This window comes from Actinoplanes subtropicus (assembly GCF_000721705.1).
In the GTDB taxonomy this organism is placed as follows: domain Bacteria; phylum Actinomycetota; class Actinomycetes; order Mycobacteriales; family Micromonosporaceae; genus Actinoplanes; species Actinoplanes subtropicus.
In genome coordinates, this window is sequence record NZ_JOJL01000010.1 from 1 (window position 1) to 114,439 (window position 114,439).

General features: G+C 71.6%; 99 protein-coding genes (1 of these 99 cut by a window edge). 59 read left to right on the plus strand and 40 right to left on the minus strand.

Going from position 1 to position 114,439, the window contains the following annotated elements; genetic code table 11:
* Positions 1-192: 192 nt before the first annotated feature.
* From IH26_RS0115310 to IH26_RS0115325, 4 genes are all read right to left on the minus strand, one after another.
* Positions 193-2,193, minus strand: a complete 2,001-nt coding sequence (locus IH26_RS0115310; RefSeq protein WP_051808152.1) for a HAMP domain-containing methyl-accepting chemotaxis protein — start codon at positions 2,191-2,193, stop codon at positions 193-195.
* Positions 2,194-2,616: 423 nt separating this feature from the next.
* On the minus strand, positions 2,617-4,068 hold the full coding sequence (locus tag IH26_RS0115315; protein ID WP_030436857.1) for an LmeA family phospholipid-binding protein: 1,452 nt from the start codon (positions 4,066-4,068) through the stop codon (positions 2,617-2,619).
* 33 nt (positions 4,069-4,101) lie between these two features.
* Entirely contained in the window at positions 4,102-5,163 is a 1,062-nt protein-coding gene (locus IH26_RS0115320; protein ID WP_030436858.1) for a serine hydrolase domain-containing protein, read from the minus strand.
* Positions 5,164-5,172: 9 nt separating this feature from the next.
* Positions 5,173-6,468 carry an MFS transporter gene (locus tag IH26_RS0115325; protein ID WP_281179739.1) on the minus strand — a complete coding sequence of 432 codons (1,296 nt, stop codon included), beginning with the start codon at positions 6,466-6,468 and terminating at the stop codon, positions 5,173-5,175.
* A gap of 131 nt (positions 6,469-6,599) precedes the next feature.
* Here IH26_RS0115325 and IH26_RS0115330 point away from each other — a divergent pair, with 131 nt between their 5' ends.
* Both IH26_RS0115330 and IH26_RS0115335 read left to right on the plus strand, forming a co-directional pair.
* A complete protein-coding gene (locus IH26_RS0115330) occupies positions 6,600-7,601 on the plus strand; it encodes a sigma-70 family RNA polymerase sigma factor (RefSeq protein ID WP_051808154.1) in 1,002 nt (333 codons plus the stop codon).
* A 1-nt stretch (position 7,602) separates the two neighbouring features.
* Positions 7,603-8,166, plus strand: coding sequence for a TIGR03086 family metal-binding protein (locus IH26_RS0115335; RefSeq protein WP_030436861.1), 564 nt, complete (start codon positions 7,603-7,605; stop codon positions 8,164-8,166).
* On the opposite strand, the gene IH26_RS0115340 is transcribed toward IH26_RS0115335, so the two are convergent.
* A complete protein-coding gene (locus tag IH26_RS0115340) occupies positions 8,163-11,768 on the minus strand; it encodes a LamG-like jellyroll fold domain-containing protein (protein ID WP_051808155.1) in 3,606 nt (1,201 codons plus the stop codon). The two genes, IH26_RS0115335 and IH26_RS0115340, sit on opposite strands and share 4 nt — an antisense overlap.
* 205 nt (positions 11,769-11,973) lie before the next feature.
* Between IH26_RS0115340 and IH26_RS0115345 the strand changes: the two genes are divergently transcribed.
* Together IH26_RS0115345 and IH26_RS0115350 are read left to right on the plus strand one after the other, a co-directional pair.
* Positions 11,974-12,327 carry a hypothetical protein gene (locus tag IH26_RS0115345; RefSeq protein WP_030436863.1) on the plus strand — a complete coding sequence of 118 codons (354 nt, stop codon included), beginning with the start codon at positions 11,974-11,976 and terminating at the stop codon, positions 12,325-12,327.
* Between the two features lie 46 nt (positions 12,328-12,373).
* Complete coding sequence (locus IH26_RS0115350; RefSeq protein ID WP_030436864.1) at positions 12,374-12,889, plus strand: isochorismatase family protein; 516 nt, start codon at positions 12,374-12,376, stop codon at positions 12,887-12,889.
* Here IH26_RS0115350 and IH26_RS0115355 read toward each other — a convergent pair.
* The 5 genes from IH26_RS0115355 to IH26_RS59765 form a co-directional block, all read right to left on the minus strand.
* Positions 12,880-14,136, minus strand: a complete 1,257-nt coding sequence (locus IH26_RS0115355) for an alpha/beta hydrolase (RefSeq protein WP_051808157.1) — start codon at positions 14,134-14,136, stop codon at positions 12,880-12,882. The two genes, IH26_RS0115350 and IH26_RS0115355, sit on opposite strands and share 10 nt — an antisense overlap.
* Positions 14,133-15,788: an aminotransferase class V-fold PLP-dependent enzyme gene (locus IH26_RS0115360; protein ID WP_342668273.1), complete on the minus strand. Its 1,656-nt coding sequence runs from the start codon at positions 15,786-15,788 to the stop codon at positions 14,133-14,135. The genes IH26_RS0115355 and IH26_RS0115360 overlap by 4 nt, the downstream gene beginning before the upstream one ends.
* Before the next feature lie 54 nt (positions 15,789-15,842).
* Positions 15,843-17,759 (minus strand): potassium transporter Kup, encoded by a 1,917-nt coding sequence (locus IH26_RS0115365; RefSeq protein ID WP_211268653.1) that lies wholly within the window; start codon positions 17,757-17,759, stop codon positions 15,843-15,845.
* Between the two features lie 124 nt (positions 17,760-17,883).
* The gene (locus IH26_RS0115370; RefSeq protein ID WP_030436868.1) at positions 17,884-19,422 is read right to left on the minus strand and encodes a M1 family metallopeptidase; all 1,539 of its coding nucleotides are present in this window, start codon (positions 19,420-19,422) and stop codon (positions 17,884-17,886) included.
* A 67-nt stretch (positions 19,423-19,489) separates the two neighbouring features.
* Positions 19,490-19,651 carry a hypothetical protein gene (locus IH26_RS59765; protein ID WP_157437207.1) on the minus strand — a complete coding sequence of 54 codons (162 nt, stop codon included), beginning with the start codon at positions 19,649-19,651 and terminating at the stop codon, positions 19,490-19,492.
* A 106-nt stretch (positions 19,652-19,757) separates the two neighbouring features.
* On the opposite strand from IH26_RS59765, the gene IH26_RS0115380 reads away from it, so the two are divergent.
* Complete coding sequence (locus tag IH26_RS0115380; protein ID WP_030436869.1) at positions 19,758-20,633, plus strand: helix-turn-helix transcriptional regulator; 876 nt, start codon at positions 19,758-19,760, stop codon at positions 20,631-20,633.
* On the opposite strand, the gene IH26_RS0115385 is transcribed toward IH26_RS0115380, so the two are convergent.
* Together IH26_RS0115385 and IH26_RS0115390 are read right to left on the minus strand one after the other, a co-directional pair.
* On the minus strand, positions 20,606-21,244 hold the full coding sequence (locus IH26_RS0115385; RefSeq protein ID WP_245665210.1) for an RNA polymerase sigma factor: 639 nt from the start codon (positions 21,242-21,244) through the stop codon (positions 20,606-20,608). The genes IH26_RS0115380 and IH26_RS0115385 overlap by 28 nt on opposite strands.
* A 25-nt stretch (positions 21,245-21,269) precedes the next feature.
* Complete coding sequence (locus tag IH26_RS0115390) at positions 21,270-22,394, minus strand: MFS transporter (protein ID WP_051808159.1); 1,125 nt, start codon at positions 22,392-22,394, stop codon at positions 21,270-21,272.
* A gap of 47 nt (positions 22,395-22,441) precedes the next feature.
* Between IH26_RS0115390 and pdxR the strand changes: the two genes are divergently transcribed.
* Together pdxR and IH26_RS0115400 are read left to right on the plus strand one after the other, a co-directional pair.
* The gene (pdxR, locus tag IH26_RS0115395; protein ID WP_030436872.1) at positions 22,442-23,830 is read left to right on the plus strand and encodes a MocR-like pyridoxine biosynthesis transcription factor PdxR; all 1,389 of its coding nucleotides are present in this window, start codon (positions 22,442-22,444) and stop codon (positions 23,828-23,830) included.
* A 71-nt stretch (positions 23,831-23,901) separates the two neighbouring features.
* Positions 23,902-24,552 carry a M50 family metallopeptidase gene (locus IH26_RS0115400; RefSeq protein ID WP_051808161.1) on the plus strand — a complete coding sequence of 217 codons (651 nt, stop codon included), beginning with the start codon at positions 23,902-23,904 and terminating at the stop codon, positions 24,550-24,552.
* On the opposite strand, the gene IH26_RS0115405 is transcribed toward IH26_RS0115400, so the two are convergent.
* From IH26_RS0115405 to IH26_RS0115440, 8 genes are all read right to left on the minus strand, one after another.
* Entirely contained in the window at positions 24,549-25,268 is a 720-nt protein-coding gene (locus IH26_RS0115405; RefSeq protein WP_030436874.1) for an SDR family oxidoreductase, read from the minus strand. The genes IH26_RS0115400 and IH26_RS0115405 overlap by 4 nt on opposite strands.
* Before the next feature lie 4 nt (positions 25,269-25,272).
* Positions 25,273-26,097: a 5-deoxy-glucuronate isomerase gene (iolB, locus tag IH26_RS0115410; protein WP_034215274.1), complete on the minus strand. Its 825-nt coding sequence runs from the start codon at positions 26,095-26,097 to the stop codon at positions 25,273-25,275.
* Positions 26,098-26,105: 8 nt separating this feature from the next.
* Positions 26,106-27,227, minus strand: a complete 1,122-nt coding sequence (locus IH26_RS0115415) for a glycoside hydrolase family 88 protein (RefSeq protein ID WP_030436876.1) — start codon at positions 27,225-27,227, stop codon at positions 26,106-26,108.
* Complete coding sequence (locus IH26_RS0115420; protein ID WP_030436877.1) at positions 27,224-27,874, minus strand: hypothetical protein; 651 nt, start codon at positions 27,872-27,874, stop codon at positions 27,224-27,226. Before IH26_RS0115420 ends, IH26_RS0115415 begins: the two co-directional genes overlap by 4 nt.
* A 4-nt stretch (positions 27,875-27,878) precedes the next feature.
* Positions 27,879-28,760, minus strand: coding sequence for a carbohydrate ABC transporter permease (locus IH26_RS0115425; RefSeq protein ID WP_030436878.1), 882 nt, complete (start codon positions 28,758-28,760; stop codon positions 27,879-27,881).
* Positions 28,757-29,665 (minus strand): carbohydrate ABC transporter permease, encoded by a 909-nt coding sequence (locus IH26_RS0115430; RefSeq protein ID WP_030436879.1) that lies wholly within the window; start codon positions 29,663-29,665, stop codon positions 28,757-28,759. The genes IH26_RS0115425 and IH26_RS0115430 overlap by 4 nt, the downstream gene beginning before the upstream one ends.
* A gap of 77 nt (positions 29,666-29,742) precedes the next feature.
* Complete coding sequence (locus tag IH26_RS0115435; protein ID WP_030436880.1) at positions 29,743-31,044, minus strand: ABC transporter substrate-binding protein; 1,302 nt, start codon at positions 31,042-31,044, stop codon at positions 29,743-29,745.
* A 10-nt stretch (positions 31,045-31,054) separates the two neighbouring features.
* Positions 31,055-32,896 (minus strand): DUF2264 domain-containing protein, encoded by a 1,842-nt coding sequence (locus tag IH26_RS0115440; protein WP_245665212.1) that lies wholly within the window; start codon positions 32,894-32,896, stop codon positions 31,055-31,057.
* A gap of 167 nt (positions 32,897-33,063) precedes the next feature.
* Here IH26_RS0115440 and IH26_RS0115445 point away from each other — a divergent pair, with 167 nt between their 5' ends.
* Together IH26_RS0115445 and IH26_RS0115450 are read left to right on the plus strand one after the other, a co-directional pair.
* Positions 33,064-34,842: a heparinase II/III domain-containing protein gene (locus IH26_RS0115445; protein WP_051808165.1), complete on the plus strand. Its 1,779-nt coding sequence runs from the start codon at positions 33,064-33,066 to the stop codon at positions 34,840-34,842.
* Positions 34,839-35,912 carry a LacI family DNA-binding transcriptional regulator gene (locus IH26_RS0115450; RefSeq protein WP_030436883.1) on the plus strand — a complete coding sequence of 358 codons (1,074 nt, stop codon included), beginning with the start codon at positions 34,839-34,841 and terminating at the stop codon, positions 35,910-35,912. Before IH26_RS0115445 ends, IH26_RS0115450 begins: the two co-directional genes overlap by 4 nt.
* Here the strand turns inward: IH26_RS0115450 and IH26_RS0115455 are convergent.
* On the minus strand, positions 35,866-36,564 hold the full coding sequence (locus tag IH26_RS0115455) for an alpha/beta fold hydrolase (protein WP_051808167.1): 699 nt from the start codon (positions 36,562-36,564) through the stop codon (positions 35,866-35,868). The genes IH26_RS0115450 and IH26_RS0115455 overlap by 47 nt on opposite strands.
* A gap of 89 nt (positions 36,565-36,653) precedes the next feature.
* Here IH26_RS0115455 and IH26_RS0115460 point away from each other — a divergent pair, with 89 nt between their 5' ends.
* Positions 36,654-39,215 carry an AAA family ATPase gene (locus IH26_RS0115460; RefSeq protein ID WP_051808168.1) on the plus strand — a complete coding sequence of 854 codons (2,562 nt, stop codon included), beginning with the start codon at positions 36,654-36,656 and terminating at the stop codon, positions 39,213-39,215.
* 14 nt (positions 39,216-39,229) lie between these two features.
* Here IH26_RS0115460 and IH26_RS0115465 read toward each other — a convergent pair whose 3' ends face one another.
* Positions 39,230-39,763: a CGNR zinc finger domain-containing protein gene (locus tag IH26_RS0115465; protein ID WP_030436886.1), complete on the minus strand. Its 534-nt coding sequence runs from the start codon at positions 39,761-39,763 to the stop codon at positions 39,230-39,232.
* 66 nt (positions 39,764-39,829) lie between these two features.
* Between IH26_RS0115465 and IH26_RS0115470 the strand changes: the two genes are divergently transcribed.
* Positions 39,830-40,747, plus strand: a complete 918-nt coding sequence (locus IH26_RS0115470) for an EamA family transporter (protein WP_245665214.1) — start codon at positions 39,830-39,832, stop codon at positions 40,745-40,747.
* A gap of 8 nt (positions 40,748-40,755) precedes the next feature.
* Entirely contained in the window at positions 40,756-41,097 is a 342-nt protein-coding gene (locus IH26_RS0115475) for a VOC family protein (protein WP_030436888.1), read from the plus strand.
* Here the strand turns inward: IH26_RS0115475 and IH26_RS0115480 are convergent.
* A complete protein-coding gene (locus IH26_RS0115480; RefSeq protein WP_051808170.1) occupies positions 41,046-41,975 on the minus strand; it encodes a class I SAM-dependent methyltransferase in 930 nt (309 codons plus the stop codon). The two genes, IH26_RS0115475 and IH26_RS0115480, sit on opposite strands and share 52 nt — an antisense overlap.
* A gap of 185 nt (positions 41,976-42,160) precedes the next feature.
* On the opposite strand from IH26_RS0115480, the gene IH26_RS62835 reads away from it, so the two are divergent.
* Positions 42,161-43,339 carry a substrate-binding domain-containing protein gene (locus IH26_RS62835; protein WP_051808171.1) on the plus strand — a complete coding sequence of 393 codons (1,179 nt, stop codon included), beginning with the start codon at positions 42,161-42,163 and terminating at the stop codon, positions 43,337-43,339.
* A 63-nt stretch (positions 43,340-43,402) separates the two neighbouring features.
* Positions 43,403-44,830: an RICIN domain-containing protein gene (locus IH26_RS62840; protein ID WP_030436890.1), complete on the plus strand. Its 1,428-nt coding sequence runs from the start codon at positions 43,403-43,405 to the stop codon at positions 44,828-44,830.
* Positions 44,831-44,881: 51 nt separating this feature from the next.
* Here the strand turns inward: IH26_RS62840 and IH26_RS0115500 are convergent, their stop codons facing one another.
* The 6 genes from IH26_RS0115500 to IH26_RS0115525 all read right to left on the minus strand — a co-directional run bounded on the left by IH26_RS0115500 (position 44,882) and on the right by IH26_RS0115525 (position 51,366).
* On the minus strand, positions 44,882-45,436 hold the full coding sequence (locus tag IH26_RS0115500) for a TetR/AcrR family transcriptional regulator (protein WP_030436891.1): 555 nt from the start codon (positions 45,434-45,436) through the stop codon (positions 44,882-44,884).
* Between the two features lie 2 nt (positions 45,437-45,438).
* Positions 45,439-46,617, minus strand: coding sequence for an FAD-dependent monooxygenase (locus tag IH26_RS0115505; protein ID WP_051808172.1), 1,179 nt, complete (start codon positions 46,615-46,617; stop codon positions 45,439-45,441).
* Positions 46,618-46,920: 303 nt separating this feature from the next.
* On the minus strand, positions 46,921-47,184 hold the full coding sequence (locus tag IH26_RS59770) for a hypothetical protein (RefSeq protein ID WP_030436893.1): 264 nt from the start codon (positions 47,182-47,184) through the stop codon (positions 46,921-46,923).
* Between the two features lie 49 nt (positions 47,185-47,233).
* The gene (locus IH26_RS0115515; RefSeq protein ID WP_084598850.1) at positions 47,234-48,922 is read right to left on the minus strand and encodes a serine/threonine-protein kinase; all 1,689 of its coding nucleotides are present in this window, start codon (positions 48,920-48,922) and stop codon (positions 47,234-47,236) included.
* A gap of 57 nt (positions 48,923-48,979) precedes the next feature.
* The gene (locus tag IH26_RS0115520) at positions 48,980-49,657 is read right to left on the minus strand and encodes an SDR family NAD(P)-dependent oxidoreductase (RefSeq protein ID WP_030436895.1); all 678 of its coding nucleotides are present in this window, start codon (positions 49,655-49,657) and stop codon (positions 48,980-48,982) included.
* Positions 49,657-51,366: an IlvD/Edd family dehydratase gene (locus tag IH26_RS0115525; RefSeq protein WP_030436896.1), complete on the minus strand. Its 1,710-nt coding sequence runs from the start codon at positions 51,364-51,366 to the stop codon at positions 49,657-49,659. The genes IH26_RS0115520 and IH26_RS0115525 overlap by 1 nt, the downstream gene beginning before the upstream one ends.
* 53 nt (positions 51,367-51,419) lie before the next feature.
* On the opposite strand from IH26_RS0115525, the gene IH26_RS0115530 reads away from it, so the two are divergent.
* From IH26_RS0115530 to IH26_RS0115555, 6 genes are read left to right on the plus strand one after another with little or no spacing between them, the layout of a single operon-like run.
* On the plus strand, positions 51,420-52,184 hold the full coding sequence (locus IH26_RS0115530) for an IclR family transcriptional regulator (protein ID WP_030436897.1): 765 nt from the start codon (positions 51,420-51,422) through the stop codon (positions 52,182-52,184).
* A complete protein-coding gene (locus tag IH26_RS0115535) occupies positions 52,181-53,029 on the plus strand; it encodes an SMP-30/gluconolactonase/LRE family protein (protein WP_051808174.1) in 849 nt (282 codons plus the stop codon). The genes IH26_RS0115530 and IH26_RS0115535 overlap by 4 nt, the downstream gene beginning before the upstream one ends.
* A gap of 23 nt (positions 53,030-53,052) precedes the next feature.
* Positions 53,053-53,904, plus strand: coding sequence for a fumarylacetoacetate hydrolase family protein (locus IH26_RS0115540; RefSeq protein WP_425394382.1), 852 nt, complete (start codon positions 53,053-53,055; stop codon positions 53,902-53,904).
* Entirely contained in the window at positions 53,904-54,914 is a 1,011-nt protein-coding gene (locus IH26_RS0115545) for a zinc-dependent alcohol dehydrogenase (RefSeq protein WP_030436900.1), read from the plus strand. The genes IH26_RS0115540 and IH26_RS0115545 overlap by 1 nt, the downstream gene beginning before the upstream one ends.
* A 3-nt stretch (positions 54,915-54,917) precedes the next feature.
* Positions 54,918-55,661 carry an SDR family NAD(P)-dependent oxidoreductase gene (locus IH26_RS0115550; RefSeq protein WP_030436901.1) on the plus strand — a complete coding sequence of 248 codons (744 nt, stop codon included), beginning with the start codon at positions 54,918-54,920 and terminating at the stop codon, positions 55,659-55,661.
* Between the two features lie 43 nt (positions 55,662-55,704).
* Positions 55,705-56,196 (plus strand): nucleoside deaminase, encoded by a 492-nt coding sequence (locus tag IH26_RS0115555; RefSeq protein ID WP_030436902.1) that lies wholly within the window; start codon positions 55,705-55,707, stop codon positions 56,194-56,196.
* Between the two features lie 3 nt (positions 56,197-56,199).
* On the opposite strand, the gene IH26_RS0115560 is transcribed toward IH26_RS0115555, so the two are convergent.
* A complete protein-coding gene (locus IH26_RS0115560; protein WP_030436903.1) occupies positions 56,200-56,562 on the minus strand; it encodes a DUF2203 domain-containing protein in 363 nt (120 codons plus the stop codon).
* Positions 56,563-56,742: 180 nt separating this feature from the next.
* Here IH26_RS0115560 and IH26_RS0115565 point away from each other — a divergent pair, with 180 nt between their 5' ends.
* From IH26_RS0115565 to IH26_RS0115595, 7 genes are all read left to right on the plus strand, one after another.
* Complete coding sequence (locus tag IH26_RS0115565; protein WP_030436904.1) at positions 56,743-57,009, plus strand: hypothetical protein; 267 nt, start codon at positions 56,743-56,745, stop codon at positions 57,007-57,009.
* A 194-nt stretch (positions 57,010-57,203) separates the two neighbouring features.
* Positions 57,204-60,689 (plus strand): DUF4132 domain-containing protein, encoded by a 3,486-nt coding sequence (locus IH26_RS0115570; RefSeq protein ID WP_084598851.1) that lies wholly within the window; start codon positions 57,204-57,206, stop codon positions 60,687-60,689.
* 16 nt (positions 60,690-60,705) lie between these two features.
* Positions 60,706-61,815, plus strand: coding sequence for an ATP-binding protein (locus IH26_RS0115575; protein WP_051808175.1), 1,110 nt, complete (start codon positions 60,706-60,708; stop codon positions 61,813-61,815).
* Between the two features lie 3 nt (positions 61,816-61,818).
* On the plus strand, positions 61,819-64,350 hold the full coding sequence (locus IH26_RS62845; RefSeq protein ID WP_034215281.1) for a DUF5682 family protein: 2,532 nt from the start codon (positions 61,819-61,821) through the stop codon (positions 64,348-64,350).
* Positions 64,337-65,476, plus strand: a complete 1,140-nt coding sequence (locus tag IH26_RS0115585) for a VWA domain-containing protein (protein ID WP_030436908.1) — start codon at positions 64,337-64,339, stop codon at positions 65,474-65,476. The genes IH26_RS62845 and IH26_RS0115585 overlap by 14 nt, the downstream gene beginning before the upstream one ends.
* Positions 65,473-67,410: a hypothetical protein gene (locus IH26_RS0115590; protein WP_030436909.1), complete on the plus strand. Its 1,938-nt coding sequence runs from the start codon at positions 65,473-65,475 to the stop codon at positions 67,408-67,410. Before IH26_RS0115585 ends, IH26_RS0115590 begins: the two co-directional genes overlap by 4 nt.
* Before the next feature lie 82 nt (positions 67,411-67,492).
* Positions 67,493-68,764 carry a hypothetical protein gene (locus tag IH26_RS0115595; protein ID WP_030436910.1) on the plus strand — a complete coding sequence of 424 codons (1,272 nt, stop codon included), beginning with the start codon at positions 67,493-67,495 and terminating at the stop codon, positions 68,762-68,764.
* 19 nt (positions 68,765-68,783) lie between these two features.
* On the opposite strand, the gene IH26_RS0115600 is transcribed toward IH26_RS0115595, so the two are convergent.
* Positions 68,784-69,767 carry a LysR family transcriptional regulator gene (locus IH26_RS0115600; protein ID WP_084598852.1) on the minus strand — a complete coding sequence of 328 codons (984 nt, stop codon included), beginning with the start codon at positions 69,765-69,767 and terminating at the stop codon, positions 68,784-68,786.
* Between the two features lie 107 nt (positions 69,768-69,874).
* On the opposite strand from IH26_RS0115600, the gene IH26_RS0115605 reads away from it, so the two are divergent.
* From IH26_RS0115605 to IH26_RS0115635, 7 genes are all read left to right on the plus strand, one after another.
* Positions 69,875-70,798 (plus strand): FAD-dependent oxidoreductase, encoded by a 924-nt coding sequence (locus IH26_RS0115605; protein ID WP_030436912.1) that lies wholly within the window; start codon positions 69,875-69,877, stop codon positions 70,796-70,798.
* Between the two features lie 42 nt (positions 70,799-70,840).
* Positions 70,841-71,596: an enoyl-CoA hydratase/isomerase family protein gene (locus tag IH26_RS0115610; RefSeq protein ID WP_030436913.1), complete on the plus strand. Its 756-nt coding sequence runs from the start codon at positions 70,841-70,843 to the stop codon at positions 71,594-71,596.
* 107 nt (positions 71,597-71,703) lie between these two features.
* Complete coding sequence (locus tag IH26_RS0115615; protein ID WP_030436914.1) at positions 71,704-72,180, plus strand: MarR family winged helix-turn-helix transcriptional regulator; 477 nt, start codon at positions 71,704-71,706, stop codon at positions 72,178-72,180.
* Entirely contained in the window at positions 72,177-72,818 is a 642-nt protein-coding gene (locus IH26_RS0115620) for an NADPH-dependent F420 reductase (RefSeq protein ID WP_030436915.1), read from the plus strand. Before IH26_RS0115615 ends, IH26_RS0115620 begins: the two co-directional genes overlap by 4 nt.
* A gap of 60 nt (positions 72,819-72,878) precedes the next feature.
* Positions 72,879-73,676, plus strand: coding sequence for an indole-3-glycerol phosphate synthase TrpC (gene trpC, locus IH26_RS0115625; protein WP_030436916.1), 798 nt, complete (start codon positions 72,879-72,881; stop codon positions 73,674-73,676).
* Positions 73,677-73,982: 306 nt separating this feature from the next.
* On the plus strand, positions 73,983-74,528 hold the full coding sequence (gene def, locus IH26_RS0115630) for a peptide deformylase (protein WP_030436917.1): 546 nt from the start codon (positions 73,983-73,985) through the stop codon (positions 74,526-74,528).
* Between the two features lie 22 nt (positions 74,529-74,550).
* Positions 74,551-75,471, plus strand: a complete 921-nt coding sequence (locus IH26_RS0115635; protein WP_157437208.1) for a cytochrome c oxidase assembly protein — start codon at positions 74,551-74,553, stop codon at positions 75,469-75,471.
* A 2-nt stretch (positions 75,472-75,473) separates the two neighbouring features.
* On the opposite strand, the gene IH26_RS0115640 is transcribed toward IH26_RS0115635, so the two are convergent.
* Positions 75,474-76,037 carry a TetR/AcrR family transcriptional regulator gene (locus tag IH26_RS0115640; protein ID WP_084598854.1) on the minus strand — a complete coding sequence of 188 codons (564 nt, stop codon included), beginning with the start codon at positions 76,035-76,037 and terminating at the stop codon, positions 75,474-75,476.
* A 236-nt stretch (positions 76,038-76,273) separates the two neighbouring features.
* Between IH26_RS0115640 and IH26_RS0115645 the strand changes: the two genes are divergently transcribed.
* From IH26_RS0115645 to IH26_RS0115670, 6 genes are all read left to right on the plus strand, one after another.
* A complete protein-coding gene (locus IH26_RS0115645) occupies positions 76,274-76,762 on the plus strand; it encodes a hypothetical protein (protein WP_030436920.1) in 489 nt (162 codons plus the stop codon).
* Between the two features lie 253 nt (positions 76,763-77,015).
* Positions 77,016-79,157 (plus strand): RNA polymerase recycling motor ATPase HelR, encoded by a 2,142-nt coding sequence (helR, locus tag IH26_RS0115650; protein WP_030436921.1) that lies wholly within the window; start codon positions 77,016-77,018, stop codon positions 79,155-79,157.
* A gap of 100 nt (positions 79,158-79,257) precedes the next feature.
* The gene (locus tag IH26_RS0115655; protein ID WP_030436922.1) at positions 79,258-81,063 is read left to right on the plus strand and encodes a rhamnogalacturonan lyase; all 1,806 of its coding nucleotides are present in this window, start codon (positions 79,258-79,260) and stop codon (positions 81,061-81,063) included.
* A gap of 176 nt (positions 81,064-81,239) precedes the next feature.
* Entirely contained in the window at positions 81,240-81,878 is a 639-nt protein-coding gene (locus IH26_RS0115660) for a DedA family protein (protein WP_051808177.1), read from the plus strand.
* A gap of 206 nt (positions 81,879-82,084) precedes the next feature.
* Positions 82,085-83,080: an alpha/beta hydrolase gene (locus tag IH26_RS0115665; protein WP_030436924.1), complete on the plus strand. Its 996-nt coding sequence runs from the start codon at positions 82,085-82,087 to the stop codon at positions 83,078-83,080.
* 71 nt (positions 83,081-83,151) lie between these two features.
* On the plus strand, positions 83,152-83,916 hold the full coding sequence (locus tag IH26_RS0115670) for a PIG-L deacetylase family protein (RefSeq protein WP_030436925.1): 765 nt from the start codon (positions 83,152-83,154) through the stop codon (positions 83,914-83,916).
* Positions 83,917-83,925: 9 nt separating this feature from the next.
* Here IH26_RS0115670 and IH26_RS0115675 read toward each other — a convergent pair whose 3' ends face one another.
* On the minus strand, positions 83,926-84,876 hold the full coding sequence (locus IH26_RS0115675) for an MBL fold metallo-hydrolase (RefSeq protein WP_030436926.1): 951 nt from the start codon (positions 84,874-84,876) through the stop codon (positions 83,926-83,928).
* A gap of 65 nt (positions 84,877-84,941) precedes the next feature.
* Here IH26_RS0115675 and IH26_RS0115680 point away from each other — a divergent pair, with 65 nt between their 5' ends.
* Positions 84,942-85,394, plus strand: a complete 453-nt coding sequence (locus IH26_RS0115680; RefSeq protein WP_030436927.1) for a hypothetical protein — start codon at positions 84,942-84,944, stop codon at positions 85,392-85,394.
* Between the two features lie 16 nt (positions 85,395-85,410).
* On the opposite strand, the gene IH26_RS55855 is transcribed toward IH26_RS0115680, so the two are convergent.
* Together IH26_RS55855 and IH26_RS0115690 are read right to left on the minus strand one after the other, a co-directional pair.
* Positions 85,411-87,207, minus strand: a complete 1,797-nt coding sequence (locus tag IH26_RS55855; RefSeq protein ID WP_051808178.1) for a sensor domain-containing diguanylate cyclase — start codon at positions 87,205-87,207, stop codon at positions 85,411-85,413.
* Between the two features lie 51 nt (positions 87,208-87,258).
* A complete protein-coding gene (locus tag IH26_RS0115690; RefSeq protein ID WP_030436929.1) occupies positions 87,259-88,080 on the minus strand; it encodes a polysaccharide deacetylase family protein in 822 nt (273 codons plus the stop codon).
* Between the two features lie 129 nt (positions 88,081-88,209).
* Here IH26_RS0115690 and IH26_RS0115695 point away from each other — a divergent pair, with 129 nt between their 5' ends.
* Complete coding sequence (locus IH26_RS0115695) at positions 88,210-88,665, plus strand: cupin domain-containing protein (protein WP_051808179.1); 456 nt, start codon at positions 88,210-88,212, stop codon at positions 88,663-88,665.
* Positions 88,666-88,678: 13 nt separating this feature from the next.
* Here IH26_RS0115695 and IH26_RS0115700 read toward each other — a convergent pair whose 3' ends face one another.
* On the minus strand, positions 88,679-89,002 hold the full coding sequence (locus IH26_RS0115700) for a substrate-binding domain-containing protein (RefSeq protein ID WP_084598856.1): 324 nt from the start codon (positions 89,000-89,002) through the stop codon (positions 88,679-88,681).
* A 19-nt stretch (positions 89,003-89,021) separates the two neighbouring features.
* On the opposite strand from IH26_RS0115700, the gene IH26_RS0115705 reads away from it, so the two are divergent.
* The 4 genes from IH26_RS0115705 (at position 89,022) to IH26_RS0115720 (ending at position 95,996) form a co-directional block, all read left to right on the plus strand.
* Entirely contained in the window at positions 89,022-89,285 is a 264-nt protein-coding gene (locus IH26_RS0115705; RefSeq protein ID WP_211268654.1) for a hypothetical protein, read from the plus strand.
* A 58-nt stretch (positions 89,286-89,343) separates the two neighbouring features.
* Positions 89,344-90,249 (plus strand): formyltetrahydrofolate deformylase, encoded by a 906-nt coding sequence (purU, locus tag IH26_RS0115710; RefSeq protein WP_030436933.1) that lies wholly within the window; start codon positions 89,344-89,346, stop codon positions 90,247-90,249.
* A 90-nt stretch (positions 90,250-90,339) separates the two neighbouring features.
* Entirely contained in the window at positions 90,340-94,509 is a 4,170-nt protein-coding gene (locus IH26_RS0115715; RefSeq protein ID WP_030436934.1) for an nSTAND1 domain-containing NTPase, read from the plus strand.
* 317 nt (positions 94,510-94,826) lie between these two features.
* Positions 94,827-95,996 carry an LCP family protein gene (locus tag IH26_RS0115720; protein ID WP_051808180.1) on the plus strand — a complete coding sequence of 390 codons (1,170 nt, stop codon included), beginning with the start codon at positions 94,827-94,829 and terminating at the stop codon, positions 95,994-95,996.
* On the opposite strand, the gene IH26_RS0115725 is transcribed toward IH26_RS0115720, so the two are convergent.
* A complete protein-coding gene (locus IH26_RS0115725; protein WP_030436936.1) occupies positions 95,968-97,203 on the minus strand; it encodes a DUF1501 domain-containing protein in 1,236 nt (411 codons plus the stop codon). The two genes, IH26_RS0115720 and IH26_RS0115725, sit on opposite strands and share 29 nt — an antisense overlap.
* 10 nt (positions 97,204-97,213) lie before the next feature.
* Positions 97,214-98,443: a DUF1800 domain-containing protein gene (locus IH26_RS0115730; RefSeq protein WP_030436937.1), complete on the minus strand. Its 1,230-nt coding sequence runs from the start codon at positions 98,441-98,443 to the stop codon at positions 97,214-97,216.
* A 126-nt stretch (positions 98,444-98,569) separates the two neighbouring features.
* Here IH26_RS0115730 and IH26_RS0115735 point away from each other — a divergent pair, with 126 nt between their 5' ends.
* The 3 genes from IH26_RS0115735 to IH26_RS0115745 all read left to right on the plus strand — a co-directional run bounded on the left by IH26_RS0115735 (position 98,570) and on the right by IH26_RS0115745 (position 100,940).
* Positions 98,570-99,367, plus strand: a complete 798-nt coding sequence (locus IH26_RS0115735; protein ID WP_030436938.1) for a class I SAM-dependent methyltransferase — start codon at positions 98,570-98,572, stop codon at positions 99,365-99,367.
* 290 nt (positions 99,368-99,657) lie between these two features.
* Entirely contained in the window at positions 99,658-100,005 is a 348-nt protein-coding gene (locus IH26_RS0115740; protein ID WP_030436939.1) for a PadR family transcriptional regulator, read from the plus strand.
* Complete coding sequence (locus IH26_RS0115745; protein ID WP_030436940.1) at positions 100,002-100,940, plus strand: permease prefix domain 1-containing protein; 939 nt, start codon at positions 100,002-100,004, stop codon at positions 100,938-100,940. Before IH26_RS0115740 ends, IH26_RS0115745 begins: the two co-directional genes overlap by 4 nt.
* Here IH26_RS0115745 and IH26_RS0115750 read toward each other — a convergent pair.
* Positions 100,937-102,082 (minus strand): acyl-CoA dehydrogenase family protein, encoded by a 1,146-nt coding sequence (locus IH26_RS0115750; protein ID WP_030436941.1) that lies wholly within the window; start codon positions 102,080-102,082, stop codon positions 100,937-100,939. The two genes, IH26_RS0115745 and IH26_RS0115750, sit on opposite strands and share 4 nt — an antisense overlap.
* Positions 102,083-102,210: 128 nt before the next feature.
* Here IH26_RS0115750 and IH26_RS0115755 point away from each other — a divergent pair, with 128 nt between their 5' ends.
* The 10 genes from IH26_RS0115755 to IH26_RS0115800 all read left to right on the plus strand — a co-directional run bounded on the left by IH26_RS0115755 (position 102,211) and on the right by IH26_RS0115800 (position 113,706).
* Entirely contained in the window at positions 102,211-103,854 is a 1,644-nt protein-coding gene (locus IH26_RS0115755) for an acyclic terpene utilization AtuA family protein (RefSeq protein WP_211268659.1), read from the plus strand.
* On the plus strand, positions 103,851-105,446 hold the full coding sequence (locus IH26_RS0115760) for an acyl-CoA carboxylase subunit beta (protein WP_030436943.1): 1,596 nt from the start codon (positions 103,851-103,853) through the stop codon (positions 105,444-105,446). The genes IH26_RS0115755 and IH26_RS0115760 overlap by 4 nt, the downstream gene beginning before the upstream one ends.
* Before the next feature lie 7 nt (positions 105,447-105,453).
* The gene (locus IH26_RS0115765) at positions 105,454-107,391 is read left to right on the plus strand and encodes an acetyl/propionyl/methylcrotonyl-CoA carboxylase subunit alpha (RefSeq protein WP_030436944.1); all 1,938 of its coding nucleotides are present in this window, start codon (positions 105,454-105,456) and stop codon (positions 107,389-107,391) included.
* A complete protein-coding gene (locus IH26_RS0115770) occupies positions 107,384-107,980 on the plus strand; it encodes a TetR/AcrR family transcriptional regulator (RefSeq protein WP_030436945.1) in 597 nt (198 codons plus the stop codon). The genes IH26_RS0115765 and IH26_RS0115770 overlap by 8 nt, the downstream gene beginning before the upstream one ends.
* Before the next feature lie 33 nt (positions 107,981-108,013).
* Entirely contained in the window at positions 108,014-108,574 is a 561-nt protein-coding gene (locus IH26_RS0115775) for a hypothetical protein (protein ID WP_157437209.1), read from the plus strand.
* 85 nt (positions 108,575-108,659) lie between these two features.
* Positions 108,660-109,361 carry a DivIVA domain-containing protein gene (locus tag IH26_RS0115780; RefSeq protein WP_030436947.1) on the plus strand — a complete coding sequence of 234 codons (702 nt, stop codon included), beginning with the start codon at positions 108,660-108,662 and terminating at the stop codon, positions 109,359-109,361.
* A gap of 279 nt (positions 109,362-109,640) precedes the next feature.
* Positions 109,641-110,753, plus strand: coding sequence for an aldose epimerase family protein (locus IH26_RS0115785; RefSeq protein ID WP_245665216.1), 1,113 nt, complete (start codon positions 109,641-109,643; stop codon positions 110,751-110,753).
* Positions 110,754-110,775: 22 nt separating this feature from the next.
* On the plus strand, positions 110,776-111,906 hold the full coding sequence (locus IH26_RS0115790; RefSeq protein WP_030436949.1) for a sugar ABC transporter substrate-binding protein: 1,131 nt from the start codon (positions 110,776-110,778) through the stop codon (positions 111,904-111,906).
* A 13-nt stretch (positions 111,907-111,919) separates the two neighbouring features.
* Complete coding sequence (locus IH26_RS0115795; RefSeq protein ID WP_051808181.1) at positions 111,920-112,954, plus strand: ABC transporter permease; 1,035 nt, start codon at positions 111,920-111,922, stop codon at positions 112,952-112,954.
* Positions 112,954-113,706 carry an ATP-binding cassette domain-containing protein gene (locus IH26_RS0115800; RefSeq protein WP_211268655.1) on the plus strand — a complete coding sequence of 251 codons (753 nt, stop codon included), beginning with the start codon at positions 112,954-112,956 and terminating at the stop codon, positions 113,704-113,706. The genes IH26_RS0115795 and IH26_RS0115800 overlap by 1 nt, the downstream gene beginning before the upstream one ends.
* A gap of 282 nt (positions 113,707-113,988) precedes the next feature.
* Here the strand turns inward: IH26_RS0115800 and IH26_RS0115805 are convergent, their stop codons facing one another.
* On the minus strand, positions 113,989-114,439 hold the 3' portion of the coding sequence (locus IH26_RS0115805; protein ID WP_169789756.1) for a hypothetical protein. Its footprint extends 32 nt past the window's final position; only the last 451 of its 483 coding nucleotides appear in the window; its start codon lies beyond the right edge, outside the window; the stop codon is at positions 113,989-113,991.

Below are 114,439 nucleotides of genomic sequence, written 5' to 3' on the forward strand. Positions count from 1 at the left end.
AGGAAGCGGCCGGAGCCCACCCGGGCCAACGTGTCGGTCACCGCATGTCCTCTCGGTCGGTGGTCGTGCGCACCATCCGACCATCAGTTCGGCACGTCACGGGGGGATATGGACCTTTATCGCTATATCCGGCTGCCGGCTATCTGTCGCGGGTGTTCCAAGCGGCTGCAGCAGCTGGCATCCGGTGCCGATTCACCGTCGGCCGCGTCCGACCATGTCGACGTCGAACCTCTCGAACTTGCTCTCGTCCACCTCGGCGCCCGCCGCCTCCGCGCCCCACGACGACGAGTACGAGTACGGAGCGCCGCCTTCGGGCGCGGGCCAGGTTCTGGTGGCACCGCGACCGCCGGGATGAGCGCCCCGGCGTCCGCGGCCGCGGGAGTCGGTGGTGAAGTAGCTCATCAGCTCCTGCAACTGCGCGGTCTGGGCGGTCATCTGCTCCGCGGTGGCCGCCAGTTCCTCGCTCGACGACGCGTTCTGCTCGGTGACCTTGGTGATCTGTCCCATCGACGCGTCGATCTGCCGAGCGGAGGTGGCCTGCTCGCCGCTGGCCGCCGCGATCTCCTGCACCAGGTCGGCCGTCCGGGTGATGCTGGGCACGATGTCATCGAGCAGCGACCCGGCCCGCTCCGCGGTGTGCACGCTGTCGGAGGCCAGTTCACTGATCTCGTGTGCCGCGACCTGGCTGCGCTCGGCGAGCTTGCCGACCTCGGTGGCCACCACGGCGAAACCCTTGCCGTGCGCCCCGGCCCGGGCCGCCTCTATCGTGGCGTTCAGCGCCAGCATGTTCGTCTGGAACGCGATGTCGTCGATGATGCTGATCTTGGTGGCGATCTGCTTCATCGCGTCCACGGTCAGTTTCACCGCCGCGCCGCCATCCTGGGCGTCGACCGCCGCCTTGGTCGCGATGCCCTCGGTGGTGCGGGCGTTGTCGCTGTTCTTCGTGATGCCGGAGCCCATGTGCTCGATGCTCGCGGTGGTCTCCTCAACGCTGGCCGCCTGCTCGGTGGCCGCCGCGGACAAGTCCTGCGACGCCCGGCTGATCTGCGTGGCGGCGGCGTTGAGCTGGTCCCCCGCCTCGACCACCGAGCCGACCGTCTCGGCGAGCCGGCGGACCGTGTCGTTCACGGCGACCCGCAGCGTCTCCAGCCGCCCCACACAGGCCGTGTCGATCGAGCGGGTCAGGTCGCCGTCGGCCACGGCGGTGATGACCTCGATGACTTTCGACAGCGGCTCCACCATCGCGTCCAGCGTCTGGTTGACCCCCTCCAGGATCCGCCGGAAGTCGCCCTGGTGGCCGCCGGTGTCGGCCCGGACGTCGATGTCGCCCCGGCCCTGCACGGCGATCCGGTTCATCTCGTCGATCAGGCCTTTGATGTTGCCGATCGCGTGCTCCACCTTGGCCGCCATCTGCCCGACCTCGTCCGCACTCGTCACCTCGGCGCGCCGGGTCAGGTCGCCCACCGCGAGCCCGTCGACCACGTGGGCGACGCGGCGCACGGCGGTCGCGATCATCCGGGCCACGAAGAACCCGAACGCCAGCGCGAGCAGCAGACCCGCGATCAACACCAAGATCATCGTCGTACGCGCGGACGCGTAGGTCCGTCCGGCGGCGTCGACCAGCTGCTTGGCGCGCGCGTTCTCGGCGCCCACCAGCTGCGTGGCCATGGTGAGCACCTTGTCCAGGTCGGGGCCGAGCTGGCTGTCGCGAAACCGCTGGAAGCCGGCGGTGTCGTTGCGCTTGCTCAGGGCGAGACCGGTCGTCAGGTCCTGCTGGAAGGCCGACCATGCCTGCCGTTCCTCCAGCACCAGTTGCGGTGCCGCGCTGGTGCCGGCGTAGCTGTCCAGGTCGGTGGCGAAGCGCGTGGTGGCGTCCCGGATCTGCTGCTCGTAGCGGCTCATCGTCGCCGGATCCTGCGAGACCACGTGGTTGAGCAACGCGGCCTGGCCCTGCCTCGCGTCGTCGCTGACGGCCTGCACCTGGGCCAGCGGAACCATGCCACGGGCGTACAGCTCATTGGCGCGGGCGTTCAGCGCCTGCATCTGGGTGATGCCCAGGACGCCGACGATCAGCGCCACCACGGCCATCAGCACGATGCCGGACAAGACCTTCGCCTTCACACTGCGATTCCGCAGCCACTGCGTTCCGGCGTTGCCGGTACGCGCCGAGCCGAGGACGGCAATCTCGCTCATCGAACGATCCTCTCGGGCTTGCCGTGGAGATGCCCACATCTGCCTTCGCCGCGCGCCCTCGCCGGTCGGGCTATACCAGGAACCTAGCGCGTTTCGCGTTCCCGACTTCCTCATATTGATGGTTATCTTCGCGCCTTCGGCAAGGGCAGCGGGTGGCGTGACGGTGCAACCGATCAAAATGTCGTCGCCGGTGTTCGGACCCGTTTTGCCGGACCGTGAGCGCCCGGGCGGCAGGAAATCCGGGACCAGGCCCGGCCGGGCAGGCCGGCGATCGCGGCGATCAGCGCGAATCCGGCCAGTGCGACGGCGTGGACGATCCGGGGCGAGGCCCGGCGCTGAGTGACCGGACGACGAGGTCGACGCCCACCGCCGCGAGCACCCCGGCGAGAAAGTTGAGCAGCGCCCGCGACGGAAGGAGGCGCACTAGCAGCTGCCGCCGGTCAGGCTGCCTCGGGTGAGCGTCACATCCTTGCCGCTCAGGTGGATGCGCAGGGCGGCCGGCAACACCTCCACCTTGTCGTACCGCAGATTGGCCGGCAGTGCCTGCAGCGGGAACGTCGTCTGCTGCGCCGCCACCTCCCGCAGCACGTTCTTGGCCGGGAAGCGGATGCCGAACATCTCGATCTGCTGCGGCGAGATGTCCAAGGTGGCGCCACGGATCTGCGGCCGCCCGTAGAGCTCGATCGGCGTCGCCTCGCCCGAGCCGCCCGTCTGGCTGGCGGTCAGGAAACCGTCCTCGGCGCCGAACACCGTCGGGTTGTCGCCGGGCGGCTGGGTCAGCGCCGAGAACGGCTTGACCGTCTCGCCCCCGATGACCACCCGGATGCCGCCGGCGTCGACCGAGACCGATCGGTAGGCGACCCCGGAGGGCAGGGCCGGCAGCGTACGGGAAAGGTCTTTCTGATCGACCTGGGAGAGGACGAGCTTGGCGATCGGATCGTTCGTGCCGTGGTCACCACCCAGGATGTGCACCTTGGTCGGGGTGAGGGTGAGGGTGCCGCCGGACAGGACCGGCGAGGTGAAGATGGTCAGCGGCAGGCCGATCGCGGACGTGTTGATGCCGAGCAGCCCGCCGGTGGCCGAGTAGGTGACCGATCGGCCGCCGACCTGGGTCGGCAACTCCGACAGCGCGGTGGTGGCGACGCCGGCGAGCGCGACGTGCACGCCGTCCTTCCGCGGGGAGATCGATTTGTACGCGACGCCGTCCGGCAGGTGCGGCAGCCGCTCGGTGCGCGTCCCACCGGTCAGATCGCCCACCTTCGCCGCCGAGACGCTCTGCCCGAAGATCTGCAGCTTGTCGGGGATCGAGCGGGCGGTCTCGCCGACGATCGCCATCCGCAGGTAGAGCTTGGCCCGCACGTTCTTGGCCGCTTCCGCCGGCATCACCACGTCGACGGTCAGCCCGCCGTCGGGGGCGCGCTTGAAGGTCGGCGTGGTGGCCCCCGGCGTGGCGGGCAAGTGCTCAAAACCGACCGTGACGGTCGCGTCGATGCTCCCGACGTGCGTGCTGTTCTTGTCCGGCTGGCTCACGTCCTTCATGGTCGCCACGAACGCCGCGTGCGGGACGCCGCTGAGCGTGGCGTCCGGCACCGTCAGCCGCAGTTCGTCGAGGCTGCCGCGGAGCAGTTGCGGCACGAGCGGGCCGCCGGCGACGGTGACCGTCGGCGGGGTGGTCAGGGCGCCGGGGCAGGCGACCTGAGCGCTCACCCGGGAGACGACCTGGCGGTTGAGGAAATCCTCGAAGATCGGTAGCGGTACCGCCATCGCCAGCATGCCGGCCGCGACGATCAGCACCACCAAGCTGGCCGCCACGGCCACCCATCGCCTCCGCAGGTGGAAGCGGGCCAGATGTGTCGCCCGATAGACCTCGGTCATACCGATGTTTACGGGCAGGTAATGTCCCGGGGTTCAGCGGTTGACCAGCTCGACGATCTCGGTGGCGGTCGCGAAATCCATAGTCTGCAGATTCTTGCAATACGCGACGGCGGTTCCGGTCGCCGGATCGGCGTATCCGAAGGTACCGCCCATCCCGCCCCAGCCGAACGACGTGTCGCCCGGCCCGCCGCCGAGCCGGCCGAGCGCGAAGCCGAGCCCGAACCGGGCCCGGTTTCCGAAGACCTGGTCAATGCCCCCGAAGGTGTCGTTTCCGATCGCTTCGACCGTCGCCGGGGAGAGAAGGCGGACGCCGTCGACCGTACCGATCAGGGCGGCGTACAGCTTGGCGATCGCCCGGGCGGTCATCTTGCCGCCGGCCGGGAGGTCCGCGCCGAGCACATCGGATCGGTTGCCGAGCGCCGCGGTCGGCCACAGCTCGGCCGACGCGGCCCGGGCCATCGGCGAGTCCGGCGGCAGCTCGAACGACATGCCGGGCGGCGGGGGCGAGTCGACCAGCGGCACCAGGCGGGCCCGCGGCGACTCGGGCATGCCGAACCAGAGGTCGTCGGCGACCCCGAGCGGCGCGCCGATCTCCTCGCGCAGCAGGTCGCCGAGCGCCTTGCCGGTGGCCCGGCGGCATAACTCGCCGAGGATGTAGCCGAAGGTGTAAGCGTGATAGCCGACCTGGGTGCCCGGCTCCCACCAGAGCGGCCCGGCGGCGATCCGATCGCAGATGAGGTCCCAGTCGCAGACGTCCGCGATCGTCGTGGTGGCGCCGATGCCGGGCACGCCGGCCGTGTGCTGGAGGACCTGCCTCAGGGTCACCCCCTCCTTGCCCTCGGCGCCGAACGACGGCCAGACCGAGGCGATCGTCGTGTCGTAGCCGAAGACGCCCCGCTCGGCGAGCCGGTGCACGATGGTCGCGGTCATCGCCTTGCCCATCGACCACGTGTAGAACAGCGAGGACGGGGTGGCCGGCCCGGCGACCGCGTCGACGATCAGTTCGCCGTCCCGGTAGACGGCCACCTGAACGGCCTTCTCCCGGCCGGAGGAGACCTGGGCGTCGATCGCTTCCTGAACGAGTTTCTGCAGCATGACTACTCCTTATGCGGTGACCAGCTCTTTTTCGACGGCGACGGTGGCCGGGCGCTTCACCAGGACGGCCAGCCCGGCCGCGACCATGACGGCGGCGGCGATGAACGGCAGTCGGTAACCCCCGGCCGAGAGCGTGGCGAGCACGGCCAGACCGAGCGCCGAGCCGACCTCCGCGGTGGTGCTGAAGACGCCCGAGGCCAGGCCCGCGTCGTCCGGGGTGGCCGACGACATGGCCAGCGCGGCGAGTGCCGGAAACGCCAGCCCGCCGCCGGCGCCGAGCACCAGCATCGCCGGCAGCACATCGACCAGATATGACCCGTCCGAAGGCACCCGCGCGAAGTAGGCCAGCCCGGCCACCACCAGCCCGAGACCGGTGAGCACCAGCTTTCGCGCCCCGAAACGCCCGATCAGCCGCTCGGTGTAGCGCAGCGACAGCCCGCCCATCACGACCGTGACCGGCAGGAACGCCAGCCCGATCTGCATCGCGTCGTAGCCGAGCACGTGCTGGCAGTAGAGCACTCCGACGAAGAACATGCCGAACATCCCGGCCGCGCTGAGCAGCTGGGCGAGGTTGGCGCGGGCGGTCTCGCCCTGGCGGAAGATGCGCAGCGGGACCAGCGGCGCGGCGGCCGTGGCCTCGCGGGCCACGAACGCCACCCCGAGCCCGAGGGCCAGCAGCGCGAGCGGAAGCGATCCGCCGGGCGTCACCACGGTGTAGACCGTGACCATCAGCGCGCCGGTGATCAGAACCGCTCCCAGCACGTCCGCACCTTGCCGCAGCCCCGGCCCCCGATCGGCCGGGATCAACCTCCGGGCTGCGGCAATGGTGCAGACTCCGACCGGCACGTTCACGAAGAAGATCCAGTGCCAGTTCACCGCCGAGGTGAGCACGCCGCCGAGCAGCAGCCCGACCGCTCCCCCGGCGGAGGCCACGAAGCTGTAGACGCCGATCGCCCGCGCCTGCTCCCGCGCCTCCGGAAACATCGTGACGATCATCCCGAGGATGACCGCCGAGGTGGCCGCCCCGCCGACGCCTTGAAGGAATCGGGCGGCGATGAGCATCTCGCGGCTCGACGCCAGCCCGCACAGCGCGGACGCGAGCGTGAAAACGATCAGGCCCGATACGAAGACGCCACGCCGGGAGACCAGGTCACCCAGCCGGCCGGCCAGCAGCAGCAGACTTCCGAACGGGATCAGGTAGGCGTTGACCACCCACGCCAGCCCGGTCCGGGAAAAGCCCAGCTCACCCTGGATCGCCGGCAGGGCGACATTCACGATGGTGACATCCAGAATGATCATCAACATTCCCGCGCAGAGCACGAGTAGTGCGAACCACCTGCGATCCGTCGTCTTCGGCACGGCCGCCGACCTCCCTCACTCATTACGATCGCCAGGACAGACCGGCCCGGCCGGCGAAATTCATCGCCGGGTCAGCGATGAATTTCGCGGCGGAGCCCGGTCGGTATCTACGAGGAGGTGGCGCGGTGGACACCGAGTTCGTGCGGCAGGCGGATCCCTACCGGCGGGAGCTGCTCGCCCACTGCTATCGGATGCTCGGCTCGGTCTACGACGCCGAGGACCTGGTGCAGGAGACGTACGTGCGGGCGTGGCGCTCGTACGACCGGTTCGAGGGCCGGTCGTCGATGCGGACCTGGCTGCATCGGATCGCGACGAACGCCTGCCTGAACGCGCTCGAGTCGCGCAGCCGGCGACCGCTGCCGATCGGTTTGGGCGCGCCGAGCTCGGACCCGGCCGACGCGCTGATCGAGCAGCGCGAGGTGCCGTGGCTCGAGCCGATGCCGGACTCGCTGGTCAGCGACGACCCGGCGGCGGTCGTCACCGGCCGGGAGAGCATTCGGCTCGCGGTGGTCGCGGCCATGCAGTTCCTGCCGCCGCGGCAGCGGGCCGTGCTGATCCTGCGCGAGGTCCTGCAGTGGCCGGCCGCCGAGGTCGGCGAGATGCTCGACATGACCACCGCCTCGGTGAACAGCGCCCTGCAGCGCGCCCGCGCGCAGCTGGAGCAGGCGACCGTCTCGGCCGACGAGGTGACCGAACCGAGCGAGTCCGAACAGCGTGAGCTGCTGGATCGGTTCGTGGCCGCGTTCGAGGCGAAGGACATCGCCGCGCTCGTCGACATCTTCACCAAGGACGCCGTCTGGGAGATGCCGCCGTTCACCGGTTGGTACCAGGGCGCCGAGGACATCGCCCGGCTGATCGACACCCGCTGCCCGGCCCAGGGCCCGGGCGACATGAAGCTGGTCGCGACCAGGGCGAACGGCCAGTTCGCGTTCGGCCTCTACATGCGCGACGGCGACACCTACCGGCCGTTCAACCTGCCCGTGCTGACGTTGACCCCGCAGGGCGTCAGCCACGTGTCGAGCTTCTTCGACCTGCGCCTGTTCGCGACTTTCGGGTTGCCCGAGTCGATTCCGGTCTGACATGGACACGGCGCTGCGGGCCGGAGTGGCCGTTCTCGAACGATCGGTCGCGTACTGCCTGGGCAGCGTCTCCCTCGTCGCGCCGCCGATGCTGGCCCGGCCCACGCCGTGCGCCGGCTGGAACCTGCGCGACCTGCTGGACCACGTGATCGATTCGATGGCCGCGCTGGAGGAGGCGGTGTCCACCGGGCGGGTGACGATGACGTCGCCGGCCTCGGCCGGCGACGTCCTTCCGCGGGTGCGGGAGCGGGCGTCACGCTTGGTGGGTGCCTGGGCTCATGCCTGCGGCGCTTCGGTCGTACGGGTGGCGCGGGCGCACCTGACGACCCCGTTGGTGGCGGGCGCCGGTGCGATCGAGTTGGCGGTGCACGGCTGGGACGTGGCCCGCTCGTGCGGGAGCGACCGGCCGATCCCGGCCGATCTCGCCGACGAACTGCTCGACCTGGCGGTCGTGCTGATCCGGGCGGGAGATCGGCCGGGGCGGTTCGGCCGGCCGGTGGGGGTGCCCGGCGACGCGCCGCCGGGCGATCAGTTGGTGGCCTTTCTCGGGCGTACGCCCGGTTAGTTTCTTTGTTTTGCGATCGTTCTGGCGAACGGCGCGACGGTCACGCTGTCGACGTCGGGGGCGTACCGCGAGCGGAGCAGGATGCCCGGCCAGGTGTCCGAGGCGTACGTGACGCCGTCGAAGTTGGGCAGTTCGGCGGACGAGAAGCGGATCGTGTTCGCGCCGCGTCTGAGCTGCACCGGCACGGTCAGTTCGGCGAAGTCGTCGGCGTGGAAGGTGTACGGGAAGAGCACCCGCTGGGCCGTCCCGCCGTCGACTGTGATGTCGGCGTGCCGGGCGAGCGGGTCGGGGTTGTAGTGGGTGGCGTCGGCCTGCTCGGGGTTGGCGTAGCGGATCCGCAGCGCGTACGTGCCGGCCCGGTCCGCGGTGACCGGGAAGGTGAGCGTGTTGTCGCCGGTGATCCCGGTGACCGCCGCTCCCCCGCTCGCCAGCGGCCGGGCGACGGCGGTGGCGGTGCCGGTCAGCGTGGCGTTCTCAGCCTCCAGGGTGGTGGCCTCGAGCGCGCCGGCGGCGGGGCGCACGTCGAGCTTGTCGATCAGCGCGCCGAGGCCGGTTCCGGTGACGGTCACCTTGTTGATGCCGCCGGAGAGCGACACCGCGACCGGCTTGCCGGCCGGCACGTCGATGCCGTTCACGGCCATCCGCACGGTCCCGGCGGACACCTTCAGGTCGAGCACCGACTCGGCGTCCGCCTTCGAGTAGACCCAGAACGTGGCGGTGCCGCCGCGGGCCAGCGCGACGTCGCCCGAGCCGGAGACCTTGCGCGGCAGCGCGTAGACGGGCAGCGCGTTGTGCAGGTCGGCGAGCTCCGCCTCGTACGTCTGCACGGTTGCGATCGGATTGGGCAGCGCGAGCGTGATGCGATCGAGGATCGCGTCGCCCTTCGTGGTTCTGGTGCCGTCCAGGCTGCGGGCGGCCAGCGCGATCGTGTGGGTGCCCTTGGTGAGCTGAACGGTCGTGTCGGTGTGGTCCCAGACCACCCACTTGTAGCCGAGCGGCAGGAACAGCTCCTGCTCGGCGGCGCCGTCGACGCGCAGGAACACGTTGGTCGGCCCCTGGTCCTTCACGAGGGGGTAGGTGTTGAGCGAGTTGGCGAAAACGCTCAGGTCGTATCGCCCGGTGGCCGGGACGTCGACGGTGAAGGAGAGCACGCCGTCGCTGCCGGTGCGCAGGCCGCCGACGTCGTAGCCGCCCGAGGTGTAGAACTTCGAGACGTCCGCGGTGGAGCCTTCCGGGCCGTTCCTGCTGTAGCCGCCGCCGGTGTAGGTGGCGTTCTCGGCCTCGTACGAGCCCTGCCAGAGCGTAGGGGTCGGCGACGACGTGCTCGCGGTGTCGCCGGCCGGGGTGAACACGAGCTGGTAGGCGGACGACTCGGTCAGGCCGTTCAGCTCGACCGCGACCGTGTCGTCGACCACCTTGAGGTCCTTCTCCGCGATCAGCCGCGGGGGTGCCGAGTCACCGATCTGACCGGTCCACGGGATCTCCCGGATCCAGGCGTGCACGTTGCGGCCGAAGACCTTCGCCGGGACGTTGGTGAACCGGACGTAGCCGGCGCCGGACGAGCCGCCCAGGATGACCTGCGCTTGCCGTTTGGCGCGATCGAGCGTGGCCACGCCCTGCATCGTGTAGTTCTGGCCCGGGTACGGCGGGCTCACCGCGACCGTGTCGCCGGTCATCCCGCCGTACGCGTTGAACAGCCACCACTGGCCGTTGCCGCGGTTGGCCTGCACGGCCGAGTCGGAGATGTTGCCGTCGATGTTCCAGTACGCGATGTCGGCGTCCACCTTGGACTCCTCGATCGCCGAGATCCACTGGATCATCTGGCCGGGCACCGAGGTGTGGTAGTTGAACGCGTACTCGTTGATGTTGATCGGCAGTTTCGTGCCGGGCAGCACCTCGGCCTCCCAGGCGCGGTACTGCGCGACGTCCTGCCGCACCTTCTCCGGGTGGCTCAGCTCGTGCCAGGTGATCACGTCGGGCAGCGTTCCGGCCGCCTTCGCGTGCTGCAGGAAGCCCTTGACCTGCCCGTACAGCACGCTCGTGTTCGGACCGGCGATCCGCGCGTCCGGCATCCTGGTCTTGATCAGGTGGTAGACCTCGTCCCAGGCCCGGAAGTAGTCGGCCGGGTCGGTCAGCCAGCTCACGCCGTCGTACGACCACTCGCCGGTGCCGAACATGTTGCCCTCGGGCTCGTTGAACGGCACGAACACGATGTGCTTGCGATGCGCGTCGTCGAGCGTCTTCACCTGATCGACCTGCGTCGCGATCTTCTGCTCGTAGGTGGCGAGCTTCTCGGCCGGCGTGCTGCCCGGCCACTGGTACGGAAAGCCGCGGTGGATGTCGGTCATGTAGACGTAGACGTCACCGCCGGTGCTGTCCGCGAGCGGCCCGACCACCTCGAGTGCGTCGGCGCCCGGGTGCTGCGGGCCGTCCTGCGCCTTGGTCGAGACCGTGCGCAGATGCATGCCTTCGATCAGATTGTCGGTCGGCACGCCGTCGCCGTAGAGGCCGTAGAGCGAGCCGGCGGCGCCGCCATGGAACCTTCCGGTCGTCTTCGACAGGTCGATCGTGATCTCGCCCTCGCGGATGACGGTGACGGTCGCGGTCACCGCGATCCCGCCGGCCGTGCCGTTGACGGTGAAGGTGCCCCGCTGCGCGTACCGAGCGGGATCGACGGCCGGCCAGGTGATCGGCAGGTCGCGGTCATAGCCGTCGGTGAAGTGCGCACGAACGGTCGCCGGCAGGGCGGGCGCGGTACCGGCCGTGGTCCGCAGATCGAACGCGGTCTGGGTCAGGCCGGTCGCGGTCGGCACGTTCTGGCCGAGCACGCCCGCTTCGATCTCGGCGGACGAGAGCACCCGGCCGTAGACGCGGAAGTCGTCGATCGCCCCGTCGAAGAGCGGATCCGGATAGAACGATCGCCCGAGGAAACCGGCCGAGGTGGTCGCCGCGTCGATCAGCTGCGCCGCGGTGACGGTGGTCGGCGCGCTCGACACGGCCGCGCCGTCGAGATAGGTGGTCACCCGTTTGGCCGTCGAGTCGAGCGTGACGGTGAGCGTCTTCCAGGCGTTCGCCGGCAGCGCGGACGAGCCGGTGACCTGCGCCTCCGCGCCGGCGTAGTTCGAGGTCACCGCGGTCCGCAACAGCCCGTCCCCGTTGTCCGGCGTGGTGAACAGGTAGCGGCTGGTGTCCTTGCCGAGCGCGTAGATCCACTGCCAGGGCGCCGTGGTCCCGTCCCAGCGCACCCGCGCCGCAACGGTCAGATCCGTGCGGCCGTCGAGAATGGCCTTCGGCAACGAGACGTACGCTCCGGCGGAACCCGACGCGCCGCCCGGCAGGTGGAGCGCGTGCCCGCCGCCGGCGCCGTCCACCAGGGCGGCGGTCGCGCCGTTGACCAGGGTGCCGTCGAGCCCGTGGCCGGAGGAGTCGGCGATCACGCCTTTGGACAGGTCGTCGGTGTCGAAGGTGTACGCGACGATCGGCCCGTCGCCGTCGCCGTCGCCGGCCGCTCGCGCCGGGACGGCCGGGGCGGCCGTCAGCAGTGCACCGCCGAGCGTCGCGGCGAGTGTCGGTCTGAGGAAACGAAGAAAACCTTTTCGCACCGCGTGGTCACCTCTGACGGAGAGATTCTTGAAGTTTCGGCCACGTTACGAAGGCGCGATCGCGTACGTCAATATCTTCGGGCAACGCAGTCGGAAAAGGTTTTCCCAAGCCGACACGCCACGCGGGCCGGCCGGCCGGATCGGCGCGGTCCCCTCGCTCCCGGTCCGGGGTCGACAGCCGCGCCCGGGCTTGTCACGATGAGGCATGAACTCCGGGAGGCTGTGGGCGGCGGTCACGGCCGCGATCGCCCTGCTCATGGACGGCGTCTATCTCTGGATCATCCACGAGCAGGGGAATTCGCCGGCTATCTGGTTCGTCGCCGGGCTCGCGGTGGCCGCCCTGCTGGCCGGCTACGGGGCGATGCGCGCCGCACGCGGCCGCCGGCCGGTTCTGATCGCTTCGGGCGTGCTGCTGCTCGGGCTGGGCCTGGTCGGCATCCTGACGATCGGTCTCCCGATCGTCCTGGCCGGAGTGCTGGCGATCGTCGCCGCGACCCGCGCGGGCCACGACCGATCGACGACGCCGGGCCCGGCCGCAACCGGTCAAATACCGTCCTGACCTGCTTCCGGTGAGCGGCGATCCGCCGGGCACGTAGGCTCCCGGCATGACCCTCGTTGCCGATCGGACCGCACTGATCGCCGTCGACCTGATGCCCCGGATCGTCGAGCTGGACATGGGACCGCACCGCGGCGCCGACGTGGTGGCTCGGACGGTCCGGCTGGCGACCGCGCTGCGGAAGGCGGGCGGGACCGTCGTCGCAGTCCGGGTCGAGCGGCCGAACGTGACCGAGCAGCCGCCGGGCAGCGGGTTCGTGCCGGAGATGGCGCCGTTGGAGGACGACATCGAGGTGGTCAAACGGACGATCGGCGCCTTCTACGGCACCGGGCTGGCCGAGCGGCTCCGGGAGCGCGTCGTCGACACCGTCATCATGGCCGGGCTGGCCACGACCATGGGCGTCGAGTCGACGGCGCGGGCGGCGGCCGATCACGGGTTCGAGGTGGTGTTCGCGGCCGACGCGATGAGCGGGATGACGGCGGCGGAACACGAGCACGCGCTGGCCGTGACGCTGCCCCGGTTCGGGGACGTGCGGGATACCGAGCAACTGCTTGCTCAGCTCTGACCGAGGAGCTTCCGCAGGTAGGCGAGGGTGATCGTACGGTTGGCCTGGCCGGCTGGCGAGTCGGCGTACACCGGGAAGTGGTTCGTGGTCGGTATCCGGACGATCGTCATGTCCACGCCGGCGGCCTTGGCCTCGGCCGCGAAGGCGAAGACGGCTTCGGACGGGATGAAGCCGTCCTCGGCCGGCTCGACGATCAGCGTGGGTGGCGCGGCGGCGGACAGATAGGTCGCGGACGAGATCGATCGAATCCGGTCGGGGTACTGCTCCGGCGTGCCGCCCAGATAGTTGCGGATGAACACCTTGGGAGCGGCCGTGGGTTGGGGCACGCCGTGGTCGTAGGCGTTCCGCGGATCCACGACCGGCACCGACGTGACGACCGCGCGCGGGACGGGCACCGGTCCGGCGCAGGCGGAGACGGCCGTGTGCTGGGCGGCCGAGTAGGCCAGATTGATGGCCAGGTTGCCGCCGGCCGAGTCGCCCTTGACCACGATCCTGGTGGGGTCGCCGCCGTAGCGGGCGATGGTGGTGGCGGTCCAGGTCAGGGCGCAGGCCACGTCGGCGGGTGACTTGTCCCAGGTCGCGCGGGTGGAGGTGGAGAGGCGATAGTCGACGCTCACGAACAGCCAGCCACGCGCCGCCCACCAGGCCGCCTCGGGACCGTAGTCGGCGGCCGTCCCGTTGCCGTCGATCCATCCGCCACCGTGAATCGCGAACATGACGGGAGCGCGGGCCGCGCGAGAGGGCGCCGCAGACGGGGCCGCGGCAGGCGCGGTGGCGCCGGCAGGCGCGGTGGCGCCGGCAGGCGCGGTGGCACCGGCGGGCTGCCAGATCGCGACGCGCAGGTCCTGGCCGTCGACGCGGTTGTAGACCGCCCATGCGTCGGGGCTGTGTGATTTGTCCGGTGACAGCAGCAGCGCGCTCAGCAGGTCGACCGAACCCCCGGCCCGGACCGTGGCGACGACGACCCGTCCGACCTGCAGAAACGCGCCGGCCAGCGCGAGACCGGTCACGACCGCCACGATCGCTTTCGATCGCCCGGACGGCGCCGCCCAGCATGCCAGCACCACGGCCATCACCGACAGGACGGCCACGCGCGGACCGTAGTTGGTCCACAGGTAGCCGACCTGCTCCTGCGGCCGCGAGTGGCCCGGCCACAGGCTGACCCCGGTGACGAGCAGAATGGCGGCCGCCAGCACGGCGCCGCCGCCGGCGAGAGCGAATCGGATCAGGCGGACCGAACCGCTCACCCGAGGCAGGCGTCGGGCAGCAGGAACCAGCGGAGCTTCTCGAAAGCGGCCGGCAGGTCCAGCCGTACGCCATCGATCGGTTCCGGTCGCGAGCTCATGATCTCCCGCGCTTCGGCGAGATAGCCGGCCAGAGCGTCCTCGCCGGCGAAGAGCGTGGGCCGCGGCGGCATGGTGATCGAGCCGTCGGCGCCGAGCCGCAGATCGGCCAGCCGCACCCGCGGCGCGACGTGCCCGACGTGGGTCCACAGCCCGGTCCGTGGCGCGAACCGGTACTCGGGCAGGAGCCGTGACCCGTATTCGGCGATCAGCTCGACCGCCGAGATCAGGTAATCGGCGACGGTGTCGGTGATGAAGTAGTTGAAGTTGAGCCGCGACCAGCCCGGCTTGATGCCCTCCCAGCCGTCGACGATCTCCCCGCGGAACTCCCGGGAGTGCGCCTCGTCGATCCCCAGCAGCCGATGGCCGTACGGTCCCGCGCACGAACAGCCGCTGCGCGCCTGGATCCCGAAGAGGTCGTTCAGCAGCGCGGCGACGAAGTTGTGGTGCAGATACCGCTCCCCCGCCCGCACCTGGAACGACACGATCGACAGCCGGTCGGCCTCGAGGTCGCCGAGGATCTCGATCCGGGCCGCCGAGCCCCACCGCTCCCGGGCCCGCTGCCACAGCTCGTGTTCGCGCTCCTCGATCCGCGCGGCGCCGACCGCGTCCTTGACGGCGAACACCAGTCCGGCCCGGATCGACTCGACGATCGCCGGGGTGCCGCCCTCCTCCCGGGCCACCGGGTCGGTGAGGTACCGGTGCCCGGTCGGATCGACGTAGGCGACCGTTCCGCCGCCCGGGATCGTGGGCACCCGGTTCGTCAGCAGGCGCCGGTCGACCACCAGGACGCCCGGCGTCTGCGGCCCGCCGGCGAACTTGTGCGGCGACAGGAAGACGGCGTCCTTGCCGGCCATCGAGATGGGCACGTACGGCCCGGCCGCCGCGTAGTCCCAGACCGACAGCGCGCCGTGCTCGCGCAGCACCCGGGAGACCGCCGCGGTGTCGGTCAGGATTCCGGTCACGTTCGACGCCGCCGAGAAGCTGCCGATCCGCAGCGGCCGATCGGCGTACTTCCGCAGCGCGCTCGCGAGCGCCGTGAGGTCGACGTGACCGGTGTGATCGGATTCGATCTCGACCACGTCGGCGATCGACTCGCGCCACGGCAGTTCGTTGGAGTGGTGCTCGTAGGGGCCGACGAAGATGACCGGCCGCTCGCCGGCGGGGATGTGCGCGCTCAACCCGTACTCGTCATCGAGTTTCTCGGGAATGCGGAGCCCGAGGATGCCGACCAGCTTGGCCACCGCGGCGGTCGCCCCGGAACCGCAGAAGATGACGACGTGCTCGGGGCCCGCGCCGACGCTGCGGTGAATGAGCGATCGCGCCTGCTCGCGCAGCGCCCCGGTCTGCGCCCCGGTCGCCGACGCCTCGGTGTGCGTGTTGGCGTACCGGGCAAGCACTTGGTCGTGGATGAACTCCTCGATGAAGTCGAGCGCCTGCCCGGAGGCGGTGTAGTCCGCGTACGTGATGCGCCGCGGCCCGAACGGCCCGTCCAGCACCTCCCCCTGCCCGATCAGCCCGTTCCGGATCCGTCCCAGCATGCCCTCGTCGCTCACCCCACGATTGAACGTTGCCTAAGGCCCGGAGGACAAGCCGATCGGCGGAAGCGGTCAGACCTCGATGTGCGAGCCCATGATGACCGTGCGATCGCGGGGCAGGCCGAAGTGCTCGGCGGCGTCGGCCGTGATGTAGGAGGTGGCGATGAACAGCCGCTTCCGCCAGGTGGCCATCGTCGGCGCGTCCCCCCGCCGCAGCTCGATCTTCGAGAGGAACCAGGAGGCGTTCTCGAGATCGAGCTGGCCCTCGGTCGTGTCGGAATCGAGCAGCCGGAGGGCGGACTGCAGGTCCTGGGTCTCGGCGTAGCCGAAGCGCATGCTCACGTAGAAGATGCCGTCGTCCTCGTAGCCGAGCGGGTCGACCTCGATCCGATCCTCGTCGGTCAGGCGCGGCACCGGCAGCGTCTCGACCGAAATGATCAGAACGTGCTCATGCCGGACGTGGTTGTGGTCGACGTTCGCCCGCATCGCGAGCGGCGCGGTCTGATTGCCGCGGTTGAGGAAGATGGCGGTGCCGGGGACTTTCGCGATCGATGCCGCTTTTCGCCGGAGGTGCTCGATGAATTCGGTCAGCGACCCCTCGGTGCTCTGCCGCTTGGCGGTGACGATCTCCCGCCCCTTTTGCCAGGTGGCCATCACGGTGAACGCGATCAGCGCGATCAGAAGTGGCAGCCAGGCGCCGTGCAGCAACTTGGTCAGGTTGGCCGCCACGAACAGCAGGTCGACGAACAAGATGATGGTGGCGCCCGGCACCAGCAGCCAGAGCGGCGTCTTCCACCGCTGCCGGGCGATGTAGAAGAACAGCGACGCGGTGATGGTGATCGTGCCGGTCACGGTCATGCCGTACGCGTAGGCGAGGGCGGCCGAGCTGCGGAACGCGAAGACCAGGGTGAGCACCGAGACGAGCAGGAGCCAATTGATCCACGGCACGTAGATCTGACCGATCTCCTTCTCGCTCGTGTGTCGCACCCGCAACCGCGGCAGATAGCCGAGCTGGGCAGCCTGCGAGGTGACCGAGAACGCGCCGGTGACAACGGCCTGTGCGGCGATCACCGTGGCGGCGGTGGCGAGCAGCACGAGGGGCAGCCGCGCCCAGCCCGGAGCGAGCAGGAAGAACGGGCCGCTGAGGTTGGCGGTGTCGCCGAGGACGAGCGCTCCTTGGCCGAAGTAGTTCAGCACCAGCGCGGGGAAGACCAGGAAGAGCCATCCCCGGCTGATCGCTTTGCGGCCGAAATGACCCATGTCCGCGTAGAGCGCCTCGGCGCCGGTGACCGCGAGCACAACCGCGGCGAGAGCGAAGAAGGCGATGCCGAAATGGCCGAACAGGAAGCCCAGCGCGTACGTCGGGGAAAGCGCTTTCAGGATCGCGGGGTGCTTGGCGATGCCGAGGACGCCCAGCACCCCGATCGTGAGAAACCAGGCGATCATGACCGGGCCGAAGACCCGGCCGACCGCCGTGGTGCCGCGGCGCTGCACGAGGAACAGGACCACAATGATCACCGCGGTGATCGGCACGACCGCCTCGGCGAACGACGGCTCGACGATCTTGAGGCCCTCGACGGCCGAGAGCACCGAGATGGCCGGCGTGATCATGCTGTCCCCGATGAACAGCGAGGCGCCGAAGATACCCAGCGCCGCCAGCCACGCCGCCGTCCTCCGCCCGCGGTACGCGCCCGAGCGCCGCAACAGCGTGATCAGCGCCATCACGCCGCCCTCGCCGTCGTTGTCGGCGCGCATCGCGAGCAGCACGTACTGCACGGTGACGACGATGGTGACCGACCAGAAGATGAGCGAGACCACGCCGTACACGTTGTCGATGGTGACCGGCACGGGGTGCGGGTCGTCGGGGTTGAAGACCGTCTGCACGGTGTAGATCGGGCTGGTCCCGATGTCGCCGAAGACGACGCCCAGCGCGCCGACGATCAGCGCCAGCCGGACAGTGTCCCGCGCTCCGTGCCCCTGAGCCGCCACGGCGGGCTCCTCCCTCGCATGGATGACATCCGGACACTACGGCCCGCGGGCACCCTCGCTCGGCAGAACCCGCCGCAGTTTCGCCCCCGCCGTAACCGGAGTCACCGCGGGGGCGGAAAGCGACTCAGCGGTGCAGGGCGGGCGCCACCGAAGCGGCGGCGACCGGCGTCGTCGTCCAGTCCGGGTGACCGGGCATCGGCGGGGTCTTCGTGCCGTACAGCCAATCGTTCAGGAACGATCGCAGGTCCTGCCCGGAGACGCGCGACGCGAGCGCGATGAAGTCCTGCGACGAGGCCGACCTGCCGCGGTACTTGGCAACCCAGGTCCGCTCGAGGCGCTCGAAATCGTTCACGCCGATCTTCTGCCGGAGCGCGAACAGGACGAGCGCTCCCCCGTCGTACACGTTGGGGTTGAAGACGTCCCAGATCGAATCCGAACGCAGCGGGTGGGCGACCGGGCCGTACTGCGCCCGCCACTTGTCGCCGCTGGCGTACGCCCGCTTGTAGTACTCCTCGAGCGTGCTCACCCCGGCGTACTGCGGGAGCGTGCCGGTCTCGTACGCGTAGAGCACCTCGTACCAGGTGGCGTGTCCCTCGTTCTGCCAGACGTCGCTCCACGCCCAGGGCGCGACGCTGTCGCCGAACCACTGGTGCGCGAGCTCGTGGGTGAGGATCGGGTTGATGATCACCGTGGGCAGGCCGAAGAATCCGGTGTCGTAGAGCGACAGCGTCTGGGTCTCCAGCGCGAAGCCCAGATTGCCGTCGATCACGAGCGATCCGTACCGCTCGAACGGGTACCGGCCGACCTTGCTCTCCATCCAGGCCACCTCGTTGCGCTCGTCGGCCGCCTCGGGCAGCAGCTTGCCGGCGAGCCGGCGCGGCACGACGTCGCGGATCGGGATGCCGTTGACCGGCGCCCGGTTGTAGGTGACGAAATCGCCGACCGCCAGCTGGATCAGTTCGCTGGCCATCGGGTTGAACTCGCGGTAGGTGGAGGTGATGTAGCCGTTGTGCTGAGTGGTTCTGATCGGTTGGCCGTTCGCCGTCGCGGTCCAGCCCACCGGCGCGGTCATACTGATCGTGTACGTGGCCTTGTCGCGCGGGTGGTCGTTGCTCGGGAACAGCTGGTGCGACTGGTCGGGCTGGCCGGCCATGACCGTGCCGTCCGGCGTCTTCACGAAGCCGGCCGGCGAATTGGCGTTGGGCGCGATCGGGGTGGCGGTGAAGCCGGAGACGGTGACCGTGAACCGGCGGTGGTTCTCCAGCGGCCACCGCGGCGTGATGACCAGTTCGTCGCCGGAACGGCTGAACGCGGCCGGTCGGCCGTTCACCGTGACCTTGCCGACCCCGTCCCCGCCGAAGTCCAGGTCGAAGCGGGACAGCGACTGCGTGGCGACCGCCGTGATCGTCACGTCGCCGCGGACCTGCTGGGCCGGGTCCTTCTTCGGGTAGAAGATGCTGAGGTCGTAGTTCTGGACGTCGTAGCCGCCGTTGCCGAGCAGCGGATACAGCCGGTCGCCCAGGCCGGCCGATCCGGGCGTGGGTGGGTGGTGGCCGGTGGCGGAGGCCGGGTCGGCCGCGATCACCGCACCCGCCAGCCCGAGCAGCGCGGCCGATCCGGCGGCTACCAGGCGGGACGTGAGATTACCCAAGTCAGCTCTCATGGTCGCCGAGCGTAACAAGGGATCGATATAGGGAAGTACAGCTTTTTGGTCCCGCGATTCGGGAAGATCAGGCGACCGCCCGGGCCGATCGCCGGGCCCGCTTGATCGCGAACATCGCGTGATCGGCGCGCGACAGCAGGTCGTCGGCGTCGTCCTCGGCGGCCGCCTGGCCGAGCGCCGAATCGGGGGTCGGCGCGGTGATCGCCGCTCCGCACAGGAGCAGCACCACGCCGACGAGCTTCCACCCACCCCGCGGCTCGGCATCGCCGGCGCGCGCATGAGGATCCTGGGCAGACCTCCCCGGCCGGGCGCCGGCGCGACGTAGCGTCGAAGCCATGGATCACCGCAGCGAGGCTCGCGACTTCCTCACCACCCGGCGCGCCCGGCTCAGCCCCGAGCAGGCCGGCCTGCCGCTCTACGGCGGTGCCCGGCGGGTCGCCGGCCTGCGCCGCGAGGAGGTCGCGATGCTCGCCGGGGTGAGCGTCGATTACTACACCCGGCTCGAGCGCGGCAACCTCTCCGGCGTTTCGGAGAGCGTGCTGCAGGGGCTCAGCCGGGCGCTTCAGCTGGACGACGCCGAGCGCGCCCACCTCCACGACCTGGCCCGCCGGGCCAACGCCGGCCCGGCCGCCCGCCGGCGCCGCCGCCCGGCCGGCCAGCACGTGCGGGCCGGTGTGCAGCGGATCCTGGACGGGATGACCATGGTTCCGGCGTACGTCCGGAACGGTCGCCTCGACGTGCTCGGCGCCAATCATCTCGGCCGGGCCGTCTTCGCGCCGATTTTCGTGGCCGAGCGACCGAACATGGCGCGTTTCATCTTCCTCGATCCGGCCGCTCGGGACTTCTACGTCGACTGGGACGGGCTCGCCGGGGACACCGTCGCGCTGCTGCGGTCGGAGGCCGGGCTCGACCCGTACGATCGAAATCTGTCGGATCTGATCGGTGAGTTGTCCACCCGGAGCGAGGTCTTCCGGTCCCGGTGGGCGGCACACAACGTGCGCCAGCACCGCACCGGGACCAAACGCCTGCATCACCCGGTCGTCGGTGAGCTCCTGCTCGCGTACGAGTCGATGGAGCTCACCGCCGACCCGGGCCTGCGGCTCAACGCCTACAGCGCGGAACCCGGTTCACCGTCGCAGGATGCTCTGAATCTGCTGGCCAGCTGGACGGTCACGACCGCCGGTCAGGGGCAGCCGAGGGCCTCCCGGTAGTCGGCCGGCGGGTTGCCGGCGGCGGTCTCGTCGGCCATCTCCCAGAACACCTCGGGGTAGTCGCCGTCCTTGCTCATCCGCTGGAGGAACTTCCACTGGTGGCTGCCGCGCAGCGCGTCGGCCGCCTTCGTCAGCCGGGCGCGGGCACGGGAGAGACGGGTACGCACGGCGGCCGCCGACACGCCGAGCACCTGGGCGGCCTCCCGCGGCTCGAGCCCCTCCCGGGCGTTGAGCAGCAGAACTTCCCGATCGAGTTCGCTCAGCCGGGCGAGCGCGGCCCGGACGGCGAGCCGCTCGGGCACCTCGGCGGCGGGATCGGTCGCGAACGCGGTCAGCCGCTGGCGCAGCCGCAGACCGAGCCGCTCCCGCCGGACGTCGCCCCGGTGGTGGTTGGCGAGCACCCGCCGCGCCACCCCGTACAGCCAGAGGCGGGCCTCGCCGTCGGCCGGGATCTCCCGGCGCCGCCGCCAGGCGACCAGGAAGGTCTCGGCGACGATGTCGGCCGCGTCGGCGGGCTGCTCCACCCGGCGCACGGCATAGGCGAGCAGCGGCTCGAAGCTGGCGGCGTACACCCGCCGGAAGTGTTCCTCGTGGTCGGCTCCGGATCTCACGCTCACCCCATGTCCGGCAACGCCCTCATCGTGACAGCTCGAGCTCCGATCGGGTCGCGATCGGGTTCCGGCCGCGAGCCGACTCGCGCCGGGCCGGCGCCAGGGCGGGCAGCATCGTAGCGGCGGTGAGCAAGAACGCCGCGGCGAAACCGGTCGCGGGGACGAGCACGCCGAAACCGATCGCGCCGGCCGCCATGCCCAGGTCGTACGCGGCGTTCCAGACCGCGCTCACCCCGCTGTACGCCGAGCGCGACGCCCGCTCGTACATGAGCGCCAGGGTGACGTTCTGCAGGACGCCGAACCCGGCGCCGAAGGCGGTCGCGCCGGCCAGCACGATTGCGAACGATCCGGTGGCGGCCAGCGCGGCGGTGCCGCCGATCGCGAGCAGCACGCCCGGCACGAGCAGCCGGGAATGCCCATGGCGATCGCCGATCCGGCCGGCCGCCCACCGCGCGAGGGTGCTCACAGCCGGCTGGACGAACAACACGACGGTCGCCGTCGAAGCCGGGGTCGCCAGCGGCAGGAAGGTGACGATCACGCCGGCCGCGGAGGTGCAGACGGCGAAGACGACCGGAAGCCGCCAGCCCATCGCAACGCCGTGCCCGGCCGGCTCGGCCGGCTCGGCCGGCCGCGGGTCGGGCAGGAACGGCAGGGCGGCCAGCGCGAGCAGCGGCGCGAGCGTGGCGACGACGAAGACCGGGCCGGCGCCGTAGCGGTGAGCGATCCACAGGCCGGCCGGGAGGGCGGTCAGCGAGCAGACGCCGCTGACCAGTCCGACCAGGGCCACCCCCTCGCCGCGACGTGCCGCCGGGACCACCAGGGCGACCAGCGCGTTGCCGGCCACGACGGCGATGGCGAAACCGATTCCGCGTACCGCGTCGGCCGCGATCAGCGCCGGGGCCGAGGTGGCCCGCAGGAAGACCAGGGTGGGCGCGCCGAGCAGGACCAGCCCGCCGGCGAAGGTCCGCCGGTAGCCCAGCCGGGCCACGATCCGCGGGGTGAGCAACTCGACCAGCACGGTGGCGATCAGAAACGCTCCGGTCGCCAGGCCGGCCACCGAAGCCGACGGCGCGACCAGCGGGATAACCGCGAGCGGGAGGTAGAAGCCGAGCGCTGAGCCGGCGGTCGGGGCGAGAGCGGCGGTGTTCATACCGGCCACGCTAGGAAGGAACCGGACCACTGATAAGGTCCAATCTCATGGCCATCGAGTGGGCCGGTTGGGGTCCGCAGCTTCTGCTCGAACTCGATCGCACCTCGGCCACGCCGCTGCGCTCCCAGGTGGAGCGCCATCTGCGCGCGGCGATCCGGGCCGGTCGGCTCGCCGCCGGGGAGCGGCTGCCGTCGTCGCGGGCGCTCGCGAGCAATCTCGGCCTGTCCCGGGGCGTGATCCAGGAGTGCTACGCCCAGCTCCAGGCCGAGGGCTATCTGACCGCGCACACCGGCTCGGCGACCAGGGTCGCGCACACCACGGTCGCGAAGAGCCCGCAGTCATCGGGGAAGCAGCCGCGCGCGGCGGCACCGCTGGTCGCCGACTTCCGGTCCGGCGTGCCCGATCTGCGGCTGGTCCCGCGGCAAGACTGGTCGTGGGCGATCGGCCAGGTGTGCCGGACCGCCCCGAACGCGGCGTTCGACTACGGGCCACCGAACGGGGATCCGCGCCTGCGCGAGGTGCTGGCCGCCTACCTGCGGCGGGTGCGCGCGGCCGACGCGTACGCGAACCAGGTCCTGATCTGCACCGGCGTCGCCCAGGGGCTCGGACTGGTCCTGCGGGTGCTGGCCGATCGCTGTCATACCCGGGTCGCCTTCGAGGATCCGGGAGCGGTCCGGACCGCTCGGGACGCCGCGTCGAGCGCCGGGATCGACGCGGTGCCGGTCCCGGTCGACGAGCACGGGATCGACGTGGCCGCCCTGGCCCGCAGCGGGGCGCGCGTCGTGGTGGTCACGCCCGCTCACCAGTGGCCGACCGGCGTGGTGATGGCGCCCGAGCGCCGGCTCGAGCTGCTGGCCTGGGCCCGCGAGCACGACGGCGTCGTGGTCGAGGACGACTACGACGCCGAGTTCCGCTACGACCGCGAGCCGGTCGGCGCGCTGCAGGGGCTCGCCCCCGATCGGGTCGTCTCGCTCGGCACGGTCAGCAAGTCCCTCGCGCCGGCGCTGCGCCTGGGCTGGGCCGTGCTCCCGCCGTCCCTGGTCGACGACGTGACCGTGGCGAAGAGCGTCGCCGATCGCGGCACCTCCGGCATCGACCAGCTCGCCCTGGCGACCCTGATCGAATCGGGTCGCTACGACCGGCAGCTGCGCCGGATGCGCGCCGTCTACGCCCGGCGGCGGGCGATCCTGTCCGCTCACGTCCCGCACGTCACCGGCCTCGCGGCCGGCTTCCACGCGGTCGCGCACCTGCCGGCCGGGGCGAGCGAGCAGGAGGTCGTCGCGGCGGCCCGGGCGCGCGGGGTCGGCATCTACGGCATGAGCGATTACCGCGCCGACGGCTGCGCCGAACCGCCGTGCCTGGTGCTCGGCTTCGGCAACACCTCCGAGCAGGCGATCGAGACCGGCCTGCGGGCGATCGCCGATCTGCTGGCCTGAACCGGTCGATCCGGAACGAGTCGGCCGATCGGACCGTGGTGGCGATCGGATCCGATCGTTAGCTTCGCGGCATGGCACCGTCCAGACTGGCCTGGTCGGCGGCGCTGCTGTCCTGGGTGATCGCGGTGCCGCTCTGGTTCGTCGGGAAATACGTCCTCGTGATCGCGCACGAGGGCGGTCACGCGCTGCTCGCCAAACTGCTGTTCCGGAAGCTCCACTCGATCAGATTCGATCGCGACGGCGGCGGCGTCACCGCCCCGGCGTCCGAGGTGCCCTGGCTGTTCAACATCCTGATCTTCCTGGCCGGGTATCTCGGGCCCTCCATGTTCGGCCTGTTCGGGGCGTGGTTGCTGGTTCGCGGCCAGACCATGATGGTGCTCTGGGCGAGCATGGCGTTCCTGGTCCTGATGCTCTTCGCGGTGCGCGGCCTCCTCGGCTGGCTGACGGTGCCGGGCCTGATCGTGGTGCTCTACCTGGTGACGATGCGGGTCGACCCGCCCCTGCAAACGCTCTACACGCACATGTGGGTGTGGTTCCTGCTGATCGGCGCGGTGCAGCGGATGCTCCACTTCGTGCTGGACCGGCAGTACGAGAACGGCACGAACGACTCGACCCATCTCGCCGACCTGACCCTGGTGCCCAGCGCGATCTGGGCGTTCGTGTTCCTGGCCGGCACGATCGGCGCGCTCGCCTACGGCGGGGCGATGTTGCTGCGGCTCTAACGCGCCAGCCACCCGCCGTCGACCGGGAGGATCGTGCCGTGCACGTAGCGGGCGGCGTCCGAGGCGAGGAAGACCACGGCGCCCGCCAGGTCGTCCGGCGTGCCCCAACGGCCGGCCGGGATGCGGGCCAGGATCTCGGCCGAGCGGGCCGGATCGCCGCGCAGGGCCGACGTGTTGTCGGTGGCCATGTAGCCGGGGGCCACCGCGTTCACGTTGACGCCGTGTGCTGCCCACTCGTTGGCCAGCGCCTTGGTCAGGCCGGCCACGGCGTGCTTGGCGGCCGCGTACGCCGGAACCCGGAGACCACCCTGGAAGGAGAGCATCGACGCGACGTTGATGATTTTGCCGCCGCCGGCCGCGAGCATGTGCCGGCCGGCCGCCCGGCTGAGGTGGAAGTCCGCGTTCAGATCGATGGTGAGCACTTCGTCCCACTCCTCCGGGGCGACCTCGACGGCCGGCCCGCGCCGGATGACGCCCGCGTTGTTGACCAGGATGTCCGGGCGCACCTGGTCGACCACGGCGGTCAGCTCGGCCGGATCGGCGGTGGCCAGGTCACAGGCGACGAAGTCGGCGCCCCACGAGGGCGGCCGGCGACCGAGCACGGTCACCGCGGCGCCGGCCTCGGCCAGGCCGCGGGCGCACGCCTGACCGAGACCGCGGTTGCCGCCGGTGACCAGGGCGGTCCGACCGTCCAGCCGGAAGCTGTCCAGAATCATCTGTTCAGTGTCCGAGATCGCGCAGCATCGGCACGGTCCGGCCCACCCAGGTGAGCGACTTGTCCTCGAGCGCGCCCTGGGTGCGCTGCGTCCCGGCCAGGAACCACAGGTAGTAGGTCGTGCAGCCGGGAGCGCTCACGACCGTGTGGTAGCCCGAGGGCATCATCTGCATGCCGTGCTCGCGGGCGGTGAAGTTCTCCTCGTAGCCGTCGTCGGTGTACATCCGGCAGATGCCGAAGCCGTCGGCGGGCTGGACCCGGAAGTAGTACATCTCCTCGTGCTGGGCCTCAGCCGGGAGGTTGTCGAATTTGTGCCGGTGCGGCGGGTAGGTGCTCCAGTTCCCCGACGGCGTGTAGGTCTCGCCGACGATAAGCCGGTGGGCCGGCAGATCGGGCTGGGCGATCTCGGTGAGGATCTGGTGGTAGTCGCGACCGAAGTTGGCCGCTCCCCAGCGGCCGCTCGCGACCTGCGCCGGCCCGATCACATAGGGGGCGAGCGCCAGATCGCTCGGCGCGCTCGGCAGAGCGATCTCGACCGGTCCGACCGCTTCGATCTCGTACGCGACGCCCGCCGGGATGTAGACCGAGTGCGGCTTGCCGGCGAACACGTTGGCCCGGCCGCCCACCGCCGGGAACTTCTCCCCGCCCACGGTGAAGTGCGCCGTCCCGCCGAGCACGACCGCCAGGATCTCCCGGTCGCCGGACTCGCCCGCCCACGTCTGCCCGCGGTCGAGCACGATCAGGCCGAAGCCGAGCAGGTCGCACGGGTTGAACGGGAGCTCGTTACACCCGGGCGCCGACGGGATGTAGCAGTGGTACCTGTAGTCCATGGCTCTCCTCACCAGTGGTCGATCCAGTCGGGACGGGTGACGCGGGTCAGCGCCTCGAGGTAGAAGTAGTCGCCCCAGAGGGTGCCCTCGTCGACCCCGATCCCCTTCGGCTTGTCATAGACGCCGTGCAGCAGCAGCGCGCTCTCCGGCGCGGCGTAACCGTCGATCAGCGAGCCGAGGATCCGCAGCGCCGCCGATCGGTATCGCTGACCGCCCAGCTCGAGCAGCCCGCACACCGCGATCGCCGCCGCCGAGCTGTCGCGCTCCTCGCCGCTGCCGTCGCCGAACTCCAGGTCCCAGTAGGCGACCCCGTCGGCCGGCAGGTGGGCCAGGAACCGGTCGGCGCAGCGCCGGGCCGCGTCCAGCAGCGACGGGTCTCCGGTGTAGCGGTGGTTGAGGGCGAATCCGTAGATCCCCCACGCCTGGCCCCGGGCCCAGCAGGAGTCGTCCGCGTTGCCCTGCTCGGTCTCCCCGCGCAGCGGCTCCCCTGTCACCGGATTCCAGTAAAAAGTGTGAAATGTCGTGTCATCGGGTCGCAGGATGTGGTCGCGCAGCTGCGTCGCGTGCCGCTGGGCGATTTCCGACAAGTCCGGTTTATTGTCCTCGGCGGCGGCCCAGAACAGCAGCGGCGTGTTCATCAGGCTGTCGATGATCGTCCGCCCCTGCTGGCGCGGATCGTCTATGTCGCCCCAGGCCTGAATGATTCCGGCGGCCGGCAGCACCCGCGTGATCAGGTGATCGGCCGCGGCCAGCGCGGCCGCCCGGGCCGAGTCGTCCCCCGCGACCTTCCACGGCGTCACGCACGACAGCGTGTAGAGAAACCCGAGGTCGTGCGTGTCGACATCGTGCCGCGACCGAAGGCGATCGGAGAACGAGGCGACATGCCCGAGGGCCGCACTCCGATACCGGGGATCGTTCGTGAGCGCATGCGCGAGCCACAACATGCCCGGCCAGAAGCTGGTCGTCCACCCCTCGTTCGCCCGCAGCGGATACCTCCCCCCGACGGTCGTGTCTCCCGGGTACCGCTCGCCGAACGCCGCGATGTTCGCGTCGATCGTGCGCAGGGCCGCCGCCACCGCGGCGGCCACCGCCTCGGCGTCGGGCAGGGGCCGGACGTCGATCGCCGTCATGAATGTCCTTCCGCCAGGAGCACCGAGTTGAGCGAGAACCGGCTGCCCGCCCAGACCACGTAGAGCAGCGGCGCGGCGGCCAGCCCGAGCGCGATCGCCGGGCGGGTGGCCAGCAGCGCCTCGAAGACCGCCAGCACCGCCAGCGAGGGCAGCGTGAGATACCAGTGCCGCACGGCCAGATAGACGCTGACCCGGCCGGCGTCGCGCACCCGCACGGACGGCCGCTCGGCGAGCACCACCAGCGCGAGCATCGTGGTGGCCACCACGAGCGCCATCGCCACGACCAGCGGCGGGATCACGACCGCGCCGATCGGGCGGCCCCACGCCGCGCGGCAGTCGACCGCGAGCACCACCAGCAGGGCCGACGCGGCCGCGGTCAGCGCGATCGACCGGCGCGCCGAGGCGCGCCAGACCCGCACGAACGTCCCGGCCACGCCGTGGTCATTTCCGATCGGGTACGCGCCGAGCACCGCGAACGCCCCGCACAACGCCGGCCCGGCCAGCGGTGCCAGCAACGCCAGCAACGGCCAGGAGCGACCGGGATCGGTGCTGAGCAGCACGACGACGAGCGGCGAGCAGGCCGCCGTGAGCAACGCGTTCGTCGCCAGCGCGAGGTAAGCCGTGTCGAAGAGCAGTCCGATCCGCATCTCCTCACCCCTTGAGCCCGGTCGTGGCGATGCCCTCGACGAAGTACCGCTGCCCGAGCAGGAAGATGACCGCGATCGGCAGCACCGACAGGACCGAGCCCGTCATGATCAGCGAGTACTCGGCGTTGTAGCTGTTCACGAACGTCTTGAGACCGATCTGGATCGTCCAGATGCTGTGGCTGCGCAAGTAGATCAGCGGCCCGAGGTAGTCGTTCCAGGTGGTGACCAGGGTGAGCAGGCTCAGGCTGGCGATCGCCGGCACGGAGAGCGGCAGCATGATCCGGCGCCAGATGCCGTACTCGCTCATCCCGTCGATCCGGGCGGCGTCGAGCAGTTCGTCGGGGATCGTCTCGTAGTACTGCTTCATCAGGAAGACGCCGAACGCGCCGAACGCCTGGAGCGCGACGATCGACCAGAGCGTGTCCGACAGGTGCAGCTTCGAGAAGAGGATGAACTGCGGGATCATGTACGACTGCCAGGGCACCGCGATGGTGCCGAGGTAGGCGAGGAAGAGCACCCGGCGACCGGGGAAGCGCACCTTGGCGAACCCGTACGCGGCGAAGCTGCCGGTCAGCACCTGCAGGAACGTGACCGCGAAGGAGAGGATGAGGGTGTTCTTCAGCCACGTCGTCATGTCGGCCTTGTGCCAGATGTCGACGTAGTTCTTCCAGACCACCGGGTTGGGCAGCCACTTCACCGGAATCGTGTAGACGTCGTTGTTCGCCTTCAGCGACGAGATGAGCATCCAATAGAACGGCAGCAGGATCGCCGCGGCGGCGACGATCAGGACCGCGTACCCCAGCAAGCGTTTGGTTCGGCCGCGCTGGGGCGGGCGGGCCGGCTCGATCGGGATCTCCAGGCTGGGCGGCTGCAGCAGGATCGTCATGACTCGCTCCCCCGCCGGTTGATCAGGAACTGCACGACGGTGACGACGAAACAGATCGCGAACAGCACGATCGAGATCGCCGACGCGTAGCCGAACTGGTTCTCGACGAAGCCCTTCTGGTAGATGTACTGCGACACCACCAGCGTGGACTGGCCCGGCCCGCCGTTGGTCATCACCAGGATCAGATCGAAGACCTTGAAGCTGCCGATGGTCAGCATCACCACCACGAAGAATGTGGTCGGCCGCAGCCCCGGCAGGGTCACCGCGAGCAGCCGCTGCCAGGCGTTCGCACCGTCCACCCTGGCCGCCTCGTACAGCTGGGTGGGGATGGTCTGCAGGCCGGCCAGGAACAGCAGCATGTAGTAGCCGGCCTCGCGCCAGGTCCCGACGACGATGACAGCCGGCATCGACCAGTCCGCCGAGGTGGTCCAGCCCGGTGGATGAGCGATCCCGATCGCGCGCAGGAACTGGTTGATCGGGCCGTAGCTCGGGCTGAACAGCATGTTCCAGACCTGGGCGAGGGCCACGATCGAGGTGATGTACGGGAAGAACGCGACCGTACGGAAGAACGCGACGCCGCGCAGTTTCCGGTTGAGCAGCAGCGCCAGCCCGAGCGCGGCGACCAGGGTGAGCGGGATGTGGAACACCGTGTAGTAGACGGTGTTGGTCAGCGCGGTGCGGAAACTGTGGTCGTGCGACAGCTGCCGGAAGTTGTCGAGACCGGTCCATTCCGCTCCGCCGAAGACGTTCCAGCTGGTGAAGGCGTAGTAGAAGAGCAGCGCCACCGGCACCAGGGTGAGCGCGGCGAAGCCGGCGAAGTTCGGCAGCAGGAACGACCAGCCCACCGCCGTGTTGCGCAACACCAGCCGGGCCCGCCCGCGGCGGACCATCGGCATCGACGTCATGGAAGCTCCCTGCGTGGGAAATTGCCTCGCCGAGCGAGATACTAGCCGGGCTAGTATCTCGCTCGGCGAGAGAGCGGCTACTTGTTGAGGACCTCGTTCTTGGCCCGGGTCTGCGCGTCGGCGATCGCCGCGTCGATGTCCTTGCTGCCGGACATCACGGCCGTGTGCAGGTCGTTCAGGATGTTCTGCAGCGCGGCGGTGTACTTGCCGGGCGGGTTCTCCGGCTTCGTGTCGTGATGCGTGAACGTCCACTTCGTCAGGTCGTCCTGCGGGACGCCCGGCAACTGGAAGAAGCTGTCCTTGACCGCGTCGGTGTCCGCCGGGGTGATGCCGATTCTGGCGAGCGACTTCGCGCCGTCGGCGCCGGCGGCGTACGCGAGGAAGGCCTTGGCCGCGGCGACCTTGTTCTTCGCGATCTTCGCGTTGATCCCGAGGCCGGTCGGATCGCCGAAGGTGACCGGTGTGGCCGACTGACCGGTGGTCGCCTTGGTGAGCTGCGGCGCCGGCGCGATCCCCCAGTCGAACTTGTCGGCGTCGCCGTTGCCCTGCTGCTTGAGCAGGGTGGCGATGAACCACGAGCCCATCAGCATCATCGCCGCCTGCTGCTTGCCGAACTGGGCCTGGTAGGTGAGGTTGTTGGTGGTCGCGTCGCCGAACTTGACCTGGGCGCCGGCGTTCTGCAGGTCGACCGCCCGGGTGTAGTACGGCTTCAGGTACGCGAAGTCACCGCTCTCGATGCTCGCGCCCTGGGTCTGCGCCAGCGCGAAGCCCTGCACGGTCGACTGCCAGATGTGCTCGTAGTCGCCGACCGCTTTCGACCCGCCCGCCTTGAACTTGGTGGTCAGGTCCTTGGCCGCGGCCGCATAGTCGTCCCACGTCCACGACCCGTCCGGCGTCTTTACGCCGGCCTTCGCGAAGAGGTCCTTGTTGTAGAACAGGACCCACGAGTCCTGGCGATACGGGATCGCATAGGTTTTCCCGTCCGCCTGGTAGTTCGCCATGCCGCCGACCTTGTCGCCGAGGCCCGCCGCCACGTCCGACACGTCCAGCAGTTGCTTGCCGTTCTGATAGGTGTAGAAGTTCTTGAGCGATTTCTGCGGGTAGATGTCCGGGCCCTTGCCGGCCGCCAGGTCGGCGACCATCTGGGTGTCGTAGTTGGTCGCGTCGTACTCCTTGAGCTGTACCGTCACGTCCGGGTGCGCTGCGTGGTAGCCGTCCGCGATCGTCTTGAACTCGGGGGTGGTGGCGAAACTCCAGCCCGCCAGGGTCAAAGTGATCGAGCCCGACGCCGACTTGTCGTCGTCGCCACCGCCGCATCCGGTCAGGACCAACGAGATCGCCGCGGTGACGCCGACGACGGCCGCGAGAGAGCGTTTCATCCTTTCTCCTTTATTTCAGAGGGGTGCGGGTGGTGACGCCGTCCGGCCATTCGGCCGCGACCTCCCACCCATGGCCTTCGTCCTCGCCGAGTGACGCCCGGCAGCGCGGCGGCTCAGCGTCCGCCGACAGGGCGATCAGCGCCGCGACCCAGGCGCCCGGGGTCACCGGGTACTCGAGCCACGGGACCTCGACCGGGCCGCCGAGCGGGCCGGCCTCGTGCGTGTCGCGTCCTTGCGTCCCCTCGCCCAGCACCGGCACGAGGTGGCTGTGGAGTCCGTTCGTGACCGCCCAGCCGCCGATCCGCAGGCTCCGGGCCGCCGGGGCGGGCTCGTCCACCCGCGCGAGCCGCAGCTCCCACTGCTTGCGGACCAGGGAATGGACGGTGATCTGTCCGGCCGGCTCGGCTACGCCTTCGCGGCCGCCGCCGTGGTCCGGCTGATCGGGATCGCCTTTGACCCAATGGGCGTACGCCGTGGAGCCGGCGATCCCCGGCTCGACGGTCAGCGTGCGCATCCCGGCCCGGTGGGTCCGGCGTCCCCCGGCGTCGACCAGCACCACCGACTGATCGATCGGGTCGGTCCACCCGCTCTCGTCGAGGATCGGCGCGGTCGCCGTGGAGTAGCCGATCCGGGCGTAGAGCGGCGAGTCGGCGGCGGCCGCCCCCTCGACGGCGTGATCGGTGCCGTGGTTGACGACCCGGACGATGCCGTCGCTCCGGGTGCCGGAGACGAGCCAGCCGGGAGCGCGGATGACCCGGGCGAAGTCGCCATTTTCGATCGGCAGCGGTTCCGGCTCGGCCGCCCATACCGGGTGGTCGGCCGGCAGCGAGAGGCCGAGCATGCCGTTGCTCGCCCAGAACGGCGAGCCCGGCCCGGAGTAGGACTGGCCGAGCCGCGGCCACCCGCCGTGCCAGCCGATCGGAAGCAGCCCGTCCCGGTCGGGCGCGCCCCGATCGGCGAAGTGACGGACGATCCGGTCGGCGGCGTGCCGCAGCGCGCCCGGCGAGTGCGCGGGCACCCCGGCGAGCACACCGGCCCAGAACGGTGCGGCGGCGGCGAACCGGTAGGTGAGGCTGCGGCCCTGCAGCAGCGGCGAACCGTCGCCGCCGATCAGCGCGAGCGCGTCGGCGAGAAAACGGTCGAGATCGGCCACGTCCCGGGCGCGGCGGGAGGTGGCGAGATCGGCCGCGCCGGACATCCGGGACCACAGCACCGGGAAGAGGTGCAGCACCCAGCCGGTGTAGTGGTCGTAGGCCCGGGCCGGCCCGTCGGCGAGCCAGCCGTCGGCGCGCCGGAAGGTGTCGTGGGTGGCGAGGTCGGCGACCATCTCGGGGCCGGACCAGGGGCCGCCGACCGAGCGCAGGAAGGTCTGCACGACCAGCCGGAACCAGACCCAGTTGATCCGCGGGTAGGTGTCGTCGCCGACCGCCGGGGCCAGATAGCCGATCACCCGTTCCTGGGCCCGGGGGTCGAGGCGGTCCCAGATCCAGGGGCGGGTCAGGTCGAGGATCAGCGCGATCGCGGCGGCCTCCACCTTGGCCTGGGGATGCTCGTCGAGGCGTACCCAGCGCTCCGGATGGGCCGGGTCGGTGCCGGCGATCAGGCCCCGCGCGTAGAAGCCGGCCAGCTCGTCCAGGCCGGCGCCGCGCTCGCCGGCGATGCGGAAGCCGGCGAGCAGGAACGATCGGGCGTAGCCCTCGAGGCCGTCGACCGCCCGGCCGTAGCCGCCCACCGGCCCCGGAAACGTGATGTGCGCGTGGCTCGGTGAGGCATGCCGCCCGGCCGCCGCCAGCATGCGATCGGCGAGCCGGACCCAGTCGTCCCTCGTCCAATCCTGGCTTTTCTCGGGCACGCGTCACTCTCCGAAGGCTCGGGTGGGGGATCGTGTCGGCTCGGTTGCGGCGAAGTTAAACGCTCATATTCGCTCATGTCAACGCCATCAACAGACTGAGTCAATCGAACTCGATCGGAAAGGAGAAAAGTGATCTGATACGATCATGTTCGATCATCGGAGGCGACATGGGACCTCTCGCGGCCGCCTGGCCCGCCATCACCGAGCAGCTGCTGATCCGATCGCTTCCCCCGGTCGATGACCTCGATATCCCCGCTGACCTGCGCGAACGCGCCGAGGCCGAGCGAGGCAAGCCATGGCCGGTCCCGCTGGCGAGCGGGTACGCCCGGTACTTCCGGGACGGCGATCGCGTCGGCTACGAAACGATCGTCTTCGAGCGGGCGCGCCGGGTCAGCCGAGCGGCGGTGATGGCCGCGGCGACCGGGGACGACGCGTGGCTGGACGAGGCCGCCGACGGGGCGACCCTGTTGTGCGAGCAGAGCAGCTGGTGCTGGCCCGCCCACGACGACACGTACTCGCGGCATGGCGCGGTCGTCCCGACCGTCACCGACCCCTACCTCGACCTGGGCGCCGGCGAGATGGCCGGCCAGTTGGCCTGGCTCGACCACCTGCTCGGCGACCGGCTCGACGAGCGGGTTCCCGGCCTGCGGGCGCGGATCCGGCACGAGGTCGACCGGCGGGTGCTGACCCCGTTCGAGACCCGCCGCGACTGGCACTGGCTGGGCCTCGACGGCCACGTGCACAACTGGAACCCATGGATCCACGGCAACGTCCTGGTCGCGGCCCTGCGACTGGTCGGCGATCCGGCCCGGCGCGCGTCACTGACCGCGCTGGTCGTGGACGGTCTCGATCGCTACGCCGCGTCGCTGCCGGCCGACGGTGCGATCGACGAGGGGTACTCGTACTGGTGGTACGGCGCCGGGCGGCTGTTCGAGGCGCTTGACCTGCTCACCTACGCGTCCGGCGGCGCCCTGAGCGATGCGCCCTTCCACGCGCTGCGCGAGGTGGTGGCCTTTCCCCACCGCGTACATCTGGGTGGGGATTGGTATCTCAATCACGCGGACGGCGCGGCCCGGCCGCCGCGGGATCAGCCCTGGGACGCGTTGCACCGGGCGGCCCGGCGGGTCGGTGACGCGGACGCCGCGGCCCATGCCCTCGCGCACCGGGCGCCGGCGACCGAGACGCACGGACTCGGCTACCTGCTGCGCGCGCTAACCGACCGGGAGTGGTCGCAAGCGATCCCGCGGCCGCCCTCGCCGCCCCGGAGCATCTGGTTCCCGTCGACGCAGGTGCTCATCGCGCGATCGGATCGGCTCACGCTCGCCGTGAAGGGCGGGCACAACGGCGAGAACCACAACCACAACGATCTCGGCAGCTTCGTGGTGGCCCTGGACGGGGTGCCGATCCTGATCGATCCCGGCCGGCCGACCTACACCGCGCAGACGTTCGGACCGCGGCGGTACGAGATCTGGACGATGCAGAGCGCCTGGCACAACACCCCGACCATCCGCGGCGAGCAGCAGCGACCCGGACCGGAGTTCAGCGCGGAAAAGTTATCCACAGGCCGCGCCTCGATCGACTTGGAGCTGGCTCCGGCGTACGGCAAGGATGTGGCTCGCAGCTGGCGCCGGACCGCTCGCCTGCACCACGACATGGTGGTGGTGCACGACGAGTGGGATCTGGTCGCCGGCCCGGAGCGGACGCTCCTTCATCTGGTCGTGGCCGGCGAGGTCACGCTGGGCGAGGGTGGCGCCTCGATCGCCGGGCCCTCCGGAACTCTGCGGCTCGACTGGGAGCCGGCCGTGCCGTGCGCGCTGACCGTGCGCGAGCTCGACGACCCCCAGCTGAGCGACGTCTGGGGAAAGCGCCTGCTGCGACTGGACTTGGACGTCACGGCTCTCGGGCCGATCGCTAGCCTTCACCTGGCAATTAAGGAGTCACCTTGACCACTTCGCGGAAGCGTAGGCCGCTTCCGGCCTCCCGGCGAAATGATCTGCTCGAGGCGCTGCGGCGCGACGACGTGCTGCGCATTTCCGACCTCGCCGAGACGCTCGGCGTGGCGGAGGTGACCCTCCGCCGCGACGTCGTGCAGCTCGCCAAGGCCGGCCTGGTGCGGCGGGTGCACGGCGGCGTGGCGTTGCCCGAGGAAGAGGTGGCGGAGCCGGCCGAGGAGACCGCCGGTCAGCGGATCGGGATGCTCGTGCCCTCGGCCGAGTACTACTACCCGACCGTGGCGGAGGCCGCCAAGGTGGCCGCCGGCGAGCTCGGCATCGATGTCGTGCTGCGCACCTCCTCCTACGACGCCGAGGACGAGTTGCCGCTGCTGGAGCGTCTGGTGGAACAGGGCGCCGGCGCGCTGATCGTCACGCCGCGGATGGACGCGCCGACCACCCAGCGCACCGTCGACTGGCTCGCCGGAACCGAGCTCCCGGTGGTACTGCTGGAGCGCACCGCGACCGCCGGCCCCTACCGGACGGTGCTCGAGTCGGTCGTAACCGATCACGCGCTCGGCGCCGAGATGGCGGTGAACCATCTGATGCTGCTCGGCCACCGCCGGATCGGTGTCGTGCTCGCCGAGCACAGCCCGACCTCGCCGCACGTCCGGCGGGGCTGGGTCGACGCGCTCGGCGGCAAGGCCGCCAAGGTGGACGCGCTGGTGCCGGATGCCAGGTCGCCCGACTCCGCGAGGGCGCTGGACGCCGTGCTGGACAGCGTCGCGGCCACCGGCACCACCGCCCTGCTCGTGCACGCCGACAACGAGGCGATGGCGCTGGTGCAGCGCTGCGAGATGCGTGGATTGGCCGTACCGGGGGATCTGTCGGTGGTCGCCTACGACGATCAGGTGGCCCATCTGTGCACGCCGGCGCTCACCGCGGTACGCCCGCCGCTGGAGGCGATCGGGCGGGCCGCCGTGCGCCTGGTCGCCGACCGGCTCGCCGATCCGGAACGGCCCGCCCATCGCGTCGTGATCAATCCGTCGTTGCAGATCCGCCAGTCGACGTCACGGCCCGCGTGATGAGCTCGGCGGTCTCCCCCGGGTGCGAAACCATCGCCAGATGACCGGCCGCCACCTCGATCGTCGTGGCGCCCATCCGGCTCGCGAACAGCCGCTCGCCGTCCGGCGGGATCGCCTGGTCCTGCTGGGCGACCAGGTACCAGCTGGGCAGCGAGCGCCAGGCCGGCACGCCCATCACGTCGGTGAACGACGAGCCGGTCAGCGGCTGCTGCACGGCATGCAACACGCGGGCCCGGGCCGGGTCGACACCGGCCGCGAAATGCTCGACGAAGTCATCCTCGGGCAGCCAGACGAAGCCCTGCTCGTCGGTGAACGTGTGCCGCAGGGCGGGCGGCATCGGCCCCTGGGAGAGCAGCGCGCCGAGCGACTCGCCCTGATCGATCCCGAACGCCGCGATGTAGATCAGACCGGCCACGTTCGGGGCGTCCGTGCCCAGCGCGGTGACGATCTGACCGCCGTACGAGTGGCCGGCCACCACGGTCGGGCCGTCCTGCAGGTCGAGGACCTGACGCAGCCGGGCCACGTCGGCGGCGAGCGAGGTGAGCGGGAACTGCGGCGCGGTCACCCGGTGGCCGGCGGCCAGCAGGCGCTCGATGACGCCGGTCCAGCACGAGCCGTCGGCCCAGGCGCCATGCACGAGAACGATGTTCATCGCCTTGCTTCCTTTCGCTTTTGGTCTCCGCGATCACTCTGCTCGCGGGATGCCGGCCGGGCATCCGTATCCTGACTGCACTTGGGGGGATGCGGATGGCGGGCGGGCTGATCGGCCGCGACAGCGAGCTGTCGCGGTTGTGCCGTCCGGTCGATCCGCCGCCGGTCGCGAGCGAGGTACGGGTGCTGCTCGGCGAGCCGGGCATGGGCAAGACCGCGCTGCTCACGGCCGTGACCGAGGCCGCGCGGTCGGCGGGCCTGCGGGTGCTGCCGGTCGCCGGCCGGGAGTCCGAACGCGACCTGGCCTTCGCCGGGCTGCACCAGCTGCTGCGGCCGGTCCTCACCCGGGTGCCCGCGTTGCCGGGGCGGCAGGCGCAGGCCCTGCTCGGTGCGTTCGGGATCGCTCCCGAGCCGGTGCCGCCGGACGCGCTGCTGACCGGGATCGCCGTGCTCACCCTGCTGTCCGGCCTGGCCGAGGAGCGCCCGCTGCTGGTGGTCGTGGACGACGCGCACTGGCTCGACCGGGCCTCCCTCGACGCGCTCACGTTCGCCGCCCGCCGGTTGGATTCCGAGCCGGTGGTGCTGCTGCTGGGCAGCCGGTCGCCGGTCGGTGACCTGCCCGAACTGATCCTGCGACCGCTGACCACCGCGGCGGCCGGATCGCTGCTGGACGCGCAGCCGCGGCCGCCGGCCGGATCGGCGCGGGAGGTGGTGCTCGCGCAGGGAGCGGGCAATCCGCTCGCGCTGATCGAGCTCGCGAAGGCGATCGCGAACGATCCGGCGGCCGGGCGTCGCTGGGTGTCCGAGCCGATGCCGCCCCCGCAGCGGCTCGGCGCCCTGCTCGCCGCGCAGGTGGGGGCGCTGCCGGCCGCGACCCGGGAGGCGTTGCTGCTGGCCGCGGTCGGCGACCTGCCCGGGCCGGACGCCGCGGCGCTGGCGCCGGCCGAACGGGCCGGGCTGATCCGGGTGGACGCGTCGGGCGTGCGGTTCGCGCATCCGCTGGTGCGGGCGGCGGTCTACCACCACGTGCCGTTCGCGACCCGGGCGGCGGCGCATCGGACGGTCGCGGCGGCGGTTCGCGATCGGCCCGACCGGCACGCCTGGCACCTCGCGGCGGCGGCCCTCGAGCCGGACGAGCGGGTGGCGGCGCTGCTCGAGGAGACGGCGGACCAGGCGCGGCGGCGAGGCGGCGCGGCCGCGGCGGCCCGCGCGCTGGAACGGGCCGCGGCGCTCAGCCCGGTCGAGACCGATCAGGTGCGTCGCTTGCTGGCGGCGGCCGCGCAGGCGCAGACGGCGGGACAGGCCGATTGGGTACGCGACCTCGCCGACCGGGTCCTCGCGCTCGGCGCCGACCCGGAGCTGATCCGGACCGCACGGGAGCGGATCGGATGGGCTCAGGTCTGGTCGGGGCAGCACGCGGCGGCGCTGGAGACGCTGCTGTCGGCCGGCTCGCCGACCGCGCTCGGGTTCGCGGCCACCGTGGCGTACCAGTCCGGCACACCCGCCGATCGGGCCGCAGTGCTGCTCGCTCTCGATCGGATGCGGGCGCCCTCCCCCGCCCTGCGGCAGTGGGTGCGTGCGTGCGCCGAGTCGTTCGCCGGTCGTCTGTCCTTCACCCCCGGCGGCGACCCGGTGATCGCCGGGTCGGCGGCCTGGCTCCTCGAGGAGACCGAGCAGGCGGTACGGCTGCTGCGCGAGGCGCTCGACCGGCTGCGCGCGCCGGGCACCCGGGGCGGCAGCGGCGGGGCGCTGTCGGCGCTGCAGTGGGCCTGCTTCGACGCGGGCCGCTGGGACGAGGCGCTCGCGGTCGCCCGGGAAGCGCAGGACATCGCGGCGGCGTACCGGCTGGGGCCGGTCGGCGCGTCGGCCGGGCTGCTGGTCGCCACGGTGTCGGCGCTGCGCGGCGAGTACGACCAGGTCCATGACCTGCTGGCCGGGGCGATGACCGACGAGTACCGGTCGTCGGCGGCCCGGGCCCGACACACCGCGGGCCTGGCGGCGCTCGCCCAGGGCCAGGTGGCGGCCGCGTACGCGCAGTTCCGGCACCTCTTCACCGACGGCGAGGCGCTCCACCACCGGGTGTCCTACCTGGGCCTCGCCGACCTCGCGGCAGCGGCCGAGCGGGCCGGGCAACGCCGGCTCGCCGAGCAGGCGCTTGCTTCGGTGCCGGCCGACTGCGGGCCGAGGCTGCGGCAGATCGCCGACCGGGCACGCGGGCTGCTGGGCGAGCCGTCGTGCTACGAGACCGCGCTGGCCGACCCGGCCGGGGAACGGTGGCCGCTCGAACGGGCCCAGCTGCGGCTCGACCACGGCGAGTGGCTGCGCCGCCAGCGGCGGATCAACGACGCGAAACCCGTGCTCGCGGCGGCGCTGGAGACGTTCCGGCGGTTGCGCGCCCGGCCGCTTGCCCAGCGCGCCGAGGCGGAACTGCGCGCCTGCGGGGTCTCGGCGACGGCCGGGCCGGGCACGGACGCGCTGGCCGAGCTCACCGCCCAGCAGCGGGAGATCGTGCTGCTGGCCGGGCGTGGGCTCACCAATGCGGAGATCGCCGACCGGCTGTTCCTTTCACCGCGTACGGTCGCATCGCATCTTTATCGGTCGTACCCGAAACTCGGTGTGGCCGGTCGGCACCAGCTGCGCGACCTGATCTGATCAGCCTGATCCGATCAGCTCCGCCGGCGCGCGCGGTAGGCGGCGACCGCGACCCGGTTCGCGCAGGTGTTGCTGCAGAAGCGCCGTGAGCGGTTGCGGGTCAGGTCGAGCACGAGGCCGTTGCAGGTGTCGTCGGCGCACACGGCGAGCCGGGACATCTCGTCGCCACGGATCACGTCGGCCATCGCCATCGCGGTCTCCACCAGCACCCGGCGCACCAGCGGCTCGTCCGGCGAGACCGCGTGGATGTGCCAGTCGATATCGTCGTGACGCACCAGCCGGGGCATGGCCCGGGCGTCGGCGAGCATCCGGTTCACCATCTCGGCGGCGGTGTCGCGATCGGCGGTGAGCAGTTCGCGCAGGACCGGTCGGATCGCGCGTAGTTCGCGCAGCTCGACGTCGTTCCGGTCGTGGCGGCCGGTGTAGCGGTGCCGGGCGTACCAGACGTCGGCCTGATCGATGGTGAGCAGCGTGTCCGGATCCTCCCCGCTGTTCACCAGCTCGACCGCGGCCAGCAGCGATGCCTCTGTGTCATGGGCTAAAACCACCTTGACATCTTACCCCCGGAGTCCATAGCGTCATAGGCTATGACGCAGATAGCCAATGACAGGCCCATGGTGCAGGCCAGTTCGGCCGTCGGCGGCGGCGTGCTGCTCGCCATCGCCTCCGCGACGGCGTTCGGCCTGTCCGGCTCGCTGGCCACCGGATTGCTGACCACCGGATGGAGCCCGGGCGCGATCGTCCTCGTCCGGATGGGCATCGCCGCGATCGTGCTGGCGCCGTTCGCCCTCACCGCGCTGCGCGGCCGGTGGCATCTCCTGCGGCGGCAGGCCGGGCTGGTCCTGACGTACGGGGTGCTGGCCGTCGCCGGCGCGCAGTTCTGCTACTTCTCGGCCGTGGCCAGGATGGACGTCGGGCCCGCCCTGCTCATCGAGTACACCGCGCCGGCGGCCGTGGTCGCGTGGCTGTGGCTGCGGCGGGGCCAGCGACCGGGCAAGCTGACCGTCACGGGCGCGGCGATCGCGGCGGCCGGGCTGGTGCTCGTGCTCGATCTGACCTCCGGCGCGCACCTGGCCTGGTCCGGGGTGGCGTGGGCGCTGGCCGCGATGGTCGGCGCCACGGCGTACTTCCTGATCTCGGCCGACACCGACAGCGGGCTGCCGCCACTGGCCCTGGCCGGGGTCGGCCTGACCATCGGCACGCTCACGCTCGGGCTGGCCGCGCTGACCGGGCTGCTGCCGATGCACGCGGCCACGACGCCGATCGCTTTCGCGCCGGCCACCGTGTCCTGGTGGGTGCCGCTGCTGCTGCTCGGGCTGGTCACCGCCGCTTTCGGGTACGCGACGGGGATCGCCGCCAGCCGCCGCCTGGGCTCCCGGGTCGCGTCGTTCGTGGCGCTGCTCGAGGTGGTCGCCGCCGTGGTCTTCGCCTGGTTGCTGGTCGATCAGCTGCCCGGCCCGCTGCAACTGGCCGGCGGATTGCTAGTGATCGGCGGCGTCGTCGCGGTGAAACTGGGCGACCGGGCGATTTAGCATCGGTCATGGCCGTCGACCTGTTCGCCGGGATCGCCGTCAGTGACTACGCGGCGGCACTCACCTGGTACGAGAAGCTGCTCGGCACGCCGCCGGCGTTCTTCCCGAACGACGTCGAGGCGGTGTGGGAGATCGCCGAGCATCGCTACGTCTACATCGAGCACCTGCCGGAGAAGGCGGGGCGAGCCATGCACGCCCTGTTCGTGGACGACTTCGACGACCGGATCGCGGCGATCGCCGGGCGCGGGCTGACGCCGGCGAAGGAGGAGACCTACGACAACGGCGTCCGCAAGGCGACCTACGCCGACCCGGACGGCAACGAGATCGGTTTTGGCGGGGCCGCCAGCTGAAAGTGCCACAGCATGGCCGCCGGCGTCTCGCTCGTGGCGGCGGCCGTCGCGGCCGGCACGATCGGCATCAGGGTCCACGGCCAGAGATCCCACTCCTGTGTACGGATCTGATCGGTCATCGGCTCGGCCGAGCGGTCGATCGCGCGGGCCGGCTCCTCGCACCGGCGCACCTCGAGGCCGACCGGCAGCGCCGCGCCGAGGTAGTCGGCCGCCCGGTAGCGGTACGAGGGGATCAGCCGCGGCTCGCCCTCCGCCGTGCGAACGTGCGGTACCGACCCGAGCAGGACCGTCTCGTGGTGGATATCGGTCACGATCAGGTGGCCGCCCGGCCGCAGCACCCGCGCGAACTCGGCGAACGCCGGCTTCAGGTCGGGCAGGTGAGCGAGTGCGAGCGCACAGACCACGAGGTCGACGTGGTCGTCCGGGAGCGGGATCCGGTCGAGCGGCGCCTCGTGGAACGAAGCGGCCGGCATCTTCGCCCGGGCCAGCGCCAGCATGTCCGCCGAGCTGTCGACTCCGATCACTTGATGGCCCCGGCCGGCCAGATAGGACGTGTGCCGGCCGGTGCCGCAGGCCGCGTCGAGAGCGATTCCGATCGGTAACGCGTCGACGATCTCGTGCACGAACGGCTCCTCGATCGGGAACAGCCCGTTCCCCGGCCGGTCGTACGTCTTCGACCAGGTCCGATACCCGGCGATCGTGCCGATCGGCTCGGCCGTGACGCCGTCGCCGCTCAGTTCGGGAGCGTCCAGCAGCCGCCGGATCTCCGCGATCCGGGCGGCGCCGAACTCCGGGCCGTGGTCGCCGCCGTAGGCGCGCAGCAGCGCCAGCCCCTCCAGGCCGAGCAGATAGTGCAACGGATGCTGGTAGTAAGTCACGGACGTGAATCTAGAACGGCGTGCGGCTCCGGTGCTGGCTATTTCCGCCGATCGGCCGCCACGATCCGATCGCGATCGGCCAGAAACGAAACCGTCCGATCATCGTTGACGTTCGATATCGTGTCGCATTACGTTAACCGTCACGAAACAAGCGTGGCGCTCCTCCCGCCGGTCTGGGGTGCGTGGTGACCGACGAACGCCTCTTCCAGGTGCAGCGGCACGAACGGCTGCTCACCGAGTTGCACCGGCTCGGCGCCGTGCGGGTCCGCGAACTCGCCCGTGACCTCGGCGTCAGCGAGCTGACCATCCGCCGCGACATCGCCGCCCTGGCCGCCCGCAACCTGGTCAACCGGGTGCACGGCGGCGCCACGCTGCCCAGCCGCTCCCGCCCGGCCGGCCGCCCGCGCGCGGCCACGGCCACCGGCTTCGCGATCGGCATGGTGGTGCCGTCGCTCGACTTCTACTGGCCGCCGGTGATCGCCGGGGCGCGGGCGGCGGCCGCCGCGCTCGGCGTCACCGTCCAGCTGCGTGGCTCGAGCTACGACCCGGACGAGGACCGGCGGCAGATCAGCCGGCTGGTCGAGGCGGGCGAGGTGCGCGGCCTGCTGCTCGCGCCCGCCCTGGACGATCTCCCGGGCGACGATCTCCCCCGCGGCGATCTCCCCCGCGGCGATCTCTTCCGCGGCGATCTCCCCCGCGGCGATCTCCCCCGCGGCGATCTCCCGGGCGGCGATCTCCCGGGCGGCGATCTCCCGGGCGACGCCGACGACATGATCGACTGGATCGGCCGGCTGCCGATCCCGTGCGTGCTGGTCGAGCGGCAGCCGCACCGCCGGACCGCCGCGTCCCGCCGGGTCGAGTGGGTGCGCAGCGACCACGCGCTCGGTCTCGAGATAGCCGTGCAGCACCTGCGCGAGCACGGCCACCGGCGGATCGGCGTGCTGCTGTCCCGTGGCAGCCCCACCTCGGCGTACCTGCGGCACCCGGACCTGCCGCCGCCGACCATGCTGGACGATCCGCCGCACCGGGTGGTGCGCGACGTGCTCGCCGACTGCCGCCGGCGGGGCGAGACGGCGCTGATCGTGCACAGCGACCCGCACGCGATCGCGGTCGCGCAGGCGTGCGCGGAACAGGGCCTGCGGATCCCCGAGGACATCGCCCTGATCTCGTACGACGACGAGGTCGCCCACCTGGCGGAGCCGGCGCTGACCGCGGTGCGCCCGCCGAAGAACCACGTCGGCCGGCTCGCGGTGGAGCTGATCGTCACCCGGCTGCTCGACGGCTCCCAGCGCCCGGTCCAGGGCGTGCTGGTCGCGCCGTCGCTCGTGGTCCGCCAGTCCTCGCCGTTCCATGTTCGGATCTGAACGTTTCCGACCATCTGCGTTCGCATCGTGGCGTGGCGATTTCCGACTCTCTGAGATGAGGCCATGAAGAAGGCTCTGCCCATCCTGGCCCTGGTCGCCGCGACCCTGGCCGTGCCCGTCGCCGCCTCGCCCGCGGCCGCCGCCACCAGCGATTTCCGCGGAGTCAACTGGGCCGACCAGCGCGACAACTTCGTCGACGACACCCTGGTGCCCGGCGGCTTGAGCACCAGCGACAGCTACGCGACCACGCAGGCCAAGGCGAACGGGATCCTGGCCGGCTTCCAGAACAACCTGGGGGCCAACATCGTACGGATGCCGGTGAACTATCCGACCGTTTCCGGCTCGTACTGGAACTCGTACACCGGGGCGATCGACGCGGCCACGGCCAAGGGGATGCGGGTGATCCTCAGCTACTGGGAGGCGGCCGGTTCCCGGGACGGGAAGGTCGACAACACCACCCAGTTCTGGTCGATGTGGCAGACGATCGTCACCAAGTACGTGGGCAACGCCAACGTCTACTTCGAACCGATGAACGAGCCGTACGGCTACAGCGACGCGGACTGGAAGAACCTGGCCGCCCAGTGGCTGTCCAGCTACTCGTCGGTGCCGCGCGGGCGGGTCATCATCTCCGGCGCCGGGTACAACCAGCGGCTCACCACGATCGGTTCGGACAGCCGCTTCGACGGAACGCTCATCTCGCGGCACACGTACGAGTTCTTCGACACCAGCCGGACCACCGAGGACTCCTGGCGCGAGTCGCTGCGCACCAGCGTCGGCGCGTACGCGTCGAGAGTCCTGATCACCGAGTTCGGCGCGCCGATGACCGACGGCCGCAACTACGACTCGCCCTCGGCGACGGACAGTTTCGTCGCGTTCATCCGCGGCACGGCCGCCGAGGCGCGGGCCGAGGGGCTGGGCACCGTCTACTGGCCGGGGGTGCGCATCGCCGACCCGTACCGGCTGCAGGAGATCGGCGGAAGCGGGACCAGCCTGACGCTGTCCACCACGAACGCGAGCGGTCGCGATCAGTTGCGCTACTCGTGGGGGCTGGACGGCGGCGGCAACGTGCCGCTCACCCACTACCAGGTCACCAACCGCAACAGCGGCAAGGTGATGGACGCGGTCGGCGCTTCCACCGCCGACAGCGTCGAGATCAAGCAGTACGCGTGGAACGGCGGGCTCAACCAGAAGTGGGCCTTCGAGGACCTCGGCACCGGCTACCTGCGGATCGTCAACCAGAACAGCGGCAAATGCCTCGACGTCGCCTCGGCATCGACCGCGGACGGCGCGAACATCATCCAGTACACCTGCGGCAGCGGCACCAACCAGCAGTGGCAATGGACCGCCACCGGCGGCTACTACACGCTCAAGGCCCGGCACAGCGGCAAATGCCTCGACGTGACCGGCGCCTCCACCGCCGACGGCGGCGACATCGAGCAGTACACCTACAACGGCGGCACCAACCAGCAGTGGAGCCGGACCGCTGCTTGAGGCCCTCCGCGCCTCCTGCCTTGCCGCCCGCCGGTGGGGCAGGACACGCGGTCAGGCCGGGGAGGTCAGGTAACGCTGGATCGTCGGACCCACCCAGGCCGCGGCCTCCTCGGCGGGCATCGCCACCATCGGGGGCAGGCGCAGCACGAACCGGCACAGCGCGAGCCCGAGCATCTGGCTGGCGACGAGCCCGGCCCGGCGCGGCGCGTCGGCCGGATCGGGACAGACCGCGGCGACCACCGGCAGCAACTGGGCGCCGAACAGGTCACGCATCCGATCGGCGGCGGCCGCGTTCGTCGCGGCGGCGCGCAGCAGGGCGGTCAGCGTGTCGTCGCCCTCCCAGCGTCGCAGGAAGTGCCGGGCCAGAACAGAACCGATCTCCTGCGCCCGGATCGCCGACACGTCCGGCAACTGCAGGTCGAACTCGGCCGCCGCGGCGAACAGCTTCTCCTTGTTGCCGTAGTAGCGCATCACCATCGACGGGTCGATGTCGGCGTCGGCCGCGATCGAGCGGATCGTCGCCCGCTCGTAGCCGTCGCTGGCGAACCGCTCACGAGCCGCCACCAGAATCGCCGCCCGGGTCGCGTCCGACCGCCGTTCCGCCATGCTCAGGCTCCCTTCCGCCGAGCGCCGGCCGTTCCCCGGGCGCCGGCCTTTCCCCGGGCGATCGTAGACAGCTCGGACAGATTCATCGCGAGGCCACGGCGAACCGCGGGAACCCTCCCCACGATCGGCAGCACGGTGTTTCGCACCGCGATGAGCGGACGGCTGCGCAGCGTGGCGATCCTGGTCATCCGATCGGTGAGCGCCACCACGCCGGCGGCGATCGGGCGGCGAACGGTCTCGTACCGATCGAGATCGCTCCCGCCGGCGAGCACCGCGGCCAGCTCGATCGCGTCCTGGATGCCGGTGTTCATGCCCTGGCCGCCGGCCGGGCTGTGCACGTGCGCGGCGTCCCCGGCCAGGAAGACGCGTCCCGATCGATAGTGCTCGGCGAGCCGGTGATGCACCCGGAAGCGGGAGCTCCACACGACCTCGCGCACCCGGGCCGGCTCGCGCCGGGGGCCGCGGGCGTCGAGGATCGCCTGCACGTCGGCGGCCGTGGGGTGCTCGGGCGCCTCGTCGAGGGTGGCGACGATCCGGTGCCGGCCGCCGGGGAGCGGCGCGACCACGACCAGCCCGGCCGGCGAGAAGTGGAGCGTCACCTCGTCGTCCGGCAGCGGCCAGTCCATCCGCACGTCGGCGAGGACGAAGCTCTCCTCGTACGCCCGGCCGGTGAAACCGATCCCGCTCAGCTCGCGCACCGTGCTGTGCATGCCGTCGGCGCCGACCAGATAGCGCGCCCGGATGCTCTCGCCGCCGCGCAGCATGGCGGTCACGCCATCGTCGTCCTGCCGGACGCCGACCAGTTCCGCCGGGCGGCGGACCGAGCCGCCGAGGCGGCGTAGGCGATCGGAAAGGATCAGCTCCGTCTCGTCCTGCGGCAACATCAGCGTGTACGGATACGGCGTCGGCAGCTCGCTGAAGTCGACGGTGAGCAGGGCGCGATCGCCGTCGCGCACGGTGAAGCGCGGCACGATGACGCCCCGCTCGACCATCTCGGCGGCGACCTTCAGCTCGTCGAGCGCCTCGAGCGTGCGCGCGTGGATGACGGCGGCGCGCGAGGTGTTGGCGCCCTCCGGCTGGCGGTCGATCAGAACGTTGCCGAGGCCGCGCTGGGTGAGGGCGGCGCCGAGGGTGAGGCCGACCGGGCCGGCTCCGGCGATCAGTACATCGATGTCGAACATGACTGCTCCTCTGAATGCCAACAACTGTTGGCATGAGAGTAGTCGATGCCCACGACTGTTGGCAAACACTTGTTGGCAAAATGCCCGCCGGGATCGAGGGACTACGATCGTGTTGACCCTGTGCGGCCTCGCGAGCGTTCTGTTCGCACTGCTCGCGGTGTGGGCGGCGCTACGTGGGGGCGGCCGGCGCGCGACGATCGGGGCGGTCCTGCTCGCGCTGTCCATCTACGGCGCGGGCGACCTGTTCAGCCCATTCGAGCGCGAGGCCTGCCGGCTGGCGGACGCCGGCTGCGCCGGTTCCGATCAGACCGCGAACCTCGGCGGCCGGCACGACGCCACGCTCAGCACGGCCGGCATCCTGCTGTTCGTCGCCGCCGCGTTCGTGCTGGCCTCGGCGATGCGGCGCGCGCCGGGCTGGCACGGCTGGGTGTGGCCGGCCCGCTGGGTGGGCATCATCTTCGCGGTGCTGCTCGTGGCGTTCGTCGGGGCCCGGCCGGCCTGGGCGGGCTGTTCGAGCGCCTGCTCACCGGTACCGGATCGATCGCGATCGGCGCGCTCGCGTGGCACATCGCCCGTCAGCCGGCCGCGGTCCGCGCCGTGCCGGTCTGAGTCCTCACTAATCGCAGTGCTCGAGCGGGCTGTCGTATGCGGCGCCCTCGATCGATCCGCCCCACCGCACGCAGACGCCGTCGGCCTTGGCCCGCACCGGCCCCGCGTAGTACTGGAAGCTGCCGCTGTCGGTGACCCGGGCGGAGCCGTTCACCTCGAGGTACGCCGAGGCGGAGGTAGCCTGGCTCAGCTCGGTCGTCTTGAGCGTCACCGTGCAGTTCTTGCCGGTCGACGCGTTGTAGAGGAGATAGACCCGGCCGAGCAGGGCGCCGTCCGTGGTCTTGAGCGGCTGCTGGTCGATCACCGAGAAGCCACTGCCGCAGACCGCCTTCGGCGTGTATCGGTTCGTCGCCGGCGCCGTGGACACGCTGACGCTCGGGTCGGCGGTGGGATCGGTGGCCGGGTCGGTCACCGCCGGCGCGGCCGAGGTGGGCGCGGTGGTCGGGCGCTGCCGGCTGCGATGGGTGGACGGGACCGCGCCGGGGCGGCCCTTCGCGCCGGCGGGAGCGTCACCGGCGGGGCCCGGGCCGGCGACGCCGAGGTCGGGACCGTTGCCGGTCTCCGCCTGGCTCGCGCCGGGGCCCAGCGCGAGCGCGGCGCCGATACCGATCGCGGCGACCACGACCGCCGCGGCCAGGGCGGCGATGGTGGCGTTCCGGCGACGGCCGCCGTTGCCACCCCGCGGGGGCGCGGACGACGGGAATCCGCCGGCCGGGGTCGCGGCTCCGATCGGCCGGCCCGGCACCGGCACCGCAGCGGCGGCGAACCCGCCCGCGCCCGGCGCCGGCGCACCAAAACCCGCGGCCGCACCGTGACCCGCGGCGGCGCCATAACCCGCGGCCGGCGCGCGCTGCGGCGCGGGAGACGTGAAATGCGGCACCCCGCGAGCAGCCCCGGCAAGCGCCGACGCACTCGGGAAGCGCCGCGCCGGATCCTTCGCGAGCGCCCGCATCACCAACGCCGCGGCCTGCGGCGGCACCTCGACCGGCAGCGTCGGCGGCTCCCCCATCACCAGCTGGGCGAGCACCTGCAACGGGTTCTCACCGACGAACGGCGGCCGCCCGGTGAGGCAGCAGTACGCGACCGCGCCCAGCGCGTACACATCGGTCGCGGGCGTGACCGGTTTGCCCTCGGCCTGCTCGGGCGCCATGTAGTGCGCCGACCCGAGGACCACGTTCGTGCCGGTCAGGCCCTCCATGGCGGTCGATCGGGCCACGCCGAAGTCGACCAGAACGAGGGCTCCGCCCGGGCGTACGAGAAGGTTCGAGGGTTTGACGTCGCGGTGCACGATGCCCGCCTCATGCGCCACCTGCAGCGCGTCGGCGACCTGGGCGACCATGGTCATGGTCTCGGCCACCGGGAGTCGGCCGGCCGCGTCGATCCGCTGGGACAGCGAGGCGCCGTCGATGAACTCCATGACCAGGTAGTCGAGCCGGCGGCCGTCGACCACCGCGTTCTCGCCGTAGTCGAAGACCTGGACGATCCCGGGGTGCCGCAGGGCGGCCATCACCCGCGCCTCACGGCGGAACCGGGCGATGAACTCGGCGTCGGCGGTCAGCGTCGGCAGCAGCACCTTAATCGCCACGCCGCGGCGCAGCAACAGGTCGTCGGCGCGCCAGACCTCGCCCATGCCGCCGGCCGCGATCCGTTCGGTCAGCCTGTAACGGTCGCTGAGCACGACCCCGGGGGTTAGCACCCGGCCATGCTACCGGTCGATCCGAAACGCTCGGCCGGCGCGAACGTCAGGGGAAGGTCAATACGTGGCCCGGCCGCCGCTGATGTCGTAGACCGCGCCGGTGGAGAAACTGACCTTTTCCGAGCACAGCCAGGCGATCAGTTCGGCCACCTCGCCGGCCCGGCCGACCCGGCGCATCGGGATCAGATTGGTGATGTGGGCGAGCGCTTCCGGCTCGGTGTCGGCGTTCATCGGGGTCGCGATGACCGCGGGCGCGATCGCGTTGGCCAGCACCCCGGTGGTCGCCAGTTCTTTGCCGAGCGATTTGGTGAGGGCGATGACCGCGGCCTTCGACGCCGAGTAGGGCGACATGTTCGGGTTGCCGTCCTTGCCGGCGATGCTGGCCATGTTGACGATCCGGCCCCAGCCCCGATCGATCATGCCGGGGACGAAGGCCTGGCAGGTGGCGAGCGTGCCGCGCACGTTCACCGCGAAGACCCGCTCCCATCCGTCGATCGGAATCTCCCACAGCGGGGCGTTCGGGCCGATGATCCCGGCCGAATTGATCAGAATGTCGACCTCGCCGGCCTCGGCGGCCGCCGCGCGCACCCGATCGGGATCGGTCACGTCGACGACCAGGTCGGCGCCCGGCGCGAGGTCCAGGGTGAGCACCTTGACGCCATCCGATCGCAATCGCTCGGCCGCCGCCGCGCCGATGCCGCTCATGCCGCCGGTGACCACCGCCGTACGGGCCATCAGTGCGACTCCCGGGACACGTTCCAGCCGCTCGAGCCGAGCAGGAAGTCCTGGTCGGCGCCGGTGTTGGCCTGCCCGACCGTGTCCACGTACAGCTTCTCCCAGCCGCGCCGGGGCGCCGCGTAGGCAGCGGCGGCCTCCGGCGAGGGAACGCGGGCGGCCAACTCGTCGTCCGCGACCTCGATGTCGAGTCGTCGCTTCGCGACATCGAGCACGACGATGTCGCCGGTGCGCACCTTCGCCAGCGGACCGCCGGCGGCGGCCTCCGGGGTGACATGCAGAACCACTGTGCCGTACGCCGTGCCGCTCATCCGCCCGTCGCAGACGCGCACCATGTCGCGCACCCCTTGGGCCAGCAGCTTCGGCGGCAGCGGCATGTTCGACACCTCGGGCATGCCGGGGTAGCCCTTCGGGCCGCAGCCACGCAGCACCAGCACCGAATCGGCGGTGACGTCGAGGCCAGGGTCGTCGATCCGGGCGTGGAAATCCTCGATCGAGTCGAAGACGACCGCCGGCCCGCGATGCGACAGCAGTGCCGGGGTGGCCGCGGCCGGTTTGATGACCGCTCCGTCCGGCGCGAGGTTGCCGTACAGCACCGCGATGCCCGCCTCCGGTTGCAGCGGCGCCTCCCGGGCCCGGATCACCTCCCGGTCGTAGACGCGTGCGTCGTCGAGATACGACACCAGCGGCCGCCCGGTGACCGTGATCGCCGCCGGATCGAGCAGGTCGCGCACCTCGCGCAGCACCGCGTGCAGCCCGCCGGCCCGATACAGGTCGTCCATCAGGAAGCGCCCGGCCGGCTGCAGGTCGACCAGCAGCGGCACCCCCGATCCGACCCGGTCGAAATCGTCCTGCGACAGCGGCACGCCGAGCCGGCCGGCGATCGCGAGCAGGTGCACGACCGCGTTGGTCGACCCGCCGGTCGCGGCCAGCGTGACGATCGCGTTGAGGAACGACGCCCGGGTCATCACCGCGCTCGGCCGCCGCTCCCGATCGACCAACTCGACCGCCAGCAAGCCGGTCGCGTGCGCGGCCTCCAGCAGGCGGCTGTCCGGCGCCGGGGTGCCGGCGATGCCCGGCAGCGTCATGCCGAGCGCCTCGGCGAGGATGCCCATCGTCGAGGCGGTGCCCATCGTGTTGCAGTGCCCGCGGCTGCGGATCATCGAGGACTCGGAGCGCTGGAACTCGGCCGCGCTCATCGTGCCGGCGCGCACCTCCTCGGAGAGCTGCCAGACGCCGGTGCCGCAGCCCAGCGGCACGCCGCGGAAGGTGCCGGTCAGCATCGGCCCGCCCGGCACCACGACCGCCGGGAGGTCGACCGACGCGGCCGCCATCAGCAGCGCCGGGATCGTCTTGTCGCAGCCGCCGAGCAGCACCACGCCGTCGATCGGATTCGCTCGCAGCATCTCCTCGATGGCCATCGCGGCCATGTTGCGCCACAGCATCGCGGTCGGCCGCACCTGCGTCTCGCCGAGCGACACGACCGGCAGGTTGAGCGCGATGCCGCCGGCCTGGTGGATGCCGTCGGCGACGCTGCGGGACACCTCGTCGAGGTGCGCGTTGCACGGGGTCAGGTCGGACGCCGTATTCGCCATCGCGATGTGCGGCCGGCCGTCGAACGCGTCGGCCGGCAGGCCCCGGCGCATCCAGGCCCGATGGATGTAGCTGTTCCGGTCATCGCCGCCGTACCACTCCGCGCTACGCCGCATTTTGTCACGGTAACCCTTTCAACTTGGCGGAACAACGGTCTAACATCCGGAACATGACCGACCTGTCCGAGCGGCTCGTCGGGGCCGACCGGGTGCTCGCGGTGCTGGCCGAGCTGGCCCGGCACCCCGACGGGATCGGTCTCGAGGACATGGCCCGAGCGATGGCGAGCCCCAAGCCGACCGTGCACCGCGCGCTCGCCGCGCTGCGCCGGGCCGGTTTCGCCGCCCAGGACGGGCACGGGCGGTACGTGCTCGGCGACGAGTTCCTGCGGCTCGCGTTCGCTCATCACGAGGCGCGGCCCGACCACGTCCGCGTGCTACCGATCCTGCGCCGGCTCTGCGAGCGACACGGCGAAACCGTGCACTACGCGACCCTGGACGGCCGCTGGGTGGTCTACCGATCGAAACTCGACCCGCCGTCCGGCGCGGTCAAGCTGACCTCGTTCGTCGGCGGCCGCAATCCCGCGCACACCACCGCCGTCGGCAAGCTCCTGCTCTCGTTCGACCTGAAAACGCCGCAACAGGTACGCGACTGGATCGGCGACGAGCCGCTGAGCACCCCGACCGAGCGCTCGATCGCCACGGCCGAGGGCCTGTCCGCCGAGCTGGAGCGCACCCGGGAGCGCGGTTACGGCACCGACGACCAGGAGAACGAGCCGGGCGTCGCCTGCCTGGCGGTCCCGGCGTACCTCACCTCGCCGAGCGTGCCGAGCGGGGCGATCAGCATCAGCGGCCTCGCCTATCGCACACCGCTGGAGACGCTCATCGACGATCTGCCGGCGATCCGGGCGATCGTGACCGGATCGGAGCAGCCGTGATCACTTTTCGAGCGACGCCGGTCAGCGACGACGCGTACGAGCTCGGCGAGGGCCCGGTCTGGGACCCGCTCCGGCAACGCCTGCTGTGGGTCGACATCCTGCCGGGCAAGGTCTACGCCGGCCGGCTCGGCCCGTTCACGGTCGATCAGGAGTGGTCGTTCGACGGCATGGTCGGCGCGGTCGCCGTCTCGGCCGAGGGCGCGCTGCTGGTCGCCGAGCAGGAAACGCTCACCCGCGTGGACCCGGACGGCACCCGCACATCGCTGGCCCGGGTGCTTCCGGCCGGCGGTGGCAGCCGGCTCAACGACGGCGGCGTCGACCCGGATGGGCGCTTCCTGATCGGCAGCATGTCGCTGACCGACGTGAACGGCGCGACCGACGAGAAGCTGGTCCGCCTCGAGGGCGGGAAACTGATCACACTCGATCACGACCTGACGCTCTCCAACGGGCTGGCCTGGGTCGGCGACCGGTTCTACAGCATCGACTCGATCCCCCGCGTGGTCTACGGCCGCGACTACCCGGACGGCCGGCGCGAAGAGCTGTTCCGGATCGCCGGCGGCCTGCCCGACGGGATGTGCGCCGACCGCGACGGCAACCTCTGGATCGCCGTGCACGGCGCCGGCCGGGTCGAGCGCCGCACCCCGGCCGGCGACCTGCTCGCGGTGGTCGAGCTCGACTCGCCCCAGCCGACCAGCGTCGCCTTCGCCGGCCGGGATCTCGACGTCCTGGTCATCACATCGGCGACCGAGGGGCTCGATCCCGTCCCGCCGAACGCCGGCCGCCTCTACGCCTGCCGGGTGAACACGGCCGGCCTGCCCACGCCGTACTGGAATCCAGCCCTCTGACATCGGAGAACCTCGTGTATCTCATGCGTGTCGGCGCCCCCGGCGCCGAAAAGCCGGTCGTGCGCGTCGACGACACCCACTACGTGGACGTGTCCGACCTCGTCCGGGACTTCGACGAGAGGTTCTTCGGCGGCGACGGCGTGCGGCGGCTGGCCGAGCCGGTCGCCGAGCGGATCGCCGCCGGCGAGACCGAGCCGTTCGGCGGCCAGCGGATCGGCGCGCCGATCGCCCGCCCGCACCAGATCCTGTGCATCGGGCTGAACTACCGCGACCACGCCGCCGAGACCGGTCAGGCCGTCCCGGACGAGCCGATCCTGTTCACCAAGTCGCCGAACACGCTCGTCGGGCCGAACGACGACATCCGCATCCCGCGCGGCTCCACCAAGACGGACTGGGAGGTGGAGCTGGGCATCGTCATCGGCAGCCGGACGTCCTATCTGGACTCGGTCGCCGACGCGGCCGCGGCGATCGCCGGGTACGTGCTGGTGAACGACGTGAGCGAGCGGGCGTTCCAGATCGAGCGCGGCGGCCAGTGGAGCAAGGGCAAGTCGGCCGAGACGTTCAACCCGGCCGGTCCCTGGCTGGCCACGCCGGACGAGATCCCGGACGTGCTCGACCTGGGCATGTGGCTGGACGTGAACGGGGTGCGCCGGCAGACCGGCAACACCCGCACGATGATTTTCGATCCGCACTTCATCGTCCACTACCTGAGCCAGTTCCTGGTGCTCGAGCCGGGCGACCTGATCAACACGGGCACCCCGCCGGGCGTCGGCATGGGCCACGACCCGCAGATCTGGCTCCGGGCCGGGGACGTGGTCGAGCTCGGCATCGACCGGCTCGGCAGCGGGCGGCAACCGGTCGTCGGGCCACGCTGATGCGAGCCCTCGTCTTCACCGGCCCCGGCAAGGCGTCGGTCCAGGACGTGCCGCCGCCGCAAGCGGGGCAGGGCCAGGTCGTCGTCGACGTCGAGCGGGCCGGGATCTGCGGCACCGACCTGGAGCTGTTCAGCGGTGAGATGAGCTACTACGGCACCGGCCAGTCGTCGCATCCGCTCCGGCCCGGTCACGAGTGGTGCGGCACGGTCTCGGCGGTCGGGGACGGGGTGGACGAGGGCTGGCTCGGCGCGCGGGTCACCGGCGACACGATGGTCGGCTGCGGCGAGTGCCGCCGCTGCCGGGCCGGGCGGCACTGGGTCTGCGCGACCCGGCACGAGCTGGGCATCACCGACGGGCTGCCCGGAGCGCTCGCCACCCGGCTCGCCTTCCCGGCGGCGTATCTGCACCGGCTGCCGTCCTCGGTCGACGCGACGCTCGGCGCGCTGGTCGAGCCGGGCGGCAACGCGCTGCGCTGCGTCCAGGCGTCCCGGGTGGAGCCGGGCGAGCGCTTGCTTGTTCTCGGAACCGGCACGATCGGCCTGCTGGTGGCGCTCTTCGCCCGGGCGCGCGGCGTGCTGGTGCACCTGATCGGCCGATCGGAGAGCGACCTCGAACTGGCCCGGCAGCTGGGCTTCGCCGACGCGTGGACCCGCTCGACGCTGCCGGACCTGCCGTGGGACGGGATCGTCGACGCCACCACCGGCGAGCAGATGCCCGCGCTCGCGCTCGACCTGATCGAACCCGGCCGCCGGATCGTCTACATCGGGCTGTCCGTGCCGCCGAGCCTGATCGACACCCGTGCCCTGGTGCTCAAGGACGTCACCGCGGTGGGCATTCTGGGTGCTTCGGCCGGTCTGGCCGGAGCGATCGAGGCGTACGCCGACGGCTCGGTCGATCCGCGGCCGCTCATCGCCGCGACCGTAGGCCTGGACCAGATCGCCGACGTGCTGGCCGGGCACCGGCCGCCCGGCACCGGACCCAAGATCCACGTTGATCCCTCGGAGGGCTGACCCATGACCGAATTCGCCGGCCTGAACGCGATCGTCACCGGAGGCGCCTCCGGGATCGGCCTGGCCACCGCCAACCTGCTCACCGCGCGCGGCGCGAAGGTGGCGTGCCTCGACCTGAACCCCTCGGTGCCGCCGCCCCTGCTCGGTTTCCAGGCGGACGTGACCGACGACAATTCGATCCGATCGGCGGTCGAGGCGGCCGCCGAGGCGCTCGGCGGGATCGACATCGTGGTGAACAACGCCGGGATCGGCGCGCAGGGCTCGGTCGAGGACAACGACGACGCCGAGTGGTCGCATGTGTTCGACGTGAACGTGCAGGGCATGGTGCGGACCAGCCGGGCCGCGCTCCCGCACCTGCGCCGCTCGTCGCACGCGGCGATCGTCAACGTCTCGTCGATCGCGGCGACCGCCGGTCTGCCCCAGCGCGCGTTGTACTCGGCCACCAAGGGCGCCGTGCTGTCGCTGACGCTCGCGATGGCCACCGATCACCTGCGCGAGGGCATCCGGGTCAACTGCGTCAACCCGGGCACGGCCGACACCCCGTGGATCGGCCGCCTGCTGGCCAAGGCCGCGGATCCGGTGGCCGAGCGCGCGGCGCTGGAGGCCCGCCAGCCCACCGGCCGGCTGGTGTCGGCGGACGAGGTGGCGGCGGCAATCGCTTACCTGGCCGGTCCGCTCGCCACGGCCACCACCGGGACGTCGCTCGCCGTGGACGGCGGCATGCAGGGCCTGCGCCCCCGGAAATGAGCGCCGAACCCGTAGGGTGAGCCTCAGGGCGGAGGGGGCTTCGATGACGCTGGTGACGTCCGGGCGGGTCACGACTACGGACCGGCGGTGGCTGGAGCGGGCGGTGGCGCTCGCCTGGCAGGCCCGGGAGCGCGGCGACCATCCGTTCGGCGCGCTGCTGGTCATCCCCGGCGACACCGTCATCGAGGCGCTCAACAGCGTCGTCACCAAGGCCGATCCGACCGGGCACGCGGAGACCAATCTGGTCCGCCTGGCCGGCCGTACCGACCTCGCGACCCGGTCCGCCGGCGTGCTGTACACCAGCACCGAGCCGTGCGCGATGTGCGCCGGGGCGATCTACTGGTCCGGGATCGGCCGGGTGGTCTTCGCGCTCTCCGAGGAGGGCCTGGCCGGCATGGTCGAGGACGAGGAGGGTGTGCCACCGCTCCGGCTGCCGAGCCGCGAGGTGTTCGCCCGCGGCGGTCGCGCGATCGTCGTGGACGGCCCGGTCGGTCTGGTCAGCGCCACCGCCGTACACGAAGGATTCTGGAGTTAGGGCCTACGGAAGTCTCCGGCGGCCGGCGAAGCCCAGGTCGGCGCGGTGGTACCAGGAAAGCGCTTCCTCGCCCTCGAGCCAGCACAGCAGCACCGGCACGCCGTCGAGGTCGGCCGGGAAGTCGACCAGCAACGGCGCGACGCCCTTCAGTTCGGCGCCGGTCTGCTGGATCTCGGTCATCAGCTCGTTGAGCCGGGCCTCGGCCGCCTTGCGCTCGGGCAGGCCGCCCAGCGCCGTCGGCTCGCCGCCCGGCGTCAGTGCCGCCGACAGTTCGACCAGATCGGCGCGGACGACGACAAGCTCGCGCAGAACCGGTCGCAACCGGTCGAGTTCGATCCGCGCCTGCGCCGGCGTGAAGAGCCCCATGCGGATCAAGCTAACGCAGAAGACGGGCGCGGGTAATCGGAGGATTCCGGATCTAAAGGATTTGAGGGAACAATCCTCCTTCACCATGGGCGCGCCTCATCCGTTCAGTGGGATCGCAATCACAGATTCACGACGTACAGTCCTGTCCTGAACGGTCCTTAACACCCGAGGAGGGCGTCGATGGCCAGCAGGGACACGCGGCAGGAGTTCGAGGACATCGTCGAGCGTCTGACCGCCGACTATCCGTCCTTGGCACGTACCGGCATGCCGCCGTGGCCGCGCCCGGTCCTGATCACCGTGCTCATCACCGGCGCGGTCGTGTGGGGCTTCCTGTCGGTGGCGATGGTCGCCTGGGGCCTGTGGGGCGTGGCGCTGACCTGCGCGACCGTCCTGGCCACCGCGGCCGCGCTGACCGTGCGGACGCATCGGTGGCGCGCCGGCCGCTGAGCCCGCCCCGGCGCCCAGATCACCTCGACTTCGAGCGCGCCCCGCCCCCGACCGATTTTTCCGATTTATCGGCGTATTACTGTCCCTTTATCCATGCGACGCTGATCCGCGCCCGCCATCAGGCCGTTCAGATTTTTGTCGGAGGGCCCCGCTAACCTTCGCGCCAGATTTCATGAACGAGGGGGTCGGGGTCAGTGCGGATCAAGAGCAAAAGCCTCACATCGTACGAGGAGGAGCCTTCCACCACCGCAGTGGCGGCCGTCTCCGCCTCCGCGCTGACGCCGGCTTCCCCGGCCCGCACCCTCTCTGCCGCGACCGCTGCCCCCTGCCTGGCCGATCCCGGGGCCCCCGCCGATGAGGACGAGTTCGTCCTTCCCGCGGCCTGGCAGCGGTATCGCTATGCGCGCCGCGGCAGCTCCGGGACGGTGACGTTCACCCCCGACCCGAAGGCCCGCGCGGTCGTCGACGAGGAGATCAAACGGGTCCCCAACCAGGTCAAGGTCGTTCTGGAGGCGGCCGGCACCGACCGGGAGGTCCGGCTCGCCGGCTTCGCCTGGCGCGACGGCGATCCCGCCGCTCCCCCGGTCGGCGCGGCCGCCGTGGCCGTCGCCGCCGGCCTGGGCAAGTGGAGCGACGTAGCCAGGATGGCCGCCTTCGCCGACCTCTGGATCGCCGAGCGCGGCCTGCTGTTCGCCGTCGAGGCCGCCGTCGAGACGATGGCCATGCGCGTCGCCGAGGACGGCCCGCGCGGCCCCCGGGGCCGGCACTCCTACTGTCTGCGCCCGATGGGCCCCGGCGACTCCCGCCACGGCTGGCAGGCCGACATCCAGCTGGTCATCCTCCTCCGGGCCCGGCAGGCGCTCGCCGCCGCCTCCGACGAGGACTATGCCGCCGCCCTGGCCCTGCTCGACCGCTACCGGGCCGGGTCGTCGTATGCCCGGGTCGCGGCCTCGGTGCTCGCCCCCGGCCGCGCCGACTGGGTCGAGCGGGATGTCGCCGACGCGGTCGCCGCCGGCGACCACTACCTGGCCACCGCCCTGCTCGCCGCGGCGGGCACCGGCGAGCAGCTGGCCGCCCTGGCGCCGGTGGTCAGCGGCTGGCCGCTGGTGCATTCGTTCCCGCTGCTCGTGACGCTGCTCGACGGCGCCGGCGCGGCCTGCGCGCCGCACCTGTTCACCTGGTTCGACGAGGACCGCGGCGCCGAGGGCCAGAAACGCCTGCTCTCCGCGGTCGCCGCGCTGCCCGGCGACGAGGTGATGACCGGCCTGATCGACCGGGTCGACACCAAGTACGTGACGCCCGCGCTGCTGGAGGCGGCCGAGCGGTTCCCGGCCCGGGCGCTGCGCCTGCTCGCCGAGGCCGGCCGCAAGCCGGCGATCGCCGACCTGCTGCGCGGCCACCTGGCCGCCCACCCGGGCCTGGTCGGCCGGGTCCGGCCCCGGCTCAGCGCCGAGGCGGCGGCCCGGGTCGACGCGATCGCCGCGTCCGCCGCCGCGATCGCCTTCGCCCCGGCCGAGGCGGTGCCGCCGCTGCTCGCGGAGCCGCCGTGGCTGCGCCGGGGCAAGGCCGCCAAGCCGGTGGTCGTTCCCGGCCTGACCTGTGCCGACGGGCCCACGATGGGCTGGCTGCCGGGCGAGCGGGCGGCGTGGCGGGAGACCGAGGCGCTGAATTGGCAGCCCGACAAGGACTGGCCCGGGGTGGCCCTGCGACTCGCCACCGGCCGCGCCCGCTGGTACGAGGTACTGCCGTTCTTCGGCGAGGCCCCCGAGGCGGTGGCCCGGCCGCTGCTCGGCAAGCTGGATTTCCGCGATTCCTACGACGCCGGGCCGTGGATGCGGGTGGTCGCCGCCCGGTTCGAGCTCGACGCGCTGCCGGCCCTGCTCAAGGGTGCCGCGCAGGCGCCGGCCGAGATCGCCGGGGCGCTCCTGCCGTACGCGGCACCGGCGATCGCGGTGCACATGGCCGACTGGCTGGCCCGGCTCAAGTCCGTCCGCCGCGCCGCGCTGGCCTGGCTGCTGCGGCACCCGGCCGAGGCCGCCCGCGCGCTGGTGCCGCCCGCGCTCGACAAGGCCGGCGCGCCCCGCCGCGCGGCCGAGCGGGCGCTGCTCGCCCTGCACACCAACGGGCACACCGCCGCTGTTCGGGAGGCCGCCCGGTCGTACGGGATCGATGCCGAGGCGGCGATCGAGACCCTGTTGTCGACCGACCCGCTGATGGTGCTGCCGGCCCGGATCCCGGCCAACCCGGCGTGGGCGGTCCCCGCGCTGCTGCCGCCGATCGCGTTGCGCGGCGGCGTGGGCGCCCTGCCGGCCGAGGCGGTGGCCCATGTCGTCACGGTGCTGGCGCTGTCCCGCCTGGACGATCCGTACGCAGGCTTGTCGGCTGTGAAGGAAGTTGGTGTTCCGGAATCGCTGGCCGAGTTCGCCTGGCAGCTGTTCCAGCGGTGGCAGGCGGCCGGCGCCGACTCGAAGGAGAGCTGGGTGCTCGACGCGCTCGGCCTGCTCGGCGACGACGAGACGGTCCGCCGGCTCACCCCGCTGATCCTGGCCTGGCCGGGCGAGGGCGGCCACGCGCGGGCGGTCACCGGCGTCGGCGTGCTCGCGGCGATCGGCACCGACGTGGCGCTGATGCACCTGCACGGCATTGCGCAGCGGGCCAGGTTCAAGGGGCTCAAGACGGCCGCCCAGCAGAAGATGGACGAGGTCGCGGCCGGGCTGGGTCTCGACGCGGAGCAGCTGGCCGACCGGCTCGTGCCCGGCTTCGGCCTGTCGGCGGACGGCAGCCTGCGCCTGGACTACGGCACGCGGCAGTTCCTGGTCGGCTTCGACGAGCAGCTGCGCCCGTTCGTGGCCGACGCCGACGGCAAGCGCCTCAAGGCCCTGCCCAAGCCGGGCGCCCGCGACGACGCCGAGCTGGCCCCGGCGGCGTACCAGGAATTCGCGGCCCTGAAGAAGGACGTGCGCACGGTCGCCGCCGATGTGATCCGCCGGCTCGAGCGAGCCATGGTGACCGGCCGGCGCTGGTCCGGCGCCGAGTTCCGGCAGCTGTTCGTCGGCCATCCGCTGTTGTGGCACATCGTCCGCCGCCTGGTCTGGGGCGTGTACGACGCGGAGGGGTCGCCGATCGGGGCGATCCGGGTCGCCGAGGACCGCAGCTGCTCCACGGTGGACGACGAGGAGACGACGCTCGCCGACGACGCGATCGTCGGGGTGGCGCACCCGCTGCACCTGGCCGAGGCGCTGGCGGCGTGGTCCGAGCTGTTCGCCGACTACGAGATCGTGCAGCCGTTCCCACAGCTGAACCGGTCGACGTTCGCGCTCACGCCGGAGGAGGCGGCGGCGAGCTCACTGCCCCGGTTCGAGGGCCGAGCCGTGCCGACCACGAAGCTGCTCGGCCTGGAACGGCGCGGCTGGCGGCGCGAGCAGCCGCAGGACGCCGGGGTGCAGGGGCATTTCGAGCTGGTCCTCGGGCCGAAACTGCAGATGGCGGTGTCACTCGACCCGGGCATCGTGGTCGGCATGCCCGCCGAGTTCCCGGAACAGAAGCTCGTCGGCGTCTTCCTGCACAACGGGCACGGCACCGGCTGGGGCCGCGCCGGCGACTCGCGGCTGCCGCTGAGCCGCCTGGATCCCGTCGCCGTGTCGGAGATCATCCGCGACCTGACCGACGTCATCGCCTGATTCGCTGGAGATACTGATGACTGTCCTCGAGGTCACCGACCCCGCCGACGCGGTGCAGCGCCCGCCCGCGGAGGTCCGCTTCGCCGACGAACTGGCCCGGCTGCGCGCCGCCGACACCGCCGCGCGGCCACCGGGCTGGCAGCTGAGCGTGCAGGCCGCCCGCCGGTTCGTCATCGGCGACCCGAAGCTGGCCGTGACCCGCAAGTTCGTCGGCGACCCGTCGCTCATCGACCGCGCGCTGATCACCCTGGCCACCAGCCGCGGGCTGATGCTGGTCGGCGAGCCCGGCACCGCCAAGTCGCTGCTGTCCGAGCTGCTCGCGGCGGCGGTCAGCGGCGCCTCCACGCTGACCATCCAGGGCGGCGCGGCCACCACGGAGGACGCGATCCGCTACTCGTGGAACTACGCGCTGCTGGTCGCCGAGGGCCCATCCACCCGCTCGCTGGTGCCGGCGCCGCTGCTGCGCGGCATGGCCGAGGGCCGCACGGTCCGGTTCGAGGAGATCACCCGCTGCCCCCTCGAAGTGCAGGACTGCCTGCTCTCGCCGCTCTCCGACCGGGTGCTCGCGATCCCCGAGCTGACCGGCCCGGAATCGATGGTGTTCGCCCGGGACGGCTTCAACATCATCGCCACCGCCAACACCCGCGACCGGGGTGTCAACGACATGAGCTCGGCCCTCAAGCGCCGCTTCAACTTCGAGACGGTCTTCCCGATCGCCGACTTCGGCACCGAGCTGACCCTGGTCGCCGACGAGGCCGCGAAGCTGCTGCGCCGCTCCGGGGTCACCGCCGAGCCCCGCCGGGACGTCCTCGAGGTGCTGGTCACCACGTTCCGCGAGCTGCGCACCGGCGAGACGGCCCGCGGCGACTCGATGGAGCGGCTGTCGGCGGTCATGTCCACCGCCGAGGCCGTCTCGGTGGCGCACGCGATCGGCCTGCGCGGCTGGTTCCTGCGTGGCGAGCCGGGCACGACCGAGGACCTGGTCGCCTGCCTGGCCGGCACCGCCGCCAAGGACAGCCCGGAAGACCTGGCCAAGCTGCGCCGATACCTGTCCCAGCAGGTCACCTGGCGCAAGGGCGACCAGTGGAAGGCCCTGCACGACGCCCGCCACCTGCTGCCGGGCTGAGCCATGCCGGTCACCTTCCTCGGCGTCCGCCACCACAGCCCCGCCTGCGCCCGGCTGGTGGGCGGCACGATCGCGCGGCTGCGGCCGGCGTACGTCCTGATCGAGGGCCCCGCCGACTTCAACCCGCGGATCGGCGAGCTGCTGCTCGGCCACGAGCTGCCGATCGCCGTCTTCAGCAGCTACCGCGACGACGCCCGCCGGCACGCGTCCTGGTCGCCGCTGTGCGACTACTCCCCCGAGTGGGCGGCGCTGACCGCGGGCGAGGCGGCCGGCGCGCGGCTGCGTTTCATCGACCTGCCGGCGTGGCACCCGGCCTTCGAGGATCGCGCCAACCGGTACGCGGACGCCGAGCTCCGGTACGCCGAGGTGATCGCCCGGTTGTGCCGGAGCTTCGACGTGGACAACGTGGACGCGCTGTGGGACCACCTGTTCGAGATCGCCCCCGAGGAGGGGCTGGCGGAGCGTCTCGACGCCTACTTCGACCTGATCCGCGGGGAGTCCCGGGCGAGCGACTCGGACACGGCCCGGGAGGCGTACATGTCGACCTGGGTCGAGGCGGCCGCGGCGGCAGCTGGGGATCGCCCGGTCGTGGTGGTCACGGGCGGCTTTCACCGGCCCGCCCTGGTGGCTGCCCACGCCCGCGCCGCATCCGACCGCACGGCATCGGAGCGGGCCGCTCCGGACGACGCGGCGCCGGGCCGAACCGCATCAGACGGCGCCGCGCCGGACCGGGCCGCGCCGGACCGCGGCGGGGCATCGTGGGCCGGCGGCGAGCCCCGCCCTGCCGAGGCGGACCGGGGGTGGCCGGCGGTGCCGGGGATGCCGGACGGGGCGGTCGGTGGGAGCTTTCTGGTGCCGTACTCGTTCCGGCGGCTGGACTCGTTCGACGGGTACCAGTCGGGGATGCCGTCGCCCGGGTACTACCAGGAGCTCTGGGAATCGGGGGCCGAGAGCGCGGGGCGGCGGCTCGTCGAGGCGGTGGCCGAGCGGCTGCGGGAGCGGAAGCAGCCGGTGTCGACGGCCGACCTGATCGCGGCGCGGGCCACGGCCGACGGGTTGGCGATCGTCCGCGGGCACCCCGTGGCGGGCCGCACCGACGTGCTGGACGGGCTGGCTTCGGCGCTGGTGAGCGAGGCTCTCGACGTACCGCTGCCGTGGTCTTCGCGGGGGATGCTCGGGGCCGGCAGCCATCCGGTCGTGGTCGAGATGGTCGCGGCGCTCAGCGGGAGTCGCGTCGGGCGGCTGCACCCCGCCACGCCCGCGCCGCCCCTGGTGCACGACCTCGACGCCGAGCTGGCCCGCTCGGGGCTGGACGGGATCGACGACCTCGACCTCGATCTGGCCCGGGACTCCGACCGGGAGCGCAGCCGCACGCTGCACCGGGTGCGGGTGCTGGGCGTGCCGGGGTTCGTGCGCGAGTCCGGGCCGGCCACCGGGCTGGAACCGGTGCTGCGCGAGCGCTGGACGCTGCGGCCGAGCAACGACCGGCTGTCCGCGGTGATCGAGGCGGGGGCGTACGGGGCGACGCTCGCCGACGCGTGCGCGGCCGTGCTCGCCGAACGGGCGGCCCTCGCCGGGCGCGACGTCGATGTGCTGGCCGGCGTGCTGTTCGACGCGGCGCTCGCCGGCTCGGCCGACGTCTCCGGGCGCACCCTCGCCGACATCGAGGCCACCGTCGGCGCCGCGGGCGAGCTGGGCACGCTCGGCAAGATGCTCGCGGTGGTGCTCACCATGTGGCGGCACGACCGGGTGCTGGGCACCGCGCACAGCGGCACCCTCGGCGCGGTGATCGCCGCCGCGGTCCGCCGGATCCTGTGGCTGGCCGAGGGAGTGCACGGCGGGACGGCCCCGGCCGAACCGGCCCGGATCGCCGCGCTGGCCGCCTGCCGCGACGCCCTCCGGCACGCGGGCGATCGGCTCGGCCTCGACCCCTCGGCGGCGCTGGAGGTGGCCGGCCGGGTCGCCGCCGACGTACAGGCGCCGCCCGACCTGCGGGGTGCGGCGTTCGGGTTTCGCTGGGCCCTCTCACCCGCTCGCCCGACATCACCCATTCCCGATTCCGCCGGCCCGGATCCCGCCGGCCCGGATCCCGCCGGTCCGGATGCCGCCGACGTGATCGGGGCGGCGGCCGGGGCGGACGACGGGCTGGATCCGGTGCGGGCGGTGCGCGGGGCGTTTCAGCCGCGCGGCGCCGGAGACTGGCTGGCGGGGCTGTTCGCGCTGGCGCGGGAGGAGGTGCTGCACGACGGGCGGGTGGTCGGGCTGCTCGACGAGCTCATGTCGGGGCTGTCGGCCGAGGACTTCCTGGTCGCGCTGCCCGCGCTGCGGCAGGCCTTCGAGTACTTCCCGCCCCGGGAACGCGAGGCCATCGCCGATCAGGTGCTGGCCCGGCGCGGCAGGGGCGGCGGCGGCCGGCGGCTGTTGCGGAGCGCGGACGATCCCGAGGTCGTCGCGGCCGGGATGGCGCTGGACGACCTCGTGGAGGCCGTGCTGCGGCGGGAGGCACTGTTGGGGGCCGGGCATGACCGATCCTGACCTGGAACGGTGGCGTCTCGTGCTGGGCGAGCCGGCGGCCGCGGCCGGTGAGCTGAGCGAGGAGTCGCGGCGGCGGGACGCCGCGCTCGACTGGCTCTACGGCCGGGACGGCGAGAACGAGCGGCGGGACGTGCGCCGCGGCGGCGGGCGGGCCGGCGGCGGGCGGGCCGGCGGCAGTGGGCCGTCCGCGCTGACCACGGTGGACTGGCTCACCGACATCAACCGGCTGTTCCCGAAGGAGACCGTCGAGCGGCTGCAGCGCGACGCCGTCGAGCGCTACGAGATCACCGACCTCGTCACCGACCCGGAGGTGCTGGCGAGCGTCGAGCCGAACCCGGGGTTGCTGCGCGCGGTGCTGCAGACCAAGTACCTGATGAACCCGGAGGTACTGCGGCTGGCCCGGCGGATTGTCGAGGCGGTGGTCCGGGACCTGATGGCGAAGATGGCCACCGAGGTGCGGGCCGCGTTCAGCGGCGCCCGGGCGCGCCGGCCCAGCCGGTGGAAGCAGGCCCGGGATTTCGACGTGACCCGGACGCTGCGGGCCAACCTCGGGCACTACCGGCCGGACGAGCGGCGGCTCTACATCGAAACCCCGCACTTCTTCTCCCGTACGCGCCGGCACGTCGACCAATGGCAGGTGATCCTGCTCGTCGACCAGTCCGGATCGATGGTCGACTCGGTCATCCACTCGGCGGTGACCGCCGCCTGCTTGTGGGGGCTGCCGGGCGTTCGTACCCACCTGATCGCCTTCGACACCGAGGTGGTGGACCTGACCAGCGACGTCGACGACCCGGTCGAGCTGCTGATGAAGGTGCAGCTGGGCGGCGGCACCGACATCCAGCGGGCGGTACGGTACGCGGCCGGCCTGATCGAGCGGCCGCGGCGGGCGATCGTCGCGGTGATCAGCGACTTCTTCGAGGGCGGGTCGCCGGAGCCGCTGATCCGGACGGTTCGCGAACTGGTCGAGCAGGGGTCGAAGGTGCTCTGCCTGGCGGCGCTGGACGAGGGCGCGAACCCTTCCTACGACCGGGAGACCGGGCAGCGGCTGGCCAACGCGGGCGCCGCGGTGGGCGCGATGACGCCGGGGCAGCTGGCCGAGTTCGTCGCCGAGCAGGTGGCCCGATGAGGGGCGACCTGCTGGCGCTGACGCCGGAGACCCTCGCCGAGCTGACCAACCGGGGGCTGGTCAAGCGGGCGACGCGCGAGGTCGAGCGGGAGGCGCCGGCGCTGTCGGAGGAGCCGGACGGCACGGTCCACGCCACCACCGCCGACGGGACCAGCACGACGCTGCCGCCGGGGGCGCTGGAGTCGGGCAAATGCGGCTGCGGCGCGCCGGGTATCTGCCGGCACATCGTCGGGTTGGTCCTTGCCTACCGAGGCTGGGTCGAGGCCGAGGCTCCGGCGGGGGAAGCCCCGGAGTGGTCACCCGGCGACGTCACCGACGATGAGCTGGCGGGGCGGATCGGCGAGCGGATGATGGCCGCGGCCCGGCGGGTGGAGCGAGCGGGATACGTGGCTCGGGTGCATCGGGGGCGGCCGGGAGATCCGGTGCCGACCGTCGAGCTGCCGACGGCCACCGTGCGGTTCCTCGTGCCGGGGAAACTCGAGTTCGCGCAGACCGACGCGGTCGGCGGGACGCGGGACGACGTGGTCGCCCTGGCGGTGTGGGCGGTCCGGGTCGCGGACGCGGAGGCGCCGGGCGAGGCCGACGTCCAGGTGCAGGTGGGCGGAGGCGCGCCAGGGCCGGGCGAGGGCGCGCGGCCGGGCCTGGAGGGGGCGGTCGCACTGGCCGGGCTGGTGCTGCGGGAGGGCGCGGTGCATCTCGGCGGGGGGATCGAGGCCGAGGTCGCTGCCGTACGGCGGGAGCTCGAGTCGGCGCGGATGCGGTGGCCGTTGCTCGCGGTGGACGACCTGGCCGGCCAGTTGGTGGCGTATCGGGAGCGGAGCGCCCGGTATCGGCCGGAGGCGCTGGCCGAGCATGTGGCGGAGCTGTTCGCGCGGCATCGGTCGGTGACCCGGGGCGGGGCGAGCCTGGTGTCGCGGGTGCTCGGGACGGACGAGGCCTCGGCGACTCCGCTGCGGCGGGCGCGGCTCGACGGACTGGGCGCCCGGGTGACGGCGGTGGGCGAGGAGCGGGTGGTCGACGTGTTTCTCGCGCACGCCGAGAGCGCGGCCGTTCTGGTGCTCCGCCGGGCGTACGCAACCGGGGAAGTTGGTCCGGCGCTGGGCGAACGTCGCGTCGCGGGAGTGCGCATCGCGGCGCTCGCGGGCGGGGCAGTGATCACCGAATCGGCGGCGCGCAGCGCCAGCCGCACCGTGCGGCTCGGCACCCGGCGGCTCAGCCGGACCGAGGCGATGACCTCGCGCGGCGCGTGGGAGGAGCTGCCGCGGGCGCTGATCGCCGACGACCTGACCGCGCTCGCCGCTGAGCTGGACGCGCTGCCGCCGCGGCCGGTGCGCGCCCGGGTCGAGGCCGAGCTGGTGCGGGTCGTCCCGATCGCCGAGGTGATCTCGGTGAGCTACGCGCCGGGCGCCCAGCGGCTCGACGCGGTGATCGCCGACCGGAGCGGCACCACGGCGATCGTCACCGCCACGCACGCGGCCTGCGCGCCCGGGCGGCTGGACGGGGTGGCCGCCGCGCTCGCCGGCGACGTGCGGTATGTGGCCGGCAGCGTGCGGCGCGGCGGGGGCGGCGTCATCGTCGAGCCGATCGGCTTCGCGGTGGGCGACGGCGTGCTGGTGCCCGACCTCACCCCGGCCGGGGACCGCGCCGACCCGGGCGACCGGCCGGAGCCCACCTCGGACCCGCTGGGGCACGCGCTCGAGGAGGCGTTGTCGCTGCTGGCCGAGGTCGCGCACCGCGGGTTGCTGCACACACCGCCCACCATGCCGCAGCGGCTGCGCCAGGCCGCCGCCGCGCTGACCCGGGTCGGCCTGCGCCGGGCCGGCGCGGCGACCACGACGCTGGCCGGGTTGCTCGGTCCGGATCCCGGGGAGGAGGCCGTGGCGGCCTGGGCCGACGCGTACCTGCGGGTGAGCGTGGCCGCCGAACGCTGGTAACCGACACGTGGCCGGTCGGGCGGCGGATAGACCCTGCCCGCGAAGGTCGATGAGCTGATCGATATCCCTTCGGGAGGTAGCGATGAGCCAGCCACCGAGCTCCGCACCGCCGTGGCCCGAGCAGTGGGCGGTGCAGGCGTCCGTCGAGGTGGAACGGATCGGCAACCGGCTCGACGCGGTCACGGCCCGCGGGCTGAACCGCGCCGAGGCCGCGTCCAAGGCGGCCGTGACCCGGCACCTCGAGCAGGCGTGGGACGCCTGCCGCGCCACCGGCAAACACCGATGGCGCGGCTGGCGTGACCGGTGGCGGGGGTCGTCGGTGGAGCGGGCCTTCCTCCACCTGCACGCTGCCAAGATCTTCCTGGTCGACCTGCTTCCGCCGGTGGAACTCGAGGCCCTGGTGCCGGACGTGACCACCCGGCTGGCGATGGCGCTGGACCGCAACGACCCGCGCCGGGTGGAGGCGGAGGCGCAGCTGCGGACGGTGCAGGGGCCGGCCCGCCGGGCGGTGCTGAAGCAGGCGATGGAGGTCGCCTACGACGCGTCCGACGAGCAGTACGTACGGCTGCGGGACTTCCGCAACATCATCCTGCTCACCGCGCTCACCATGGCGGCGCTGACCGGGTTGCTGGTGTTCTTCGTGGCGGTCTTCCCGGAGGCGATCCCGCTGTGCTTCAAGCCGGGGGTGACCACCGCGGCGACCACCACGCAGTCGGCGCAGCAGCTGTTCAGCGTGTGCCCGAGCGGGGATCTGCCGCAGCAGCAGCCCGAGGCCGGGGACATCCTGATCGTGGCGGGGCTGGGTGCGATCGGCGGGGCGCTGGGTGCGCTGGTGGCGATCCGGAATCTGCGGGGGACCTCGACGCCGTACTCGGTGGCCACGGCGCTGGCGATCCTCAAGGGGCCGTCGGGGGCGCTGACCGCGATCATCGGGATGCTGTTGCTGGCCGGCGGGTTCGTGCCGGGGCTGACCAATCTGGACAGTCAGCGGCAGATACTGGCGTACGCGCTGGTGTTCGGGATCGCGCAGCAGTTGGTCACGCGGGTGGCGGACGATCGGGCGCAGCAACTGCTCAATCAGTTGCCCAGCAAGGATCCGCAGGGGCAGACGGCGCAGGTGGCGCCGCTCAACCGTCCGGCGCCGGCCGTACCGGACACGGCGGGAACCGGGGACGGCGATGGGGCCACGTCGCCGCCGGACGGGGCGGGGATGACCAACGGCGATCGCCCGTTGTTCGAGCCGTCGGACGCGGCCACGGTGCCCGCCGCGGGGAGTGGCGAGTCGGTGCCGGCGGTCCTCGAGGGAGCGGACCGGCCGGTGCCCGATGGCGAGGTGCGTCAGCCGGCCGGCTGAAGGGACCGCTTCGACTCGCTCAGTGGGTCGGGCGGCTGTTTGCGGGCGGGGTGTCCACGAGGGCGGCCAGGTGGTGGACGGCCGGGTTGGTGGCGTCGGCGGGATAGGCCAGCGCGATCTCGACCGTGGGCACCGGCTCGGTGAAGCGGCGCAGCCGGACGCCGGGGACCTTGAGCGCGCGGGCGCGGCCGGCCGGCACCGCGGCGATCACCGTGCCCTCGGCGACGGCGCGCAGGAGCTGTTCGTCGTCGGGCTCGTGCCGCACCAGATGGAAGCCGCCGGCCGGCCAGACCTGGGCGATGGTCCGGTCGAACATGCCCGGGCCGTTCTCGCGCGGCCACATCACCGCCGGCAGGCCCACGATGTCGGGGCGGGAGATCCGGCGGCGGGCCGCTAGCGGGTGGTTCTCCGGGACGGCCAGCAGCAGCTCCTCGCTGTCCAGGTGGCGGCAGACGAGGGCCGGCTCGTCGAGCGGCGGGCGGACGAACGCGGCATCGAAGCGGCCGGCCAGCAAGCCGGCCACGTTGGGCGCGGTCCAGCCGGTCTCGGGCACCACCTCCACCTGCGGGTGTTCCCGGCGGAAGCGGGCCACCAGCGCATCGACCCGGCCGCCGCGCGCCGATCGGGTGTAGGCGAGGCGCAGCCGGCCCTCCCGGCCGCGCACGGCGGCCCGGATCCGCGCGGCGGCCGCGTCGGCGTCGGCCAGCAGGCGGGTGGCCTCCTCGAAGACCCGTTCGCCGATCGGGGTCAGCGTGCAGCCGCGGGCGTGCCGGACGACCAGTTCGGCGCCCAGCTGGCGTTCGAGCGCGCGGATGTGCTGGCTGAGCGCCGGTTGGGTGAGATGCAGCCGGGCGGCGGCGCGGGTGAAGTGCAACTCCTCGGCCAGCGCCTGAAACGATCGCCATCGCTCAAAATCGGCCCCGGCGAGGCGCTCCTCGCCCGTTTCCGAGCGGCCGGCGCCGGCGGGGCGCGCGCCCGGCGATGCGGTTTCCGACGAAGCCATGTCCGGAGGATATGCAGCCACGGGCGGGCGAGGGATAACCGTTCCTTATGGCTGGTGCGGCAAACGGAATTGGAAAGCGGCGACCGCGCACCCGCACGATCGATGGCATGACCGATGTGATTGTGGTGGGCGGCGGGGTGATCGGGCTGACCGCGGCCATCCGGCTGCAGGAGCGCGGCGCCGGCGTGACGGTGTGGACGGCGGACGAGCCCGAGCAAACGGTTTCCAGCGTCGCGGCGGCGGTCTGGTACCCGACCCACACCGACGGCGAACCCCGGGTGCTGCGGTGGGCGGCCGACACGTACGCGGAGTTCCGGCGGCAGGTCGACGCCGGCGTCCCGGGCACACTGCTGCGCCGGACCCGCAACCTGCTCCGCCGCCGCGTCACCGAACTGCCCTGGTGGGCGCCCGCCGTCGGTCAGGTCGACCTGCGGGACGGCACCGGCCCGTACGCGAACGAACTCGTCTTTCCGGCCCCGGTCGCCGAGATGGGCAGCTACCTGCGGTGGCTGCGCGACCAGGTCGAACACGTCGAGCGGCGCACCGTCCGCAACCTCGGTGACGTGCCGGCGGAGGTGGTGGTCAACGCGACCGGGCTGGCGGCCGGGCGGCTGTGCGGCGATCCGGCGGTCCAGCCGGCGCGCGGCCACATCGTGATCGTCCGGAACCCCGGCCTGGACGAGTCGTTGCGGGACGAGGACGACCCGGCCGGCGTCACCTACGTGCATCCGCGCGCCACGGATGTGGTGCTCGGCGGCTCGTTCGACGTGGGCCGCGCGGACACCGGCCCCGACCAGGCCGAGGCCGCCGCGATCGTCGAGCGCTGCACGCGGCTGGTCCCGCGGCTGGCCGGCGCGAAGGTCCTGGCCGATCGGATCGGCCTGCGCCCGGTCCGGCACGGCGGCCCGCGCGTCGAGCGGGAGGAGACCCCGGCGGGCCGGCGGATCGTGCACACCTACGGCCATGGCGGCGCCGGCATGACCCTGTCCTGGGGCTGCGCCGACGAAGTGACCCGGCTCGCCCTCGACTGATCACCACCGAGCACCGGACGGCGGCGTGCGAAGATCGGCGGCATGGCGAGGGTTCAGATCGATCAGGTTGACGGGGTCGCCGTGGTGCGGCTCGCGAACGGCAAGGTCAACGCGCTCGACCTGGAACTCCTGGAGGAGATCACCGACGTCTTCCACGGGATCACCGCGGACTCGGTGGTGCTTACCGGCGCCGGGCCGAACTTCTCCGCCGGGGTCGACCTGTGGCGCGTGGCCGAGGGCGGTGCCGACTACGTACGAGCGTTTCTGCCCGCTCTCGATCGGGCGTTCCTCGCCGTCTTCGGCCTCGGGAAGCCGACCGTCGCCGCGATCAACGGGCATGCGGTCGCGGGCGGGGCGATCCTCGCCGCGGCCTGCGACCACCGGGTCATGGCGACCGGCCGGGGCACGATCGGCGTCACCGGCATGCTGGTCGGGATGGCGTTCCCGCCCACCGCGCTGGAGATCCTCGGGTACGGGTTCGGCGAGCCGGGCGCCCGTCGCGCCGCGCTGACCGGGCACAAGCTCGACCCGGCGGAGGCGCTCGCGGCCGGTTACGTCGACGAGCTCACGGCGCCGGACCTGCTGGTCGACACCGCCGTCGCCCGGGCCCGGCCGCCCGCCTCGCCGGACGCGTACCGGCTGACCAAGGAGCAGCTCCAAGCGGGCGTGCACGAGCGGCTGGCCCGGCGGCGGCCGGTCTTCGACCCGCAGATCCTGGACCTGTGGCTGGCCGCGATCGAAGACGGCCGGATCCCGCGGTACATGGCGTCGCTCGGCGGCCCGGAACGCGCTCGCTGACTTTCCCGCGCATGGGCAGCCGCCGGTAGCCGACGTCACAGCCCAAGTAGTTGACGCGTCATCCGTGTCCGGCGCACGATTGACGCGTCAATCATCTGGGGTGACGCATGAAGAACACCGCCGCCGTCGAACGCCGCCGGCTGACCTCCGCGGAGCTGGCCGTCTGGCGCTCGCTGTTCGACACCACCGCCGAGCTGCGCCGCCGGCTGGCCGCCCAACTGGCCGCCGACTCCGGCCTCTCCCCCGGCGACTACGCGGTCCTGCTCGCCCTCGCCGAGGCGGCCGGCCGCCGGTTGCGCTCGTCCGAGCTGGCCGACGCGATCGATTGGGAACGCAGCCGCCTCTCCCATCACGTCGGCCGGATGGAGAAGCGTGGCCTGATCGAGCGGGTCGAGTGCGCGACCGACAGCCGCGGCGCCGAGGTCGTGCTGACCGAGGACGGCGCCCGCATCTTCCGCAACGCGACCGCCCCGCACGCCCGGGCCATCAAGCGGCACTTCGGCGACGCGCTCAGCCCCGCCCAGTTCGACGCCCTCGACGACATCCTGCGCGCCCTCACCACCCACCTGGAGGCCACCCGATGAGCCACATCGCCGTGCTGGGCGCGGGTCACACCGGCCCGATCGTCGCCCGGATGGCCGTCGAGGGCGGTCACCGGGTGTCGATCGCGACGTCCGGCGACCCGGACCGGATCGCGCTGATCGCCCAGGTGCTCGCGCCGGGCGCGGAGGCGCGCTGGGCCGGCGACGCCGTCCGGGAGGCGGACGTCGTGGTGCTCGCCCTGCCGATGCACGCCTTCCTCGAGCTCGACCCCGCGCCGTTCGCGGGCAAACTGGTCGTCGACATCATGAACTACTGGCCGCCCAACGACGGCGTGCTCGCGCTGTTCGAGAACACCGATCGCGGCAGCAGCGCGGTGGTCGGCGAGCGGCTGGCCGGCGCCACGGTCGTGAAGACGCTCAACCACATCGGCTACCACGACATGGACGTACGGCGGCGGCCCGCGGGCGCGGCCGGCCGGTTGGCGCTCGGCGTGGCGGGCGACGACCCGGCCGCCGTCGACACGGTCGCCGACCTGATCGACGCGTTCGGCTTCGATCCGGTCCGCTTCGGTTCGCTCGCCGCCGGTCGCGGTTTCGAGCCCGGGCAGCCGGTCTTCGGCGCCCTGCTCACCCGCTCCGAGTTCCTCGACGAGCTGGGGTCGCCCGCGATCAGTGGGTGACCCCGGGCACCTCCGCGCGTGCGCGCGCGCCCGGCCGCCTAGGTTGGGTGCGTGAGCAATGTGCTGGATCAGATCATGGCCGGGGTACGCGAGGACGTCGCCAAGCGGGAGGCGTCGACGAGCCTCGGCGAGATGCGCGCGCGGGCCGCGGCCGCGCCGCCCGCCCTCGACGCGTACGCCGCCCTGGACCGCCCCGGCGTCTCGGTGATCGCCGAGGTGAAGCGTCGGTCGCCGTCGAAGGGCGAGCTGGCGCCGATCGCCGATCCGGCCGCGCTCGCCGCCGGCTACGAGGACGGCGGGGCGAGCTGGATCAGTGTGCTCACCGAGGAGCGCCGGTTCGGCGGGTCGCTGCGCGACCTCGCGGCGGTCCGGGAGGCGGTCCGGATTCCGGTGCTGCGCAAGGATTTCCTGTACGGCGAGTACCAGGCCTACGAGGCCCGCGCGTTCGGCGCCGACGTCGCGCTGCTGATCGTCGCCGCTCTCGACCAGCCCACGCTGAGCCACCTGCGCGCCCTGCTCGAGGACGAGCTGGGCATGACCGCGCTGGTCGAGGTGCACGACGAGGCCGAGGCCGGCCGCGCGGTCGACGCCGGCGCGAAAGTGATCGGGGTGAACGCCCGCAACCTGCGCACGCTCGAGGTCGACCGGTCGGTCTTCGAGCGACTGGCGCCGCTCCTGCCCGATCGCGCGCTGAAGGTGGCGGAGTCCGGCGTGCGCGGCCCGGACGATCTGATTCGCTACGCCGCTTCCGGCGCCGACGCGGTGCTGGTCGGCGAGGGACTGGTCACCAAGGAAAGCCCCCGCGACGCCGCCGCCGCTCTCGTCGCGGCCGGCCGTGGGAGCGATCCTCCGGCGTGACCGGTGGGCGTGCCCGACCCCCGGATTGGCGGATCCCGAGGCCGGGCACGCTCGACGCTCGCCGGACCGGAGGGGGTGGCACGGCGAGCCTCGGTACCGGCCGCGGTGAGAGCGGCCGGCACCGCAGTTTCTGCCACATCACCCTATATTTCAAGTCTTGATTTCCGGGCCGCTCGCGAGGACTATGACAACGTTGTCAAAGCAAGCGGAACGCCGGCGACTCCCCGGCCGGCGTTACGGTCGGGCACTGACGGCCGGCGCGAGGGTGTCACCGGTCACGTGGACGCCCCGGCTAGGTTGGTGGGCATGACCGTGCTGGACATCCGGAAAGTCGGCGACCCGGTGCTGCGCAAGGCCGCCGCCGAGGTGACCGATTTCGACGCCGAGCTGCGCCGCCTCGTCAAGGACCTGAACGAGACGCTCGCCGCCTCCCGCGGCGCCGGCCTGGCCGCCCCGCAGATCGGCGTGGGCCTGCGGGTCTTCGCGATCGCACCGGAGCTGCCGGGCAACGACCTGAAGCTGGACCACCTGGTCAACCCCGTGCTCACCTTCCCGGACGAGGACACCCAGGACGGCTTCGAGGGCTGCCTGTCGATCCCCGGCATCTACCTGGACACCCGTCGCCGGCTCAACGTGGTGGCCAAGGGCTTCACCGAGCACGGCGACCCGGTGCAGGTGGTCGGCGAGGGCCTGCTGTCGCGCTGCATCCAGCACGAGACCGATCACCTCGACGGCATCCTGTTCATCGACCGCCAGGACGAGGCCGGCCGCCGGCGCCTGCTGGACACGATCCGGGAGGCCTCCTGGTTCGAGGGCCTGCCCGCGCCGGAGGTCCGCGTCAGCCCGCACTGAGCGCAGGAGCACAATCGACCGGGTGAGCTCAGTTTTGCCGGACCTGGTCGGGTTCGCCGTCGCGGCGGCCGCGGCGGCGCTCTACCTGTGGGGCGTCCGCCGGGTGCGCCGCTGGCCGTGGCGCGACACCGTGGCCTTCCTGCTGCTCGGCGTGGGTTCCTTGGTCGCGGTCTCCGCGATCGCGCCGGCTCGTTTCCCGGCGTACGCCGTCGAAGTCATGGCTTTGTTGTTGATCGTCCCGTTCCTGATGGCGCTCGGCCACCCCCTGCAACTGGCCCTCGGCGCCCTTCCGCCGAGCGGTGCCGATCGATTGCGCCGCGCCCTGGCGAACCCGGTGACCCGGCTGTTCTCCCAACCGATCGTCGGCCCGCTCATGCTGGCCGTGCTGCCGTTCGGCGTGTTCTTCACCGCGGTGCTGCCGGAAAGCCTGGCCCACCCGGCCGTGCTCGCCCTCCTGCGGCTCGTCCTGCTGGTCGCGGGCATCATCGTGCTGGTTCCGCTGTGGGAGTCGCAAAACCTCGAGAGCAGGATCCCGTACGCGCTGGCCCTGCTTGTCGCTTTTATCGAGCTGCTCGCCGACGCGCTGCCCGGCATCATCGTGCGGCTGGACACCCACGTGCTGGCGGCCGGCTACTTCCTCACCCCGCGGCCGCTGCGCGACCAGCAGATCGGCGGCGACCTGCTGTGGGGGCTGGGCGAGGTGATCGATCTGCCGTTCCTGGTGCTGCTGCTGGTCCAGTGGGTGCGATCGGACGCGCGCGACGCCCGGGAGGCCGACGAGGCTCTCGACGCCCGCCAGGCCATCGCCCGCCAAGCCGCCCGCCAGGACTCGACAGCCGGGCCGGCGAGCGCCGAGGCGGTCTGGGAGCGGCCCTGGTGGGAGACGGACGCCTCGGTGTTCGGCGATCGGGCGTCGACATTCGGCGAACAGCCCAAGGACTGACCTCAGCTCTTGAAAAGCGCCCGGTGGAGCATTCCGCGCAGCCGGTCGTCGACCGCCGACCGCCCGGACAGCGCGTGATCGGCGAACGCCCCGCCCGCCATCGAGAACGCCAGCATCACGTCGTCCACGCCGACGCCCGCGTGCACGATTCCGATCGTTTTCGCCCGCTCCACCAACGGTTCGAACGCGGCTCGCGTCCGCTCCGCCAGCCCGGCGAACCATTCGATGTCCGCCGCCGACAGGATCCGGGTCAGCGAGCGGTGCTCCGCCTGCATCGCGAGCACGAAGTCGAACAGCTCCACCACCCCGTCGTCCCGCCCGGCCAGTTCGGCCGCCCGCCGTTCGATCCGGGCGACGTTGTCCTCGTGCACCTCGGCCGCCAGCTCCTCGCGGGTGGCGAAGTTGCGGTAGATCGTGGTGCGGCTCATCTCGGCCGCCCTGGCCACCTCCTCGAGCGGCACGTCGTGGCCCTGCTCGGCGAAGACGCGCCGGGCCGCGGACAGGAGCCGTTCCCGGTTACGGGCGGCGTCTCGGCGCTTGGGCGGCATGCCCCGCACCCTACCCATGGCCGGCACCCGGATGGCGTGCGTGGCCCGTCCGTACGCTGAGCGAGATACCAGCCGAGCGAGATACTCGCTCGCCGAGATACTAAGTGAGCGAGATACTCGCTCGCCGAGATACTCGCTGGCCGAGATACTCGCCCGGCGAGAGGGGCGGGCCGGCCGGTTTCACCCGGAACGAAGGAGGCGCGCCCCGCCCGAGCCGCACCAGACTGGGTTCTTCCGTGCGAGGGAGAACCGGGATGGACGCGCTGCTGGGCACGCTGGGCGAAGCGGAACTGGCGATAGTGCGGGAGGCGCAACTCGACCGCCTGATCGGCCTGGACGAGGACGAGTTGCTCGCCCTGCACACCCGAGTGCGCCGCCACCGCGACAAATACGTCAAGCAGTACCGCCGCCAGGCCGCCGCCAGCATCGAACCCGCCGGCGGCCGGGGCAAGGCCCACCCACGCAACTCCCGGGCCCGCGCCAAGGCGGAACTCTTCGAGAGCATCCTGGCCGGCGTCAGCCGCCTGCTGGCGATAGCCGCCCAGGCGAGCGCCGACGCCCTGCACGCCGAACGCCTGGCCGAGGAACGCGAGCAGTCCACCCCGGCCCCGCCGCCCGCCAAGGTCACCCGCCTGACCCCGCAGCGCTCGACAAGCCGCCCCAACTCCCCCGATCTGCAAAAGCGCCGAGCCGCCACCCGCGCTGCCAACGCCCGCCGCCAGGCCCGCAAGGACAGTGCCTGACGCCGCATCTCCCGCCCGATGCCCCGCCACACCTGGCCCAGAGCATCCTAGGAGGCTAGGTAAGAACCGATCGGAGGCTGGGCAAGAACCGATCAGAAGCGCGCCCGATCGATCGCCGGACACAGAAAAGGCGGAGAAACGCTCTCCGCCACTTCTAACGTATATCGCACCCCCGGGCTTGCGGCAAGACCCTGGTCAGGGCGCAGAATCGTCGCTCGAGGCCAGGAACCTGCGCAATTAGGAGATTCGCCAAGTGCGACCCGATTCGTCCACCAGCACCTTCGACCTCCCCGACCGGCTCGCCGCCAAGGCCGGCCCGTCGCAGATCGCCGCCGACGAGAAGCACTTCGCGGCGATCGCGGCGAGCATCGAGCAGTCGATCGCCGAGCTGACCGAGCGCCTGGACGCCGAACGCAAGTCCCCGGGCGGCATCGGCCGCCGCGCCCTCGACCGCGATCAGGAGGTCCGCCGCCTGACCGCGCGCCTGCGTACCCTGCGCCGCTACAGCCTCGACCTCTGCCTCGGCCGGATGGATCCGATCGACGGCGATCCGGTCTACATCGGACGCCTCGGCCTGACCGATACCGCCGGCCGCCGCCTGCTGGTCGACTGGCGCTCCCCGGCCGCCGAGCCGTTCTTCGGCGCCACCCACGCCAACCCGATGGGCCTGCGCGCCCGCCGCCGTTACCGCTGGACCCGCGGCCGGGTCACCGACTACTGGGACGAGGTCTTCACCCTCGACGGCCTGGAGAGCAACGTCGCGCTCGACGACGAGTCCGCGTTCATCGCGAGCCTCGGCGCCGGCCGGTCGAACCGGATGCGCGACGTCCTGGGAACGATCCAGGCCGATCAGGACGCCATCATCCGAGCGGGATCGGGCGGAGCTCTCGTGGTCGACGGCGGCCCCGGCACCGGCAAGACGGTCGTCGCACTGCACCGGACGGCCTATCTGCTCTATTCCGATCCCCGCCTCGGCCAGCGGCAGGGCGGCCTGCTCTTCGTCGGCCCGCACGAGCCCTACCTCGCCTACGTCTCCGACGTGCTCCCCAGCCTCGGCGAGGACGACGTCCAGACCTGCACGCTGCGGGACCTGGTCGCCGAGGGCGCCGCCGCGACGATCGAAACCGATCGCGAGGTGGCCCGTCTCAAGTCCTCCCGGGAGATGGTCGCAGCGATCGAAGCCGCCGTCCGCTTCTACGAGGAGCCGCCCACCAAGGCCATGACGGTGACCGCCGGCGATGCCGACCTCCGGCTGACCGCCGCCGACTGGGCGGAGGCGTTCGAGGCCCCCGGGCCGGGCACTCCGCACAACGAGGCCCGCGACGAGGTCTGGACGGAACTCCTGACGATCCTGATCGATCGCTACGAAGGCGAGGAGACCACCGATTCCGTACGCTCGGAGCTCGCCCGCAACCGCGAGCTGGCCACCACCTTCAACCGCGCCTGGCCGCTTCTCGACCCCGCCGACCTGATCTCGGACCTCTGGTCGGTCCCCGCCTACCTGCGCAGATGCGCGCCCTGGCTGAGCTCCGACGAGGTCCGCGCCCTGCAACGCGCCGATGCCAGGGCATGGACGGTCGAGGACCTCCCGCTGCTGGACGCCGCCCGGCGGCGGCTCGGCGATCCGGAAGCGTCCCGCCGCGAGCGCCGCAACGACGCCGCACTGCGGTCCCAGCGCAAGGAGATGGACCGGGTCGTCGACGACCTGCTCGACTCGCTCGCCTTCGACGACGGCGAGGGCCTGTGGTCGATGCTCCGCGGCGACGACATGCGCACGTCCCTGGTCGACGAGACCACCCTGACCCGGGCCGAACCCGATCGGCTGGCCGGCCCGTTCGCGCACATCGTCGTCGACGAGGCGCAGGAACTGACCGACGCCGAGTGGCAGATGCTGCTCCAGCGCTGCCCGGCCCGCAGCTTCACGATCGTCGGCGATCGTGCCCAGGCCCGCGCCGGCTTCCCCGAGTCGTGGCGGGAGCGACTGGAACGGATCGGACTCGACCGGGTCGGCGTGGCCACGCTGACCGTCAACTACCGCACCCCCGCCGAGGTCATGGCCGAGGCCGAGCCGGTCATCCGGGCCGTCCTGCCCGACGCCAACGTCCCGGTCTCGATCCGCAGCAACGGCATCCCGGTCCGGCACGGCTCCCGATCGGAACTGACCGCGATCGTCGACGCGTGGCTGGCCGAGCACGCCGAGGGCGAGGGCGTCGCCTGCGTCATCGGCGATGCGACGTTCCTCGAGCGCCCGCGCGTGCGCTCGCTCTCCCCGGAACTCGCCAAGGGCCTCGAGTTCGACCTGGTGGTGTTCGTCGACCCGGAGCGTTTCGGAGCGGTCGATCGGTACGTGGCCATGACCCGGGCCACCCAGCAGTTGGTCCTCCTCACGACCTGATCGTTCCGGCGACGGATGAGTCTACATAGACAATTCTCGATGGAAGGACTAGCTTGCGGGAAAGCGCTTGCCTGTCGCCCACCGAGTAGGGAACGCACCAATGAAACGTGTCAGCATCCTGGCCGCCGCCGGGGTCCTGGTCGTCGCCGGCTCCACCACCGCCGTGGCCCGGGCCGCCGAGACACCCGCGGCCACCGCTCCCGACGCCACCAGCACCACCGAGAATCTGGACCGCGGCCTGATCAGCATGCGGACGACCGCCGGCAACTTCCTCTCCTGGCGGCTGCTCCGATCCGATCCGGCCGGCGCCGCGTTCGACGTCTACCGCGGCGCCACGAAAGTCACCACCACGAGCACCACGAACTTCACCGATCGGGGCGCGCCGGCCGGCGCGTCCTACACCGTGCGCCCGGCCGGATCGAAAACGCTCGCCGCCGTCGCGCCCACCGCCACGCTGGCCGCGAGCTCGATGGACGTACCCATCCAGGTCCCGCCCGACGGCACCACCCCCGACGGCGTCGCCTACACGTACTCCGCCAACGACGCCTCCGTCGGCGACCTGGACGGCGACGGCTCCTACGAGATCGTCCTCAAGTGGGACCCGTCCAACAGCAAGGACAACTCGCAGTCCGGCTACACCGGCGACGTCTACGTCGACGCGTACAAGCTGAACGGCACCCGCCTCTGGCGGATCGACCTCGGCCGGAACATCCGGGCCGGGGCGCACTACACCCAATTCCAGGTGTACGACTATGACGGCGACGGCAAGGCCGAGGTCGCCATGAAGACGGCCGACGGCACCAAGGACGGCACCGGCGCGGTCATCGGCAGTTCGACCGCCGACTACCGCAACTCGTCGGGTTACGTCCTGTCCGGTCCGGAGTACCTGACCATGTTCAACGGCCAGACCGGCAAGGCGATGTCGACGGTCGACTATGTGGTCGCGCGCGGGACCGTTTCGGCGTGGGGCGACTCGTACGGGAACCGGGTCGATCGTTTCCTGGCCGGTACCGCGTACCTCAACGGCTCCTACCCGAGCCTGATCACGGCGCGCGGCTACTACACGCGCAGCACGATCACGGCCTGGGACTTCCGCAACGGCGCCCTGACCCGGAAGTGGACGTTCGACAGTGACTCGTCCACGAACGGATCGAAGTGGACCGACCAGGGCGACCACCAGTTGTCCATCGCCGACGTCGACAACGACGGCAAGGACGAGATCATCTACGGCGCGATGGCGATCGACGACAACGGCGCCGGCCTCTGGGTGAACGGGCAGGGCCACGGCGACGCCATGCACGTCGGCGACCTGATCCCGAGCCGCCCCGGCCTGGAGGAGTTCAAGGTCGACGAGAACCACGGCAGCCTCGCCGCCTGGATGGGCGACGCGCGAACGGGTCAGATCATCTGGTCGAACCCGTCCTGCGGCTGCGACAACGGCCGCGGCGTCTCGGACGACATCTACGCCGGCAGCCCCGGCGCCGAGTCGTGGTCGTCCGCGGTCTCCGGCCTCTACAACACGTCCGGTCAGAACATCGGCCGCAAACCGTCCAGCACGAACTTCGTGATCTGGTGGGACGGCGACGCCCAGCGCGAACTGCTCGACGGCACGCACATCGACAAGTACGGCACCAGCGCCGACACCCGGCTGCTGACCGCGAGCGGCGTGCACGCCGACAACGGCACCAAATCGACCCCGTCCCTGCAGGCCGACATCCTCGGTGACTGGCGCGAGGAGGTCATCTGGCCGACCACGGACAACACCAAGTTGCGCATCTACAGCACCACGGACAGCACCAGCATCTCGCACGTGTCCCTGATGCAGGACCGCATGTACCGCGAGGCCGTGGCCTGGCAGAACACGGCCTACAACCAGCCACCGCACCCGTCCTTCGCGATGGGCTGACCCAGCTCGCCCTTTCCCGCCGTCGAGGGCCTGCGCCCATGCTCGGCGCGGGCCCTCAATGATGCGGGTTGAACCGGCGTCGGCGAGGGTGACGTTTTGCGGTGGTGTTATCCCCACCATCGATCGGCCTGCTCGCACCATCGTGCGGGATCTCCATGATCCGTACGGTCGAAGGCATGCTCGACCACCTCACCCCGTTGATCTCCTCGCCGTGGCTGTATCTGGTGGTTCTCGTGGCCGTGGCGGTCGACGGTTTCCTCCCGATCGTGCCGTCCGAGACCCTGGTGATCGGTCTCGGCGCCCTCTCGGCGACCGGCAGGCCGGACCTGGCCGCGCTCGCCGTGGCCGCGGCGGCCGGCGGGATGGCCGGCGATCGGGTCTCCTATCTGCTCGGCCGGAAGGCGGGCCGCCGAGCCGCGCGCGGCAAGCTGGCGCCGGCCCGGGCGAAGGCCGAGCACGCACTGCTCAAATACGGCGGCGCCGCCATCCTGCTCGGTCGTTTCCTGCCCTACGGTCGGACCGCGACCACCATTACCTCCGGATCGGTGTCGCTGCCGCGCGATCGATTCCGACTGTTCTCGGCGCTGGCGAGCGCGGCCTGGGCGGCGTACGCGATCGGTCTGGGTCGTCTCGGCGGCGCGACGTTCGCCCACTCGCCGCTGCTGGGTGCCGCGTTCGGCATCGCGATCGGCATGACCCTGGCCAGCATCTTCACCCTCGTGGACAAGCGGCGGCGCCCGATCCGGCCGATCGCGACCCGGCCCGCCCCGCTCGAGACCCCCGTGCGCGAACTGGTCGCCGCCGGCCACCGCTGAGCGACCTGCGCCGGGATCCCGGCTCGGGGCGGGCGCGCCTCCTGGGGCTCCGATGAACCGGTGAGGCGGATGAGCGAAGGTGCACGAACGGCTCATCCAACCCATTACACGGATCAACCGCAACGGATACCCCAGGGTGCCGCGAAAGAGGATCACCCTCGCCGAAATGCGCCCTAGCCTGGGAACATCGGCCGAAGGAGGAGCCCATGGCCCGACCCCGCATCCTTCCCGGCCTGATCGCGATCATCGCTCTGCTCATCGCCGGGACGCCCGCGCCCGCCTCGTCCGGCGGGCAGATGCAGACCCACCCCGACATCGCGTACGCCCCGGCCGTCGGTCACGGGCATCTCCTCGATCTGTACCTCCCCGGCCGGCGCACGAAGGTCCGGCGACCGGTTCTGATCGTCATGGGTGGAAGTGGCTGGTTCGGCGACGACGGCAAGGCGTACGCGGCCGGCCTGGCGCCGTTCTTCACCGCCGCCGGCTACGTGGTCGTCGGCGTCTCCACCCGATCGAGTTACCAGGCCCGCTTCCCGGCTCAGCTCTACGACGTGAAGTCCGCGATCCGGTGGCTGCGCAGGAACGCCCGCTCCCTCGGCATCGACCCGCGCCGCGTCGCCGTGCTCGGCGACTCCTCCGGCGGCTGGACGGCGACCATGGCGGGGGTGACCGGTCATGTTCGCTCGCTGGAGGGCCGCGTCGGGGTCACCGGCTACCCCAGCGACGTGCAGGCGGTCGTCGACTTCTACGGCCCGACCGACTTCGCGCAGATGAACGCACACATGCTCCCGGGCGCCTGCGACTCGTTCAACCGATCGTTCGCGCTGACCACCTGCCACGACGACCCGCACTCCCCCGAGTCGTCGCTGCTCGGCTGCCCGATCCGGACCTGTCCCGGCAAGGTCGAGAGCGCCGATCCGATCACGTACGTCACGAACGCCGCCCCGCCGTTCCTGATCGCGCACGGCGAGCAGGACGCGCTGGTCCCCCTGCACCAGAGCGAACTGCTCCTCGCAGCGCTCACCTCCGCGCACGTACCGGCCACCCTGTACGCGGTGCCGGCGGCCGGTCACGACAAAACGATCGTCTCCCCGGCCCATCCGGTCGCCACGGTGCTCAGCGACGTCGCCGGCCACCCCACGGCCGGTCGCCCCACCCTGGAGGTCATCGAACGCTTCCTGCACCAGGCGCTCCACCTGTGATCCGCACACCACGGCCGACTCGTCGAGAGCCGGCGATGCCGGGCGGTGCGAGGAACGAGCAAGATGTGCACATGACTGCTGACGCGCCGTCCGTGCCCAACCCGCTGCAGCCCGTCGACGAGAGCTGGCAGCGCGGCCTTGCCATCGTGGCCCATCCCGACGACCTGGAGTTCGGCGCGGCCGCCGCCATCGCCCGCTGGACCGGGCAGGGCAAACAGATCGTGTACGTGCTGCTGACCAGCGGTGAGGCCGGGATCGACGGGATGGACCCGGCCGAGGCCGGCCCGGTCCGGGAGGCCGAGCAGCGGGCGTCGGCCGAGGTGGTCGGGGTCTCCACGGTCGAGTTCCTGGGGCTGCCGGACGGCGTACTCGAATACGGGGTGCCGTTGCGGCGGGAGCTGAGCCGGGTGATCCGCACGCACCGGCCGGAGATCGTGATCACGGGCAATCTCCGGGACAGCTGGGACGACGAGGGCAACGCCCTGAACATGTCCGATCACATCGTCACCGGGCGGGCGGTGCTCGACGCGGTGCGGGACGCCGCGAACCGGTGGGTGTTCCGCGAGCAGATCGAGAATGACGGTTTGGAGCGGTGGGGCGGCGTGCGCGAGGTGTGGGCGGCCGGCTCGCCCCGATCGAAACACGCCGTGGACACCACGGACACGTTCGATCGGGGTGTGCGCTCGCTCGAGGCACACGCGGCGTACCTGCGCGGGCTGGGCTCCGGCGACTTCGACCCCGAGGAGTTCCTGGAGGGGTTCTCCCGGCAGACCGGCGCCCGGCTCGGCACGAAGTACGCGGCGAGCTTCGAGGTCTTCCGACTCGGCCTGTTCTGATCGGGCCGTTCAGACCGAGGTGTGCATCGGGCCGCCGAGCCAGGCGGTCGTGTCCGTCAACGCCGCGATCAGGTCGATGTCGCGGCCGGCGTGATCGGCGTACGCCCGATGGAGGTTCGCCACGAGCCGCTCGGCGTCCGCCCAGTCAGCGAACTCGCCGAGGTCAGCCTTGGTCGCCGCCTCCAGCGGGGTCAGGTTGCGCGCGAGCCCGTCCCCGGCGATCGCGAGCACCAGGCGGTAGTAGCGACGGTGCTCGTCGAACACCCGCTCGATGTCCGGGCCGGTCAGCACCGGACCGTGCCCGGGCACGACGGTGGCCGGGCCGAGGGCGGCCAGCCAGTCGACGGCCGCGAGCGCGCCCGGCACCGAGCCCATGAAGACCAGCGGGGTGAGCCCGGCGAAGACGAGGTCGCCGGCGTAGAGCAGCCGCTGCTCGGGCAGCCACGCGATCAGGTCGCCGGCGGTGTGCGCCGGCCCGCCCGGGTGCATCAGCTCGACCCGGCGATCGCCGGCGTGCACGGTCAGCCCGGACCCGGTCGTGACGTCGGGCAGGCGGCGGGTGACCGGCCCCCAGTCCGGCACCGGCTGCCAGAACGGCGGGCAGCCGTCGATGATCGGATCGACGCGCAGGCCCTCGCGCATCCGCTCATGACCGATCAGCACCGTGTTCGCCGGGAGCAGGCTGTTCCCGTACGTGTGATCGCCGTGCTGGTGGGTGTTGACGGCCAGCCGGATCGGCGCGTCCCCGGTCGCGCGCACCGCGCTCAGGAACCGCTCGGTCCGGGCCGCGGTCGCGCAGGTGTCGACGACCAGCAGCCCGTCGTCGCCGGCGACCACCCCGGCGTTGTTGATCCACCAGGTGCCGTCCGGCTGCACCCAGGCGTACGCGCCGGGCGCCACCTCGTGCAGCCGGGCGGCGTCGGGGGTGGACACGGGATCCCGGCCGGATGCGCTGATCATCCGCCGAGAGTACCGGTGGCGGTGGGTGGCCGACGGCGTTTGCGGCGGGCCGATAGCGTACGGCGATGACCGACGTGCAGGTTCCTGTCCGCGCGTTCGCCGGGAGTCCCGGCGGCCGGGTCGTGTTCTGGTCGCAACTGATCGCGTTGACCGCCTACCTGCTCGGCAGCTACGTCATCCTGGTGGCCGCGGTGATCCACCGGCGCGATCCGGGCGCCCTGCTCCGGCCCGGCCTGGAGCGCCTCGGCGATCCGAAGGCGTCCTTTCCGATCGTCGGCCCGGACTCGGAGTGGAATCCCGTCGTCTGGGTGTTCGGCCTGTCCCGGGCACTCGGCTTCTTCGTCTATCCGCTCTCCGCCGCGGCCCTGCTGCTGGGCGCCGCCGGCCTGCTCCGCACCCGGCGCCGCGACCGGGCGCTCTTCCGCCGCATCGCGGCCGTCACCGCCGCCTGGCTCGTCGTCGGGATCGTCGCGGTCACCCCGTACGGCGCCCACCTGCTGACCTGGCTCCTCGACTGAACCCTCGGCGCGGAGGTCACGCGGCCGTGCGACGGGCCTGCTTCGTCCGGTACATCTCCTCGTCGGCGGCGCGCAGCAGGCGCTCGGCGTCGGCCGGTGGCCCGGTGGCCACCCCCACGCTCGCGCCGACCGTGACCACCGTCCCGGCCGCCGGGATAGGCTCGGCCACCGCGGCCGCGATCAGGTCGGCCAGCACCCGCGCGCGATCCGGATCGGCGCCCGGCAGCAGCACCGCGAACTCGTCGCCGCCCAGCCGGGCCACCGTGCCGGCCCGGCCGAGCACGGCGGTGACCCGCCGGGCCACGGCGATCAGCACCTCGTCGCCGGCGTGATGGCCGAGTCCGTCGTTGACCTGCTTGAAGCCGTCCAGATCGAGCAGCAGGATGCTGATCGGCGCGTCCGGGGCGGCCTGGCGGACCCGCTGCTGCAACAGCACCCGGTTGGCCAGCCCGGTCAGCACGTCGTGGGTGGCCTGGTGGCGCAGCTCGTCCTGCAGCTGGCGGGCCTCGGTGATGTCCCGGCTGTTCCAGACCACACCTCGTACGCTCGGGTTGTCCCGCAGATCGGTGGCGATCACATGCAGCCATCGGTGCGTGCCGTCGTCCTGGACGAAGCGCAGCTCGGCCTCGGCGGTGGCCGCTCCCGCGAGTTCCCGGTTCAGCGCGTCGAGCGCGGGCCGGTCGTCGAGGTGGATGCGCGGATCGATCGTGTCGGCGGCGGGCAGCCCGGCGACGACGCCGAGGACCCGTTCGGCGGCCGGGCTCGCGTATTGCACCATGTCGTCCGTGCCGACCACCACGATCAGGTCGGAGGCCTGCTGGACCAGGGCGCTGAACCATTCCCGGCCGGCGCCCAGCTCGGTGACCAGACGCTCGTTGTCGTGGAAGGCCGCCTGCTGCCGGGCGAGGACCAGTCCGGTGCTGATCAGCGCGCCCGCCGCCACGCCCCAGATCCGGATTCCGGCGCCGATCGTCGGCAACGCCCCCACCAGCAGGAGCTGGGTGCCCGCCACCGCGGCGTACGGCAGACGGGAGAAACCCTTGCGCTCGGCCGCGACCCGGGGCCCGGCCTGCCGGCGGTTGGATCGCTCCTGCAGGCGCAGGCTGACCGGCAACAGCAGGCAGGGGACGAGCTGGGCCAGGTACATCGCGGGGCTGCCGGCCTGGCCGGTGAGCATCATGGCGATCGGGGCGCAGACCGCGGTGCCGGTCACGCCGAGCGCGCCGATGATGCCGGGCGCCCGATCGAACGGCGCGGAGTCGCTGTAGATCAGCTTGATCAGGCCGAAGGTGACCAGCAGCATGACGGCCGCGGTGACCGCGCTCGCCAGGCGCTCGCCCAGGTGCGCGCCGGCGAGCATGAAGTACCACAGGAAGGCGGCGACGGCGGTGAGCACGGTCGCGGCGTCCAGCCACATCCGCAGGCGTTGCCGGCCGGCGCCGCCGAGCGGATGGAACAGCATGGTGACGACCACGACGACCATTCCGGCGGCGACGAGGCCGGTCTGCACGGTGCTGCCCTGCGCGGTCGCGCGATCGGAGACGACCAGCATCGTCTGGTACGAGTCGGCGACCGTGCTGCAGGCCATCGCCACGCTGACCGCCGCCCAGAAGCGGCGGCCGTGCCGGCCGTTCCCGGGCAGGCGGTACAGCCGGGTGCAGAGCCAGAGGTTCGCCAGGTCGATGCCGCACTGCACCGCCCAACTGGACAGCGACCCGCCCGCCCCGGTCAGGAACCAGGGCACGGCGAGCACGCCGAGCAGTCCCAGAACGCCCAGGACGGGATCGGCGAACAGTCCCCGGATTTGCCGCACCCGATCAGTACACGGCCCGCATGTTGCGGCGCGGGTGCGCCGGGGTGAGGGTCAGGGAATGTAGTCCTCGAGCCGGGCCGGGGTCAGTCCGGCCTTGTGCACGGCGTTGAGCACGGCCAGGAAGTCGTCCACGAACCGCGGCCGGAAATGCATCAGGATGATGTCGCCGGGCTGGACCGTCTTGCCCTCCTGGAAGAAGACGACGCCGTGATCGGTCGTCTCCTTCCAGTAGAAGGCGGCCTTCATGCCGCAGTCGTGCACGGCTTTGAGCGTATTGGCGTCGTGCGTGCCGAAGGGCGGCCGGAACAGGACCGGGCGACGGCCGTACTGCTGCGTCAACCAGTCGGCGCCGCCGCAGATCTCGCGCTTCTGGTACGCGTACGACTTGCCCTTGAGGTCGGGATGGCTGATCGTGTGGTCCTCGATAGTCGCGCCGGCCGCCTGCAACGGGGTGAAGAAGCCGGGGTTGTCCTTGACCGCGTTCACCTCGAGGAACAACGTGATCGGAACGTGCGCGGCCTGGAAGAGTTTGAGCGCGAGCGGGTTCTTGTTGATGCCGTCGTCCATGGTGATGAAGGCGATCTTCTGATCGGTCGGGATGCGCTGGAACCAGCCGGCCGTCCCGTTCTGCGGCAGCGTCACCTTGGTCGCCGGCGGCGGCGGCCCGAACCGCGGGATCCGGGCCAGCAGATCGGCCGGCAGATCGACGGCGGCGGCCGGGACGCCCGGCACCGGCGGACCAGCCGCGGAGGCGGACGGGACCGCGGACGCGTGCCAGGAAGCGCTGCCGGAGGCGGAGGTCCCGCCGCCGTCGCCGCACCCGGCGAGCACCGACAGCAACACACCCGCGGCGATGATCCTGCTCGTCTTCATGCTTGTGGAGACGTTCGCTCGCCGGGCTGGGGTGCACCTCGAGCCGATCTTGTAAGTTTCCTCATGTTCGGTAACCATTTCGACCCGAGGCGAAATGTCCGGTCCCGGGTGTGCGACGCTGGGTCCGTTATGCGACGAAGACGAGCGAATCGGAACTTCCGGTCCCGCGCCGCGGTAGTGCTCGCGGCGGTGACCGGCCTGTCACTGCTGGGCGGTCCGGCCGAGGCCACGCCGCCCGGGCCGGGCGTGACCGGCAAGATCCTCTGGCAGCGGACGGTGGGCGACCACGACCTGGTCTTCCGGGAGATCCACCTCCCGGCCGGCCAGAGCACCGGCTGGCACACCCACGACGGCAACCTCTATGCGGTCGTACGCAAGGGCACGCTCAGCCACTTTGAGTCGGACTGCGAGCCGGACGGCGTGTACCGGACCGGATCGTTCGTCTTCGAGCCGGGCGGGGCCACCCATGTGCACATCGGGCGCAATCTCGGCGGGACCGAAGTGATCCTGGACGTGCTCTATGTGCTGCCGCACGGGGCACCGCTGTCCGAGGACGCGCCGAACCCGGGCTGCCCCTTCCAGTAGGCGACGCGACCCGTCAGGCCGACTCGCGGGCGATGACCTCGCCGTGGGCGGGGGTCAGGCCGTCCAGGTCGAGGCCCAGCGCCTGGCGGGCGGCCAGCCGGCCGTGCGCCTCCGCGTCGATGTGCACCGTGGTCAGGGACGGGGTGGCCAGGGCGCCGTACTCCGTGTCGTCGAAGCCCATCACCGCCAGCTCGGCGGGGACCGGGACGCCCAGGTCGCGCAGGGCCGTGAGCGTTCGCAGCGCGGTGTCGTCGTCGTAGCCGGCGATCGCGGTGACCTCCGGGTGCTCGGCGCGGAACTCGGCGATCGCCGCCACTCCCGCCGCGCGCCGGGTCATCGACGCGGAGAACGGTTACGTGCTCAGCTATGCCCGCCAGCGGATCGAAAACGCTCACGGCCTGATCGGCACGACGTATCACACCGCCTCGCTCGCGCCGTACGACGCGGTCATCGCGCTGTCGCTGGTCGGCCTCGAGCACGCCGCGCCCGGCACGCGGGTCGAGGTGGTCTGGGGCGACGACCCGGGCACCGGCGAGCCGGTCGACCTGCCGCGGATCCGCGCGACCGTGCAGCCGGCGCCGTACAACGAGCACGCCCGTACGCGGTACCGCCGCGACTGAAAACGGGATATATCATCACGCACTGGATCACCGACGAACCCCGGAAAGGAGGGCGGACGTGACGATCGCCCAGGCGGCACCGCACCGTGCCGCGTCGCCCACACCACTGGCCGATCACGCCTCGCTGATCGTGCACGGCCGCGACCGCACCGGCATCGTGGCCGCGGTCGGCGCCGTGCTGGCCAAGCACCAGGCCAACATCGTGTCGCTCGACCAGTACAGCGACAACCCGCACGGCGGGGCGTTCTTCCAGCGTACGGTCTTCGGGCGGGACAACCTCAAGGTGGCCCTCCCGCAGATCGAGGCGGACCTGCGGGCCGAGATGGACAAGGGTTTCGAGCTCGACTTCACCCTGCGCGACCTGTCCATCCCGAAGCGGGTGGCCATCTTCGCCTCCAAGGCCGAGCACTGCCTGCTCGACCTGCTCTGGCGGCACCGCCGGGGCGAGCTGCCGATCACGGTGGCGATGGTGATCTCGAACCACCCCGACACCGCCGGCGAGGTGCGCTCGTTCGGCATCCCGTTCTTCCACGTGCCCTCGGCCGGCGCGGACAAGTCCGGGGCCGAGGCCGAACACCTGCGGCTGCTGCAGGGCAACGTCGACTTCGTGGTGCTCGCCCGGTACATGCAGATCCTCTCCGGCGAGTTCATCGGCCGGCTGGGCGTGCCGATCATCAACATCCACCATTCGTTCCTGCCGGCGTTCATCGGTGCCGGACCGTACGCAAAGGCCAAGGAGCGGGGCGTGAAGCTGATCGGCGCGACCGCGCACTACGTCACCGAGGACCTGGACGAAGGCCCGATCATCGAGCAGGACGTGGTCCGGGTCAGCCATCGGGACACCGTGGCCGACCTGCAGCGCCGGGGCGCGGACGTGGAACGGGACGTGCTGTCCCGGGCGGTGCGGTGGCACAGCGAGGACCGGGTGATCCGGCACGAGAACCACACGATCGTTTTCGCCTGAGAGCCCGAGCCGGCGAGCCGGAGCCTGGAGCGGCCGGCGATCGGATTCGATCAAGGACACAATGGACGGTCCATGACACGATGAGTGGCGATGGACGTGTCGCCGTCTCCCGCCGATCGGGCCCGGTCCGGCATCCGGTCGTGGGTGCGGGCCGCGGGCTCCGGCGTGCGGCGCGCCACGCCGTACGCCATCCTCGCTTTTCTCTCCGCCTCGGCGATGGCGCCGGTCGCCGGCGCGGCCCTGGGCGCTCCGGCGGAGTTCTCGGCCGCGCTCAACCAGCTCGGCGGGATGGGCACCAACTACCTGGCGGACGCGCTTGCGGCGACCGCTGCGCGCGCCTCCGATCACCGCGATCAGGATTGGCGCGACGCGGTCGCCGCGGAACTGCTCGCCCGGCTGGAAAGCGGTGACACCGGGCTGCGCGACGAGCTGACCGGGCTGCTGCACGCGGTCGGCGCGGTGGAGACGGCGCTGCTGGCCGCCGGCGAGGAGGACCGGGAGCGGCTCGCCGCCGCGTTCGAGAGCCTCCAGGTGTTCGCGCTGGAGACCCGGCGGGTCCTGGACGAGATCCGGCTCGGGCTCAGCCGCCAGGCCGAGGAGCAGCGCCGGGACACGACCCGGGTGCTGGGCGCGCTCGCCGCCACCACCGCGCTGATCCGATCGCTGCGCCTCGCGGAGGAAAAGCCCCCGGCGGAAAAGTCCACGGCGGAGAAGTCCACGGCGGAAAAGTCCACGGCGGAGAAGTCCACGGCGGAAAGGACGGCCGGGGACGTCCCGCCGTATCCCGGCCTGGCCAGTTTCGACATCGGCGACGCCGCGTTCTTCCACGGTCGCGAGGAGTTGGCCGGGCGCTTGCTCGGGCGGCTCGACGAACACCTGCTCGGCGGCCCACCGGTGGTGCTGGTCGGCGCGTCCGGCGCGGGCAAGTCCTCGCTGCTGCGGGCCGGCCTCCTGCCCCTGGTGGCGGCGGACGGCCTGGGCGAGGGCAGCGGCGCCTGGCCCTGGGTGATCATCACGCCGGGCGCCCACCCGCTGGCGACCCTCCGCGCCGCACTACCGGCAACCGGAAACGCCGCACCACCGGCAACCGGAAACGCCGCACCACCGGCAACCGGAAACGCCGCACCACCGGCAACCGAAAACGGCGCGCAGGCGGCAACCGAAAATGGCGCGCAGGCAGCAACCGGAACCCGGACGATCGTCCTCGTCGACCAGTTCGAGGAGCTGTTCACCCAGTGCGCCGACCCGGCCGAGCGCACCGCCTTCGTCACCGAACTGGCCGCCCTCCCCCGGACCCTGCTCATCCTTGCCGTGCGCGCCGACTTCTACCCGCAGTGCACGGAACTGCCGCCGATGGCCGCCCTCCTCGGCCCCGGCCAGGTCGTGGTCGGGCCGCTGACCGAGGAGGAACTGCGCCGGGCGATCGCCGACCCGGCCCGCGACGCCGGGCTGACGGTGGAGCCGGGCCTGGTCGAGATGCTGCTGCACGACTACCAGCCGGGCGCGCTCCCGCTGCTGGCGCACGCCTTGCGCGCCACGTGGGAGCGCCGCGAGGGCGACACGCTCACGGTCGCCGGCTACCGCGCCACCGGGGGCATCCGCCGGGCCGTCGCCGCGAGCGCCGAGCGGGTGTACGCGACGCTGGACGAACCCGGCCGTGCGGCGCTGCGCGCCGAGCTGCTCGGCCTGGTCACCGTCGTGGACGGGCTAGCGGTCCGGCGGCGCGCCCGGCCGGCCGAGGTGAACATGCCGGTGCTGCGCCCGCTGATCGCCGAGCGGCTGGTCACCGCCGACGAGGACACCGTCGAGATCAGTCACGAGGCGCTGCTGGACGGCTGGCCCCGGCTCGCCGGCTGGCTCGCCGACGCCCGCGAGGAGATCCTGCTGCGCCGGCGGCTGGCCGAGGCCGCGCGGGAATGGGCGGCGGCCGGCGAGGACCCGGACGCCCTCTACCGGGGAGCCCGGCTGGCGGCGGCCCGCGAGCTGATCGCGGACGCTCCGGAGGCGCAGCGGCGCTTCCTGGCCGCCTCGATCGAGGCGGCCGAGCGGCAGCAGCTCGCCGAGCGGCGCACGACCCGGCGGTTGCGGCGGCTGGTGGCCGGTCTCGCGGTGGCGCTGCTGCTGGCGGTCGCGGGCGGGCTGGCCGCGCTCGGCCAGACCCGCGCCGCCCGGTCCAGCGAGCGGGTCACCTCCTCGGACCGGCTGGCCTTCGAGGCGCGCACCGACCACTACGCGGATCCGCTGCGTTCGGTGAACGAGGCGGTCGAAGCGTGGGCGCAGGCGCCGACGGTCGAGGCCCGCAGCGCGCTGATCTACGCGCAGCAGGTCCAGCTGGTCGTCCGGCTCGGGACGTTCGCCGGGGGCCAGACGGTGGCGGTGAGCGCGGACGGCCGGCGGGTCGCGGTCGGCTACCGGACGGGCGCGATCCAGCTGTGGGACACCGCGACGCAGCGGCGGGTGGGCGACGTGCTGCACAACCCGACCGACCGCATGTATTACCTGGCCTTCTCGCCGGACGGCCGGTGGCTGGCGGCCGGCTCGGAGGTCCCGCGGGGCGTCGCGGTGTGGGACCTGGCGACCGGCGAGCCGCGGCGGCTCGACGCCAACGGCGGGGTGGCCTGGCTGCCCGACTCGTCGGCGCTGGTGGCCGCCCGCTCCGGTGTGCCGAGCCCGCAGATCGGTGAATGGAGCCCGTCGAACGGGCGCCTGGCCGCCTCGTTCTCGAGCCCGGTCCCGGGCGGCGGCACGGTCCGGGTCAGCGCCGACGGACGATATCTGGCCTTCTGCGGGCCGTACGGCGGCGTGGTGCTGCGGCTGGCCGACCGGACCGTGCAGACCCGCCTGCCGGGCATCTGCCATGCCGGGTTCGACGCCGACGACACCGTCTACAGCACCGCGATGGACCCCACCGGCGCCCGCACGCCCCCGGTTCAGGCGCGCCGTCTCGAGGACGGCTGGCGGCCGATCGACCTCACCGACCCGGGCGGCGCCCTCCCGCAGCCGGCGCAGTCGTACCAGAATCTCGCGGTCACGCCGGACGGCACCGTCCTGATCGGCAGTTCCCGGGTCGGCGAGACGCTACGGCTGACGCTGAACGGCGGCCGGCTCCCGCTCGGCAACCTGATCTCGGTGCCCAACGATGTCGCCGTCTCCGGGGACGGCCGGCTGGTCGCCCTGGTCGGGGAGAAGGACCCGCCGACGCTGATCTGGCAGAACGGTTCGGCCCTGCCGCACCCGCAGGCGATCCCGCACCTGGCGGTGGACCCGGCCGGCGGCTGGCTGGCGACCACCTCGAACGACGCGGCGATCCGGGTCTGGGATCCGCGAACCGGGGCCCTGCACGCGACGATCAAGGTGGACGCCACCGACGTCGCGGCCGGCCTCGCGTACGGCCCGGACGGGACGCTGGCCGCCGTCTTCGGCCAGGGCGACAGCCGGGTGCTGCTCTACGACCGGCAGTTGCGGCTCCGGCAGACGCTGCGCGTCCCGGCCTCCTTGTTCGCCGCGAACATCGTCTTCTCGCCGGACGGCACACGGCTGGCCGCCGTGGTGAATCCGAGCCGGGAGCTGGACAAGAACAGAAACAAGGTGCAGGACGCCGACGATCCGGACGTGATCGTGTGGGACACCCGGACCTACCGGACGGTCGCGCTGATACACCTGCCCGGGTTTCTCTCGATGCAGCCGGCCTTCACCCCCGACGGGAAGTATCTGCTGGTCACCGCGAACCGGCTGACGGACGTGTCGGCGATCCGGCAGGACGGCGCGGTGTGGCGCTTCCGTGCCCGGGACTTCACCGTGGTCGATTCCCGCCGGCTGCCGGACACCCCGCTCGACGAGATCGCGGTGAGCCCCGACTCGACCGCCTTCGCGGTGACTCCCGGCAACACCGCCCGGGTGTTCCGGGTGGACGGCCTGACCCCGCTGCGCGACATCGGCCGGCATCCGGCGCCGCTCACCCGGGTGGTCTGGTCGCCGGACGGCGCGCTGCTGGCCACCGCGACCGACACCTCCGACGGCCTGATCCTGCTCTGGGACGCCACGACCGGCGCCGAGGTGGCCGAGGTCCGCGGCAACGACACCAACTACGGGCAGATCCGGTTCAGCACGGACTCACGCCAGCTGTTCGCCGGGCTCTACAACGCGACGGTCGGCGTCTGGTGGCTGGATCCGGCGGACGCGATCGGCCGGCTCTGCGGGCTGGCGGCGCCGGCCGATCGGGCCGCCGGCGACGAACCGCCGGCCCTCTGCCGGGATTGACCCCCCTGATGTGACGGGTGCCACATCAGGACGCCCGACGCTTGCCGAGGCAAACAAGATCCGCACGAGTTCGTGAGCGTTCGTCGCATTTGCACGGCTCGGCGACGCCCGTCGGATCGTCATCGGTCACATCGAGGCGAGCCAATAAGAGAACGGGTAGATCACCAGCGGTCACGACGGGGGCGTCGCGTCCCGATGGCCGATTGACTTGGGTTTCGGGAAGATATATCTGTTTCCCTGCGATGTCGTGCCCGGCGCGGGCAGCCCCGGCAGCACCGGGGCGAATGCACAACGCTCGTGTCAGGAGGAAACCACGCATGCCGGGACAGACCGCCAGTTCGAACGGCAAGGTCCCCGCCCTGAAAGGCAAGAAACAGAAGGCGCCTTTCTGGGCTAAAGCGGTCACCGCGCTCGGCGCGTTCCTGGCCGTGCTGAGCGTCTCCGGCATCGTCGGCGTGAAGTACTTCCTCGGTCAGCTGACCGACAACATCCAGACCACCTCGAGCGTGCTGGACAACGAGAGCGGCGGGGGCGCCGGCAAGGAGACCGGCAAGCTGCCGGACGGCGCGATCAACCTGCTTATGCTCGGCCTGGACACCCGGGAGAGCTGGGGCAAGGAGGGCATCACCTCCCGCTCCGACACGATGATCATCCTGCACATCTCGAAGGCGCACGACCAGGCGTACATGATCTCGATCCCCCGCGACGCGAAGGTGCAGATCCCGGCCGACAGCTCGCTGGGCACCAGGGCCACCACCGACAAGATCAATGGTGCGTACGCGCTGGGCTCGGAGAACAACCGCGGCTGGACCGGCGGCGCGAAGCTGGCCACCAAGACCGTGCACGAGGTGACCGGGATCAACTTCGACGGCGTCGTGGTCATCGACTTCGACGGCTTCAAGGGCATCCTGGAGGCCATGGGCGGCGTCTACATGTGCGTCGACAAGGACGTCTGGTCGAGTCACTACGTCGTGGTCAACGGCAAGGTGCAGTACGCCGTGGGCGCCGACCCGACCTCCCCGCCGCGCAACGCGCTCTGGTTCCGCAAGGGCTGCCGCAACATGGCGGCCTGGGAGGCCCTGGAGTTCTCCCGGATCCGGCACTCGTCCAACGGCGACTACGACCGGCAGCGCCACCAGCAGCAGTTGCTGCGCGCGATGGCGAAGAAGGCCAGCAGCTCCGGCGTGCTGACCAACCCGGCCAAGGTGGCGAACATCCTCAAGGCGGCCGGCAGTGCGCTCAAGATGGACACCCACGGCGTCGGCGTGCAGGACTTCATCTTCGGCATGAAGAGCCTGGCCGCCGCGGACCTCATTCCGATCAAGACCAACGACGGGACGTTCGCCCCGACGTCGGACCAGAGCGCCGAGACCCTCAACCCGGACACCATGGACCTGTTCAAGGCCACGGCCGCCGACAACCTGCGCGACTTCCTGGTCCGCCACCCGCAGATGCTGATCAGCGACGGGTCAACGGGGAGCCTTTGAGCCATCCGGTCCAGCCGTTGAGGATCCGGGCCGGGTCGGTGCCGAGGACGTCGGCGAGCAGCGTGGCGTAGACGTCGCGGAAGTCGGTCGTGTACTTGAGGTCGCCCTGGTCCAGGTCGGTCAGGCCGGGCGGCTCGCCGTACATGCCGCCCCGGACGCCCTGGCCGAGCAGGAACATCGACGAGGCGGTGCCGTGGTCGGTACCGTCGGAGGCGTTCGCGGCGACCCGGCGGCCGAACTCGGAGTAGACCGCGACCACCACGTTGCGGCCGGCCGCGCTGCGTGACATCCGGTCGGCGAACGCGGCGAGGGGCTTGTCCAGCTTGGTGAGCTGGGATTCCTGCGCGGTCTTCTCGTCGGCGTGCAGGTCGAAGCCGCCGAGCGAGACCGAGTAGACCCGGGTGGCCGCGCCCGCCTCGACGCACCTGGCGACCAGCGCCAGCTGCTGTTCGAGCGGCTGGGTGGCGCCGCCGGTGGCGGTGGCGGCCGGCTCGTCGTCCGGGTCGGTGCCGGTGGCCGCCACGTCGTGCATCAGGTCCTGGATCCGGGTCAGGTCGGCGAAGCAGGTGGCGGCGCGCTGCCGGGCGGCCGGCTCGGCCGGGTCGGGCCGCCCGAGCGCGGTCAACTGGGCCGTCGTCACGGTGGCCGGGAGCTTCACCTCGCCGCCGGGCACGGTCGCGCCCGCGCTGTGCGCGCCGGCCAGCAGCGGCGGCAGCACCGGCTCGAAGGAGACCGCGAGGCGCGGGTCGCCGCCGGCCGCGTCCAGCCAGCGGCCGAGCCAGCCGGTGGTCTCCGGGGCGTCGGGGCGGCCGGTCTGCCAGATGTCCATCGAGCGGAAGTGGCTGCGGTCGGGCTTCGGGTAGCCGACGCCGCGCACCACCGCGAGCTTGCCGTCCTGGTAGGCCCGGTGCAGGCCGGCCATGACCGGGTTCAGTCCGAAGTGGTCGTCCAGGTGCAGGACCTTCTCCGGGTCGTAGGCAAGGGCGGGACGAGCTTGGGCGTACGCCGGATCCGCGTACGGGATGAGGGTGTTGAGCCCGTCGTTCCCGCCGTAGAGCGTCACGAGGACGAGGGTGCGCGCCGACGGATCGCGATCCCCGGCGGTGCCCAGGATGTCGGCGAGCGTGAAGGCGCCCCCGGCGAGCGCGAGCGCCCCCGCCGAGACGCCGCTCGCGACCAGGAACCGGCGGCGGGTGACGGTGTCCATTCCTGCCTCCTCAGCAGACCGTGTACTCGGGCGTGGCCAAACCGATCGCCAGCAGTCGCCGCGGGTCCTTCGCGGCCTGCCTGAGCACCGCGGCGGTCCGGTCGGTCCAGGCGTCGACCACGAGCAGCCGGGCGAGCGCGTCCAGCCGGTCGGTCTCCGCCGCCTCGGACAGCTCCTGGGTCCGGGCGGTCGCGAGGGCGGCAAGGGCTTGCCCGGTACGCAGCCGGGCCTGCGCCGCGGCGGTGGTGAGCCAGGCCTCCCCCGCCGGCCAGCCGCCCACGCTCGGCGGCCGGAACGGGACCTGGCCGAGCGCGCGCAGCCCGGCGCGCACCGGCTTGCCCGCGTCGGCCGGGTCGACGCCGAGCTGGCGAACCGCGCCCACGACCCACTCGACCGGCTGCTTGACGAGTTGCCCGGCGGTCACCGGGAAGGCCGGGTCGAGGGCCATCGCCCGCAGCATCGCGGGCACGTCATTGCCGGCCGCGGTGAGCGCGGCGGGCGCCGGGTCGGTTCCGCCGTAGCGCAACCAGACCCGGGACGCCAGGAAGGGCACGTGCCGCGGGTGCCGGACGAGCAGGTCGGCGTAGCCGTCGACGTCGAGCGGGCCGGTCCGGCCCAGCAGCGTGACCGGCTCGGTGGCGTGCCGGTCCAGGACGAGACGGCTGGAGCCGGCCTGCCGGTCGACCTGCCAGCCGGTGAGCACCCGGGCGGCGGCCTTGACGTCGTCCTCGGTGTAGTTGCCGACGCCGAGGGTGAACAGCTCCATCGACTCGCGGGCCAGGTTCTCGTTCGGCGCCCTACGGGTGTTCTTCTGCCCGTCGAGCCAGACGATCAGCGCCGGGTCGCGCAGCATCGCCCGGACCAGCGGGCCGGTCGGGCCCGACCCGTACGTGCGGAAGGTTTTCTGCTGGGTGAGCATGAGGGCGGCCGAGCGCACCTTCTGCGCGCTGGTGGCCCAGTGGCCGTGCCAGAAGAAGGTCAGCTTCTCGGCGGCGGTCCCGCCGTGCGCGGCCATCCGCCCGATCCACCAGTCGACGGCGGCGGCGACCTCGTTCCGCGTCGCCTGCCGGTCGCCCTTGTCGACGGGCGGCAGCGACGGGTACGCGATCGCACCGGGCGGGGCGAGCACCCGCTCCACGGTGGCCGGCAGCCCGTCCCGCACCGCGGCGTCCACCTCGGCCGCCGTCGGCCCGAACGTCAGCCGGCGCAGAACGTGCGCCACGTCGCGTCGGTCGGTCATGGCGGCCACGCTAGGCCCGCTCGGTAAGCGTCAGGTAAGGGCGCGGTCAGCTTCCGGCAACCCCACGACCCGGTCCAGATCGGCTACCAATGACGGGAAGATGCCGCGAAGGGACAACCAGCCGCCATGACCGACACCAACCGGGAAATGCTGCGTACCACGTTCGGCCAGGACGCCGAACTCTACGACCGGTGCCGTCCCGGCTATCCACCCCAGCTGTTCACCGACCTCGCCACGCTCGCCGGTCTCGGCCCCCACGCCCGGGTACTGGAGATCGGCTGCGGCACCGGCCAAGCGACCCTGCCCCTGGCGCAACGGGGCTGCACGGTGGTCGCGATGGACCTCAGCCCCGACATGGCCGCGGTCGCTCGACGCAATCTCGCACCGTTCCCGAACGTCACCGTCGTCGCGGTGGCGTTCGAGGATTGGCAGCCGCCGGACGGGACCTTCGACGCGGTTCTCTCCGCTACCGCGTTCCACTGGCTCGACCCCGGCGTGCGCATGAGCAAGGCAGCTGACCTGCTGCGTCCCGGCGGAGCCCTCGGCATCGTCTCGACCCACCACATCGCCGGCGGGACGACCGCCTTCTTCGCCGACGCGCAACGATGCTACGAACGTTTCGACCCCACGACACCGCCCGGTCTGCGCCTGACCACCGATGACGAGACCGCCGAGGAGGCAGCGGAGTTCGATCGATCGGCACGTTTCGGGCCGGTCGAGTTCCGGCGCTACGAGTGGCAACAGACCTACCGGTCCCGCGAGTACCTGGACCTGCTCATGACCTACTCCGGCCATCGGGCCATGGCGACGCGGGCACGCGACGGCCTGTTCGCGTGCATCACTCACCTGATCGACGACGTCTATGACGGGGAAGTCACGAAGCAGTACCGGACCAGGCTCGCGATCGCGCGCAAGACACCGTGACCCGGCTCGGCGCCACGAGCCCGAGAGCCGCGATCCGGGCCGGCGTGGTCGCGCTGGTGGCGGTCGTCGTGGTGGTCCCGCGCGGGAATCACCGGCGCGGCGGTTTTGACCACCGATCTCAGCCCGGCGGTCGCGGCAAAGGCCGGAGTTGCACCTGGCTCGCGAGGCGCACCGGGTGCGACCACGGCTGCGGTTGGGGCGGCCCATCCCGTACGGGCAAAGGTTGGAATTTGACCGCACATTGCTGTAGCCCGTTGCCATAGTGTGCGTCGCACAGTATCGTCTCTCTCATGACAATGGAGGCGACACTCCCGGGGCACCTGCAGGAGTTGCGGCGCGGCACGGTCGTCGTCGCGAGCCTGATGGTGCTGCGCGAGCCCGGCTACGGCTATTCGCTGCTCGAGACGCTGAGCGCGGCCGGCTTCGAGGTGGAGGCCAACACGCTCTATCCGCTGCTGCGCCGGCTCGAGGCGCAGGGGCTGCTGACCAGCGAGTGGAACACGGACGAGGCGCGGCCGCGGAAGTTCTACCGCACCACCGAGGCGGGCAACGCGGTCACCGACGTCCTGGTCACCGAGTGGGCCCGGCTGAACAAGGCGATCACCGATCTGGACACGACCACGGGGAGCAGGAAATGACCAGTCTCGTCGACCGATACGTCCACACCGCGCTGCGCCGCGTCCCGGAGCAGCAGCGCGCCGACATCGACCGGGAACTGCGAGCGTCCATAGCGGACGCGGTCGACGCCCGGGTCGACGCCGGTGAGGACCGCGACGCCGCGGTCACCGCCACGCTGACCGAGCTGGGCGATCCCGACAAGCTCGCGGACGGCTACGCCGGGCGCTCGGGTTACCTGATCGGGCCGGAGCTGTACGCGCCGTGGCGGCGGCTGGTCACCACACTGCTGACCGTCGTGCTCCCGATCGTCGTGGTCGCGCTGGTCATCCTCGACGTGGTGGACGACAGTTCGATCGGCGATGTGATCGGAACGGCCGTGTCGAGCACGCTGAATATCGGCGTGAACATGGTGTTCTGGACGACGCTCGTCTTCGTGATCGTCGAGCGCACCGGCACGGTCAAGGACAAGCTGAAGGTCAGTTGGTCGCTCGACGACCTGCCCAGGTACGAGCCGAGCCGGGTGCCGATCGCGCAACTGGCGGCCGGTCTGGTCTGGCCGGCCCTGCTGATCGCGGCGCTGCTCTGGCAGCAGTTCGGGATCGGCGAAACACCGGTGCTCAACCCGGCGAACTGGTCGTTCTGGTGGCCGTGTCTCATCGTGCTGCTGGCGCTCCAGGGCGCGTACCAGGTTTGGGTGTGGCGGCGGGCGGCCTGGGACCGCACGGTCACCGCGGTGAACACCGTGCTGGAGCTGGCCTTCGCGGTCCCGCTGATCTGGCTGCTCAATTCCGATCGGTTCTTCAACCCGGCGTTCCACAGCTTCGCGAAGGTGGGCTCGGAGTCCGATGTGGAGCATTGGCTGACCCTGCTGATCACCGTGGTCGTCCTGGTCGGCACGGCCAAGGACATCTATGACACGGCCCGGCGCGGCGAGCGCGCCCGGCGCGGCCTTTAGGCGGGCAGCCCGTCCAGGCGGGCGAGCACCTGCAGCATCACCTCGTCGGCGCCGGCGCCGATGGACGTGAGACGGACGTCCCGGAGCATCCGGGACGTCCACGTCTCCTCCAGGTAGCCGGCGCCGCCATGGAACTGCAGGCACCAGTCGGCGACCTCGCGGATCAGCCGGCCGGCCTTGAGCTTGGCGACCGTGGCCATCCGGGTGATGTCCTCGCCGGCCATCAGCGCCTCGCAGGTCTGCAGGTTGTGGCTGCGCAACAGGTCGACCTCGGCCTGCAGCTCGGTCAGCTTGAACGCCACGTACTGCCGGTCGGCGAGCGGCCGGCCGAAGACGCTTCGCTCCTTGACGAAGGCCCGGGTGCGATCCAGGGCGTACTGGCACTGACCCACCGTCGTGTACGCCGCGAACATGCGCTCGGTGACGAACTGGCGCATCTGCTGCTGGAAGCCGCGGCCGGCCTCGCCGATCGTATACGCGACCGGCACCCGCACCCCGTCGAGCACCAGCTCGGCGGTGTCCGAGCAGCGGTTGCCGAGCTTGTCGAAGGTGCGCGCCACCGAGAAGCCGGGCCGTTCGGTCGGCACGACGATCTGCGACATGCCACGGTAGCCTCCCTCGTCGGAGGTGCGGGCGAGCAGGCACAGCCAGTCGGCCTGGGCGCCGTTGGTGATGAACACCTTCCGCCCGGTGATCACCCAGTCGTCGCCGTCCCGCACCGCCCGGGTGCGCAGCCGGGACACGTCGGAGCCGGTGTCCGGCTCGGTGACGGCGATCGCAGTGACCGCGGCGCCGGCGATGGCGGGCCGCAGGAACGACTCCTTGAGCTCGGCCGACCCGAACTCGTGCAGCGACGGGGTGGCCATCATCGCCTGGACGCCGAGGGCCATGCCGACGCCGCCGGCGTGCATCCGCCCGTACTCCTCCGCGGCGACCAGCTGGAAGCTGTGGTCAGCGCCCTCGCCGCCCCACTCCGGGCCGTACTCGAGGCCGAGCAGGCCAAGCGCGGCGGCCTTGGGGAACAGGTCGTGCAGCGGCACGCGACCGGCCGCCTCCCACCCGTCGACGTGCGGGTTGACCTCGGTGTCGACGAATCTCCGGACGCTCTCCCGGAAGGCGTGGTGGTCCTCGTTGAGCCGCATTACCGCACGGTAGCTTTCCGGGTGGCGAAAAAACAAGCACGCTTGCTTGTTTTTGCCGGCTGTGCGAGCCTCGGCGGGTGATCCGCATCGGCAACTGCTCCGGGTTCTACGGGGACCGGCTCTCCGCGATGCGGGAGATGCTGGAGGGCGGCGACCTCGACGTGCTCACCGGCGACTACCTCGCCGAGCTGACCATGCTCATTCTGTCGCGGGACCGGAAGTCGGACGACGCTTTGGGATATGTCCCGACGTTCCTCGCCCAGCTGCGGGACTGCCTGCGGCTGGCGCTGGACCGGCGCGTCCGGATCGTGACCGATGCCGGTGGCGTCAACCCGGCCGCGCTGGTCGCCGCGATCCGCCAGATCGCCGCCGACCAGGGCCTCTCCCCCACCGTCGCGCTCGTCCGGGGCGACGAGCTCGGCCCCGGCGATCATGCCTACCTGGGCGCCTTCGGCATCGCCCGGGCCATGGCGGCCGACATCGTGGTCACCGGCCGCGTCACCGACGCCTCGCTGGTGATCGGGCCGGCGATCGCCCGCTACGGCTGGGACCGGTCGGCTTACGATCAGCTCGCCGGGGCGACCGTGGCCGGGCACGTCCTCGAGTGCGGCACCCAGGCAACCGGCGGCAATTACCCGTTTTTTACTGAAATAAGCGATATGTCGGTTCTGGGATTTCCGATCGCGGAGATCGCGTCGGACGGGTCCAGCGTGATCACCAAGCATCCCGGGACCGGCGGCGCGGTCACCGTCGGGACGGTGACCGCCCAGCTCATGTACGAGATCCAGGACGCTCGCTACGCCGGGCCGGACGTGACCACCCGGCTCGACTCGATCTCGCTGCGGCAGGACGGGACGGATCGGGTTTCGATCTCGGGCGTACGCGGCGAGCCGCCCCCGCCGGACCTCAAGGTCTCCCGGACGCGGGTCGGCGGGTATCGCAACGAGATGACCCTGGTGCTGACCGGGCTGGACATCGAGGCGAAAGCGGCGCTGTTCCGGCGGCAGTTCGAGGCGGGGCTCACGACCCGGCCGGCCGAGCTGACCTGGTCGCTCGCGCGCCTCGACCGGCCGGACGCGCCGAGTCAGCAGGAGGCGTCGGCGCTGCTCACCGTCGTCGGACGGGACGCGTCGCGGGGCGTGGTGGATCGGGCGTTCAGCAACACGGCCGTCCAGCTGGCGCTCGGCTCGTATCCGGGGTTCTTCGCGACGACGCCGCCCGGGCCGGCCCATCCCTACGGCGTCTTCACCGCCGGATACGTCCCGCAGGGGGACCTGGCGCACGAGGTGGTGCTCGACGACGGGACGGTCTCGCCCGTCTCGCCGCCGCCGGTTTTTCAGGATCTTCCGGGCGGGCCACGGACCGCCCCCACCCTGTCCTGGGCGGGGCCAAGTAAAGCAGCCCGGTCCGACAATTCCGCGCCGTCGTCCAAACGCCGCCTCCCCCTGGGGACGATCGCCGGCGCGCGCTCCGGCGACAAGGGCGGCGACGCGAACATCGGCATCTGGGTGCGCCGCCCCGACGCGTACCCCTGGCTCTCGAATTTGATCTCCGAGGACACCCTGCGCGAGCTTCTCCCGGAAACCGCCGGTATGCCGCTCCACATCACCCCCCTGCCCAACCTCCTCGCCGTCAACGTCGTGATCGAGGGCCTCCTCGGCGAGGGCGTCGCCTACCACGCCCGCTTCGACCCGCAGGCCAAGGGTCTGGCCGAGTGGCTGCGCTCGCGCCACGTCGACATCCCGCTGTCCCTCCTGGAGGAACCCACGTGACCGTCCTCCGCTCCACCCTCGACACCTCGTCGGCCGAGGCGGTCGCCGCCCGCGCGGCCATGCTCGCCGCCCTGGACGAGGTCGCCGCCGAGACCGCCAAGGCGGTGGCCGGCGGCGGCGACCAGGCGGTCGAGCGCCATCACGCCCGCGGCAAGATGACCGCCCGCGAGCGGATCGAGCTGCTGCTGGACCTGGACTCGCCGTTCCTCGAGCTGGCGGCGCTGGCCGGCTACGGCTCGACGTTCGCGGTGGGCGGCAGCGTGGTGGCCGGGATCGGGGTGGTCAGCGGCGTCGAGTGCCTGCTGGTGGCGAACGATCCGACGGTCAAGGGCGGCGCCAGCAACCCGTGGTCGCTGCGCAAGACGCTGCGGATGCACGAGATCGCCCTGGCGAACCGGCTGCCGCTGATCGCGCTGGTCGAGTCGGGCGGGGCCGACCTGCCGACGCAGAAGGAGGTGTTCATCCCGGGCGGGGCGGTGTTCCGGGACCTGACCCGGCTGTCGGCGGCGGGGATCCCGACGATCGCGCTGGTGTTCGGGAACTCGACGGCCGGCGGGGCGTACCTGCCGGGGATGAGCGACCACGTCGTGATGATCGAGAAGCGGTCGAAGGTGTTCCTGGCGGGGCCGCCGCTGGTCAAGGCGGCCACCGGGGAGGAGTCGGACGACGAGTCTCTCGGTGGGGCGGCGATGCACGCTCAGGTCTCGGGCCTCGCCGACCACTACGCGCTCGACGAGCAGGACGCGATCCGGATCGGGCGCCGGATCATTGCCCGGCTAAATTGGGACAAGGAAGGCAAATCGCCTTCCGCGGCGAAAGAGCCGAAATATCAGGCGGACGAGCTGCTGGCCATCGTGCCGCCGGACCTGAAGGCCCCCTTCGACCCCCGGGAGATCATCGCGCGGATCGTCGACGACAGCGACTTCGACGAGGTCAAACCGCTCTACGGAACCTCCCTGGTGACCGGCTGGGCCCGCCTGCACGGCTACCCGATCGGGATCCTGGCCAACGCGAACGGCGTGCTCTTCAGCGCCGAATCCCAGAAGGCCGCCCAGTTCATCCAGCTCGCCAACCGCTCGCACACCCCGCTGCTGTTCCTGCACAACACCACGGGATACATGGTCGGCAAGGAGTACGAGCAGGGCGGCATCATCAAGCACGGCGCCATGATGATCAACGCGGTGGCCAACTCGACCGTGCCGCACGTGAGCGTGCTGATCGGGAACTCGTACGGCGCCGGGCACTACGGCATGTGCGGCCGGGCGTACCAGCCGAGGTTCGTCTTCTCCTGGCCCAGCGCCCGCTCCGCGGTGATGGGCGCCCAGCAGCTGGCCGACGTCACCTACCTGGTGTCGAAGGCGTCCGCGCTCTCCCGTGGCCGGCCGTTCGACGAGGACGGTGCGCAGGTCGTCCGGCAGATGATCGAGCAGCAGATCACCGCCGAGTCGATGCCGCTGGTGCTGTCCGGGATGGTCTACGACGACGGGATCATCGACCCGCGCGACACTCGCGACGTGCTCGGCGTCGCCCTCTCCGCGATCCACTCGGCGCCGGTGCGCGGCGCCGAGTCCTTCGGCGTTTTCCGGATGTGAGGCAGGCATGATCAGCAGCGTTCTGGTCGCGAACCGGGGCGAGATCGCCCGCCGGGTCTTCGCCACCTGCCGTCGCCGGGGGTTGGCCACGGTCGCGGTCTTCTCGGCCGCCGACGCGGGGTCGCCGCACGTCCGGGAGGCGGACAGCGCGGTCCGCATCCCGGACTACCTCCGCGGCGACCTGATCATCGAGGCGGCGCTCAGGGCCGGGGCCGACGCCGTACACCCCGGTTATGGCTTTTTATCGGAAAATTCGAACTTCGCCGCGACCGTACGCGAAGCGGGTCTCACCTGGATCGGCCCCACCCCGGAGGCGATCGCGGTGATGGGCTCGAAGATCGAGTCGAAGCGCCGGATGGCCGTCGCCGGGGTGCCCGTCCTGGACCGGCTGGACGTCGCGACGATCACCAACGCGGACCTGCCGGTGCTGGTCAAGGCGTCGGCGGGCGGCGGCGGGCGAGGCATGCGGATCGTCCGCTCACTCGACGAACTGCCGGACGCGGTCGCCTCCGCGGCGCGCGAGGCCGCCGCCGCGTTCGGCGACCCGACCGTCTTCTGCGAGCGCTACCTCGAGAACGGTCACCACGTCGAAGTTCAAATTCTTGCCGACGCGTACGGGACGATCTGGGCCCTCGGCGAGCGGGAGTGCTCGCTGCAGCGACGCCACCAGAAGGTCATCGAGGAGGCGCCGTCGCCCCTGGTCGACCGGCTCGGCGGCGACCTGCGGGAACGGCTGCTCAGGGCGGGGCGGGACGCGGCGGCCGCGGTCGGCTACCGAGGGGCGGGGACGGTCGAGTTCCTGGCCGACGAGCGGGGCGGGTTCTGGTTCCTGGAGATGAACACGCGCCTGCAGGTCGAGCATCCGGTCACCGAGTGCGTCACCGGGGTCGATCTGGTCGGCCTGCAGCTCGACGTGGCGGACGGGAAGCCGCTCTCCGGCCCCGAGCCGTCGATGACCGGGCACGCGATCGAGGCACGGCTGTACGCCGAGGATCCCGCGAACGACTGGCTGCCGCAGACCGGCACGATCGCCACCTTCGACATTCCGAATGTGTCCGGATATTTCGAAAATGTCGCGGGAATCCGCCTGGACTCGGGCGTCACGCCGGGCACCGTCGTAGGGACTGACTACGACGCGATGCTCGCGAAGGTGATCGCCTACGGCGACGACCGGGAGACGGTTGCCCGGCACCTCGCGGCCACCCTCCGGCGCTCGAGGCTCCACGGCGTGACCACCAACCGCGACCTGCTCGTCGGCAGCCTCCTCCACCCCGACTTCCTGAACGGCACGGCGAGCACCAGCTTTTATGCCGACAATTCACCCGCCGGCCTCATCCGGCCCCACCCCCACCCCGACCTGGCCGCCCTGGTGGCGGCCCTCGCCGACGCCGCCCAGGAACGCGGCCCCCTGCTTCCCGGCGTCCGGAGCGGTTTCCGCAACATCCCCGTCGGCTACCGGCACCGCGCGTACCTTTCCGACAAATCAGAAATATCGGTCAGGTACCGGTTCGGCCGCGACGGGCTCGAAGTGGACGGCCTGGACGGAGTAGATCTGATCTCCGCCGCGCCCGACCGGGTCGAACTGGACGTCGACGGCGTGCGACGAGCCTGGACGGTGGGCCGGTTCGGGTCCGACGACGTCCGGGTGGTCGTCGACGGCCCCCGGGGCTCCCTCGAGCTGCGCCGGCTCCCCCGCTTCACCGACCCCTCCGCCCGCCTCCCCGCCGGCGCCCTGACCGCCCCGATGCCCGGCACCGTCGTCCGGCTCGGCGTGACGGCCGGCGAGACCGTCACCGCCGGCCAGCCCCTCGTCTGGCTGGAGGCGATGAAGATGGAGCACGTCGTCCGCTCCCCGGCCGCCGGCACCGTCACCGACCTGCCGGTCACGGTCGGCCAGCGGATCACGCAAGGCACCCCGATCGCCGTCGTGACCGCCGATGACTGAGCTCGCCGGGACCAAACAGGACCGCAGCCGGGCCACCCGCCGCCGCCTGCTGGAGACCACGATCCGGAGTCTCGCCCAGCACGGCTGGGAGGCCTCCACCGTGGGCTTCATCGCCGCCGAGGCGGGCATCAGCCGGGGCGCCATCCAGCATCATTTCCGCACCCGGGAGGCGCTGATCCTGGCCGCCCTGGAGTTCATGTTCGAGGAGCGAGCGGCGCTGCTCGACGCCCTGCCCGAGCCGGCCGGGACCGGCCCCGAGCGGGTCCACGCGGTCGTCGCCGGCCTGGTCGAGACGATCGGCGGCGAGCTGTTCCGGGCCGCCCTGCAGGTCTGGACCGCGGCCGCCGCCGATCCCACGCTGCGCGTCGCCGTCGTGCCGCTGGAGAAGCGCTTCGCCCGGGGCGTGCACCGGCGGGCCGTCCGGCTGCTCGGCGCCGACGACACCGACCCCGAGGTGCGCGCGCTGATCCAGGCCACCCTGGACCTGGCCCGGGGCCTGGCGCTGGCCGACGTGCTGACCGACGACTCCCGGCGCCGGGCCCGGGTGGTCCGGGCCTGGTCGAGCCGGCTGGCCGACGCCCTGAATTGACGGCATTGACACGTACGCATAGGTTCGGCCCCCATGAAAGCCGACATGAGAGTGGTCGCCGCCCTGCTCCTGCTCGCCCTGGCCGGCTGCAAGGACACGGCCACCCCGTCCGCCGGGGCGAGCTCCCTGGCGGGCTCGTCCCCGGCAACGGTCACGAGCGCCACGAGCGCCCCGACCGCCCCGCCGGCCACCGCTACGACGGCACCGCCGACCACCGCGCCCACCCCGACGACGATCCCGTCCCCCGAAGGGGTGGAATTGGTCAAATCGGGAGGAATCGCCGGGATCAAGGTGAGCATCAAGGTGAACCCGGACGGCACCTGGTGGCGCAGCGAGGACGGCGGCAAGACCGCCACCCGCGGCAAGCTGACCGATGCCCAGCAGGCCCGGTTGCAGAAGCTGGCCGCCGACCCGCGCCTCACCACCGAGGCCAAGGCGACGGCCGGCGGGCCCGGGCGCTGCTCGGACGCGTTCGTCTACTTCCTGCACGTCCGCTTTCTGGCGATCCGCTACGAGGCCTGTGGCCAGACGGGCAACCACGAGGTGACGTTGGCGATCGCCGCCCTGCTGCAAACCGCCACAAAAGGGCAGTAGTGATCACGCCGACCGCACGGCTCCCAGCAGCGTTGCGTACCATATCTGGCTGCACCACCGCAGACGACGGGACCCGAGGAGCACGATGCCGCTCACTCCAGCTGACATCCACAACGTGGCGTTCAAGAAGCCACCCATCGGTAAACGTGGATATGACGAGGAAGAGGTCGACGCGTTCCTCGACGAGGTCGAGCAGGAGCTGATCCGGCTCCTCGAGGAGAACGGCGCCCTGCGCGACCGGATGGACCGCACCGGCGGGGGCGGCATGTCCGGCGGCGGCGCGGACCGCACCATGGTGATGAACTCCGAGCTCGCCGACCTGTCGGCCCAGCTCGAGCGCCTGCAGGAGGCCCGCAACCGGGCCGAGCAGAACGCGCGCAGCATGCAGTCCCAGCTCGAGCGGGCCCGGTCCCAGACCGGCGGTCCGTCGGGCTCGTTCGCGCAGGTGGGCGACGACGACCGGAACGCGCGGGTGCTGATGATGGCGCAGCGCACGGCCGACGAGCACATGCGCGACGCCCAGCGGGAGACCGAGGATCTGATCTCCTCGGCCCGCTCGAAGGCCGAGCAGCTCACCAGCGAGGCGCAGCTGAGCGCGGCGACGATCGAGAGCGACGCGCGGCGCAACCACACCGAGGCGATGAGCGCGATCGGCGCCAAGCGGGCCGCGCTGATCGACGAGATCGACCGGCTGGGCCAGCTCGCGCAGAGCTACCACGCCGCGCTGAACAACCACGTCACCCAGCAGCTGCAGGAGCTGAACAGCGCGCCCGAGGCGCAAGCCTGACGATCAAATAGCAAACGGCCCGGATATTGATCAATATCCGGGCCGTTTGCTATTTGATCTCAATCTATCAGATCAACAATTGTTAGCGTTGACATTGCTCAATCGCAAATACTAGCTTTGGCTTCGCGCTGTGGTTTCGCCGTCGTTGCGAAACGTTCCTCTCCCGAAGTTTGCTCGCTGCCCTGCCACGCACGGGCGTGGCGCCGCGGAAAGAGGCGAGGCACGATGCACAAGATCTCATTAGGCCGGACCGTTGTCCGACTCGGCGCGGTGATGTTGATGGCCGGCGGTGTGGGCGCGGTTGCCGCGTCCAGTTCGTTCGCCGGCGGGTCCGCGACGATCACCAAACAACCGTTCGGCACGACGACCGGTGGCGAGGCGGTCGACATCTACACCCTCACCAACAACGGCATCAAAATCAAGATTCTCACGTACGGCGGGATCCTCCAGCGGATCGACATGCCCGACCGGCACGGGCACGTCACCAACGTGGCCCTCGGCTTCGACAACCTGGCCGACTACCAGGCCAAGAGCCCGTATTTCGGCGCGCTGATCGGCCGCTACGGCAACCGGATCGCCAAGGGCACGTTCACGCTGGACGGCGTCACCTATCACCTGCCGATCAACAACGACCCGAACAGCCTGCACGGTGGCACGGTCGGCTTCGACAAGCACGTCTGGACGGCCACCCCGATCAAGAACGGCAACAGCGTCGCCCTCAAGCTGCAGCTGACCAGCCCGGACGGCGACATGGGCTACCCGGGCACCCTGCACGCCACGGTGACCTACACGCTCACCCACGACCACGGCATCCGGATGGACTACCTGGCCACCACGGACAAGCCGACGATCATCAATCTCACCAACCACAACTACTGGAACCTGGCCGGCGAGGGCACCGGCACGATCGACACCACCAAGCTGCGGCTCAACGCCAGCCACTACACCCCCGTCGACCCGACACTGATCCCGACCGGCGCGATCGACCCGGTGGCCGGCACCCCGATGGACTTCCGCCACGCGACGGCGATCGGCGCCCGCAACCGGGACAGCTTCGGCCAGCTGGTGATCGGCCGCGGCTACGACCACAACTGGGTGCTGGACCGGAAGGGAACCGGCCTGGAACTGGCCGCGACGGCGACCGACCCGGCCAGCGGCCGGCAGCTGCAGGTGTGGACCGACCAGCCGGGCATCCAGTTCTACGCCGGCAACTTCCTGGACGCCACGCTGATCGGCACCAGCGGCCACATGTACCGGCAGGGCGACGGCTTCGCCCTGGAGACGCAGCACTTCCCGGACTCACCGAACCACGCGAACTTCCCGTCGACGGTCCTGCGACCCGGCCAGACCTACCGGACGACGACCGTCTACCAGCTCGGCGTGGCGCACTGACGCGACAGCCAGGAGCCCCGACATGCATGACCTACCGAGGGTCGTCGAAGAGGCGGCCGACCAACTCGATCCCCGCGGGGTGACCCGCCGCCGGCTGCTCGCCGGCACCGGCCTGACCAGCGCCTCGCTGGCGGCCACCGCGCTGCTGTCCGCCTGCGCGAAGAACGACAACAAGGCGAGCGCGGACGCGATCGGCAACTTCCCGAAGACGCCGAACTGGAAGTTCGTCTTCGTCAACCACGTCACCACCAACCCGTTCTTCACCCCTACCCAGTACGGCGCCGAGGACGCGTGCAAGCTGCTCGGCTGCTCGTACCAGTGGACCGGCTCGCAGAACTCGGTGGTGGCCGAGATGGTCAACGCCACCAACACGGCGATCAGCGGCAAGGCGGACGGCCTGGCCATCGCGGTGGTGGACAAGTCGGCCTTCAAGGCGCCGGTCGACCAGGCCCTGAACGCCGGCATCCCGGTGGTGTCGTACAACGCCGACGGCGCGCGCGACGACCCGGGCACCAACCGGCTCACGTACGTCGGCCAGGGTCTGTTCGACTCCGGCTACGCGCTGGGCCAGCGCGCGCTGACCGCGGTGCAGTCCGGCGACGTGGTCGGCTTCATCGCCACCCCGGGCCAGCTGAACATCCAGCCCCGGATCGACGGGGCGCAGCAGGCCTTCAAGGACGCCGGCGGGGCGGTGAAGTTCACCGCGGTGGCGACCAACGCGGACGTGACCAAGGGCCTGTCCATCATCGACGCGTACGCCCAGGGCCACTCCGGCCTGGCCGGGATGCTCGCGGTGGACGCCGGCTCGACCCAGGCCGTCGGCGCGACGGTCAAGAAGTACAACATGCGCAGCAAGGGCCTGAAGGTGGCCGGCGGCTTCGACCTGATTCCCGAGACGCTCAACTCGATCAAGGCCGGGGACCTCGACTACACCATCGACCAGCAGCCGTACCTGCAGGGCTTCCTGCCGGTGCTCTACCTGTACCTCTTCAAGATCTCCGGCGGCCTCATCTCGCCGCCGCAGACCAACACCGGCCTGCTGTTCGTGACCAAGGACAACGTCGCGACCTATCAGAACACCCAGACCCGGTACGAGGGCTCGTCCACCGCGGTGAAGCTGGTGGAGCGCTCCGGGCCCATCGCACACGCATGATGACGGGCCCAGCATGACCGGGACCCTGCCGAGGCAGAAGGAGGCGCCGGCCCAGCGCGACCGGCGTCTCCTGACGCTGCTGCGCACCGGCGGCACCGTGCTGGTGCGCTGGCGCGAGGCGAGCGTGCTGATCGTGGCGATCGCGATGGCGATCTACTTCCGGGCCGCCAACGACGTCTTTCTCACCTACGACAACCTGCGCAACATCGCGCAGGCCACCGCGCCGGCCGCGATCGTCGCGGTCGGCATCGTGCTGCTGCTGGTCAGCGGCGAGATCGACCTGTCGGTCGGGGTGGTGGCGGCGCTCGCGCCGTTCCTGGTGCACTACGCCGTCGATCTGTACGGCATCCCGGTGATCCCGGCGTTCCTGATCGCGTTCGCGATCGCGGCGTTCATCGGGTTCTGCAACGGCGTCATCGTCACAAAGTTCAAGGTGCCGTCGCTGGTGGCCACGCTGGGCTCGTACTACCTGCTGCTCGGCATCCTCCTGGTCACCTCGCACGCCTACCCGGCGGAGATCCCGTCGGCGGCCAAGGGGCGCATTCAGACGATCTTCGGCGCCGGCGACTGGTCGTCGCTGATCTGGTGCCTGGGCGTGGTGCTGGTCTATCACGTCGTGCTCACCCGTACGCGATGGGGATTGCACACGATCTCGGTCGGCGGCAACCTGATCGGCGCGACCGAGGCCGGCATCCGGGTGAACCGCATCAAGATCGGAAACTTCATGATGGCGGCCATGCTCGGCGCGCTGGCCGGCATCCTCGAGGCGTTCCGGATCAACAGCATCGACCCGAACATCGGCGGCGGCACGGCGCTGGTCTTCACGGCGATCTCGGCCGCGGTCATCGGCGGCACCGCCCTGGCCGGCGGCTCCGGCACGGTGATCGGGGCGCTGCTCGGCGCGCTGATCCTCGCCGAGTTGCAGAACGGCTTCAACCTGATCGGGATCAGCGCGAACCCGTTCAACATCATCCTGGGCAGCGCGATCCTGCTGTCGATGGTCGCGAACCAGTACCTGTCGCGGCTGCGGCGGACGGGAGGCGGATGATGTCCGATGTCCTCGTCGTCGAGCACGTCGCCAAACGGTTCGGCGCGCTGACCGCCCTGCGGGACGTGAACCTGCGTCTCGAGCAGGGCGAGGTGCTCGGGCTGATCGGCGACAACGGCGCCGGCAAGTCCACCCTCATCAAGGTCATCTGCGGCTACCACCGCCCCGACCACGGCCGCCTCGTGGTCAACGGCCAGGAAGTGGTCCTGCACAGCGTCGACCACGCCCGCTCCCTCGGCATCGACACCGTCTACCAGGGCCTGGCCCTGATCAACGAACTGTCCGTCTACCACAACATGTTCCTCAACCGGGAGCTACGGGTCGGCCCGCTGCTCAACAACCGGGCGATGCGCAAGCTGGCCCGCGCTCACCTCGAGGACATGGGCGTCAACATCCCCAACGTCAACGCCGAGGTCGCCAAGCTCTCCGGCGGCCAGCGACAAGCCGTGGCGGTGGCCCGCGCGGTCTACTCCGACGCCAGGATCCTGCTGCTCGACGAGCCCCTGGCCGCGATGGGTGCCAAGGAGGGCACGCTGATCCTCGACCTGATCCGCGACCTCAAGGCCCGCGGCGAGGTCTCGGTCATCATCATCGCCCACAACTACGCGCAGGTGCTCGACGTCTGCGACCGCGTCAACCTGCTGCAACACGGCTCGATCACCTTCGACAAGCCGACCTCGGAGGTCTCCCTGGAGGAACTGACCGAACTGGTGGTGGCCGAATACCGCAACCGCCGCCTCCGCGGCGAGTAGACCGCTCGCGGTCGCCCTGCGGAAACCGGACATCTCACTATGCGTGCTCGCACCCCGGCCGTACGCTGCGGGGAAGCGCCCCGGAGGACGTCATCGGGACGGGGCCATCGGCGGGTTCACGGCCACCTACGCGCCGGGCACCGGTCAACGACGGAAGCGGCCCGCGCCAGGACCGCCGCCTCGACGACGCCCAACTACGCAGGCTGCGAAACGCGCTGACGGCGGCTTTCTAGCCGAGCGAGTCAGATACTGGCTGGCGGCATGGTTGAGACGGCACTCGTCTCAGGCGCGCAGGTCATCCACCGTCGCGCCGGCCACGATACGGGCGATGTTGCCGCTGTGATCGCGGTCGGCCAGACGCCGGGCAAGCTCATCGAGGTCGGCGATGTCGCCGTACGCCGCCCGGAGCACGGCCCGCATCGACGCGACGTAGCCTTCCTCGCGGCCTTCTTCGCGACCCTCTTCGCGGTTCTTGCGGGCGATCTCGCGGCCGGTCTCGGTCTGCTCGAGGATGTCGTTCATGCCACTCCTTCGCAGTGCTTCGACCAACTGGATCGCCAGGGCGCCTCCCACCAGCATACCCAGCTCGACCTGCAGCAGTTTGTCGTCGTGTTTCTCGGTCGCGGCGATCCGGTCGGTGACCCGCTCGACGAGATCGTGCGCGGGTTTGCGGGCGAACAGGGCCAGCGCGGGGTTGGCGCTGACCAGCAGCGTGTCTGCCTCGAGGTCATCA

Excerpts from the sequence above, each read along its gene's own strand:
- IH26_RS0115695 (WP_051808179.1), top strand. The coding sequence starts at position 88,210 with ATGCGACGAAGACGAGCGAATCGGAACTTCCGGTCCCGCGCCGCGGTA.
- IH26_RS0115500 (WP_030436891.1), bottom strand. The coding sequence starts at position 45,436 with ATGGCGGAACGGCGGTCGGACGCGACCCGGGCGGCGATTCTGGTGGCG.
- IH26_RS0115660 (WP_051808177.1), top strand. The coding sequence starts at position 81,240 with ATGCTCGACCACCTCACCCCGTTGATCTCCTCGCCGTGGCTGTATCTG.
- IH26_RS0115745 (WP_030436940.1), top strand. The coding sequence starts at position 100,002 with ATGACCAGTCTCGTCGACCGATACGTCCACACCGCGCTGCGCCGCGTC.
- IH26_RS0115405 (WP_030436874.1), bottom strand. The coding sequence starts at position 25,268 with ATGATTCTGGACAGCTTCCGGCTGGACGGTCGGACCGCCCTGGTCACC.
- IH26_RS0115715 (WP_030436934.1), top strand. The coding sequence starts at position 90,340 with ATGGACGTGTCGCCGTCTCCCGCCGATCGGGCCCGGTCCGGCATCCGG.
- IH26_RS0115435 (WP_030436880.1), bottom strand. The coding sequence starts at position 31,044 with ATGAAACGCTCTCTCGCGGCCGTCGTCGGCGTCACCGCGGCGATCTCG.
- IH26_RS0115575 (WP_051808175.1), top strand. The coding sequence starts at position 60,706 with ATGACTGTCCTCGAGGTCACCGACCCCGCCGACGCGGTGCAGCGCCCG.
- IH26_RS0115755 (WP_211268659.1), top strand. The coding sequence starts at position 102,211 with ATGCGGGAGATGCTGGAGGGCGGCGACCTCGACGTGCTCACCGGCGAC.
- IH26_RS0115470 (WP_245665214.1), top strand. The coding sequence starts at position 39,830 with ATGGTGCAGGCCAGTTCGGCCGTCGGCGGCGGCGTGCTGCTCGCCATC.
- IH26_RS0115390 (WP_051808159.1), bottom strand. The coding sequence starts at position 22,394 with ATGAACACCGCCGCTCTCGCCCCGACCGCCGGCTCAGCGCTCGGCTTC.
- IH26_RS0115615 (WP_030436914.1), top strand. The coding sequence starts at position 71,704 with ATGAAGAACACCGCCGCCGTCGAACGCCGCCGGCTGACCTCCGCGGAG.
- IH26_RS0115525 (WP_030436896.1), bottom strand. The coding sequence starts at position 51,366 with ATGCGGCGTAGCGCGGAGTGGTACGGCGGCGATGACCGGAACAGCTAC.
- IH26_RS0115640 (WP_084598854.1), bottom strand. The coding sequence starts at position 76,037 with ATGGGTAGGGTGCGGGGCATGCCGCCCAAGCGCCGAGACGCCGCCCGT.
- IH26_RS0115310 (WP_051808152.1), bottom strand. The coding sequence starts at position 2,193 with ATGAGCGAGATTGCCGTCCTCGGCTCGGCGCGTACCGGCAACGCCGGA.
- IH26_RS0115520 (WP_030436895.1), bottom strand. The coding sequence starts at position 49,657 with ATGGCCCGTACGGCGGTGGTCACCGGCGGCATGAGCGGCATCGGCGCG.
- IH26_RS0115675 (WP_030436926.1), bottom strand. The coding sequence starts at position 84,876 with ATGATCAGCGCATCCGGCCGGGATCCCGTGTCCACCCCCGACGCCGCC.
- IH26_RS0115370 (WP_030436868.1), bottom strand. The coding sequence starts at position 19,422 with ATGAGAGCTGACTTGGGTAATCTCACGTCCCGCCTGGTAGCCGCCGGA.
- IH26_RS0115595 (WP_030436910.1), top strand. The coding sequence starts at position 67,493 with ATGAGCCAGCCACCGAGCTCCGCACCGCCGTGGCCCGAGCAGTGGGCG.
- IH26_RS0115620 (WP_030436915.1), top strand. The coding sequence starts at position 72,177 with ATGAGCCACATCGCCGTGCTGGGCGCGGGTCACACCGGCCCGATCGTC.
- IH26_RS0115785 (WP_245665216.1), top strand. The coding sequence starts at position 109,641 with ATGGCCGGCGGTGTGGGCGCGGTTGCCGCGTCCAGTTCGTTCGCCGGC.
- IH26_RS0115430 (WP_030436879.1), bottom strand. The coding sequence starts at position 29,665 with ATGACGTCGATGCCGATGGTCCGCCGCGGGCGGGCCCGGCTGGTGTTG.
- IH26_RS0115735 (WP_030436938.1), top strand. The coding sequence starts at position 98,570 with ATGACCGACACCAACCGGGAAATGCTGCGTACCACGTTCGGCCAGGAC.
- IH26_RS0115610 (WP_030436913.1), top strand. The coding sequence starts at position 70,841 with ATGGCGAGGGTTCAGATCGATCAGGTTGACGGGGTCGCCGTGGTGCGG.
- IH26_RS0115330 (WP_051808154.1), top strand. The coding sequence starts at position 6,600 with ATGAATTTCGCGGCGGAGCCCGGTCGGTATCTACGAGGAGGTGGCGCG.
- IH26_RS0115655 (WP_030436922.1), top strand. The coding sequence starts at position 79,258 with ATGAAACGTGTCAGCATCCTGGCCGCCGCCGGGGTCCTGGTCGTCGCC.
- IH26_RS0115665 (WP_030436924.1), top strand. The coding sequence starts at position 82,085 with ATGGCCCGACCCCGCATCCTTCCCGGCCTGATCGCGATCATCGCTCTG.
- IH26_RS0115725 (WP_030436936.1), bottom strand. The coding sequence starts at position 97,203 with ATGGACACCGTCACCCGCCGCCGGTTCCTGGTCGCGAGCGGCGTCTCG.
- IH26_RS62845 (WP_034215281.1), top strand. The coding sequence starts at position 61,819 with ATGCCGGTCACCTTCCTCGGCGTCCGCCACCACAGCCCCGCCTGCGCC.
- IH26_RS0115730 (WP_030436937.1), bottom strand. The coding sequence starts at position 98,443 with ATGACCGACCGACGCGACGTGGCGCACGTTCTGCGCCGGCTGACGTTC.
- IH26_RS0115690 (WP_030436929.1), bottom strand. The coding sequence starts at position 88,080 with ATGAAGACGAGCAGGATCATCGCCGCGGGTGTGTTGCTGTCGGTGCTC.
- IH26_RS0115605 (WP_030436912.1), top strand. The coding sequence starts at position 69,875 with ATGACCGATGTGATTGTGGTGGGCGGCGGGGTGATCGGGCTGACCGCG.
- IH26_RS0115670 (WP_030436925.1), top strand. The coding sequence starts at position 83,152 with ATGACTGCTGACGCGCCGTCCGTGCCCAACCCGCTGCAGCCCGTCGAC.
- IH26_RS0115445 (WP_051808165.1), top strand. The coding sequence starts at position 33,064 with ATGGGACCTCTCGCGGCCGCCTGGCCCGCCATCACCGAGCAGCTGCTG.
- IH26_RS0115345 (WP_030436863.1), top strand. The coding sequence starts at position 11,974 with ATGAACTCCGGGAGGCTGTGGGCGGCGGTCACGGCCGCGATCGCCCTG.
- IH26_RS0115750 (WP_030436941.1), bottom strand. The coding sequence starts at position 102,082 with ATGCGGCTCAACGAGGACCACCACGCCTTCCGGGAGAGCGTCCGGAGA.
- IH26_RS0115320 (WP_030436858.1), bottom strand. The coding sequence starts at position 5,163 with ATGCTGCAGAAACTCGTTCAGGAAGCGATCGACGCCCAGGTCTCCTCC.
- IH26_RS0115645 (WP_030436920.1), top strand. The coding sequence starts at position 76,274 with ATGGACGCGCTGCTGGGCACGCTGGGCGAAGCGGAACTGGCGATAGTG.
- def (WP_030436917.1), top strand. The coding sequence starts at position 73,983 with ATGACCGTGCTGGACATCCGGAAAGTCGGCGACCCGGTGCTGCGCAAG.
- IH26_RS0115335 (WP_030436861.1), top strand. The coding sequence starts at position 7,603 with ATGGACACGGCGCTGCGGGCCGGAGTGGCCGTTCTCGAACGATCGGTC.
- IH26_RS0115585 (WP_030436908.1), top strand. The coding sequence starts at position 64,337 with ATGACCGATCCTGACCTGGAACGGTGGCGTCTCGTGCTGGGCGAGCCG.
- IH26_RS0115770 (WP_030436945.1), top strand. The coding sequence starts at position 107,384 with ATGACTGAGCTCGCCGGGACCAAACAGGACCGCAGCCGGGCCACCCGC.
- IH26_RS0115565 (WP_030436904.1), top strand. The coding sequence starts at position 56,743 with ATGGCCAGCAGGGACACGCGGCAGGAGTTCGAGGACATCGTCGAGCGT.
- IH26_RS0115765 (WP_030436944.1), top strand. The coding sequence starts at position 105,454 with ATGATCAGCAGCGTTCTGGTCGCGAACCGGGGCGAGATCGCCCGCCGG.
- IH26_RS0115800 (WP_211268655.1), top strand. The coding sequence starts at position 112,954 with ATGTCCGATGTCCTCGTCGTCGAGCACGTCGCCAAACGGTTCGGCGCG.
- IH26_RS62840 (WP_030436890.1), top strand. The coding sequence starts at position 43,403 with ATGAAGAAGGCTCTGCCCATCCTGGCCCTGGTCGCCGCGACCCTGGCC.
- IH26_RS0115530 (WP_030436897.1), top strand. The coding sequence starts at position 51,420 with ATGACCGACCTGTCCGAGCGGCTCGTCGGGGCCGACCGGGTGCTCGCG.
- IH26_RS0115460 (WP_051808168.1), top strand. The coding sequence starts at position 36,654 with ATGCGGATGGCGGGCGGGCTGATCGGCCGCGACAGCGAGCTGTCGCGG.
- IH26_RS0115775 (WP_157437209.1), top strand. The coding sequence starts at position 108,014 with ATGAAAGCCGACATGAGAGTGGTCGCCGCCCTGCTCCTGCTCGCCCTG.
- IH26_RS0115420 (WP_030436877.1), bottom strand. The coding sequence starts at position 27,874 with ATGCGGATCGGACTGCTCTTCGACACGGCTTACCTCGCGCTGGCGACG.
- IH26_RS0115380 (WP_030436869.1), top strand. The coding sequence starts at position 19,758 with ATGGATCACCGCAGCGAGGCTCGCGACTTCCTCACCACCCGGCGCGCC.
- IH26_RS0115720 (WP_051808180.1), top strand. The coding sequence starts at position 94,827 with ATGCCGGGACAGACCGCCAGTTCGAACGGCAAGGTCCCCGCCCTGAAA.
- IH26_RS0115325 (WP_281179739.1), bottom strand. The coding sequence starts at position 6,468 with ATGTTGATGATCATTCTGGATGTCACCATCGTGAATGTCGCCCTGCCG.
- IH26_RS0115455 (WP_051808167.1), bottom strand. The coding sequence starts at position 36,564 with ATGAACATCGTTCTCGTGCATGGCGCCTGGGCCGACGGCTCGTGCTGG.
- IH26_RS0115425 (WP_030436878.1), bottom strand. The coding sequence starts at position 28,760 with ATGACGATCCTGCTGCAGCCGCCCAGCCTGGAGATCCCGATCGAGCCG.
- IH26_RS0115400 (WP_051808161.1), top strand. The coding sequence starts at position 23,902 with ATGGCACCGTCCAGACTGGCCTGGTCGGCGGCGCTGCTGTCCTGGGTG.
- IH26_RS0115415 (WP_030436876.1), bottom strand. The coding sequence starts at position 27,227 with ATGACGGCGATCGACGTCCGGCCCCTGCCCGACGCCGAGGCGGTGGCC.
- IH26_RS0115740 (WP_030436939.1), top strand. The coding sequence starts at position 99,658 with ATGACAATGGAGGCGACACTCCCGGGGCACCTGCAGGAGTTGCGGCGC.
- IH26_RS0115475 (WP_030436888.1), top strand. The coding sequence starts at position 40,756 with ATGGCCGTCGACCTGTTCGCCGGGATCGCCGTCAGTGACTACGCGGCG.
- IH26_RS0115505 (WP_051808172.1), bottom strand. The coding sequence starts at position 46,617 with ATGTTCGACATCGATGTACTGATCGCCGGAGCCGGCCCGGTCGGCCTC.
- IH26_RS0115550 (WP_030436901.1), top strand. The coding sequence starts at position 54,918 with ATGACCGAATTCGCCGGCCTGAACGCGATCGTCACCGGAGGCGCCTCC.
- IH26_RS0115545 (WP_030436900.1), top strand. The coding sequence starts at position 53,904 with ATGCGAGCCCTCGTCTTCACCGGCCCCGGCAAGGCGTCGGTCCAGGAC.
- pdxR (WP_030436872.1), top strand. The coding sequence starts at position 22,442 with ATGGCCATCGAGTGGGCCGGTTGGGGTCCGCAGCTTCTGCTCGAACTC.
- IH26_RS0115790 (WP_030436949.1), top strand. The coding sequence starts at position 110,776 with ATGCATGACCTACCGAGGGTCGTCGAAGAGGCGGCCGACCAACTCGAT.
- IH26_RS0115560 (WP_030436903.1), bottom strand. The coding sequence starts at position 56,562 with ATGGGGCTCTTCACGCCGGCGCAGGCGCGGATCGAACTCGACCGGTTG.
- iolB (WP_034215274.1), bottom strand. The coding sequence starts at position 26,097 with ATGGACTACAGGTACCACTGCTACATCCCGTCGGCGCCCGGGTGTAAC.
- IH26_RS0115795 (WP_051808181.1), top strand. The coding sequence starts at position 111,920 with ATGACCGGGACCCTGCCGAGGCAGAAGGAGGCGCCGGCCCAGCGCGAC.
- IH26_RS0115600 (WP_084598852.1), bottom strand. The coding sequence starts at position 69,767 with ATGGCTTCGTCGGAAACCGCATCGCCGGGCGCGCGCCCCGCCGGCGCC.
- IH26_RS0115350 (WP_030436864.1), top strand. The coding sequence starts at position 12,374 with ATGACCCTCGTTGCCGATCGGACCGCACTGATCGCCGTCGACCTGATG.
- IH26_RS0115315 (WP_030436857.1), bottom strand. The coding sequence starts at position 4,068 with ATGACCGAGGTCTATCGGGCGACACATCTGGCCCGCTTCCACCTGCGG.
- IH26_RS0115555 (WP_030436902.1), top strand. The coding sequence starts at position 55,705 with ATGACGCTGGTGACGTCCGGGCGGGTCACGACTACGGACCGGCGGTGG.
- IH26_RS0115590 (WP_030436909.1), top strand. The coding sequence starts at position 65,473 with ATGAGGGGCGACCTGCTGGCGCTGACGCCGGAGACCCTCGCCGAGCTG.
- IH26_RS0115540 (WP_425394382.1), top strand. The coding sequence starts at position 53,053 with ATGCGTGTCGGCGCCCCCGGCGCCGAAAAGCCGGTCGTGCGCGTCGAC.
- IH26_RS0115700 (WP_084598856.1), bottom strand. The coding sequence starts at position 89,002 with ATGACCCGGCGCGCGGCGGGAGTGGCGGCGATCGCCGAGTTCCGCGCC.
- IH26_RS0115780 (WP_030436947.1), top strand. The coding sequence starts at position 108,660 with ATGCCGCTCACTCCAGCTGACATCCACAACGTGGCGTTCAAGAAGCCA.
- IH26_RS0115680 (WP_030436927.1), top strand. The coding sequence starts at position 84,942 with ATGACCGACGTGCAGGTTCCTGTCCGCGCGTTCGCCGGGAGTCCCGGC.